General features: G+C 42.2%; 98 protein-coding genes, 2 tRNA genes and 1 riboswitch (2 of these 101 cut by a window edge). Of the genes, 50 read left to right on the top strand and 50 right to left on the bottom strand.

What is annotated here, in order from left to right:
* The 3 genes from Q3A68_RS15865 to Q3A68_RS15875 all read left to right on the top strand — a co-directional run.
* Positions 1-122, top strand: partial view of a hypothetical protein gene (locus tag Q3A68_RS15865; RefSeq protein WP_302902091.1) — the 3' end only. 547 nt of this gene lie to the left of the window's left edge; only the last 122 of its 669 coding nucleotides appear in the window; the start codon falls outside the window, past its left edge; it ends in the stop codon at positions 120-122.
* Positions 122-688, top strand: a complete 567-nt coding sequence (locus Q3A68_RS15870) for a DUF4199 domain-containing protein (RefSeq protein ID WP_302902092.1) — start codon at positions 122-124, stop codon at positions 686-688. Before Q3A68_RS15865 ends, Q3A68_RS15870 begins: the two co-directional genes overlap by 1 nt.
* Before the next feature lie 83 nt (positions 689-771).
* Positions 772-1,314, top strand: coding sequence for a DUF4199 domain-containing protein (locus Q3A68_RS15875; protein WP_302902093.1), 543 nt, complete (start codon positions 772-774; stop codon positions 1,312-1,314).
* 70 nt (positions 1,315-1,384) lie between these two features.
* Here the strand turns inward: Q3A68_RS15875 and rseP are convergent, their stop codons facing one another.
* From rseP to Q3A68_RS15905, 6 genes are all read right to left on the bottom strand, one after another.
* Positions 1,385-2,710 (bottom strand): RIP metalloprotease RseP, encoded by a 1,326-nt coding sequence (rseP, locus tag Q3A68_RS15880; protein WP_302902094.1) that lies wholly within the window; start codon positions 2,708-2,710, stop codon positions 1,385-1,387.
* Between the two features lie 11 nt (positions 2,711-2,721).
* The gene (locus Q3A68_RS15885) at positions 2,722-3,903 is read right to left on the bottom strand and encodes a 1-deoxy-D-xylulose-5-phosphate reductoisomerase (protein ID WP_302902095.1); all 1,182 of its coding nucleotides are present in this window, start codon (positions 3,901-3,903) and stop codon (positions 2,722-2,724) included.
* A 17-nt stretch (positions 3,904-3,920) separates the two neighbouring features.
* Complete coding sequence (locus tag Q3A68_RS15890) at positions 3,921-5,420, bottom strand: GH3 auxin-responsive promoter family protein (protein WP_302902096.1); 1,500 nt, start codon at positions 5,418-5,420, stop codon at positions 3,921-3,923.
* 3 nt (positions 5,421-5,423) lie between these two features.
* Positions 5,424-6,020 (bottom strand): hypothetical protein, encoded by a 597-nt coding sequence (locus Q3A68_RS15895; RefSeq protein WP_302902097.1) that lies wholly within the window; start codon positions 6,018-6,020, stop codon positions 5,424-5,426.
* 139 nt (positions 6,021-6,159) lie between these two features.
* Entirely contained in the window at positions 6,160-7,128 is a 969-nt protein-coding gene (locus Q3A68_RS15900) for a glycosyltransferase family 2 protein (protein WP_302902098.1), read from the bottom strand.
* Between the two features lie 140 nt (positions 7,129-7,268).
* Positions 7,269-8,219 carry a glycosyltransferase family 2 protein gene (locus tag Q3A68_RS15905; RefSeq protein WP_302902099.1) on the bottom strand — a complete coding sequence of 317 codons (951 nt, stop codon included), beginning with the start codon at positions 8,217-8,219 and terminating at the stop codon, positions 7,269-7,271.
* 146 nt (positions 8,220-8,365) lie between these two features.
* Between Q3A68_RS15905 and Q3A68_RS15910 the strand changes: the two genes are divergently transcribed.
* On the top strand, positions 8,366-10,981 hold the full coding sequence (locus Q3A68_RS15910) for a M1 family metallopeptidase (protein WP_302902100.1): 2,616 nt from the start codon (positions 8,366-8,368) through the stop codon (positions 10,979-10,981).
* Between the two features lie 59 nt (positions 10,982-11,040).
* Here Q3A68_RS15910 and Q3A68_RS15915 read toward each other — a convergent pair whose 3' ends face one another.
* The 3 genes from Q3A68_RS15915 to Q3A68_RS15925 form a co-directional block, all read right to left on the bottom strand.
* Positions 11,041-12,384, bottom strand: a complete 1,344-nt coding sequence (locus Q3A68_RS15915) for a polysaccharide deacetylase family protein (RefSeq protein WP_302902101.1) — start codon at positions 12,382-12,384, stop codon at positions 11,041-11,043.
* Between the two features lie 75 nt (positions 12,385-12,459).
* Positions 12,460-13,104, bottom strand: coding sequence for a DUF6992 family protein (locus Q3A68_RS15920; protein ID WP_302902102.1), 645 nt, complete (start codon positions 13,102-13,104; stop codon positions 12,460-12,462).
* A gap of 80 nt (positions 13,105-13,184) precedes the next feature.
* Positions 13,185-14,057, bottom strand: a complete 873-nt coding sequence (locus Q3A68_RS15925; protein WP_302902103.1) for a PfkB family carbohydrate kinase — start codon at positions 14,055-14,057, stop codon at positions 13,185-13,187.
* Positions 14,058-14,338: 281 nt separating this feature from the next.
* On the opposite strand from Q3A68_RS15925, the gene Q3A68_RS15930 reads away from it, so the two are divergent.
* Positions 14,339-16,750, top strand: a complete 2,412-nt coding sequence (locus Q3A68_RS15930) for an ABC transporter permease (RefSeq protein ID WP_302902104.1) — start codon at positions 14,339-14,341, stop codon at positions 16,748-16,750.
* A gap of 8 nt (positions 16,751-16,758) precedes the next feature.
* Here the strand turns inward: Q3A68_RS15930 and Q3A68_RS15935 are convergent, their stop codons facing one another.
* Both Q3A68_RS15935 and Q3A68_RS15940 read right to left on the bottom strand, forming a co-directional pair.
* The gene (locus tag Q3A68_RS15935) at positions 16,759-18,096 is read right to left on the bottom strand and encodes an FAD-binding protein (protein ID WP_302902105.1); all 1,338 of its coding nucleotides are present in this window, start codon (positions 18,094-18,096) and stop codon (positions 16,759-16,761) included.
* Positions 18,097-18,123: 27 nt separating this feature from the next.
* Positions 18,124-19,038, bottom strand: a complete 915-nt coding sequence (locus Q3A68_RS15940; RefSeq protein ID WP_302902106.1) for an SDR family oxidoreductase — start codon at positions 19,036-19,038, stop codon at positions 18,124-18,126.
* Between Q3A68_RS15940 and Q3A68_RS15945 the strand changes: the two genes are divergently transcribed.
* Positions 19,037-19,969, top strand: a complete 933-nt coding sequence (locus Q3A68_RS15945) for a glycoside hydrolase family 43 protein (protein ID WP_302902107.1) — start codon at positions 19,037-19,039, stop codon at positions 19,967-19,969. The two genes, Q3A68_RS15940 and Q3A68_RS15945, sit on opposite strands and share 2 nt — an antisense overlap.
* Position 19,970: 1 nt before the next feature.
* Here Q3A68_RS15945 and Q3A68_RS15950 read toward each other — a convergent pair whose 3' ends face one another.
* Entirely contained in the window at positions 19,971-20,894 is a 924-nt protein-coding gene (locus tag Q3A68_RS15950) for a helix-turn-helix domain-containing protein (protein ID WP_302902108.1), read from the bottom strand.
* Between the two features lie 19 nt (positions 20,895-20,913).
* Positions 20,914-21,960 (bottom strand): NAD(P)-dependent alcohol dehydrogenase, encoded by a 1,047-nt coding sequence (locus Q3A68_RS15955; RefSeq protein WP_302902109.1) that lies wholly within the window; start codon positions 21,958-21,960, stop codon positions 20,914-20,916.
* A gap of 242 nt (positions 21,961-22,202) precedes the next feature.
* Here Q3A68_RS15955 and Q3A68_RS15960 point away from each other — a divergent pair, with 242 nt between their 5' ends.
* The 3 genes from Q3A68_RS15960 (at position 22,203) to Q3A68_RS15970 (ending at position 24,501) form a co-directional block, all read left to right on the top strand.
* Positions 22,203-23,090: an oxidoreductase gene (locus Q3A68_RS15960; RefSeq protein ID WP_302902110.1), complete on the top strand. Its 888-nt coding sequence runs from the start codon at positions 22,203-22,205 to the stop codon at positions 23,088-23,090.
* Positions 23,091-23,291: 201 nt separating this feature from the next.
* Positions 23,292-24,095 carry a helix-turn-helix domain-containing protein gene (locus Q3A68_RS15965; protein WP_302902111.1) on the top strand — a complete coding sequence of 268 codons (804 nt, stop codon included), beginning with the start codon at positions 23,292-23,294 and terminating at the stop codon, positions 24,093-24,095.
* Positions 24,096-24,114: 19 nt separating this feature from the next.
* Positions 24,115-24,501: a DUF302 domain-containing protein gene (locus Q3A68_RS15970; RefSeq protein ID WP_302902112.1), complete on the top strand. Its 387-nt coding sequence runs from the start codon at positions 24,115-24,117 to the stop codon at positions 24,499-24,501.
* On the opposite strand, the gene Q3A68_RS15975 is transcribed toward Q3A68_RS15970, so the two are convergent.
* Positions 24,498-24,725 carry a DUF4287 domain-containing protein gene (locus tag Q3A68_RS15975; protein WP_302902113.1) on the bottom strand — a complete coding sequence of 76 codons (228 nt, stop codon included), beginning with the start codon at positions 24,723-24,725 and terminating at the stop codon, positions 24,498-24,500. The two genes, Q3A68_RS15970 and Q3A68_RS15975, sit on opposite strands and share 4 nt — an antisense overlap.
* A gap of 159 nt (positions 24,726-24,884) precedes the next feature.
* Between Q3A68_RS15975 and Q3A68_RS15980 the strand changes: the two genes are divergently transcribed.
* From Q3A68_RS15980 to Q3A68_RS16020, 9 genes are all read left to right on the top strand, one after another.
* The gene (locus Q3A68_RS15980; RefSeq protein WP_302902114.1) at positions 24,885-25,484 is read left to right on the top strand and encodes a TetR/AcrR family transcriptional regulator; all 600 of its coding nucleotides are present in this window, start codon (positions 24,885-24,887) and stop codon (positions 25,482-25,484) included.
* A gap of 82 nt (positions 25,485-25,566) precedes the next feature.
* The gene (locus Q3A68_RS15985) at positions 25,567-26,748 is read left to right on the top strand and encodes an efflux RND transporter periplasmic adaptor subunit (protein ID WP_302902115.1); all 1,182 of its coding nucleotides are present in this window, start codon (positions 25,567-25,569) and stop codon (positions 26,746-26,748) included.
* A 24-nt stretch (positions 26,749-26,772) separates the two neighbouring features.
* Positions 26,773-29,988, top strand: a complete 3,216-nt coding sequence (locus tag Q3A68_RS15990) for an efflux RND transporter permease subunit (protein WP_302902116.1) — start codon at positions 26,773-26,775, stop codon at positions 29,986-29,988.
* An 18-nt stretch (positions 29,989-30,006) separates the two neighbouring features.
* The gene (locus Q3A68_RS15995; protein WP_302902117.1) at positions 30,007-31,419 is read left to right on the top strand and encodes a TolC family protein; all 1,413 of its coding nucleotides are present in this window, start codon (positions 30,007-30,009) and stop codon (positions 31,417-31,419) included.
* A gap of 184 nt (positions 31,420-31,603) precedes the next feature.
* Entirely contained in the window at positions 31,604-32,278 is a 675-nt protein-coding gene (locus tag Q3A68_RS16000) for an START domain-containing protein (RefSeq protein ID WP_302902118.1), read from the top strand.
* A gap of 148 nt (positions 32,279-32,426) precedes the next feature.
* Complete coding sequence (locus Q3A68_RS16005; protein ID WP_302902119.1) at positions 32,427-32,780, top strand: hypothetical protein; 354 nt, start codon at positions 32,427-32,429, stop codon at positions 32,778-32,780.
* Positions 32,781-32,806: 26 nt separating this feature from the next.
* Positions 32,807-35,371, top strand: coding sequence for a DUF5686 and carboxypeptidase-like regulatory domain-containing protein (locus Q3A68_RS16010; RefSeq protein ID WP_302902120.1), 2,565 nt, complete (start codon positions 32,807-32,809; stop codon positions 35,369-35,371).
* Between the two features lie 79 nt (positions 35,372-35,450).
* Positions 35,451-35,909, top strand: coding sequence for a MarR family winged helix-turn-helix transcriptional regulator (locus Q3A68_RS16015; RefSeq protein ID WP_302902121.1), 459 nt, complete (start codon positions 35,451-35,453; stop codon positions 35,907-35,909).
* A 259-nt stretch (positions 35,910-36,168) separates the two neighbouring features.
* Positions 36,169-36,771 carry a GIN domain-containing protein gene (locus tag Q3A68_RS16020; RefSeq protein WP_302902122.1) on the top strand — a complete coding sequence of 201 codons (603 nt, stop codon included), beginning with the start codon at positions 36,169-36,171 and terminating at the stop codon, positions 36,769-36,771.
* 56 nt (positions 36,772-36,827) lie between these two features.
* Here the strand turns inward: Q3A68_RS16020 and Q3A68_RS16025 are convergent, their stop codons facing one another.
* Together Q3A68_RS16025 and Q3A68_RS16030 are read right to left on the bottom strand one after the other, a co-directional pair.
* Entirely contained in the window at positions 36,828-38,297 is a 1,470-nt protein-coding gene (locus Q3A68_RS16025; RefSeq protein WP_302902123.1) for a gluconokinase, read from the bottom strand.
* A gap of 24 nt (positions 38,298-38,321) precedes the next feature.
* The gene (locus Q3A68_RS16030; protein ID WP_302902124.1) at positions 38,322-39,680 is read right to left on the bottom strand and encodes a DNA/RNA non-specific endonuclease; all 1,359 of its coding nucleotides are present in this window, start codon (positions 39,678-39,680) and stop codon (positions 38,322-38,324) included.
* A gap of 121 nt (positions 39,681-39,801) precedes the next feature.
* Between Q3A68_RS16030 and Q3A68_RS16035 the strand changes: the two genes are divergently transcribed.
* The 6 genes from Q3A68_RS16035 to Q3A68_RS16060 all read left to right on the top strand — a co-directional run bounded on the left by Q3A68_RS16035 (position 39,802) and on the right by Q3A68_RS16060 (position 45,906).
* Positions 39,802-40,143 carry an ArsR/SmtB family transcription factor gene (locus tag Q3A68_RS16035; RefSeq protein WP_302902125.1) on the top strand — a complete coding sequence of 114 codons (342 nt, stop codon included), beginning with the start codon at positions 39,802-39,804 and terminating at the stop codon, positions 40,141-40,143.
* Positions 40,144-40,186: 43 nt separating this feature from the next.
* On the top strand, positions 40,187-40,684 hold the full coding sequence (locus tag Q3A68_RS16040) for an SRPBCC family protein (protein WP_302902126.1): 498 nt from the start codon (positions 40,187-40,189) through the stop codon (positions 40,682-40,684).
* Between the two features lie 92 nt (positions 40,685-40,776).
* Positions 40,777-42,798 carry a beta-L-arabinofuranosidase domain-containing protein gene (locus tag Q3A68_RS16045; protein WP_302902127.1) on the top strand — a complete coding sequence of 674 codons (2,022 nt, stop codon included), beginning with the start codon at positions 40,777-40,779 and terminating at the stop codon, positions 42,796-42,798.
* A 17-nt stretch (positions 42,799-42,815) separates the two neighbouring features.
* Entirely contained in the window at positions 42,816-43,208 is a 393-nt protein-coding gene (locus tag Q3A68_RS16050; protein ID WP_302902128.1) for an OsmC family protein, read from the top strand.
* Positions 43,209-43,275: 67 nt separating this feature from the next.
* Positions 43,276-44,328 carry a hypothetical protein gene (locus Q3A68_RS16055; protein ID WP_302902129.1) on the top strand — a complete coding sequence of 351 codons (1,053 nt, stop codon included), beginning with the start codon at positions 43,276-43,278 and terminating at the stop codon, positions 44,326-44,328.
* A 12-nt stretch (positions 44,329-44,340) separates the two neighbouring features.
* Positions 44,341-45,906, top strand: coding sequence for a M81 family metallopeptidase (locus tag Q3A68_RS16060; protein ID WP_302902130.1), 1,566 nt, complete (start codon positions 44,341-44,343; stop codon positions 45,904-45,906).
* A gap of 47 nt (positions 45,907-45,953) precedes the next feature.
* On the opposite strand, the gene Q3A68_RS16065 is transcribed toward Q3A68_RS16060, so the two are convergent.
* The 7 genes from Q3A68_RS16065 to cobA form a co-directional block, all read right to left on the bottom strand.
* Positions 45,954-46,334 (bottom strand): YybH family protein, encoded by a 381-nt coding sequence (locus Q3A68_RS16065; protein WP_302902131.1) that lies wholly within the window; start codon positions 46,332-46,334, stop codon positions 45,954-45,956.
* A gap of 30 nt (positions 46,335-46,364) precedes the next feature.
* Positions 46,365-47,132 (bottom strand): isocitrate lyase/PEP mutase family protein, encoded by a 768-nt coding sequence (locus Q3A68_RS16070; protein WP_302902132.1) that lies wholly within the window; start codon positions 47,130-47,132, stop codon positions 46,365-46,367.
* A 90-nt stretch (positions 47,133-47,222) separates the two neighbouring features.
* Positions 47,223-48,035, bottom strand: coding sequence for a helix-turn-helix transcriptional regulator (locus tag Q3A68_RS16075; protein ID WP_302902133.1), 813 nt, complete (start codon positions 48,033-48,035; stop codon positions 47,223-47,225).
* Between the two features lie 24 nt (positions 48,036-48,059).
* A complete protein-coding gene (locus Q3A68_RS16080) occupies positions 48,060-48,542 on the bottom strand; it encodes a YybH family protein (RefSeq protein ID WP_302902134.1) in 483 nt (160 codons plus the stop codon).
* A gap of 84 nt (positions 48,543-48,626) precedes the next feature.
* Complete coding sequence (locus tag Q3A68_RS16085) at positions 48,627-49,646, bottom strand: threonine aldolase family protein (RefSeq protein WP_302902135.1); 1,020 nt, start codon at positions 49,644-49,646, stop codon at positions 48,627-48,629.
* A gap of 118 nt (positions 49,647-49,764) precedes the next feature.
* Positions 49,765-50,124 carry a DUF7009 family protein gene (locus Q3A68_RS16090; RefSeq protein WP_302902136.1) on the bottom strand — a complete coding sequence of 120 codons (360 nt, stop codon included), beginning with the start codon at positions 50,122-50,124 and terminating at the stop codon, positions 49,765-49,767.
* Between the two features lie 5 nt (positions 50,125-50,129).
* Positions 50,130-50,870 carry a uroporphyrinogen-III C-methyltransferase gene (gene cobA, locus Q3A68_RS16095; protein ID WP_302902137.1) on the bottom strand — a complete coding sequence of 247 codons (741 nt, stop codon included), beginning with the start codon at positions 50,868-50,870 and terminating at the stop codon, positions 50,130-50,132.
* Between the two features lie 309 nt (positions 50,871-51,179).
* Between cobA and nirB the strand changes: the two genes are divergently transcribed.
* The gene (gene nirB, locus Q3A68_RS16100) at positions 51,180-53,669 is read left to right on the top strand and encodes a nitrite reductase large subunit NirB (RefSeq protein ID WP_302902138.1); all 2,490 of its coding nucleotides are present in this window, start codon (positions 51,180-51,182) and stop codon (positions 53,667-53,669) included.
* Positions 53,670-53,748: 79 nt separating this feature from the next.
* Positions 53,749-54,099: a nitrite reductase small subunit NirD gene (gene nirD / locus Q3A68_RS16105; RefSeq protein ID WP_302902139.1), complete on the top strand. Its 351-nt coding sequence runs from the start codon at positions 53,749-53,751 to the stop codon at positions 54,097-54,099.
* A gap of 2 nt (positions 54,100-54,101) precedes the next feature.
* Here nirD and Q3A68_RS16110 read toward each other — a convergent pair whose 3' ends face one another.
* Positions 54,102-54,788, bottom strand: coding sequence for a Crp/Fnr family transcriptional regulator (locus tag Q3A68_RS16110; RefSeq protein ID WP_302902140.1), 687 nt, complete (start codon positions 54,786-54,788; stop codon positions 54,102-54,104).
* Between the two features lie 514 nt (positions 54,789-55,302).
* On the opposite strand from Q3A68_RS16110, the gene Q3A68_RS16115 reads away from it, so the two are divergent.
* From Q3A68_RS16115 to Q3A68_RS16145, 7 genes are all read left to right on the top strand, one after another.
* Positions 55,303-56,910 (top strand): alginate export family protein, encoded by a 1,608-nt coding sequence (locus Q3A68_RS16115; protein ID WP_302902141.1) that lies wholly within the window; start codon positions 55,303-55,305, stop codon positions 56,908-56,910.
* A gap of 36 nt (positions 56,911-56,946) precedes the next feature.
* Positions 56,947-58,164: a CmpA/NrtA family ABC transporter substrate-binding protein gene (locus Q3A68_RS16120; protein WP_302902142.1), complete on the top strand. Its 1,218-nt coding sequence runs from the start codon at positions 56,947-56,949 to the stop codon at positions 58,162-58,164.
* Between the two features lie 79 nt (positions 58,165-58,243).
* A complete protein-coding gene (locus Q3A68_RS16125) occupies positions 58,244-59,029 on the top strand; it encodes an ABC transporter permease (RefSeq protein ID WP_302902143.1) in 786 nt (261 codons plus the stop codon).
* A gap of 33 nt (positions 59,030-59,062) precedes the next feature.
* The gene (locus tag Q3A68_RS16130) at positions 59,063-59,938 is read left to right on the top strand and encodes an ABC transporter ATP-binding protein (protein WP_302902144.1); all 876 of its coding nucleotides are present in this window, start codon (positions 59,063-59,065) and stop codon (positions 59,936-59,938) included.
* 24 nt (positions 59,939-59,962) lie between these two features.
* On the top strand, positions 59,963-61,276 hold the full coding sequence (locus Q3A68_RS16135; protein ID WP_302902145.1) for an MFS transporter: 1,314 nt from the start codon (positions 59,963-59,965) through the stop codon (positions 61,274-61,276).
* 12 nt (positions 61,277-61,288) lie between these two features.
* Positions 61,289-64,807, top strand: coding sequence for a nitrate reductase (locus Q3A68_RS16140; protein WP_302902146.1), 3,519 nt, complete (start codon positions 61,289-61,291; stop codon positions 64,805-64,807).
* 7 nt (positions 64,808-64,814) lie between these two features.
* Positions 64,815-66,278: a rubredoxin gene (locus Q3A68_RS16145; protein ID WP_302902147.1), complete on the top strand. Its 1,464-nt coding sequence runs from the start codon at positions 64,815-64,817 to the stop codon at positions 66,276-66,278.
* An 8-nt stretch (positions 66,279-66,286) separates the two neighbouring features.
* Here Q3A68_RS16145 and Q3A68_RS16150 read toward each other — a convergent pair whose 3' ends face one another.
* From Q3A68_RS16150 to Q3A68_RS16165, 4 genes are all read right to left on the bottom strand, one after another.
* A complete protein-coding gene (locus Q3A68_RS16150; protein ID WP_302902148.1) occupies positions 66,287-68,575 on the bottom strand; it encodes a glycoside hydrolase family 20 protein in 2,289 nt (762 codons plus the stop codon).
* 111 nt (positions 68,576-68,686) lie between these two features.
* Entirely contained in the window at positions 68,687-70,228 is a 1,542-nt protein-coding gene (locus tag Q3A68_RS16155) for a SusD/RagB family nutrient-binding outer membrane lipoprotein (RefSeq protein ID WP_302902149.1), read from the bottom strand.
* A gap of 17 nt (positions 70,229-70,245) precedes the next feature.
* Positions 70,246-73,674: a SusC/RagA family TonB-linked outer membrane protein gene (locus tag Q3A68_RS16160; RefSeq protein WP_302902150.1), complete on the bottom strand. Its 3,429-nt coding sequence runs from the start codon at positions 73,672-73,674 to the stop codon at positions 70,246-70,248.
* Between the two features lie 262 nt (positions 73,675-73,936).
* The gene (locus Q3A68_RS16165; protein WP_302902151.1) at positions 73,937-74,911 is read right to left on the bottom strand and encodes a FecR family protein; all 975 of its coding nucleotides are present in this window, start codon (positions 74,909-74,911) and stop codon (positions 73,937-73,939) included.
* A gap of 295 nt (positions 74,912-75,206) precedes the next feature.
* Here Q3A68_RS16165 and Q3A68_RS16170 point away from each other — a divergent pair, with 295 nt between their 5' ends.
* The gene (locus Q3A68_RS16170; protein WP_302902222.1) at positions 75,207-75,761 is read left to right on the top strand and encodes an RNA polymerase sigma-70 factor; all 555 of its coding nucleotides are present in this window, start codon (positions 75,207-75,209) and stop codon (positions 75,759-75,761) included.
* A 35-nt stretch (positions 75,762-75,796) separates the two neighbouring features.
* Here the strand turns inward: Q3A68_RS16170 and Q3A68_RS16175 are convergent, their stop codons facing one another.
* From Q3A68_RS16175 to Q3A68_RS16245, 15 genes are all read right to left on the bottom strand, one after another.
* On the bottom strand, positions 75,797-76,465 hold the full coding sequence (locus Q3A68_RS16175; RefSeq protein ID WP_302902152.1) for a hypothetical protein: 669 nt from the start codon (positions 76,463-76,465) through the stop codon (positions 75,797-75,799).
* A 282-nt stretch (positions 76,466-76,747) separates the two neighbouring features.
* Positions 76,748-77,869, bottom strand: coding sequence for a serine hydrolase domain-containing protein (locus Q3A68_RS16180; protein ID WP_302902153.1), 1,122 nt, complete (start codon positions 77,867-77,869; stop codon positions 76,748-76,750).
* A gap of 321 nt (positions 77,870-78,190) precedes the next feature.
* A complete protein-coding gene (locus Q3A68_RS16185; RefSeq protein WP_302902154.1) occupies positions 78,191-78,364 on the bottom strand; it encodes a hypothetical protein in 174 nt (57 codons plus the stop codon).
* 43 nt (positions 78,365-78,407) lie between these two features.
* Entirely contained in the window at positions 78,408-79,451 is a 1,044-nt protein-coding gene (locus Q3A68_RS16190; protein ID WP_302902155.1) for an IS110 family RNA-guided transposase, read from the bottom strand.
* Positions 79,452-79,541: 90 nt separating this feature from the next.
* Positions 79,542-80,645, bottom strand: coding sequence for a bile acid:sodium symporter family protein (locus tag Q3A68_RS16195; protein WP_302902156.1), 1,104 nt, complete (start codon positions 80,643-80,645; stop codon positions 79,542-79,544).
* Between the two features lie 25 nt (positions 80,646-80,670).
* Complete coding sequence (locus tag Q3A68_RS16200; protein ID WP_302902157.1) at positions 80,671-81,600, bottom strand: RraA family protein; 930 nt, start codon at positions 81,598-81,600, stop codon at positions 80,671-80,673.
* 10 nt (positions 81,601-81,610) lie between these two features.
* Positions 81,611-82,903 (bottom strand): amidohydrolase/deacetylase family metallohydrolase, encoded by a 1,293-nt coding sequence (locus Q3A68_RS16205; RefSeq protein ID WP_302902158.1) that lies wholly within the window; start codon positions 82,901-82,903, stop codon positions 81,611-81,613.
* A gap of 60 nt (positions 82,904-82,963) precedes the next feature.
* The gene (locus tag Q3A68_RS16210; protein WP_302902159.1) at positions 82,964-84,175 is read right to left on the bottom strand and encodes an aminotransferase class V-fold PLP-dependent enzyme; all 1,212 of its coding nucleotides are present in this window, start codon (positions 84,173-84,175) and stop codon (positions 82,964-82,966) included.
* 12 nt (positions 84,176-84,187) lie between these two features.
* On the bottom strand, positions 84,188-84,649 hold the full coding sequence (locus Q3A68_RS16215; RefSeq protein ID WP_302902160.1) for a RidA family protein: 462 nt from the start codon (positions 84,647-84,649) through the stop codon (positions 84,188-84,190).
* A gap of 59 nt (positions 84,650-84,708) precedes the next feature.
* Entirely contained in the window at positions 84,709-85,152 is a 444-nt protein-coding gene (locus Q3A68_RS16220) for a c-type cytochrome (RefSeq protein ID WP_302902161.1), read from the bottom strand.
* A gap of 88 nt (positions 85,153-85,240) precedes the next feature.
* Positions 85,241-86,170, bottom strand: coding sequence for an SMP-30/gluconolactonase/LRE family protein (locus tag Q3A68_RS16225; protein ID WP_302902162.1), 930 nt, complete (start codon positions 86,168-86,170; stop codon positions 85,241-85,243).
* Positions 86,163-87,989 (bottom strand): PQQ-dependent sugar dehydrogenase, encoded by a 1,827-nt coding sequence (locus tag Q3A68_RS16230; protein ID WP_302902163.1) that lies wholly within the window; start codon positions 87,987-87,989, stop codon positions 86,163-86,165. Before Q3A68_RS16230 ends, Q3A68_RS16225 begins: the two co-directional genes overlap by 8 nt.
* Before the next feature lie 467 nt (positions 87,990-88,456).
* Complete coding sequence (locus Q3A68_RS16235) at positions 88,457-90,892, bottom strand: AsmA family protein (RefSeq protein WP_302902164.1); 2,436 nt, start codon at positions 90,890-90,892, stop codon at positions 88,457-88,459.
* Between the two features lie 172 nt (positions 90,893-91,064).
* Positions 91,065-91,517, bottom strand: a complete 453-nt coding sequence (locus Q3A68_RS16240; RefSeq protein WP_302902165.1) for a cold-shock protein — start codon at positions 91,515-91,517, stop codon at positions 91,065-91,067.
* A 90-nt stretch (positions 91,518-91,607) separates the two neighbouring features.
* Entirely contained in the window at positions 91,608-91,802 is a 195-nt protein-coding gene (locus tag Q3A68_RS16245; RefSeq protein WP_302902166.1) for a cold-shock protein, read from the bottom strand.
* 247 nt (positions 91,803-92,049) lie between these two features.
* Here Q3A68_RS16245 and Q3A68_RS16250 point away from each other — a divergent pair, with 247 nt between their 5' ends.
* The 6 genes from Q3A68_RS16250 (at position 92,050) to Q3A68_RS16275 (ending at position 96,623) form a co-directional block, all read left to right on the top strand.
* On the top strand, positions 92,050-92,409 hold the full coding sequence (locus Q3A68_RS16250; RefSeq protein ID WP_302902167.1) for a hypothetical protein: 360 nt from the start codon (positions 92,050-92,052) through the stop codon (positions 92,407-92,409).
* Positions 92,410-92,582: 173 nt separating this feature from the next.
* Positions 92,583-93,446 (top strand): sigma-70 family RNA polymerase sigma factor, encoded by an 864-nt coding sequence (locus Q3A68_RS16255; RefSeq protein ID WP_302902168.1) that lies wholly within the window; start codon positions 92,583-92,585, stop codon positions 93,444-93,446.
* Positions 93,447-93,730: 284 nt separating this feature from the next.
* Positions 93,731-93,832: riboswitch (TPP riboswitch) on the top strand.
* 96 nt (positions 93,833-93,928) lie between these two features.
* Positions 93,929-94,645 (top strand): class I SAM-dependent methyltransferase, encoded by a 717-nt coding sequence (locus Q3A68_RS16260; RefSeq protein ID WP_302902169.1) that lies wholly within the window; start codon positions 93,929-93,931, stop codon positions 94,643-94,645.
* Positions 94,646-94,651: 6 nt separating this feature from the next.
* The gene (locus Q3A68_RS16265) at positions 94,652-95,692 is read left to right on the top strand and encodes an AIR synthase-related protein (protein WP_302902170.1); all 1,041 of its coding nucleotides are present in this window, start codon (positions 94,652-94,654) and stop codon (positions 95,690-95,692) included.
* The gene (locus tag Q3A68_RS16270; RefSeq protein ID WP_302902171.1) at positions 95,692-96,348 is read left to right on the top strand and encodes a thiamine phosphate synthase; all 657 of its coding nucleotides are present in this window, start codon (positions 95,692-95,694) and stop codon (positions 96,346-96,348) included. The genes Q3A68_RS16265 and Q3A68_RS16270 overlap by 1 nt, the downstream gene beginning before the upstream one ends.
* Positions 96,345-96,623 (top strand): Trm112 family protein, encoded by a 279-nt coding sequence (locus tag Q3A68_RS16275; protein ID WP_302902172.1) that lies wholly within the window; start codon positions 96,345-96,347, stop codon positions 96,621-96,623. Before Q3A68_RS16270 ends, Q3A68_RS16275 begins: the two co-directional genes overlap by 4 nt.
* A 256-nt stretch (positions 96,624-96,879) precedes the next feature.
* Here Q3A68_RS16275 and Q3A68_RS16280 read toward each other — a convergent pair whose 3' ends face one another.
* Positions 96,880-97,980: a WD40/YVTN/BNR-like repeat-containing protein gene (locus Q3A68_RS16280; protein ID WP_302902173.1), complete on the bottom strand. Its 1,101-nt coding sequence runs from the start codon at positions 97,978-97,980 to the stop codon at positions 96,880-96,882.
* Positions 97,981-98,097: 117 nt separating this feature from the next.
* Here Q3A68_RS16280 and Q3A68_RS16285 point away from each other — a divergent pair, with 117 nt between their 5' ends.
* The 7 genes from Q3A68_RS16285 to Q3A68_RS16315 all read left to right on the top strand — a co-directional run bounded on the left by Q3A68_RS16285 (position 98,098) and on the right by Q3A68_RS16315 (position 106,625).
* Positions 98,098-98,988, top strand: coding sequence for a winged helix-turn-helix domain-containing protein (locus Q3A68_RS16285; RefSeq protein WP_302902174.1), 891 nt, complete (start codon positions 98,098-98,100; stop codon positions 98,986-98,988).
* Between the two features lie 424 nt (positions 98,989-99,412).
* Positions 99,413-100,174: an SDR family NAD(P)-dependent oxidoreductase gene (locus Q3A68_RS16290; RefSeq protein ID WP_302902175.1), complete on the top strand. Its 762-nt coding sequence runs from the start codon at positions 99,413-99,415 to the stop codon at positions 100,172-100,174.
* Between the two features lie 71 nt (positions 100,175-100,245).
* Positions 100,246-100,854: a TetR/AcrR family transcriptional regulator gene (locus tag Q3A68_RS16295; RefSeq protein WP_302902176.1), complete on the top strand. Its 609-nt coding sequence runs from the start codon at positions 100,246-100,248 to the stop codon at positions 100,852-100,854.
* Between the two features lie 44 nt (positions 100,855-100,898).
* Positions 100,899-102,269: a TolC family protein gene (locus Q3A68_RS16300; RefSeq protein WP_302902177.1), complete on the top strand. Its 1,371-nt coding sequence runs from the start codon at positions 100,899-100,901 to the stop codon at positions 102,267-102,269.
* A gap of 7 nt (positions 102,270-102,276) precedes the next feature.
* The gene (locus Q3A68_RS16305) at positions 102,277-103,329 is read left to right on the top strand and encodes an efflux RND transporter periplasmic adaptor subunit (protein ID WP_302902178.1); all 1,053 of its coding nucleotides are present in this window, start codon (positions 102,277-102,279) and stop codon (positions 103,327-103,329) included.
* 11 nt (positions 103,330-103,340) lie between these two features.
* A complete protein-coding gene (locus Q3A68_RS16310; RefSeq protein WP_302902179.1) occupies positions 103,341-106,397 on the top strand; it encodes an efflux RND transporter permease subunit in 3,057 nt (1,018 codons plus the stop codon).
* Between the two features lie 72 nt (positions 106,398-106,469).
* The gene (locus tag Q3A68_RS16315; RefSeq protein WP_302902180.1) at positions 106,470-106,625 is read left to right on the top strand and encodes a hypothetical protein; all 156 of its coding nucleotides are present in this window, start codon (positions 106,470-106,472) and stop codon (positions 106,623-106,625) included.
* 276 nt (positions 106,626-106,901) lie between these two features.
* Here the strand turns inward: Q3A68_RS16315 and Q3A68_RS16320 are convergent.
* The 3 genes from Q3A68_RS16320 to Q3A68_RS16330 all read right to left on the bottom strand — a co-directional run bounded on the left by Q3A68_RS16320 (position 106,902) and on the right by Q3A68_RS16330 (position 107,682).
* Positions 106,902-106,986 (bottom strand) — tRNA-Leu (locus Q3A68_RS16320).
* A gap of 49 nt (positions 106,987-107,035) precedes the next feature.
* Positions 107,036-107,108, bottom strand: a tRNA-Gly gene (locus Q3A68_RS16325).
* A gap of 91 nt (positions 107,109-107,199) precedes the next feature.
* Positions 107,200-107,682, bottom strand: coding sequence for a regulatory protein RecX (locus Q3A68_RS16330; protein WP_302902181.1), 483 nt, complete (start codon positions 107,680-107,682; stop codon positions 107,200-107,202).
* Between the two features lie 59 nt (positions 107,683-107,741).
* On the opposite strand from Q3A68_RS16330, the gene Q3A68_RS16335 reads away from it, so the two are divergent.
* Complete coding sequence (locus Q3A68_RS16335; protein WP_302902182.1) at positions 107,742-110,204, top strand: bifunctional UDP-N-acetylmuramoyl-tripeptide:D-alanyl-D-alanine ligase/alanine racemase; 2,463 nt, start codon at positions 107,742-107,744, stop codon at positions 110,202-110,204.
* A 15-nt stretch (positions 110,205-110,219) separates the two neighbouring features.
* On the top strand, positions 110,220-110,813 hold the full coding sequence (locus Q3A68_RS16340; RefSeq protein ID WP_302902183.1) for a DUF502 domain-containing protein: 594 nt from the start codon (positions 110,220-110,222) through the stop codon (positions 110,811-110,813).
* On the opposite strand, the gene Q3A68_RS16345 is transcribed toward Q3A68_RS16340, so the two are convergent.
* Complete coding sequence (locus Q3A68_RS16345; protein WP_302902184.1) at positions 110,810-112,033, bottom strand: TCR/Tet family MFS transporter; 1,224 nt, start codon at positions 112,031-112,033, stop codon at positions 110,810-110,812. The two genes, Q3A68_RS16340 and Q3A68_RS16345, sit on opposite strands and share 4 nt — an antisense overlap.
* 279 nt (positions 112,034-112,312) lie before the next feature.
* Between Q3A68_RS16345 and Q3A68_RS16350 the strand changes: the two genes are divergently transcribed.
* A complete protein-coding gene (locus Q3A68_RS16350) occupies positions 112,313-114,265 on the top strand; it encodes a TlpA family protein disulfide reductase (protein ID WP_302902185.1) in 1,953 nt (650 codons plus the stop codon).
* A 45-nt stretch (positions 114,266-114,310) separates the two neighbouring features.
* On the opposite strand, the gene Q3A68_RS16355 is transcribed toward Q3A68_RS16350, so the two are convergent.
* Both Q3A68_RS16355 and Q3A68_RS16360 read right to left on the bottom strand, forming a co-directional pair.
* Positions 114,311-115,018, bottom strand: a complete 708-nt coding sequence (locus tag Q3A68_RS16355; protein ID WP_302902186.1) for an LOG family protein — start codon at positions 115,016-115,018, stop codon at positions 114,311-114,313.
* A 36-nt stretch (positions 115,019-115,054) separates the two neighbouring features.
* Positions 115,055-115,343, bottom strand: the final stretch of a protein-coding gene (locus Q3A68_RS16360; protein WP_302902187.1) for a sodium:solute symporter. It continues 1,184 nt past the right edge of the window; only the last 289 of its 1,473 coding nucleotides appear in the window; its start codon lies beyond the right edge, outside the window — the gene reads right to left on this strand; it ends in the stop codon at positions 115,055-115,057.

Below are 115,343 nucleotides of genomic sequence, written 5' to 3' on the forward strand. Positions count from 1 at the left end.
CGCTGATGTGCTTCTTCCATGGAGTGGCAGCAGGGGAGTATGAAAAAGAAAAAATTGCGGCCAACGCTATCGAGAAAGATTCTGATATGGCGGTGCTGGAAATATTGATCAGTTTTAATTAATGGAAAAGATAAATTCAGTAATTAGAAGGAATGGTATTATTTATGGAGTCATTTTGGGAGTAATCTTATTGATTTTAGGCATTTCTTTATACTACTACAAAACGAAATTTACGGAATCTTTTTTTATGATTGCTGTGGGGGGGGACTACATTCAATGGCTCTTTAGAGTAGGTTTAGCGATTTTGTTTTGTTACAATCTGCGGAAAAAAATTGGCGGATATTGGAGTGTAAGACAAGCTACAGCAGGAATTTTTATAATGTTTATGGTTGCCTACGTTATTCAATTTGTAGGTAGAGATTTATTGTTTGAAAAGGTCATAGATAAAAATACCGTAATAAATACTCATACTGCGTTCACAAATGCAAGTCAACGATTACTTAAAGAAGATGGTAATGTTGCCAAGTTTAATGAACGACAAAAGAAAATTGACGAAAATTATCCTACCGTTCAAAAAAATGTTTCTATTTCAGAAGCCATAATCGGATTCTTAATGGCAATTATTTTTATATTCATTATTTCGTTAGCATTTGCCGCAGGGTTTAGAAGGGAATTAGTTTATATATAATTCCTCAATCTTGTACCAGGTCCATTTTGATAATGTCTAATTACTATATTAGAGTAAATTATCGAACTCTAAAAACAATCACAATGGAACAAACAGCAGCACCAAGCTCAGCAAAAATTGCTATTAAATGGTCTTTGATTTACGTCTTAGTGGCGATCGTAATTACGTACGCATCCGAAATAGCAAAACTTAGTGTTAACTCACCGGTAAAGTATGTTACGTATGTATTCCTTATCGTTTTCTTGCTCTTAGCACAAAAAGAACATAGAGATAAACTGGGCGGATACATTAAATTTGGCGACGCGTTTGTTACAGGTTTGCTGTACGGCATATTCGCAGGAGTATTAACAGCGGTATTCGTTTACATTTACCTTTCGATATTAAGTCCTGAGATATTCGCGCAAGCAATAGACCAACAAAGACAGGCTATGGTCGATTCGGGCAAAATGTCAAGTGACCAGATTGACCATGCAATGGATATCGCTAAAAAATATGGGCCCATTTTGGGCGCAATCGTAACAGTGTTCCTATATGCTATACTTGGCGTAATAGTTGGACTGATAGGCGCAGCGATCTTTAAAAAGGAGCCATCAATTTATAGCACGCCGGATTCTTCAACTATGTAATTCGGTATAAATTAAAAAGCGCGCCCTGGTTGAATAATCAGGGCGCGCTTTGCTTCTATAGAAGACAGATCTATTTTTTCACGATCTGTTTTACAATATCATTTCCGAAGGCGAATACCATCAGGCAGATCAGCAGAACAAAGCCTACAATCTGCGCCCTTTCGAGGAATTTATCGCTAAGCGGCTTACCTTTAATCATCTCAATCAACAGGAACAGGGCATGACCGCCGTCTAATGCCGGAATAGGCAGTAAGTTCATCAATGCCAACACCATCGACAATAGGCCTACCAGGTTCCAGAAACGCAGCCAATCTACATGGCTACCAAACATTACCGCGATACCGATAGGGCTTGAAATGGCTTTACGTGCCTTCACTTGTCCTGTAAATATCTTGCTCAGCGCTTTAGACTGATCAGTGAAAGTGCCCCATGCTTTTGATGCGCCAACAGGAAGCGAACCAAAGAAACCAAAATGAATTGTGGTTTCCGCCGGTAAAGTTGGGTTAGGAATGAATCCCAGCGTGCCCTCTTTTGTTATCTGCGCCGGTTGCTGGCGTGTCACGTTATTATGCCAAATAGTTAGTTCTACCTGTTTGTTCTTATTATTCTGCAACGCTGTTTGCACCTCATCAAAAAATGCAGTCTTCTGTCCATTGATAGCTAAAATACTGTCTCTCTTAGCCAAGCCTGCTTTTTGAGCACCGCTATTGGGTGATATACCATCAATGGCAAATTTTACCCTTGGTTTTACAAATTCGGCAATGCCGTAATCAGAAAGGTCATTCAGGATAGTGCCTGGTACGGTGATCAAAACTTCTTTACCGCCGCGCTCAACAGTTAATACGCTGTTACCAAGTAATACTTTTGAACTTACCAGTTCATCGAAGTATTCTATGTGTTTTCCATTTACTGAAACGATCTTATCACCCGCTTGTAAACCTATCTTTTTACCAACAATGCCTGGTGCAATACCATATTTCAGGTTATCATTTGGCGTTTGGGTCTCGCCATACTTCAACGTAATTACCCAGAATATCAGAATACCTAGTAAGATATTTACCGTAATACCGCCAAGCATCACGATCAGACGCTGCCAGGCCGGTTTTGAGCGAAATTCCCAGGGCTGCGGCGGACCGGCCATTTGCTCAGTATCCATCGATTCGTCGATCATACCTGCAATTTTTACATAGCCACCCAGAGGTAGCCAGCCGATACCATATTCAACACCTTTATAATTGAATTTGAACAGGCTTATACCCCATGCATCAAAAAACAGGTAGAATTTCTCCACTTTAATACCAAACGCACGCGCCGCTATAAAGTGGCCAAACTCATGCAATATTACCAGAATCGAAAGGCCCAGCAATAACTGGCCCACCATGATCACAATACTCATCCTTTTTTATATCAATTTGTAAATGTCCTTAACGGAATTTGTTTAATTAAATTTTGTGCAAAAATGCGTGTTTCTTTATCCGTATTCAAATAATCATCCAGCGTGGGCTGGGCATAATAGCCAACCTTTAGCATGCACTCTTCAATCACGTCGCTCATCGCCAAAAAGCCAAGGCCATTGTTCAAAAAGCCTGCCACTGCAATTTCATTAGCCGCATTGATGATGCATGGCATATTTCCGCCCTGTTTTAAAGCCTCAAACGCGAATGCAAGATTACGAAATGTCTTTATGTCAGGTTTCTCAAAAGTAAGATTGGGGTAATTAATAAAGTCAAACCGCTTGAAATTGTTTTCAATCCTGCCGGGATAAGTGAGTGCGTATTGTATCGGCAGCTTCATATCCGGCAAGCCCATTTGCGCTTTGATAGAACCATCCTTGAACTGCACCATCGAATGAATGATAGACTGCGGATGAACTACAACTTCTATCTGCTCAATACTCAGATCAAATAGCCATTTTGCTTCAATCACTTCCAGGCCTTTATTCATCAACGACGCCGAATCGACGGTGATCTTAGCACCCATTACCCAGTTTGGATGTTTTAACGCATCTTCGCGCGTTACACCTGCCAGGAATTCCAAACTTTTTCCTCTGAACGGTCCGCCAGAGGCAGTAAGGACAATCTTTTCAATCGAATGATTTTCTTCACCAACCAAACATTGAAAAATGGCGGAGTGCTCCGAATCAACAGGAAGAATATTGATATTATGTTGTTTAGCAAGATCAGTGATTAATTCACCTGCAACGACTAAAGTCTCCTTGTTAGCCAGCGCAATGTCTTTCCCTGCTTTAATGGCATTAATGGTAGGTTCCAGTCCCGCAAAGCCAACCATCGCCGTAAGCACCATATCGATTGCCGGATCGGTAACAATATCCTTAATGGCATCGATACCCGGCAATACATTTACTCCAGTTGAGGCAAGAGCTTCTTTTACGCGGTCATAATATTTCTCATTGCAGATAATAGCATAAGCAGGTCTGAATTTCAGAGCCTGTTGTATTAGTAGTTCAGCGTTATTTTGGGCAGTCAGCACATAGGCATTGAACAACTCCGGATTTTCGGCAATTACCTGCAAGGCTTGCGTCCCGATACTCCCTGTAGAGCCTAATATTGCTATATTCTTTTTATTCAACTTCGGTATTCCTTCTATTAAACAATATACTTCCCCAACTCGTCCGCGATTTTCCTGTCATTGGATAATCGCGGTACCTTATTCTGTCCACCCAATTTGCCCTGCGAGCGCATGTAATTAATAAATGCATCTTTGGCGAGGCTTTGGATGATCAAAGGTTGTAAAATGTTACCTTCAATCAGGTCAAAATAATAAATATTTTTCTTTTGCAACGCCTTATCTACTTTTAACGCAAAGCCTTTCATATCAGTTGGCTTTCTGCCGAACTCGATGAACCATTCATGATAAGGCAGTTCACCTTTGTTTGGATTGACTTGTGGTGCAACGGTAAATTCCACAATATCCACGCCTTCTTCATTAGCCACACTCATCAATGCATGCTCTACTTCTTGGCCAATGACATGCTCGCCAAAGGCAGAGATATAGTGCTTGATGCGTCCGGTTACGACAATCCGGTACGGATTTTTCGATACAAATTTTATCGTATCGCCAATACTATACCCCCATAGGCCGGCAGTAGTGCTCAGTAACAGGGCATAATTTTTATCCAGCTCCACATCCTGCAGACTTAACCGGGTAGGATTTTCATTGAAAAATTCCTCTGCCGGAACGAATTCATAGAACATTCCTGAGTCGGTTAGCAGCAGCAAACCTTTCTCTTTTTGCGAATCCTGGAAGGCAATAAAGCCTTCAGAGGCAGGGTAGGTTTCGATTGAATCGATCTTGAAACCAATACTTTCTTCAATTCGTGCGCGGTAGGGTTCAAAATTTACCCCGCCATATACAAAAAGTTTGAAGTTTGGGAAGATATCCTTTACTTTCTTCCCGCCTGTTTTTGCCGCCAGCCGGTCGAAATACATTTGGCACCAGGGCGGTATGCCCGATATCAGCCGCATATCGGCATGAAGCGTTTCTTCTACAATGGCATCCACCTTTTGCTCCCAGTCGTCTATACAATTTACGGTGTAGCTTGGCAAACGGTTCTTTTGTAAATATTTAGGTACCAGGTTTGCCACAATGCCCGATAATCTCCCTACCGAGATGCCAGCCTTTTTACTCAATACCGGACTTCCTTGCAGGAATATCATTTTGCCATCAACAAAATCAGCTTTACCAGTTTCGTGAATATAGCTCAACAGCGCATTGCGGGCAGCTTTAATGTGCTCCGGCATGCTTTCCTTGGAAATTGGAATGTATTTTATACCGGACGTGGTGCCCGATGTTTTTGCCAGGTACTCAGGTTTGCCCGGCCAAAGAATGTCGGGGTCGCCGTGCGTTACCTGATCGATATAAGGCCGTAGGTCTTCATAATCACGGATCGGGACCTGCTTTTTAAAATCTTCGTAAGAACTAATAGTATCAAAATGATGATCTTTCCCGAAGGCCGTGTTTTTTGCGCTTGAAATTAAATGTTGAAAGGTTTTTTGCTGAAGCGTGACAGAGTTTTGCCGGATCTTATCCAAATCCTTATTCACCCAGGCAGCGAATACTTTGCTCAATGCGGCCTTTAATCCCATCACTCAATTCGTTTCGTTTAGATTGTCATCCACATCCTGGTGACTGTAAACCAATTTACGATAAGTTACTGCCAATATAATATTTACAAATGGGTAGGTGAACATGATCAAAATAGAGACGAGCGGGTAATATTGTGATATCTTAGCCGGAACGCCAATACATAATAATATAATACCCAGTATAACCAGTACCTTAAGTAAATAACCTTTAGTTAGCCTGAAACTTTGCTTCATAGATTCAATTGGGCCTGAATGGTCGTCTACAATAAAGGTATTGAAGAACATGATCCTTAAAAAAAAGTAAAGGGCTGCGATAACGCCAGCAGCTTTGATTATGTTATCAACTATTGGATATTTTTCAAGATAATCAACCAAAACAGCAAAATTGGTAATGATAAATGCCAGAATAAATGCTACTGCCAAATAACTTATTATCATTTTAAACCCGGGTAAGACTTGTTTAAATTCAAATTCGTAGTACTCGCTATCGATAAGAGTGAAGATCAGTTTATACAATCCCAAGGTAGTATAAGCTTGTGTAAGTATGAGCATGAACGACACCACCATCGTCCCCGCAAAGGCTTCAGGTGCTATAATCATTTCAATGATTATACCTAGTAAAGACAGCAGGATAAAAGATACAACTGAAAAAACGATTATGGTGATAAAGTTCCTTTTAAACAAATACCACGAAGTTTTAAGAATATCTAAAACGGAAAAAGGGTGATACATAGTCGGCTTACGATATTTTTAATACGACGCGCTTCCAAAAATCCTGCATAAATCCAAACCCGTAGGCGATTAATTGAGTAAAGGCGGCAACAATGCTCAAAAGTGCAACTTTTACCGACTTGTTTCTCCACCACGAGTGGAAAAATATCAACAAAACGAATAGAGCGTATGCAAAGTTACACAATTCAGCTATGGGCCATTGCAAAATATTGGCTATCAGAGTAAAGAAAATTCCGAACGTAAAAATGGCCGGAAAAAAGTGTACAGCCTTTAGTTCAGACGGGAAGAATTTGTACACATTAATGCGTGCACGGCCAAAAAAATGCAGCTGTTTGTAGAACTGGAGGAAGTCGGTACGGCGCTTATGATAAACCTTGGCGTTAGGTATCAAGCCTATCTTAAATCCGGCTGAATGGATGCGGATGCTGTATTCAATATCTTCGCCGGAGCGGGTGATAATAAACCCACCTACGGTTTCCCAAACCTTGCGGGAAACACCCATGTTAAAACTGCGCGGATGAAACTGCCCAATGGCCTTCTTATTGCCGCGAATGCCACCAGTTGTAAAAGGGGAGGTCATGGAATAGCTAATTGCCTTTTGTACCGGTGTAAAAGATGGATGGGCATCATCGGGTCCGCCATAGGCATCCAGCCAGTTGGTTTTCAGGTAATCGTTTACTATTTGCAGATAGTCAGCAGGTATCAGGCAGTCCGAATCGAAAATAATAAAATAATCGCCTTTGGCGCGCTCAAATCCATAGTTGCGGGTAAAGCCCTGGCCTTCGTTCTTTTTTACGTAGTAGCGAACGTTCAGTTTATCCTCAAAAGACTTAACGATGTCAGCCGCATCATTTACCGAACCATCCTCCAAGACCAGCACTTCAAAATCCTTGTAAGTCTGCAGCGTAAGCGACTCCAGCAATTCTTTTATTTCCTGTGGACGATTGTATAAGGGGATAATGATGGAAAAAAGCATTCTTTCTTTTTAGATGTGAGACGTGAGATTTGGGATGTGAGACAAAGAACTCAGAAATAAATTAAGAGTCATTAAACTGAACGAGAAACTTTCCAAAGATTTTAAAGTCTCATATCTCAAATCTAACATCTCAAATCTCATTAAATAGTTTCCTCTACCTGGTAATGATTACGGTCATGAGAGCTGCGCGATACCAACTCGGCAACAAAGCCAGTTAAAAACATTTGTGAGCCCACTATGATAGCAACAAGCGCAATATAAAATAAAGGTTGCGTGGTTATATCGCGGTAATGCTGGTTGTGTGCTATGGAATAAAGCTTTTCACAGATCATCCATATAGCGATGATAAGACCGGTAAAGAAGCTCAAAACACCAAAACTGCCAAAAAAGTGCATAGGGCGCTTACCGAATTTCCCAACAAAAAATATCGACAGCAAGTCCAAAAAGCCATTTACAAAGCGGCTCATACCGAATTTGGTCTTGCCGTATTTGCGTGCGCGGTGTTCTACAATTTGTTCGCCTATTTTTGTAAAACCAGCCCACTTGGCTATTACCGGAATATAACGGTGCATCTCGCCATATACTTCAATATTTTTGACCACTGCACTGCGATAAGCTTTCAAACCACAATTAAAATCGTGCAGATTTTTTATACCCGACATGCGTCGGGTAGCAGCATTGAATAATTTAGTCGGAATCGTCTTTGTTATCGGATCGTAGCGTTTGGCTTTCCAGCCGGATATCAGATCGTAATTGTCTTCGGTAATACGGCGGTACAACTGTGGTATTTCATCGGGACTATCCTGCAGATCGGCGTCCATGGTAATTACTACACGGCCCTTTGTTGCCGCGAAGCCAACATTCAGGGCAGCCGATTTACCATAGTTACGCCTGAATTTTATACCCCGGATAAATGGGTTACTCTGCTGCAGCTTAAGAATCATATCCCACGATCCGTCATGACTTCCGTCATCAACAAGGATAATTTCGTAAGTGAAACGGTTTTCAAGCATTACACGGCTTATCCACGATGTGAGTTCCGGTAACGATTCTACTTCATTAAACAGAGGTACTACTACTGATATATCCATTGATCGGGCATGCGATTGGATGTATGTTGAATCAAGATTTTCCAAACGAGTGCAAAAATACAAAAAAACCGCTACCGTTTTGATACGTAAAAAGCCGTAGAAAATTGCTCTGATTTTTTAATATCTTGCATGCTTTATCTATAACCATGAGACTCACGAAAGTTATTATTACCCTATTAGCGCTGGGTATTGCAGGCCAGGTAAAGGCACAAACCACCGAAGACACTCCTCCAACTAAGTACGATCAGCACAAAGTATTTGATCCGCTGTTCTATCCGCCAAAGAACGGTGATGAGCGCGCGCAAAACGGTGCACCCGGATCGAAATATTGGCAAAACCGTGCAGATTACAAACTGAATGTTACCCTTGATACTGCTAAACACCGTGTAAGCGGTACCGATATTATTACTTATACCAACAACAGTCCCGGCCCATTGCCATTCCTTTGGCTGCAGGTGGATCAGAACATATATAAGGCTGATTCGCGTGGGGCCGCTACCAGCACAGTAGACGGTGGACGAAATGGTATAAAAGAATTTACCAATGGGGATGAGATCAAATCAATTACGATCATTGGTAAAGATGGCAAAGAAGAAAAGACCGACTATATTGTTACAGACACTCGTTTGCAAGTCAAGCTTAAAAATTCATTAGGTGGCAACGGGGGGCAGATCAAGATTAAGATCGAATATGCTTTCGATATTCCGCAGTATGGTACGGACCGTATGGGACGCATGAAAAGCAAAAATGGCTGGATATATGCCATTGCCCAATGGTATCCGAGGATGGAGGTTTATGATGATATCACCGGCTGGAATGTGATTCCATATATGGGAGCAGGCGAGTTTTATCTTGAATATGGCGATTTTGATTTTACAGTAACTGCTCCGTCTGACCTGGTTGTCGTAGGTTCCGGTGAATTAGTTAACCCTAACGAAGTCTTTACGCCTAAAATCATCAGCAGATTGTCAAAGGCTAAGGGCAGCGATAAAACAGTTTCGATAAAAGATTCAACCGAGATAGGTAATAAAGATTTTTATCCTAAAAAAGCTAATCTGACCTGGCACTTCCTCTGCAAAAACTCACGTGATGTGTCGTGGGCCGCTTCGAGGGCCTTTATATGGGATGCGGCACGTATCAATTTGCCGAGCGGTAAAAAGGTATTAGCCCAGTCCGTTTACCCAGTAGAAAGCGCAGGAAATGAAGCCTGGGGACGTTCAACTGAATACGTAAAAGGTTGCATAGAGCTTTACTCGAATGAATGGTTTGAGTACACCTACCCGGTTGCCACTAACGTTTCCTGTAACGTAGGCGGTATGGAATATCCCGGCATAGTTTTCTGCGGATCGAATAACAAGGGTGGTGCCTTATGGGAGGTTACTAACCACGAGTTTGGCCACAACTGGTTCCCGATGATCGTAGGATCGAACGAACGTAAATATGCCTGGATGGATGAAGGCTTTAATACCTTTATTAACCAGGTGGATACCAAAGTATTCAATAACGGAGAATATTATGAACCGCGTGACGAGGAAAAAGGTGCAGCCGGTATGTTCCCGCAGGATGCTGACGCGATAATGAATATACCTGATGTGATTCAAGCCGATTACCTGGGTTATGCAGCCTATGATAAGCCAGCGTTGGGTTTAACCATTCTGCGTGAGCAGATTTTAGGCAAGGAGCGTTTTGATTATGCGTTCCGCACTTACATCAAACGCTGGGCCTTTAAGCACCCAAGTCCGTGGGACTTTTTCCATACGATGGACAATGCAGCAGGCGAGGACCTGGGTTGGTTCTGGAAAGAATGGTTTACGACAACCTGGAAGTTGGATCAGGCTGTAAAAAGTATTGAATATGCAGATAAAAATCCTGAAAAAGGCTCGCTGATCACGCTTGAGAACCTGGAAGAAATGGCCTTGCCTGTTACCCTATTTGTTAAGGAAGAAAACGGTAAAACGGGCACTATAAAATTGCCTGCCGAAATATGGGAGCGTGGTGGTACGTGGACATTCCTGTATAAATCAACCTCAAAAGTGCTTTATGCAATTATTGACCCTGAGCATAAACTGCCGGATATCGATCCTGATAATAATTCATTCAGCAGCGTATTGGTTGAACCAGGCGTTACAGCAACTACGGTTGTAAATAAGTATTTTGATGCCATTGGCGGAGAAAGTAAGGTAAAAGGCGTTGACGACCTGACTATAACATCCGAAGGTGATATCCAGGGTGTTCCGATTAAGAAAGTAGGCCGCTATAAATCGTCTGGCAAAGTTTATCTTGATATGGTGGCGCCATCCTATAACGGCCTTGTGGTAAATCGTATTGTGGTTAATGGCGACAGCGTTCAGCTGAGACAAATGAACAATAAAGTTCCACTGGATACACTCAGCAAAAAATACCTGAGAGCACGTACTCATTTCTTCCCTGAACTTTCTTTTGCCAAAAAAGGGTATACAGTTCAGTTAGATCCAAGATTGCAGGTAGTAAACGGTGAGTTGGCGTACTTGCTATATGTTACTCAACCTGATGGCGTTAAAATGAGATACTATTATGACGCGCAGACAGGTTTGAAAGTAAGACAGTATATCGATATCTCTGGCGGAAGTACTATATATGACTGGTCGGATTACCATGACGTAAATGGTGTTAAAATACCTTATACCGAAAAAACAACAGTTGTTGGTCAGCCAATAGTGTTTAAAGTTAAAGATGTTAACGTAAATAGTGGAATAGCTGACGATACTTTTAAAGACGAATAGCTTTACAAATAGATTCTGAATTTTGAGATTATTTATATCCTTCTCAAAATTCAGAATTCTTAAGCTTTTGAAAGCATGATAGAAATGCTATTGGGTTCAGCCTGATAAAGTACATAACTACCTTTTTCATCCTTTTTAACTTGCAGCTGATGCGTGTGCTTACCTTGTGTGACTTTCACATTTTTCCAGCCTGAAGGAACATAAGTTTTAAGGGTTAAAGGCAAATAATACATGCTTTTTTCCAGTGAATGATCAAGAGACACGCTTATCTTCCCGCCCTTATTATTCGCAGTCACTTTTGAGGATTCACGCTCACGCATGTAACGGGTCACATCACCGAACGTGGCAACCCAAAGGTTATCTTCTTTGCTTCTGATATAATGGAAATATTCATCCAGCATCGTGCTTGAAAGGGCTTCATAACCCATGCCATCGATACCGTGAAATACCAGTACCAGCCAGGTGTCTTTCCTGGCTGCCGTAGTATCGACCCACGATTTCATTAATGACAAAGGTGTTTTAGTGGTGCCGCCACGTTGCCATTGTACGTAATCTTTGTTATTTGGTCCCGGTGTTACGTTGCTGGCACGATCGATCTCTTTTAGCCATGATTCGGGCATACGGTTCCGCAATGCCGGATAAATTTTATAGGCGATCTGCATTACCCGGTCGTTTTCGTAACCATAAGGCACCTCGCACGAGAAAGTGTATTTGGGGCCAAGATGAGTTAATATCTCTTCTTTACTTTTTTCCAATTCGTATTTGATGTTGGCCTCGTCCAGACCGGGCATAGTAGCGTGGGTAATAGAGTGGCTGGCGATTTCATAACCTTCTGCTGCATCTTTCTTAAAATCTTCCCATGTAGAGCCCACGGCTTCCTTATACTCAGGGCAAGGCTCATAACCGGATTTGAAATCATCATGGCGAACCTTTGTGTACAAAGAATCTATCAATTTAAAGGCCTTATCTTTTTTACCCGAATCATACATGCTACCTGCTTTTGTGTGATAGCTTATAGTGCCTTTATAGCCCAGATAACCCGCGGCTGAGCATCGCTCTAAAAAATTCTGGTCATTTGTCGGGGTAGTAGCAGATTCTTTGATGATCTCAGCAACCGGTCTGCCCACAAATTTGCCACGATATTTTGAACCGCTAATGGGGCCGGTAATAACAAAGAAAGTCGCCGGCATTTTTATTTTTTCCATAACAGGCAGTGCCTTCAAAAATTGGTTCCTTGACGCATCATCATAGGTGATAGAGACAGCACCATTTTTACCATACTGCCATTCCGTAACGGATGTAGCGCCAATTACAAATTGCTGAGAAAAACAAAATAACGCCTGGCAGCTAAAGATTGGAGCAAGAAACAGGCATTTCGGGTTTATTGGTTTGAGAAAATGCATACTCAAATATAACCATCAGCAGGTATGCATAAAATATTGCACACAATTGTTACTTATAACAAGTAACAGATAAAATCACATTGTAATGACGGTACCTATGCGGTGACCATCAAATGAAATAGGGTGCTTTTCAAGAAAGTTTCTCAGTTTAGTGCCGTTATGTTTTTCAGCATGGTACATGAATCCGTCGAATATTAACAGAAAGCCACCTTGCATCAAAATAGACTCTCCATAGCCCCGCATAATCGGAGAATGACGCGAATCGCCTACGAGTTTCAGATAGGTACCTGTGCCCAAATAAGCAATATCAAGTGCGCCATTGATTAGAAATATTTTTTCAAGTTTCTTTTGCTGTTCCAGCGTTTCTGCAGCGGTCAGATTTTTCTTCCTGTATTTTTGAACGCTGGCATAGCCTAATAAAGCGGTACCGAAATCAACAGCGCCCCAGATGGTGTTCATCTGAAAGAAATATTGCCCTTCGCGACTGACTCCCTTAGAAGAAGTAACCTGAGTACCACCTAAATTCGTATATGTAGTTGTGCCCTTATTATTCCAACCCCATATAGCTCCTGTACCCAAATTAACTGCACCCCAGACACCTAATACCTTCATTCCTGATGAAGTGGTATTAATACGCAGGTTGTTATAATATTTTAGCGAGTCCTGCGCAAAGGCAGAAGTGCAAAACAGGATAAGAATTATGACAAAGGTTTTTTTCATCGGAGTTTTGTCCGTTCTTTTTAAAATTAAGTAAAAATAATAAATAAGAGTTAATGGTTTGAGGTTAAACGGTACTTAGTTCAAAAGGGTTTTGATAAACGGTGAATTACATCCTGCTCTGTCCCCTTAAACGGCCCGGGAGATTCCATTTTCAGGCTCGCTATTGCTGCTGCAAATTCGCCAGATTCCTGTATGTCTTTGCCCTTTACGCGCTGATATAAATAGCCACCCATATAAGTATCGCCGCAGCCGGTCGCGTCAACTATTACTTGTGGTCTGTATGCGGGAATACTGTAAAAAGTGTCTTCGAAATAAATCGTAGAGCCCATGCTGCCATTCGTAATCACAACTTCTTTTACCCCCCAGTCGGCCAACAACTTAGCACCGTCGCTTACTGCTTTATATCCTGTTAAAACGGTCATTTCGGCCTCATCGACCTTCAAAATGTCTACATACTGCAAAGCCTCTGTTTTATCGGACCAATCCACAGCCAGCACTTTTTGGTTTTCAACTTTGCGAAGATAACCTTGTGCATCCAATGAAACTTTGCCTTTTTTAGATATTTCCTTGATAAACTCTGTTGACATGTCATCAGCGAGCAGTGGTCCCAAATGGAATATTTGCGCCTCTATATCTTGTAATGGTTCAATAGCAAACGGATCGGCTTTAGCTAAAACATTTTGTGTGCGGATATCCGGGTTATCGCCATAAATATTTTCAAAAAAGACAGTGTGTGTACTCGGCTGCACTTTTATTTCAAGTCCTTTACCCCGGAGCCGGTCTACGTATTGCATCTCGTCTTCTGCAAGGGCGGTCATTAAAAGATACTTCACATCCAGGTTGCACACAGCATAGGAAAAGTAAAATGCAGTGCCTCCGGCCATGTAGATGGTCGTTTTCGGCGTAACAATTTTATCGGATGTAAGGTGGCCTACACAGCAGATATCGTACATAAGAAGATTTAAAAGTGAGCAAGATAGCAATTTGCTCAAATACCGCAATTATTTGCCCAAATGCTATAAAAGGTTAGGGGATAATGTTTTTATATTAACCAACTGTTCGGTAGTAGCGTAAGCGAACGGTGTTGTATCAAAAGCGAACGATTGCAATTTGGCGAAATAATTTTAAGTATTTGATATTCAAAAATTTAAATTATTGGCAATTGATTTGTCTAGTACCTTGTATAAAACAGTATGACTGTATTTTTTAATCCATAAATCACGGTGTTATGATAATGAGCTATCTGAAAATTGCCTGGCGCAACATGGTAAAGAATAAAACTTTCTCGATGATCAATATCATTGGATTATCGTTGGGTATATCTGTATGCTTTATCATTCTGATGTTTGTTCAGCATGAACTAAGCTATGATAAGTACAACAAAAATGCCGACCGCATGGCACGCATCGAGTTCAAGGCAGTCATGAATGGGGGACAGATCCACGAAGCGTCTGTAATGGCGCCTGTTGCACAGGCCGTTAAAAGTGATTTCCCTGAAGTAGAAGATGCGACCCGCCTAGTTAATATAGGAGGCCAAAAGGTCACTTATGGTACAAGGACTTACAAGAATGATGCAGTCGCGCTGGTAGACCCTAACTTTTTTTCAGTTTTTACATTACCGTTGACCGAAGGTGATATGAACTCGGCATTGTCAAAGCCGGGAACGATCGTTATTTCTAAAGCCACCGCCGAAAAGTATTTTGGTAATGAAAATCCAATCGGCAAAACGCTGGGCTTTAACAACAATACAGACTTGTACAAAGTGACAGGAGTGTTTGATAAGATACCAGACAACTCGCACTTTCATTTTGATATCCTGGGAACGATGCTAAGCTTTAAGCCAGCAGAGTCTTCCTCCTGGATGCAGGGAGCATTCTTTACTTATTTACTTTTCCGACCTGGTGCCAACCAAATGGCACTGCAGGCCAAGCTTCCACAGATGGTAGAAAAATACATGGGCCCGCAGATAAAGCAGGAAATGGGACTAACCCTAGATCAGTTCCGCACCAAAGGCAATCAACTTGGTTTTATAGTGCAGCCCCTCACGGCTATCCACCTGCATCCCCTGGCCACCAATGAGCTTGAACCAGCAGGAAACGCCAGTTATGTATATATTTTTGGTGTTATCGGCATTTTTATGTTGCTGATAGCCTGTATAAATTTTGTCAATATGGCGACTGCCAGCGCATCTAAACGAGCCAAAGAAATCGGTGTACGCAAGGTTATAGGTTCTGATCGTTCGCAATTGATAGCACAGTTTTTAATGGAATCAGCACTGCTGGTGTTTGCCGCACTGGCAATAGCTTTTGCACTGATCATTATATTTCTGCCTGTGTTTAACCAGATTTCCGGCAAAACGCTGACGTTTGATTTTAATTTTAAACTGATAGCTGCCTTGCTGGCTCTTGGCGTCATTGTAGTAGTTGCAGCAGGCATTTACCCTGCTTTCTACTTGTCATCATTCAACCCGATCTCGGTTTTAAAAGGAAAAATGTCCACCGTTAATAAAAGTTTCAGTCTGCGCAGCGGGTTGGTTGTGTTCCAGTTTTTTATTTCCGTGTCGCTTATAGTAGGGACGATAGTGGTATACCAGCAAATGCGGTATATCCAAAACAAAGATCTTGGCTATAATAAAGAACAGGTCGTAACTATCCCTAATTCTTATTTTCTTGGCAGAAATGAAAAGTTGTTTAAGGACCTGATGTTAAATGATCCGCGCGTGGTGAGCGGCAGCCTGTCGTGGTATAAACCTGCCGGTCCAACCAACAATAATAATGCAATGATCTATCCGGCCGGGCATGGTAACGTTGCCATGAAGAGTGTAAATTTTTATGTAGACGAGCAATATATCCCAACGCTAGGCATCAAGATGGCTATTGGCCGTAATTTTTCGCCTTCTATAAAAACAGACTCATTTGCTATGATCCTGAACCAGGCAGCTGTAAAGGCACTCGGTTTTACTAATAATAACGTTATCGGGCAATACGTTGTGCAGAATAACAGTAATAAAGGAAAAGATTCCAGATTTCATGTAATAGGCGTGGTAAAGGATTTTAATTACAGGTCATTGCATGAGGGTATTTCGCCAATGTTTTTAACCCTTCAACCCGAAGGCGGGGTGATGTTTAAGATCAATACAAAAGATGTTGCGGGCGTGCTGGCTGCTATGAAAAAGCAATGGGATTCTTTCAATACAGGCGAGCCGTTCACCTATGCTTTCCTGGACGATCTTTATAACAGAACCTATGCCGCTGAGCAAAAGACAGCCGTGTTGTTGGATATCTTTTCTTTGTTAACTGTAATTGTAGCTTGCCTTGGCTTATTTGGCCTGGTGACTTACTCTGCAGAACAACGGGTGAAAGAAATTGGTATCAGAAAAGTACTTGGCGCCAGTGTGGGGCAAATCATACGTATGTTGTCAACCGATTTCCTGCGCCTGGTATTGATCGCCTGTTTGATCGCATTTCCATTGTCTTATTGGAGCGTTAGCAAATGGTTACAAAGCTTTGCTTACCACGTAAGCATCCAATGGTGGATATTTGGTCTGGCAACTATAAGTGCATTGTTGATTGCATTGGTAACGTTGAGCTTCCGCTCTATAAAGGCAGCGCTGGCTAACCCTGTAAAGAGCTTAAGAACTGAATAAATTAACGATTAACCATAAATATTATGATCCAGAAAGCCATTTCTGAATTTGGCTTTCGGATCGTATTCAGCAACTAATTTTTTAAAATCAGCCAGTTTCTCATAGCGTGATTCCAGCACTTTTGGCGCCATCGTAAATATTTTACCCCAATGTGGACGAGGGGTAAAAGCAGATAATTCTTTTTCGATAAGCGGGAGCAGTTTCATTACAGCTTCAGTATCCTGTTTCCATGTAAAATGAATAGTGACTGAAGTTTGATTATGACAAGGACTCATCCATAAATTATCAGGAGCGATGGTGCGTATCTCGGTGATGAACAAGTGTGGACCAATCTGTCTGCCCAATTTTGATACAGCTTCAATTGCCTCAACTGCATGTTTTAGTGGTACGAAATATTCAGACTGCAGCTCTTTACCGCTGCTTGGTGTAAAGCCCATCTTAAAATGTGGTAGACGCTCGTGCCATGGTCCGGGCACACCCATCTGGTCAGTACAACTTTCGGCCGGATGGTCAATGATAGGATGCAGGTTTTTTGTCGCTGCTTTAGCGCCATAAAACTCAGGTTGATTATGATCTTTTTCTTCCATCCGGCTTTTTATCCAAACCTCGTTGATACTATCGCTCTGCCAATCGGTAAACAAACTTACACTGTACCCGGATGACATGATCTCCTCGAAATGAGCCTTCAATTGCGATATGGGCAATTTTAAAAATACCCGTTGGCGCACATTGTAAGTGGGCTCGATTTGTAGCGTTATTTTGGTGATGATGCCCAGAGCCCCCAAACCAACCACAGCTGCATTCAGTTTTTCAGGATCAACAGTTTTTGATAAATGCACGATGCTACCGTCTGCTATAACAATTTCAAGCCCCGTAACTACTGATGAAAGATTGCCATTTTTAATGCCTGAGCCATGTGTAGCGGTAGTGATGGATCCGGCAACCGAGATATGGGGTAGCGAGGCCAGATTGTGCAAAGCGTAGCCATGCTGATGCAGGTAGGGAGCCAATTCGCCATATTTGATGCCACCTTCAACGGTAACAGTATGGTTTTTAGCATCAAGTGAAATTACTCTATTTAAATCGCGTGTAGAAATCAGGTCATCTTTGCTATCGGCAATCGTGTTGAAACAATGTCTTGTGCCTAATGCCCGTAGTTTGGGCAGTTTTTTTACCAATTGCTGTACTTCAGTAATAGATTTTGGATATTGAACATTATCCGTACTGTAAGTAAGATTTCCGGCCCAGTTGTGTAAACGGGGCTGTGCGGCCCAGCTTTCGAGCGGTGATAAAAGGGGAGTAGCCATTAAGGTCGTGCTTAGTTGGATAAAAGTCTTTCTTTTCATGGTCAAATTGGTTATTACAAGGTAATATTAATTTGACGATTGTGGAAGAGCGTCGAATGAACCCTCTTTCCAGTTTTTTATTTTGAAGGTATAATTTAAGATCGGTTTTAGGGCGATGCTCTCAATAATTTTCCAGGTTTTTAACTCATGAATAAATTGGGGTACTTCGTAGCCGCCTTTTAGGGCAGCATCATTATAAAAATCTTCTTTGGTAGGGTGATCCGGTAAGCATGCATTAAATAAATAGCCAAAAACATCCTCCTCAATAATTGCAGAACTGATTCCGACACAATCGTCCAAGTGGATCATATTGACAGGAGCCAGCCCATTTGGAATATCCTTTTTAGCGGCAAAGAAACGACCAGGATGACGGCCCGGTCCAACCAGACCTGCAAATCGAATAATAGTAGTTTTGAAGATATTTTCGCTCCGAAAGAGGTTTTCAGCTTCAAATAAGATCTTACCTGATTCAGTATCAGCGTTGGGTGCATCATTTTCAGTTACCGTTTTATTATGGTCGCCATAAACTCCAGTTGAGTTGATGTAGATCACTTTCTGAATATTGTTATCCAAAATAACCTGAATGATGTGCTTGATTTTGGGCAGATAGGCAGAGCCTTCACCTTTTTTTAATCCTGGCGGTATGCTGATAACCAAAACATCGGATTTAAAGAAGTCAGCGTCATAATTTATTTGATCGGCATTTATTTGAACAATAAAAGGCGTGATGCCGATGGCTTTCAATGTCTCCAACTTTTCTGCTGAAGTCGCCGAGCCCTTGACAACGATGCCCTTTTGCAACAGTTCTTTCGCTAATGCTTTGCCATACCAACCACAACCTAAAATGCTAACGATCATTCTCTTTGTAACAATAAACTGATTGCCGGTAAACCTAATGCGTTTTTTCCTATTTTTCGCAATTAATAATCCGATGTTATCCATGAAATATTTTTTAGCTATAGTAGGTTTGGTTCTTTTAACTACTTTAAATGTTTTCGCCCAGAAAAACCCGGTGGTTGATGGCTGGTACGCCGACCCGGAAGGAATCAAATACGGCGATGTTTACTGGATTTTCCCCACCTATTCAGCCGAATATAATAAGCAGGTGTTCTTCGACGGATTTTCGTCAAAAGACCTGGTTCACTGGGAAAAGCGCCATGATATCTTAGATACATCAGCTGTTAAATGGGCCAAACGTGCCATGTGGGCGCCGGCTGTATTGGAAAAGGGAGGCAAATATTATTTCTTTTTTGGTGCTAATGATGTGCACAAAGGCGAGATAGGAGGAATAGGTGTAGCGGTTGCCGCCAAACCGGAAGGCCCTTATAAAGATCTGTTGGGTAAGCCGCTTATCAATGAAATTGTAAATGGCGCCCAGCCCATTGATCAGTACGTGTTTAAGGACAAAGACGGAAGCTATTACATGTATTATGGAGGCTGGGGGCATTGCAATATTGTAAAATTAAAGGACGACTTCAGCGGAATTACCCCTTTCCCTGATGGGACATTATATAAGGAGATCACGCCGGAAGGTTATGTAGAAGGGCCATATATGATGTATCGCAATGGCTATTATTATTTTATGTGGTCGGAAGGGGGCTGGGGCGGACCGGATTATAAGGTGGCTTATGCGATGTCGAAATCGCCGCTGGGGCCCTTCAAGCGTCTTGCGACGGTATTACAGCAAGATCCTAATGTTGCGACAGGGGCGGGTCACCATTCGGTTATTCATTCTGTTAGCGATGATAAATATTATATTGTCTATCACCGTCGCCCGCTTGGTGAAACAAGCGCAAATCATCGTGTAGTATGTGTTGATGAACTATTTTTTGACAGGGAAGGACATATCCTCCCAGTAAAAATGACCAAATAGATCAGTTTTGCAGAAATGATGACCTGAATGCGACCGGCGACTGGTTAGTTTTCTGTTTAAATAGTTTATTAAACGACTGCGGGTGTTCAAATCCTAATTGATAGGCAATTTCAGCAATAGAAAGCTTACTGGAGCTTAATATTTCTTTGGCCTTCTCAATCAGTTTATTGTGGATGTGCTGCTGTGCATTCTGACCTGTCAAAGAACGAAGCATATCACTCAGGTAACGTTGAGACACCTGTAATTGTGCAGCAACATCTTGCACGGTAGGTAAGCCGCTTTCCATTGCTTTTCTGGTATCGAAATGCTCGGTCAGCAGTATATCCAGGCGAGTTAGGAGATCATGGTTAGCTGCTTTGCGGGTAATGAATTGCCTGTTGTAATAGCGGTTGCTGTAATGGAGCAATAATTCGATCTGTGCGATCATTACATCCTGGCTGAACTGATCAATTGGCAATGCCAGCTCATCTTCAATCATTTTGATCACACCGAAGATCGTCTCTTTTTCTTTTTCGGAAAGATGCAGTGCCTCGGCCGATGTATAAGAAAAGAAACCATAGTTCCTGATCTGTTTACCTAAAGGATAATTTCTAAGGAAGTCAGGATGAATCATTAATGAGAAACCGCCGTAATCCTGCTCCGTATCATCTACCAAAATGACCTGGTTAGGAGAGACGAAACACAAACCACCCTCATTGAAATCATAAAAGTGCTGGCCGTACTTAAACCTGCCGGTAAAATTACTTTTATAAGATATTTTATACAGGTTCATGATCATTCCTCCCTCAATGCTGCTCCATTCGGGTTTCATATCCTTATAATAATTCAAACTTATAAGCGGATGCAGGGGTTTAGGCAAACCAAGCGCATGGTTCAATTCCGAAATCGAACTGAACACACGCGGCTGTTTGGTTTCTTTTTTCATTATTGATGTTTAATTAGGCTTACTTCAGAGTCGCCATATCGATCACGAAGCGGTAGCGCACATCGCCCTTTTCCATACGCTCGAAAGCAGTGGTAATATCTTTGATGTCGATCAGTTCGATATCTGATACGATATTGTGCTCAGCACAGAAATCAAGCATTTCCTGGGTTTCTTTTATACCACCTATGGCCGAGCCCGCTACACTTTTCCGGCCCATTAATAAACTAAAAGCTGATATATCAGCAGGATCAGACGGAGCACCTACGCACATCATGGTGCCATTGGTTTTGAGTAACGACAGGTACATGTTAAAATCATGCTTAGCCGAAACAGTGTCAAGGATGAAATCAAAAGTCCCTTGCGCTGCTTTTATCTGTTCCGGATCAGAAGTAACCACAAAGTGATGAGCGCCTAATTTTTTTGCGTCTGCTTCTTTCTTAGGCGAAGTACTTAATACAGTAACATCGGCACCAAATGCTACACCGAATTTTACACCCATGTGGCCAAGACCACCTAGGCCCAACACGGCCAATTTATGGCCTTTGCCTACTTTCCAGTGACGCAGGGGTGAGTAGGTAGTGATGCCGGCACACAAAAGTGGAGCAGTAGCTGCCAGGTCGAGTTTGTCTGAAAGATGAAGAACAAACTCTTCCTTCACAACAATCGTATTCGAATAACCGCCGTAGGTTGGCATCGAGCCATCGCGCTCCATACCATTATAGGTGAAAGTGGGGCCTTCAAGACAGTATTGCTCCAGGTCGTCCTTGCAATTTTCGCAATGGCCGCATGAGTCGACCATACAGCCGGTCGCAGCAAGGTCGCCTACTTTAAATTTAGTAACATGTGCGCCCACTTTTACTACGCGACCAACGATCTCGTGACCGGGAACCATCGGGAAAATACCGGGAAACCAGTCGTCCTTGATCTGGTGCAGGTCGGAGTGGCAAACCCCGCAATATTGGATATCAAATTGTACATCATGAGGACCTACCTCGCGGCGTTCGAAGTTCCACGGAGCTAAGTCAGATTTGTTGGTTTGGGCTGCATAGCCTTTGGTCTGTATCATAAGTTTCCTGTTTTTTTGTGGTTACAAATATTGGGTAATAAAAGCAAAACATCATTAGCCATAATGGTTTTTCTTGTAGCCAAACTGGTTGCAATCATCATGTTAATGTCACAATGATGTTAAGGCAAAGTTAGCATATAGATAAGCTAAACTAGTGAGCGTTTTAACAAAGTAATTTGAGCGTTTAAACAAAGCGGCCGAGCCGGATTTGAGGGAAATTTGTCTTATCAAAATTTAAGACAATGACAAAGATTTGGTTTATAACAGGCAGTTCCCGCGGATTGGGACGCAGCTTAACAGAAGCCGTATTGGCTAAAGGCGATAAGGTGGCAGCAACGGCCCGTACCCCGGAACAATTGAATGATTTAGTAAAGCAGTATCCCGGTCAGATACTTCCCTTACAACTGGACGTAACTGATAACGATCAGATTCAAAAAGCAGTTCAGCAGACAGTTGATCGTTTTGGGCGGATCGACATACTGGTAAACAATGCAGGCTTCGGAATCATCGGCGCAGCCGAAGCTTATACCCAGGAGCAGGTACGCAGCCAATTGGAAACAAATTTATATGCGCCGATAGCTATTACAAGGGCTGTATTGCCTATCATGCGCAAACAACGTTCTGGCCGTATTTTACAGATCAGTTCGGTTGGCGGCAGAGTTGGTAATGCAGGGTTAACCATTTACCAGGCAGCGAAATTTGGTGTAGGCGGCTTTGCCGAAGCGCTTGCAAAAGAAGTGGCGCCGTTGGGCATTAAAGTAACCAGTGTAGAACCCGGCGGCTTCCGTACAGATTGGGTAGCTACTGCGTCTGAGAACTTTATACCGGACGTTGCAGGGTATGAGCAAACTGTCGGTGCAAGAAAAACATTATTTAACAGCGACAAATTTGTACCGATGGGCGACCCGGCTAAAGCTGCGCGGGTAATGATCGAACTGGCAGATCATCCTGAGCCACCTGTACATTTAGTATTGGGAAGTGAAGCCATAGCGCTGATAAAGCATGCGGATGCCGTGAGAAGTGAAGAGATGGAGAACTGGATTTCAGTGAGTCATTCAACAAATCATGATGATGCAGTAAATCCCCTTGAAACTGAAGCTGGAAAAGCGCTGTTTGCTTCAAAAAGATAAAACTAAATTCTCTCCCTAAATTTAGGGAGAGATGTCCGGCGCAGCGTCGATAGAGTGGGTAAGACTTAAGGACAGGTTAAGCTATATCCAGATTTTACCCCTGCCAACCTCCCCTGAATTCAGGGGAGGAGTTGTATATTCTGATTTAACTTTTCTCTGGCTCCTTGATCATAAAGGGAACAGAGATTTATAGATTTGACAATGCTTTCATCAACGGATAAAAAATTACCTTCTATAGCTTATTCCTGCTATGTAAACCGCAGCAGGGAAGGGGAGCAATTTGTTCCTGAGCATGGCTTTACCTACCAGGTGGCCGGTACCATGATAATGAATGACGGTAATAAGGAATATGTTTTTAACGAAGGCAGCTTCAGGTTTGGCAAGCGAAACCATTTGATGAAGTTTCTAAAAGTACCGCCTGAAGGAGGGGAGTTTAAGTCGCTTTCAGTGCGATTAGACCAGCAGACGCTTCGCAACTTCAGTATGGAGTTTGGTTATGGGTCGCAGAATCATGTAAATGGCGATGCCGTTTTAAAGCTGAAACAGGATGCGTTGTATAAAAACTATATGGATTCGCTGCTGCCTTATTTGCAGCTAAATGGTTTGGATAATGAAAATCTATTAGCTAACAAATTGAACGAAGCTATTCTGCTGCTGCTCAAAGTAAATCCTGAACTAAAAGATATATTATTCGATTTCAGTGAACCCGGTAAAATAGATCTGGAAGCTTTTATGAACAAGAATTTCCATTTTAATGTAGAGCTGAACCGGTTTGCGTACTTAACAGGGCGGAGTTTAGCAACTTTTAAGCGCGATTTTGAAAAGATATTCCATCTATCGCCCAGCCGCTGGCTTTTACAGCGAAGGTTGCAGGAAGCTTATTATATGATCAAAGAAAAAGGTAAAGCCGCCTCAGATGTTTACCTGGAATTAGGTTTTGAGGACCTTTCACATTTTTCTTTTGCATTTAAAAAGGCGTATGGCGTAGCGCCATCAAGAGTTTAATAATTTAAAACCATAGGTTATGAATCCAGAAGGCGTTAACATTTACCCAGGCAAATACTCTGTAAGAGAGACTATTGATCATTTGCAGCAGTTCTTAGAAGAACATGGAGCCACTATTTACGCCCGGATTGATCAGCAAGACGAGCTGAGAAAAACAGGACAAACCATAGGCGCACTTGAGTTTCTGCTGTTTGGTAACCCTAAAGCTGGCGGCGCATTGATGGCTCAAACTCCATTAATCGCACTTGATCTGCCATTAAAGATAATTGCATGGCAAGATGATAACAGCAAGGTTTGGGTAGCTTGCAATGATGCGAAATATATTGAAGACCGGTACCGCTTATCGCAAAACGAGAATACACCGTTGAATCTTGATCAGCTAATAGCAAAGGTAACAGGCGATTAATCGCCTTCATTCTTTATTCCTTTTAGCAGTGCATAAATAGCCATTGCATGACCATGCCCAAGTGCGTAATCACCTTTGAGCCATTTTACGATATCACCAGCCTTCACATTTGATTTTAGCTTGCCATTTTGGGTATATCCTTTTTGCTCGGCCATGGTTTTAAAGTCGTCCGGGCTCTTGCCGGTCTTGGTTTGAATATTATCTAAATAAGCTTGAAACGACATATTTATTAGTTAATTGATAAATAAAAGTGGTGAATTCTGCTAACATTAAAAAATAATTTAACACTGTTAAGCAAAATGACAATTGGATGGTACTATCTCCCCAAAAATGCATTTACCTTTGCTTAACACTGTTAAATAAATTTACAGTCGTAATTAAAAATGGGAAGCAAGGATAGAATATTGCGATTAAAAGAAGAAACCAGGATAAATATCCTGGACGCTTCGCTGGATATCGTGAAAGAGGAAGGGTGGCAGTCGCTGAGTATGCGCAAGATTGCCGACAAGATAGAATATACCGCACCGATCATATACGAATACTTCGCTAACAAAGAAGCGATATTGATGGAACTAACCCGCAAGGGGTTTTTATTACTGGCAAAGGACATGAAAGAGGCGAAGGAGAAACACCGTCTGCCTGCCAAACAAATTGAAGCCATGTGGCTGGCCTACTGGAATTTTGCGTTTACGCAAAAAGAACTTTACCAGGTAATGTTCGGTGTAGATGTAAATTGTTGTGAACTCGCCGAGATAATGCCTGAAGCAGAAGTGCCATTCACTTTAGTTACCGAGGTCATCCAGGAGATTATGGCGCCTCAGAAACCAAGCGAAGATGATATCTGTGTTAAATATTACACTTATTGGTCGGTGATACATGGTTTGATCTCTATCAATATGGTTAGGCGCACGACACCCGACGAGATTAATCGTGAGATATTAAAAACTGCGATCAGCGGCATCACACGGTCATTATCTGCGTAATTTTTTCAATAGTACTTAACGCTGTTAAACAATTAAACAACGTTAAATTAACAAAAACTTAATCTACATATAAATAAATACAATGGAAAATCGATCACTGTCACACTTATCAAACAATGTTAAATACTTTAACATTGCAATGGCGATTCTTTTGGGCTTGATTATGCTCTTCATATATAGCTGTTCATCGAGCCCTGCGGCTGCACCGGCGCCGCCGCCACCATCACTGCCGGTCGAAAGCATAGCGTCAAGCACCGATACTACTTACCAGGAATATCCTGCATCAGTAGAAGGAACAGTCAATGTTGAAGTACGTCCGCAGGTAAGCGGTACCCTCGATAGAGTTTTTGTTGATGAAGGCGCCTTTGTAAAAGCAGGCGAACCTTTGTTCAAGATCAACGATCAACCTTACCGGGCAGCATTAAACAATGCCATCGCTAGCCTGCATGCTGCTGAAAGCGCTGCTGCGAATGCTCAGCTTGAAGTGGATAAATTAACACCTTTGGTTCAAAACAAAGTAGTATCTGACTATCAGTTGAAGACTGCAAAAGCAGCCCTGGACGTTGCAAAAGCAAATATCGAACAGGCAAAAGCAAATGTTTCGACTGCACAGATCAACGTGGGCTATACATTAATCAAGGCTCCGGTAAACGGCTATATAGGTCGGTTATTGAAAAAACAAGGCAGCCTTGTTGGCCCAACTGATCCTGAGTCGTTAACACAATTATCCGATGTTCACGACGTGCATGTTTACTTCTCATTGAGCGAAAAGGACTTTGTCAACTTTAAAGAACAATATCCTGGTCAAACTCTGAAAGACAAACTGAAACAATTGCCATCAGTATCATTATTACTTGCTGACAACAGCGTGTATGCTAAACAAGGCAAGGTAGATATGATAGACGGTCAGTTTGATAAAACTACCGGTGCTATCACGCTGCGGGCAAATTTCGAAAATCCTCAGGGCTTACTTCGCTCTGGTAATACAGGAAAAATACGCCTGAGCTTACAGCATAAGGATGTGTTGAAAGTGCCACAGTCAGCTACCATCGAAGTACAGGATAAGGTATTCGTATTCGCAGTTGCTGATAGCAATAAGGTAAAGAAAACTGCTATCACTGTTGTAGGCAAAACCGGTAACGATTACCTGATTAAAGACGGGCTGAAAGTAGGCGACCAGATTGTGCTGAGCGGTTTTGACCATTTGCAGGACGGTGCCGTGATTCATCCTCAAAAAGCAGCCAATAAGCTTGCTGCTAACTAATTGTCACACTAAGAACTTATAATCATGTTAAAGAAATTCATAGAAAGACCGGTACTAGCCACAGTTATCTCCGTCATATTGGTGATACTGGGTCTGCTTGGTCTGTACAGGTTGCCTTTGCAACAATTCCCGGACATTGCGCCGCCCTCAGTGCTGGTAACAGCCATCTATCCGGGCGCTAATGCCGAAACCGTGCTGCGGTCGGTGGCACCATCGCTGGAAGAGTCTATCAACGGGGTGGAGAATATGACCTACATGAGCTCTACCGCAAGTAATGACGGTACACTGGCTATCAACGTATACTTTAAATTAGGTACCAATGCAGACCAGGCTGCCGTAAACGTGCAGAACCGGGTGTCACAGGCGACCAGCCAGTTACCTGCAGAAGTGGTACAGCAAGGTGTTAATACTGCCAAGCAGGAAAACAGCTTCATCATGGCTATCGGTATGTATGCTGATGATGAGAAGAAATACGATCAAACCTTCATAGCCAACTATGCACAGATCAACATCATCCCCGAACTAAAACGTATCCCGGGTGTTGGATCTGCTACTATATTCGGCGGTATTAAGGATTATTCTATGCGTGTATGGCTGAACCCTACACAAATGGAGACCTATCACATTACGCCTACCGAAGTATTTGCCGCTATACAGGATAAGAGTTTGGAAGCAGCTCCTGGTCGTTTCGGAGAAAGCAGCAAAGAATCTTTTGAATATGTAATTAAATACAAGGGTAAACTTTCTAAACCGGAGGAATACGAAAATATACCTATACGCTCAAATCCCGATGGTTCAGTATTACGCCTGAAAGACGTGGCCCGTGTTGAACTGGGCGCTTATTCTTATACCAGCTTAACCCGTTTGAACGGTAAAAAAGGTATCGGTATCGGTGTTATCCAGTTATCTGGATCGAATGCTAACCAGATACAGATCGCCATCAATAAGGTGATGGAAAAGGCTAAGAAGGATTTTCCTGACGGAGTAAAATATAACATCTTCTATAATACCAAAACCGCACTTGATGAGTCGATCAACCAGGTAGAACATACCCTGATCGAAGCCTTCGTGCTGGTATTCCTGGTGGTGTTTATCTTCCTGCAGGATTTCCGCTCTACGCTGATACCGGCAATAGCGGTGCCAGTGGCCATTATAGGTACGTTCTTCTTTATGTCGATCTTCGGCTTCTCTATCAACCTGCTAACGCTGTTTGCATTGGTGCTCGCCATCGGTATCGTAGTGGACGACGCCATTGTGGTGGTCGAAGCGGTTCATGCAAAGATGGAGCATAAACATCTTGGCCCCAAAGCAGCAACGCTGGAGGCCATGCACGAGATCACCGGCGCGTTAATATCCATTACTTTGGTGATGGCGGCTGTGTTCCTGCCGGTTGGCTTTTTGGAAGGTTCGACAGGTGTATTCTATCGCCAGTTTGCCTTTACAATGGCCATTGCGATCGTTATATCAGCTGTGAACGCCCTAACGCTTAGCCCGGCATTAGCAGCCTTGTTCTTAAAGGAATTGCATACTGATGAAAATAAGGATCAGCCCAAAACAACCTTTAAGCAACGCTTCTTCAGGGGATTCAATGCCAGCTTTAATACATTAACCGATCGTTATACAAGCGGCCTGAAATTCCTGACCAAAAATAAATGGATTGCGATGACGGGTTTGGCTATCATCACGTTTGCAACTGTTTGGATGATCCGTACCACAAAAACAGGATTTATCCCAACAGAGGATCAGGGCTTTATTGCTATTGCTGTAAATACACCTTCGGGTACCTCACTTGATCGCACATCCAAGGTAATGCAAGAGGCTGAAAGCACAGTAGGCAAATTGCCAGCAGCGCGGTTCGTTACTTCTGTCCCGGGCTTTAATTTGCTGACCAGATCGAACAGCCCGTCATCAGCTATTTTCTTTGTGCTGCTTAAGAAGCCTGAAGAACGTGGAAAGATGAAGGATATTAACGCCATAATGGAGCAGATCAGGGGCGACTTGGGCCAGGTTCATGGAGGTAGTTTCTTCGTGTTCAGCTTCCCAACCGTTCCCGGATTCAGCAACGTTGAAGCGCTAGACTTTGTATTGCAGGACAAGACAAGCGGCAAGCTGGATAAATTCAGCGGTGTAGCCAACAACTTTATTATGGAGTTGATGAAAAAACCGGCTGTAGCTTATGCCTTTACATCATTCAAGGCCGACTATCCACAGTTGCAATTAGAGGTTGATGACGATAAAGCCAACCAGTTAGGCGTGAGTGTAAAAGACATTCTGCAAACTATGCAGGTGTACTTTGGTAGCGCCCAGGTATCCGACTTTAACCGCTTTGGTAAATACTATCGTGTGCAGGTTCAGGCTGATATTGCCGACCGTGCTGATCCATCAGCCATCGATCGTGTCTTTGTAAAGAACACCAGAGGAGAGATGGTGCCTATCAATACGTTGGTGAAACTGACACGTGTATATGGTTCAGAAACGGCATCACGTTATAACCTGTTCAACTCTATTGAGATCAATGCGATCCCTAAACCGGGCTTCAGCTCAGGTGAGGCCATTAAGGCGATAGAAGAAACAGCCAAAGAGCAATTGCCGTTAGGTTACACTTATGACTTTACTGGTCAGACCCGGGAAGAGATATCTTCAAATGGCCAATCCGGGATCGTGTTCATGTTGTGTTTGGTGTTCGTGTACTTCCTGCTGTCAGCACAGTATGAAAGTTATATACTACCATTTGCGGTTATCCTATCAATTCCTACTGGGGTGTTGGGTGTGTTCATCGCTATCGGTTTGAATGGCATCGAAAACAATATCTATGTTCAGGTGGCGCTGATCATGCTCATTGGTTTGCTGGCCAAGAACGCAATCCTGATTGTAGAGTTTGCAGTACAGCGGCGCCGGCATGGTTTATCCTTAATATCTGCGGCTATTGAAGCTGCTAAGTTAAGATTAAGGCCTATTATCATGACTTCACTTGCATTCGTATTCGGTTTATTCCCGATGAGTATTGCAACCGGTCCTTCTGCGCAGGGTAATCACTCTATTAGTATTGCGGCTGCAGGTGGGATGGTGTCAGGGGTAGTACTTGGTTTGTTCATCATTCCGGTGTTGTTTATCATCTTCCAGCATTTGCAGGAAAGGATAACCGGAGTACCAGTAGCTGTACTGAATGATGGTGAAATAGATACACACCATTTGAATGGTAACCAAGTGCCTGCCGTTGAAGAAGCAGAAACTGTATAACTAAAATTGATTAAGACAATGAAAACATATATTAGCGGGTTAGCTTTAGCACTGGTAGTACTGAGCGCCTGTACGGTTTCGAAAAATGTCGAAACACCCAAACCCGCATTGCCAGAAAGTTTTGGCAATGTGGCTGCGACAACTGATACCAGCAGTGTTGCAGATATTCCCTGGAAAAGTTTTTTTACCGACGCCACCCTTCAGAAACTGATTGATAGTGCTATTGTAAAGAATTATGATATGCAGATCGCAGTAAAAAATCTTGAAGCCTCTGATCTGCTGGTTAAACAGGTTAAGTGGAACAATGTGCCTCAGATTGACCTTGGCGTGACCGCTAATACTTCCAGGCCTTCAGATAATAGCGTAACTGGCCTGAGCTTATCTCAAGCAGGTATTAAAACCAAGCACATCGAGGATTACTCCGCTAATGCTTCCCTATCTTGGGAAGCAGACATCTGGGGTAAGATCCGTAATCAGAATAAAACTGCTGTAGCGACTTATTTGCAAACTGCTGAGGCAAAGAAAGCTGTTCAAACTAATATAGTAGCAAGTGTATCACAAGGGTATTATAACCTGCTGATGTTAGATGATCAGTTGGGTATCGCTAAAAGGAATGTCGCTTTAAACGACAGCACACTGCGCATTATTAAATTACAATATGATGCCGGACAAGTAACATCCTTAGCAGTTCAACAGGCTGAAGCGCAACGTGGGGCTGCAGCAGAACTGGTACCGCAGTTTGAACGCGACATCACTTTGCAGGAAAACGCTTTGCAAATCTTAGCCGGATCATTGCCCGGTAAGGTCGATAGAACGGCGTCATTGAATGATATCCACTTTGCAGATAACCTGTCTACAGGTGTTCCTTCAGCTATCCTTAGCCGTAGACCTGATGTAAGAAGCCAGGAGCTGGCACTAACGATAGCCAATGCTAACGTTGGTATTAATAAGGCTCAAATGTATCCAGCTCTGCGCATTACGGCTGAAGGCGGTGTTAACTCGTTCAAAGCAAGTAATTGGTTTAATATCCCTGCATCATTATTTGGTGTGGTAGCAGGTAGCCTGGTACAGCCTCTGCTGGATCATAAACAGTTAAAAACCAACTATGAAGTAGCAAAAGTAAACCGCGAAAAAACAGTGATCCTGTTCAGACAGACTGTATTGGTAGCAGTTGGTGAAGTGTCTGGCGCGATGGTGAAAATAGAGAAGCTGAAAACACAGCAATCCATAGCTGAAGATCGCCTGAAGACTTTGAAAAAAGCCATCAGCAATTCTGATTTGCTTTTCCAGAATGGTATGGCTAACTACCTGGAGGTGATTACGGCGCAAAGCAATGTTTTGCAAAGTGAATTGGAACTGGCATCTATTAAAAGATCAGAATTAAGTGCCGTTTCTGAGCTTTATAAAGCTCTTGGCGGTGGCTGGAAATAATAAGACAGGGTGGTGAGAGCCATCCTGTTCTAATAAACTTTTGGCAGCAAGGTTTCAACTGGTTTAATGACTTTTATCATCTGAATGTTGCTGCATCATACCAACGTCACAAAGTGGTTTAGAGGAAATAATTAGTCAACGTGATTGACTAATTATTCTAATTTTGTGTCATAGACTTACAGTGATGAAAACAATTAATCAAATCATTAGCCAGGTAAATAAAGTGTTCTTTATGGTGTTGTCCCTGGTGCTAACCGTGGCTTCTGCATCAGCACAAAACGATTGGAAACTGAGCGCCGATAAGGAAGGAATAAAAATATACACCAGCATAGTGCCCGATTCAAAGATTAAAGCTGTTAAAGTAGAATGTGATTTGAATACGACGCCATCTCAACTGGTTGCAGTGGTAATGGATATTAATACAGCGACCGATTGGGTATATCATGTTAAGTCTGCTAAACTGATTAAACAGTTATCGCCTTCAGAACTTTATTATTACTCAGAAGTTAGTTTGCCCTGGCCTGCTGCAAACCGCGATTTTGTGGCCCATTTAACTGTCAGCAAGGACCCGGTTACTAAAGTAATAACCATTGATGGCCCCGCCGTGCCCGGTTTTGTCCCCGTCAAGAAAGGAATTGTACGGATAGATAACTCGTTTGGCAAGTGGGTGATCACTCCACTGGGGGCCAACCAGGTGCACGTTCAATATTCGATACATGTAGATCCTGGAGGCTCACTCCCAGCATGGCTGGTTAACATTTTTGCAACGGATGCCCCTTTGAAAATCTTTGAAAATCTGAAAGTACAATTGCAAAAACCAGCTTATAAAAATACAACTCTTGCGTTTATAGAAAACTAATAGAGGTACCCGCCTTAAGACTTTTATCATAGTAAAGTCAGCCATATCACGGCAATGTCACAATACCAATTTTAATGAATTTTTTGGTAAACTAAGTTGACTAATTTGGTCAACTTAGTTTACCTTTGTATCATTAATCACAACAGTTATGAAATCACCATGTATACATTTCGATCAGTCACTTTTAGACAACGCTAAATTGATGATAAACCAGGCTAAAGGCTTCAAATGGAACAGGTTGTTTGCTATGGCAGGCATTACCTCTGACAGGGTAAATTATTACCTGACGCTGTTGTTAAAACAAATCTTCAGCGACAATTTTTCAGGATCAGATGCAGAAACAGGTATGGCGCTCATTTTTCTGAAAAGTTATGTCTTATCAGCCACTGCATTTTTGAGTAACAATGTGATAATTGATTTTGTCAAAAATCTCAAAAAACAAAACGCAAGAGTATTGCAACTGGGCGCTGAAGAAAATTTCAATTACAATAAAGCCGCCTGAAACTAATCACCGTAAGTAATAAGATCATGAAAACGAATTATACATACAATATTATTAAAAGTACACTGCTGCTTTTATTCGTTGTGCTGTCAACAGCGTTGATGGCTCAGCAAACTATTGTAAAAGGAGTGGTTACCGATGCCCGCACACATGAAACCATGCCGGGTGTAAGCGTGTCATTTGATGGGACAACAATTGGCAACAGTACTGATGTACAGGGTAATTACCGGATAATTATTGATGGTAATTATAGTCGCATCAAAATCTCATTTATTGGTTATAAAACGCTATACAAAGATATCACCCCGGGCACTACACAAACTATCAATATTGTATTGGCTGAAGATCGCAAAACCTTAAATGAGGTGGTAATCAGAGGCGGAAAAAAGACAAGGTATACCAATAAAAATAACCCGGCTGTCGAACTGATCCGTAAGGTGATTGCCCATAAGGATCAGAACAGGATAGAGAATTATAACTATGCGGAATTTCAGCAGTACGAAAGGGTATTGTTTTCATTAAGTGACCTATCAGAAAAATTCAAGAATAAAAGGATATTCAAAAATTATCAGTTCCTGTTTACCGAACAGGATTCAGACGCGATTGGTGGTAAAAACCTGTTGCCGATTTACCTCGAAGAAAAGTTATCAGATAATTACTACCGCAAATCGCCTTATGTGAAAAAACAGGTGATAGAGGCCAACAAGCAGGTGAAGTATGACGAAAACTTTATAGACAATGATGGTTTGAAAACTTACTTCAACCGCTTATATATGGATATTGAGATTTATGATAACAATATCCCTTTGTTAGGTAATCAATTGCTTAGCCCGATTGCTGATGGCGCTCCTGCTTTTTATAAGTTCTTCATTACTGATACCATTAAGGATGTTAGTCCCCAACTCATAGAGTTGAGTTTTACCCCTCGTAATACCAATAATATGCTGTTCGAGGGTAAGATTTACATCACGATGGACGACAACTATGCTGTACAAAAAGCAGAATTGACGGTTAATAAAAACGTCAACCTGAACTTTGTACGCAAAATGCAAACCACACTGGCTTATACCAAGACAGAGACCGGCCGTTATCGCTTAAGTCAGAGTGATCTGAAAATCGACTTCGGTATTAACAAAAACAAAGGTGGCGGTGTATATGGCGAGCGCATTGTGCTCATCAATAATTTTGCTGTCAACAAACCGCGCCCTGAATCAACTTACACCGGTCCGGCACAAATGATTGCGTTTGATGCCAAAGAGAAAGGGGATGAATTCTGGAAGGCTAATCGCCCTGATACCTTGAAACAATCGCAGCTGGATATTTACAAGAATATCGACAGTTTGCAAACTATACCGTCATTCCGCCGCACGATGGATCTTGTTACCCTGTTCGTGGCCGGTTACAAAAATGAAGGCCCATTTGAAATTGGCCCTACAAATACCTTTTATGGTGGTAACGCAGTTGAAGGTTTCAGAGCCCGGTTGGGTGGCCGTACCACAACAGCTTTAAGCAAACGTTATTATTTTGAAACTTATGGCGCTTACGGTTTTCGCGATGATAAATTCAAGTACTTTCTAAGCGGCACTTATTCGCTCAATAATAAGTCGATCTATTCGTTCCCTCAGGAATATATCAGGGCAAGTTTTCAGCACGATACCAAGATACCCGGTACGGAATTAGGCTTCGTTCAGGAAGATAACTTTCTTTTATCTATAAAGCGTGGTGAAAGTGACCTGCTTACTTATAATGATCAGTTCAAGATAGATTATGTGCATGAGTATTTGAACCATTTTTCCTACAAAGTTGAGTTCAGAAGCTGGAATCAGGCCTCCGGAGGTGCATTGGTTTTTCAGAATACAGAAAATAATCTTTCTCATATAATCAATAATCTGCAAACGACAGATTTGTCACTCGAGCTGCGATATGCTCCTCATGAAAAATTCTACCAGGGGAAATTGTACCGCACGCCAATTCCTGACAAATACCCGATCTTCACCCTGCGTTTTGATCAGGGTATCAAGGGACTATTAAAAGGTCAATACAACTATCAAAGCATGACCGCTAATATTACCAAGAGATTCTATTTATCTCAGCTTGGTTTTACCGATGTTGAGGCCGAAGGCGGATATATCTTCAATAAACTGCCTTTCCCATTATTGGATATTCACCATGCTAACCAGAGCTATGCCCTTCAATTGGAATCATACAACCTGATGAATTACCTGGAGTTTGTGAGCGACCATTACGCCAGTATAAATATCGATCATCACTTTAATGGCTTATTCTTTAACAGGATACCACTACTGGATAATCTGAAACTAAGAGAAGTCGTATCATTCAAAAGCTTGTGGGGAGGTTTAAGATCTGAAAATAACCCTGTTAACGACCCATCATTATTCCAGTTTCCGATGAGAGAAGGTGGTCAGTTGATTACCCATTCATTAAACAATGGCCCTTATATGGAAGCGAGTGCTGGTATTGAGAATATATTCAAACTGGTGCGGTTGGACCTGGTAAGGAGGTTAAGCTACCTTGACAATGTCGATGCTCCGAAATGGGGGATAAGGGCAAGGGTTAAATTCCAGTTCTAACTATACTTATTGGGTAAAATATTCGTTAAATTTGTAAACCGGGTTGACTATATCGCCCGGAAAGCAAAAATTGAAAAACATGTTAAACGAAGATACATCAAGGATGACAAGCAGGTTACTTTACCTGTTGAAAAGACTATCGGATGATTGGTATTGCACCGAACTATGCCACGCTAATCTGAAGGGCTTTAATAACTCCTATATACCCATGTTTATGAGTATTGGCACAAAGGGGATATCCAACAGCAAACTGGCGGCAAACCTGAGCATAACCAAGCAGGCAGCCAGTAAAGTGATCAAAGAGCTGGAAGAATTGAACCTGGTGCGCAGTGAAAAGTGCAGCACCGATGGACGATCAATGATGTTGTATTTAACTGATGAAGGTATCAGTTTTTACGAGCACATCAGCAGCCAGATGGCGGCACTTGAAAAAGAGTACAAAAAAGTGGTTGGCGCTAAAAACTACGAGAATGCTATCAACGTAATGCTTAAACTGGTGGAGTTTCACCAGAGTCATGAAAAAGCAGCTGTGAATTAATAGTATTCCACTTTTATATATCCCGATGCCTCTGCCAAACAGGGGCATTTTTATTTTCCGGCAGGAGGGTTTCACCGAATTGATTAGTTCTTATTAAAATACTTTATTATCCTTTTTTAATTTAAGCGTTGATTTTTAGTGTATTAACTTAGTGTATAAATTACACTTTTATGATAAATTTATCAGGTACTCATTGTATCTTTGTATTGTATTTAGATGATGCTTTGGCATTTGATCAATACAATAAAACTTAAAAACAATGAAAACCAAAATTTTATCTATCATCCTGTTATTCGTTGCAATTGCAGGATTTTCAAAATCAACTGATGCTGCTACAATTAATGCAGACTATACTCTTTTAAAAGAGATCAAAGCCATTAATAAGATCGAAGTTCGCGGAAACGTGGAATTATTTATTTCTGATAACTCTGTCGAACAGGTGAAAGTTTACAACAAATACTATTCTGAAAATGCTTTGGTTCAGTACAGCAATGGCACTTTAAGAATTACTTCTTACAATGCTGAAAAATTGATCGTATGGGTGAGCACTGACGAACTTCGCGCTATAGCTGCTTATGACAACGCTGAAGTAAAATCATTCGGAAAGCTTTCTAAAATTGAATTCGATGTTGACTTGCATAATAATGCATCTGCTAATTTGGACCTGGATGCTTACAGAGCCAACGTAAAACTGAACGATCATGCTAAAGCTGAACTGAGTGGTACTGCAACAGAATTTGGATTAACTGCCAATGCTAACACAACCGTAGTTAAAAGCGATTTCAAAGCAGAGCACATTATTGATAACAAGATCAATGCCGTTACGGCAGCCAAGAATGATGATTTAACTATACTTGAATAAGCACCACTTTGGATTTGGATTAAAGGTCGATTGTATTTACAATCGGCTTTTTTGTTTTAAATGTGTTTTTTATAGACTTTGTGCATAGTCGCTTTCAGGTCATTGTATAACTGTTTGTAAATAATGAAGCATTGATTGTAAGTACCGCGGTTTGCTGTGTTGGGTTGATAGACGATCAAATCGTTGCCAGCCTTCGGATATTCTTTGATTGCCCCGATTAATTTCAAAGCAATAAAGGCTGCACCTACTGCAGAAGCATCATCAGTTTGAAGGATAGCCAGCTTTTTTTCGGTAATAGCAGCCAATGTTTGTACCCAAATTTCGGATTTGGTAAATCCCCCGCTGATATTGATCTGTATTATCGGCTCCGAGTTTTTCTGAACAGCATCCAGCACATCGCGCATCGCAAAGCAGATTCCTTCCAAAACAGCCCTTGAAAAATCGGCTTGTGTATGCTGTAGTCTGACACCAAAAAAATTGCCGCAGCTTTCACTATCCCATATCGGTGCACGCTCGCCGGTGAGATAGGGCAGGAAGATCAGTCCATTACTGCCTGCCGGCACGTCATCAATTTGTCTGAATAGGTGTTCGTAATCTTTTTCGGTCGGATTTGGCCCTGCGATATTTTTTACCCACCATTGCATAGCCACGCCACCGTTGTTGATTGGGCCGCCGCAGATGTAAGTATTCTTATCCAGTACATAACTGAATGTCATAGCTTCTTCATTTGGCAAAGGTTTATTGCTGGCAACCCTTACGGCGCCACTGGTGCCGATAGTCATGGCAGCAATTCCTGGTTCAGTAGCCATACTGCCCAGATTGGCCAAGCAGCCGTCACTTGCTCCGGTGATGAATGGAATATTTTTATCGAGAAACGTTAATGAACAACCTGTTTGAGCATAGTTTGTTGGCACTGGTTGAGAAAGCATATCTGCTGTAATACCCGCCAGTTTTAGAGCATCATCATGCCATTCAAATTTGGTGATATTAAACAGGCCTGTACTGGAAGCAATAGAATAATCGATCACAAACTCGTTAAATAGTTTATACCAGATGTATTCCTTTATCGAAATGAACTTATAAGCCTTATGGAGCTCAGGATTATTCTCTTTCAGCCAGATCAGCTTGCACAAAGGCGACATGGAATGAATAGGAGTACCGGTAGCTTTGTATATCGACATACCCCGTTCGGTGGCTCTCAACTCAACAGCAATTTCTGCGCTGCGGTTATCGGCCCAGGTCATCATAGGTGCCAGGGCATTGCCATTTTGGTCGACAGCAATAACGCTATGCATGGCACTGCTTAAACTAATTGCCAGCGGCTGTGCAGCGGTTTTTGCAATGATCCCTTTAATACTTGCGATAAAGGCCTGCCATATCTGCTGTGGATCCTGCTCATGATAGCCTGTTTTCGGAGCGCTGAACTGATAATACTGTTGATTATCTGCAAACGAATTTCCCTTCAGATCAACTGCAACAGCCTTTGTGCTCCCGGTGCCAATATCGATGCCTAAAACATATTCCATATTTAATGCAAGATACTTATTTCGTTAAAAGCCCCGGAACGGTTTTGTTTCGACTGCATCCTGAACATTTTGCGGTAATGCTGATAGCAAATTATACCCGGTAACCTTCTCAATATCTCTTACTGTACAGATATATTTCATCCAGTTAGGGTCAATGCTATCGTCATTTGGCGTGTCAATGGCGATTACTTGTGTTTGCGATGTTATTCTATGCAAGTCATTGTTGCCATTCGGTATAATGACCGCTATCTTCCAGATATGAGCAGGAACATTGATTCTGCCTTTATAAATAGATGTAGCGTAACCATTTCTTCCGGTACCGCCTGTACCATAACTGCCCATGATCACATAAACTTCGTTGCCGTCCTTTACACGGTCACGGCAAAAGCTTTCCAAATGTTCCCAGGTATGTTGATTATTATTAGGTGCTTGCGGAATAATGTTATCCATCAAAAACGTAGCAGAATTAGCATCCGATGACGAAGAGCGGTCGCCACTGGGGCAATTGTGACCTTTGTCGAAGCCGCTACCACGATAATAAGTATTATCTACTTTGAACCATTTGGGAGGCAGTGTGGTGTCCGCTCTGAAATCATCCGGGCCGCGTTTCCCTGTGATATCGCCTGCTCCGATATGCCAGCTAACCCAATTAGGTTCAGCTTTTGTTTTGCTGTAACTCTCGATATAATAATGGTGATCTATCAGGTAATTATCTGCGCTTATACTTGTATTGTCAGTTGCATTGCTTGGGTTTCCCAACAGTAAGTTCCAGTCGTCGCCGGGCACTGGGTTGTCAGTGCTTGCAGCGGTTGTGTTTGTATTGTTTTGAGCTGATTTACGTTCTATTCCCGTGAAAACTATATCATCAATATTTATACGGTTCTTGCCCCCGCTAACTTTCCTGATCTCGATTCGAACCGGCCCGGTTTGATTAATAGAAGCTATAAAATAAGCTAACTCATGGCTGGATGCTGTCATCGTTTGCCCGATCTGCTGATAACTGCCACCGTTATTATAAGATACCCACAATTGTAGTTCGGAACTTTTATCATTTCCATAAGTAGCATAATGAATAGTCACTTTACCTACATTTTGCATGTCGAATTGCATCGACAATTTGCCATTATTACGGATACGAATGGCATGAATGCCGGTTTTCGAGTCCCTGTCGCTCGTGCCAACCAACGCATCTTTTAATAACCAGGCTCCGCTTTTAAATTTAAATGATCCGGTGGTATAACTTTTTGAAGCTGGTTTATCTGTCTGCTCAAAGTCTTCCTTCGGTGATTCTCCGCTTGTTAGTTGGTTTTTATTGCTGTTACAGCCGCTGGTAAAAACAAGAATTGTTAAAATAAGTACGAGTAAACGTGATTTGATCTTCATAATAAAGCCGCAAGATAGACTTTGCAAGGCGAGTGATATTGGGACAAAGAAAATTTTCATAAAAAATTTGCGTAAGTAAATACTTACATATATATTTGTAAGGAAATACTTACATATCGAAATGGCACTACAATCAAGAAGGGATGTTTTTCAGGCAATAGCCGATCCGACACGCAGAGAAATTATCAACCTGATAGCTTTTAATCCGCTTAACCTGAATTCCATTGCAGAGAATTTTGATGTGAGCCGGCCTGCAATTTCCCAGCATATCAAAATATTGACTGAGTGCGGACTGATCGTTATTAAAAAGCAGGGAAGAGAAAGGTATTGCGAAGCATCGCTGCAGCAGTTAGGTGAAGTATCGAACTGGATAGAGCAATTCCGGAAACTTTGGCAAGGAAGATTTAATGTGCTCGACGATTTATTGGAAGAATATAAGACGAAAGAGAAGAAAAAGGAGTAAACAAATTATCTATAAAATTTAACCATTTAATAAACAAATAGTTATGGCATCTAATAATCAAACTGAGATCATTGCCGAACCAGGCAAACAGGAGCTATTTATCAAAAGAGAATTTGAAGCTCCGCGCGAATTAGTTTTTAGGGCATTTACAGAGGCGGATATGCTCGTTAAATGGCTTGGTCCGTGCAACATGAAAATGCGCATCGATAAACATGAGGCTTGGGCCGGTGGCTCATACCGTTATATTCATATCGACCCACAGGGTAACGAGTACGGTTTTCATGGCGTTTCGCACGAGATGCTGGTACCTGAAAGACTGATACGTACTTTTGAATTCGAGGGCCTTCCCGAAACGGGCCACGTGGTATTGGAAACGGCACGGTTTGAGGCGTTACCGAATGATCGCACAAGGGTAATCATTCAATCTGTGTTTCAATCTGTCGCAGACCGCGATGGGATGGTACAGGCAGGAATGGAGTACGGCGTGAAAGAATCTCACCAAATGCTGGACGAATTCTTAGCTAAACAGTTAGTGAACTAAACCGCATATATAATATCCGTCTGACGGTTATCTATTTTGTTCGTTCGGGTAGGTTTTTATTACTTTTGAAAGTATAAAGCTACCTGAATAGAATGAGAACATTTACCGCATTAACTATCCTTTTTTCTTTTATCTGTATTAACTCTTTTGCACAAGGGGGCCAGTCAGGCAATTACGTTTATGGCCGGGCCCCTTTGCAGCAAAACCCTTATATCGAATTGCCGCTTGGCGCAATAAAGCCCGAAGGCTGGCTCCGCGAGATGCTCATCAGGCAGAAAAATGGTGCTACGGGCAATTTGGACAAGCTTTATCCATCTGTAATGGGTAAGCGTAACGGCTGGTTAGGCGGTGACGGCGATCAGTGGGAGCGTGGCCCGTATTGGATCGACGGGCTTTTACCGTTGGCTTATATTCTAAACGATAAAGAATTGATCACCAAAGTAAAGCCCTGGATTGAATGGACGATAAAGAGTCAGCAACCGGATGGCTATTTTGGTCCGGCGAAAGATTATGGCCCTGAACCAGGAATACAGCGTGATAATAGTCACGACTGGTGGCCCAAGATTGTGATGCTGAAGGTATTGATGCAGTATTACTCAGCAACGGGTGATAAACGCGTGATAAATCTGCTGACGAACTATTTCAAATACCAATTGAAAGAATTACCGATTCATCCGTTGGATCACTGGTCATTTTGGGCAAGATACAGAGCCGGGGATAACCTGATGGTGGTTTATTGGTTGTATAATATCACCGGCGATAAATTTTTGCTCGACCTGGCCGAAATGCTTCACAAACAAACCTTTGATTATACCGGGTCTTTCTTGAATACCGATCTGCTGGCGAGAAACGGAAGCATTCATGGCGTAAACCTGGCCGAAGGGATGAAGGAACCGATCATTTATTACCAGCAGCATACCGAAAAAAAATACCTGGAGGCAACCCAGAAAAGTTATGCCGATTTGTGGAAATACAATGGCATGGCCAATGGTATGTTTGGCGGCGATGAGTCGTTGCATGGCAATAACCCGACACAGGGCTCGGAACTTTGCACTGCTGTAGAGGAAATGTTTACGCTCGAAAATACCTTAGCGATTACCGGCGATGTAAGCTATGCAGATCATTTAGAGCGAATAGCCTTTAACGCCTTACCTGCCCAGGTCGATGAAAACCTGACCGACAGGCAATATTTTCAGCAGGCTAACCAGGTAATGGTCACTCAGGCCGACCGCAATTTCGATATCAATCACAGCGGAACTGATGTGTGCTACGGTCTGCAGACCGGCTATGCCTGCTGCACCAGCAATATGCACCAGGGCTGGCCAAAGTTCACTCAAAACTTATGGTATGCCACAGCCGATAAGGGGATAGCTGCTTTGGTTTATTCGCCATCAGAAGCAAAGATAAGTGTGGCAGGTGGAACTTGGGTTAATGTGAAAGAACAGACCGATTATCCATTTAGCGGGACAATAAAATTCACGTTGAACATAAACAGTAAATTGCCGGTAGCCTTTCCTTTCGATTTAAGAATACCGCAATGGTGCAAAAAGGCAACTATAAAAGTGAATGGCAAAGTTGAACAGGAGCCAGATGGTAATCAAGTGATAAAGATCAAACGTGAATGGAAATCAGGTGATGTAATTGAACTGGAATTGCCTATGCATATACGTCAAAACAGATGGTATGAAAACTCCGCATCTGTTGAACGCGGTCCTTTGGTGTATGCCTTGAAGATCGGCCAGGATATTAAAAAAGTTAACAACCCAAAAGATACCATTAATTATGGCAGTACATTTTATGAAGTGAGACCAACTACGCCATGGAATTTTGGGTTAATTTCCACACCAAAAGATAAACTGGATGAGCAATACAAAGTTGAAGAAACCGGAAAAGTAGCCAATTATCCCTGGACGGTTGACGCTGCACCGATCATTATAAAAACAACCGGCAGACAAATTCCTTCGTGGAAATTATATGATGATATGGCAGGCCCTTTGCCTTACAGTAATATTTATAACGAAAATGAACCTGTGCAACCAGATCAGCAGATCACGCTGATACCTTACGGATGTACCAAATTGCGGATTTCGGAATTTCCAGTTGTTAATAAGTGAAAATCGAGCTCATGTTAATGTCAGCTACCATAAAAAGCAGTTTGAATCAGCACAATATTGAAGTGCAGACCAACGGCGCGGTTAAGGAAATGCACATCGCGGCAAAGTCCACAGGTTATGGTTCATCTATTAATGGTGGTGAATTGTTACTGCTTTCATTAGCGACTTGTTTCTGCAATGATATTTATAGAGAAGCTGCTAAAAGAGCTATTAAAGTAGATGGCGTTGAGGTAGAAGTAACAGGCGAATTTGGAGCCGAAGGGGAGCCCGGTTATAACTTTCAATACAAAGCAAATGTTATTTCAGATACGCCGAAGCACGAAATCGATGCCCTGATTGCATATACTGATCAGGTGGCCGAAATTCATAATACGCTGAGAAAGGGCTTGAATATAACGCTGATAAAATGAGTGTTATACCGGAATTGTTACAAACGCGTTTTATTTAGGACGTTATATTTATAAACCATTATTAGATATGTCTAAATTATATAAACTAATTTTTTGTTCCTTATTTACACTTTGTTTTATATCCTGGAATTCTTCATCTGAGATAACAATTTCAAAAGGACAGCAACCGCAAATCAGTACTGATAATGCCGGAGTTATAAGAGTGGTATTCGGACAAACGGATAGTATTTTTTGCTCAACTTCTTTAGACAAAGGCAGCTCTTTCTCTAAACCTGTACTGGTCGGCGTTGTCTCCAAAATGCACCTGGGTATGGCCCGTGGGCCACAGTTAGCGAGCTCTGCTCATTACAGTGTTGTTACCGCGATGGATCAAAGCGGGAACATCCATTTCTTTATGCTTAATCATAAAAAAGGGCTGTGGCAAAACGAAGGTATGGTAAATGATATTAAAGGCTCTGCACCGGAAGGGTTAATGAATATCGCATGCGACAACCAGGATAACTTTTATGCCGCCTGGCTTGACCTACGCCTGAATAAAAGGAACAATATTTTCTTTTCGTCTCTTCCGGCAGGGCATACCCAATGGCTCAAAAACAAATTGGTTTACCAATCGCCTGATGAACATGTTTGTGAGTGTTGCCGGCCGAGTATCACTGTTAAAGGATCAAATGTTGCTATTATGTTCAGAAACTGGCTAAGCGGCTCCCGCGATCTATATCTGACTACATCTGCCAATAAAGGGAAAATTTTTAATGCTGCTACTAAATTAGGAAGCGGCACCTGGAAACTCAATGCCTGCCCGATGGACGGCGGGGGGCTGAATTTTAATGCGGATAATACGATTAATACAACCTGGCAAAGACAGGGTGTTGTTTATTATTGCAAAGCAGGCGGAAATGAAAAAGAACTTGGCAAAGGTCGGGATTGTAGTATCAGTACTGGTTCTGGTCAAACTATAGTTGCTATGGGCGATGCCGGTGAGTTAAAATATAAAAATGTTCAAACCAACCAGGAGACTATCGTGAGTAAGGGAAGTTATTTAAAAACACACATTCTGCCAGGCAATAAAGTGTTGTGTGTTTGGGAGGAGAATGGCCTGATAAAATCAAAAAAGATATAAAACCCTTATAAAATGAAACGTCTGTCTTTTTTATTGATTTTCAGTGCAGTTGCATCGCTGGCAATAGCACAACCCAATACTCCGGTTAATCATTTGCCACGTATTGCGATCGCAGGTTTAGGTATTGAATCGAGTACGTTTTCGCCGGCATTGACGGATGAGGCGGCATTTCACGCCAAATATGGTGATGCTGTTTTTTCGATTTATCCGTTTTGGGCTCCTGATTCGGCGGTTCGCAAGGCGGCAGTTTGGGTTCCGACGATAGACGGACATGCTTTACCGGGCGGAGCAGTAACCAGGGCAGCATATGAGTCGCTGGTGAGGAAGACCCTGGATTCACTTAAAAAGCACGGGCCTTATGACGGATTGTTCTACGATATACACGGTGCGATGAGTGTAGTTGGTTTGGAAGATCCTGAAGGTGATTTCCTTGTGAGGATAAGAAAAGTGGTTGGTAAAAAGACTATCATTTCAACGGCGATGGACCTGCATGGTAATGTTTCGTGGCGACTGGCAGAGAACAGTGATTTGATCACCTGCTACCGTATGGCCCCGCATGAGGATGCCATACAAACCAAGCGCCGGGCAGTGACTAACCTCATCGAACGGCTTGAAGATGGCAAGGGCAAGCCGGCCTACAAAGCATATATCGCAATTCCTATTTTATTACCCGGCGAAAAAACCAGTACCCGCATCGAACCTGGTAAAAGCCTTTACCAGAAAGTATGGCCCGCTGCAAAACAGAGAGGTATTGTTGATGCAGCGATATGGATAGGCTATGCCTGGGCCGATGAGCCCCGAAACCATGCTGTAGTGATGGTAACAGGCGATGATAAAGCCAAAGTGACCAGCACAGCAGAGTACCTGGCTAAAAGCTTTTGGGATGTACGTAAGGAATTTAAGTTTGTGGCGCCAACCGGCAATTTAAAGGAGTGCCTGGATAAAGCTATTGCCAGTAAGAAACATCCATTCTATATCAGCGATTCCGGCGATAATCCGACCGCCGGAGGGGCGGGAGATGTGACCTGGACATTAACGCAGATATTGAAACGGCCAGAATTTAAAACGGATAAAGGACCTTCGCTTCTTTACGCATCCATTCCCGGACCTGAACTGATTAAAAAGGCGATAGCGGCAGGTGTCGGCGGTCATGTAGACGGGTATGCCGGAGCTAAGGTAGATTCAAGGCTTGCTCCGCCGGTGCATATCGTCGGGACTGTAGAATCAATCGTCAAAGGCGACGCGGATGCTGAAGTGGAAGCGTCCATAAAAATGGGAAGCGTACACATTATTGTAACGCAAAAAAGAAAGCCATATCACCACGAAAAAGATTTTACAAAACTGGGACTTAATCCAAGGACTGCTGATATAGTAGTCGTAAAGATAGGCTACCTTGAACCCGAACTATATAATATGCGTGCCGATTGGCTGCTGGCTTTAACACCAGGTGGGGTAGACCAGGATATTGAACACTTACCTTATAAAAGGTTAAAGAGACCCATCTTTCCGTTGGATAAGGATATGAAAAACCCTGATCTTAAGGCGAAACTCGTGCCTTCATCGGATTTGGCGAAATAACAAGGGAATAGCAATATGCTATCCCTTGAATGCTTTTCTTATGCATCTTATACAACAAGATTGGCTTCAGCGCCGAACGCCTGGTCTATAACAATTTTCCAGGTACCGTCGGATTGCTGCTTCATGACCTCGATGCCTTTGGCGCTTATTTTTACTTCGTTGCCGTCTGTAATGCTCCATTCGGATCTTCCCAGGGCAATGTTTCCTGTTTGAAGGCAATAAACTGTTTTGATTTCCATTTTTCCCTTGATGGATAAAATAGCTTTTATCGATTCTTCAAATTTTTCCCTGCCCGATACGGGTTTGCCGGGTTCTGGTACAATAATGCCCGTAACATCATACATATTCATTACTGTGGCTACGTCGCCTGTGTTGAACGCAGCTGCTAAAGTTGTGTGAGCATCTTCTGCTCTTTTTGGTAAGTTCATTTTGTTTTATTTAAATAGTGATGGAAATTTTTAAAGTATAGATGAGAAGTTTTGGTCGCTATAAACCGCTTTTGCAAGCTCCGAAGCATAGTTGTATACCTTGTTGAAAAGGAATGGCCCCATGCTGATCCTTTTTACTCCAAGTGCCCCCAACTCTTCAAAGTTCGGAAGGTTAGGCATGCACATTACGTTAATAGGAAGACGGGTAGCTTTCACTACTTCTGTAATGTCGCTCCTATTGGTAATACAAGGAACGAATATGCCATCGGCGCCTGTGTTTTCATAACTTTTGACCCGCGTAAGTGTTTCTGTAAGTGCCGTTGGCATACCAAGCAGAAACCCGTCCGTCCTTACATTGATAAATAGCTTCAAATTATTTCGGCTGATGTGATCCGCTATGGCTGAAAGAATCTTTTGAAATTCCCCAACGGATTGAAATTGACGCTCATTACCGGGAATGGTATCTTCCAGATTTATTCCTGCAACACCTGTATCATGAAGCTTTTCTATGTTTTCAATAATGCCTGTAATTGTCCGGCTGTAACCACTTTCCATGTCCACCGAAAAGGGGATGTTGGTTACTTCAACCACTCTCTTAGCGACTTGAAGCAGGATATTAAAAGGCAGGTTTTCTCCATCCTGGTAACCAAAGGAATTTGCTAATGCGTGGCTGGATATGCCTATCGCTTTATAATCATTAGCTTCAAATATTTTCGCACTGTTTATATCCCAGATATTCCCCAGCAAAAAAGGCTTTGAGTTTTGATGTAATTGTTTAAATGTTTCGAAATGATTCATACAATAGAGATTTACTTTGTTTATTAATTTTTAACAAAGTTATCCCCGAGATAAACGTGAAAATTGTATGGATCGGAACTCCCGAAAAAATTATTGCTGAAGGAGTTGATTTACCGGGGTAATATTTTCCAGGTAAGCAGAAGGGGTAAGCCCGGTAAAAGATTTAAAGTCTCTTATAAAGTGGGACTGGTCAAAATAACCGCAATTGTAGGCGATTGAAGTAAGGGGCTGGTCATTTTTAGTAATAAGCTTAAGGCTAAACTGAAACCGGATTATCTTATTAAATGAAGAGGGAGAGAGGCCCGTATGCTGATGGATCAATTTGTGAAGATAACGGGATGTAATACCGTGCTTGGATGCGATATTGTTAATATTGCTTTCCTCTGGATTTTTTTTAATGCCCGTTAAAATATGGCCTACCTTATCGATCCTGAAAACCTTTTTTTCATGGACAATCAATCTTTTCAATAAGAATAGCTCGATAAGCTCTATTCTTTTGGCAATGTCCTTTGTTTCTAAAAGCTGGGCATGCAAAACTTTAACAGGTGTGCCTATAATATCGCCCAGATCAGAAACCTGGTCGTTAAAAACCCCGATCTCATCATCTAAAAAATAAGCGGCAGAATGCGTGAAGAATTTAATGCCAAGCATAGTATGCCTGCCATTTGATCTTATGGCTAATGGCTTTGTAATCTGACCCCATAATTCTATTTTGGGTGTCGTGGTAAATATATTGTCAACAGATGATTCCCAAATCCCTTCGCCCAGATTAAAGATCATCTCCATATCGCCGCTTGGGAACACCGTATCCTCAAATCCTGCTTCAGTATCCGATTCAAAGATATAGTAGTGCTTAACATACGGTTTTAACGCTTCAGATGGAGAAAAATACTTCAGTTCCATTGCATAAAGTTATGATTCTTATTTTTATTTATCGTGATCGCTGCTGAATGAATCCCTGAACATTTTCCACCCATTCGGTGTTTTTTTCCATAGGACAAGAAATTTGCCATTGTCAAACATTTTATTGTCCACATCGAATGATTGCCAGAACCCCACTTCGGTAACAAACTCCCTGCCATCGCCAAATACATCTGTAGTAATAAATCTGCCGTTTCTGAGGCCAAATTTATGATAGGCTATTCTGAAAAACTCAAGAGGAGCATCTGCACCGCACAACGCCGGGGCATTTGGAGGCATGATCCAGCAATCTTTTGCGTAGCGATCAATAAATATTGATGAATCTCCTTTTGCAAAGGCCTGGAAATAAATGCTGTTACTTTTTGCTATTGCCTTTTTAGCTTCTTCCAGGTTTGGATTTTCCGTTGGGTGCTGCTGAGCATCGCAATTGTTAAACAAACAGAACATTGCAAACAAGAAAATTGCGGATTGAATATTGTTCCTTTTCATATCATTTTAAATTGAAGTTGTTAGCAAAAATAAAGTTGCTATCACGCTTAAAATTGTATAAATCGGAACAATGGTTGCCGAAATTCAGCCTTTTGTATATTCAGCCAAAAGTGTTGCAAAATCGGCAATTTCCTTCTCGGTATTATCAAAGGAAAAAACCAACCGAACTTCACTTTTCAGATCATTCCAGTAATAAAAATGAAAATGCTGATGCATTTTTTCGTACAATGATGGAGACATGGTTAGAAAAACAGAATTGGTCTGAACAGGATGAGCGATAGCAATACCGGGTATGCTGCCCACTTCCTGCTCAAATCGCTTAGCCAGGTCATTAGTATGCCGAGCAAGCTTTTGCCATAAGCCATTTTTGAGCATTGCCTGAAATTGTGCGGCGATAAAACGGTTTTTGGATGCTAATTGCATGCTGCGCTTTAAATGATATTTGTATGAACTACTGGATTTGATGTGAAAGAAGATCACCGCTTCGCCAAACATCATTCCGGCTTTAGTGCCTCCAAGAGTAAGTATATCGATGTGCTCTGTCATTTGTTTGAGAGAGGCGTTCAGGTAAACTGCTGCATTGAAAAAGCGAGCCCCATCAACATGCAACAGCATGTTATTTTCAGTGCAAACAGATTTTATTGATTTCAATTCATCAAGTGTATAAACCGTACCATACTCCGTAGGTTGGGTTAGCGATACCACTTTAGGCTGCGGGTGATGGATATCTCCGGCACGTATTATGGCTGATCGCAAGCTTTCTGCAGTTATTTTCCCGCTCTCCGACGGAATAGTATAAATGCGACAACCGATAAATGATTCAGGTGCAGTGGATTCATCCACATACAAATGGGCAACGTCAGCACAGAAGATAGAGTTGTATCTTTCTGTGACGCTGCCGAGGCCAAAGTTATTGGCGCCTGTGCCGTTAAAGGTGAAGTACACCTCGATATCGCTACCCAATATATCTTTCAGCAGTCCGGTAGTTTCAGCAGTAACGGCATCATTGCCATAAGAAGCTGCGTTGCCTTTATTGGCATCTGTCAGGGCCTGCATCATATCGGCTTGTACGCCTGCATAGTTCTCGCTTGCAAAATTTATCATCTTGTTATTAAGTGTTTTTCTAATCGTTCAACGGTGTATTCAGCTAAGATAATGACTAGCTGGTAAAAAGCCCTTGGTTTTGCTAAAGGCTTTGGCGGAGAAAGATGAAAACACGCAATTATAAAGTTTTATGCAAAGCCAGCGGGTTAGGATAGTTGTCGCTTTGATCTTCGGCCACATTGTCCAGGCATTTAAAGTCTTTCTCTATCAGTAGATAAAGCTGACCATCATTGTTTTCAAAACCTACCCGGTCTGTCGAGGCCCACTCTTCTGCCATTGCATTTGGCATAAACAGGGTGATCTTATTATTCTGAAAATTTGCCGTTAATTGATCGACAGACGCGCTCTTTACGGCATATACCAGTGATTGCTCACCAAAATTGATAATTTCTGCTATATAACCCTCTTTTGAGAAGGTATCGACATCTGTTTTTGTGAGCCGATAGCGTAAACTATTGCCTTTTATACGGATTTTCATGAATTCTAACTGTTTATTTGTGAATGAAGGCTAACTACGTCGCCGATAATAATAATAGCGGGGTATGTCAAATTATGTTTGGCGGCCATTTCCGGTAGATCTTTTACAACTCCGGTTACAGATTTTTGCTGTGGGAGCGAAGCATGTTGAATAATAGCTGCGGGGGTTGAACCCCTTTTTTCTTTTATATAGGTATCGGCAATGGTTTCAATTTGTTTCATGCCCATGTAAATAACCACCGTCGCATTGCTTTGCATGGCCAGCCTGAGATCCGACGATAAAGTGCCGTCTTTTTTTGTTCCGGTTATGATCCATATACCTTCACTTATGGCGCGATGGGTTAACGGGATGTCCTCCAAACCCGATGCCTGCATACTGGTTATCCCTGGAATAAAATGTGTTTTGATGCCATTTGCCCTGGCATATAGTACCTCTTCAAACCCCCGGCCAAATATAAAGGGATCACCTCCTTTGAGTCTCACTACCTTGCCTTTTGCAAAAGCGAAATGTTTTATCATTTCGTGTATCTCTTCCTGAGAAGTATAATTGCCGTAAGGTTGTTTGCCTACATATATTTTTTCGCATTCAGGTTTTGAAAGATTTAGTAACTCCTTATTAGCCAGGTTGTCGTAAAGAATCACATCTGCTTCCTGCAAAATCCGGTACCCTTTCACTGTAATCAATTCCGGGTCGCCCGGACCTGCACCCAAAACAAATAATTCAGGAAATATTTCTTTTTCTTTCATTTTTTACCAAAAAAGTGGCTGATAAGTCTTTCAATTGAAGTTTTTCTAAACAAAACGCTCATTTATTTTGTGTTATTTACAAAAATAGTCGTTTAAAAGTGATTTATGTTATAAAAAAATTGCAAAAATTGAGTCTTTTGCCTTGAAAATATTATTAATATCATAAAAATGATGATAAAAATGAATTTTTTGCTCTTAAAATATGGTAATAGTCATTTTATTCCGTAATATTGTTACAGTAAATGCATTTATGGTCGCAACTTAGATGTGTTTAGAATAAAATTTGCTTTAACATTTAAAAAGACCGTTATGTCGAAACCAACCATTATAGTAGTTGGCAACGGTATGGTGGGATACAAGTTCTGTGAAAGACTTGTATCCAAATCATCCGGCTTCCAGATCATAGTTTTCGGAGAAGAGTCGCGCAGGGCCTATGACAGGGTTCATCTCAGCGAATATTTTAACGGAAAATCAGCAGACGACCTTTCGATGTCATCTGAAACATGGTATGCTGATAACGGTATACAATTATATCTGGATGATCCTATCCAGGAAATCAACCGCTCTGAAAAAACAATACATTCTTTAAAAGGACTGACCTTAAAGTATGATTACCTGGTTTTAGCAACCGGATCTTCGGCTTTTGTTCCTGATATTCCCGGAATTGAAAAGGACGGTGTATTTGTTTACCGTACTATCGACGATTTGGAGTTGATCAAAGCTTACGCCGCGCAAGCAAAATCTGGTGTGGTGATGGGGGGCGGGTTGTTGGGACTCGAGGCTGCAAAGGCATTGATAGATCTTGGGATTGCTGAAACCCATGTCGTTGAGTTTGCGCCGCGTTTAATGCCAAGGCAAATTGATTCGGCAGGTAGTGCTATGCTGCAATCAAAGCTTAAACAATTGGGTTTGAATATCCATCTGAATAAAAGTACATCAGAAATTGCCGGCGATCATAAGATAGAATCTTTGAAATTTAATGATGATACCTCGCTGGTTGTAGATATGCTGGTTATTTCGGCGGGTATACGTCCGCGCGATGAACTTGCAAAACTTGCTGGTTTGCATACGGGAACCAGAGGTGGGATTGTAGTGAATGAAAAAATGCAGACCAGTGATGAGTCGATTTTTGCAATCGGCGAGTGTGCATTATACGATGGTATGATCTATGGCCTGGTAGCGCCTGGTTATGAGATGGCCGAAATTGTTGCTACTTATTTAATAGGCGGCGATAAGCATTTTCATGGCTATGATATGAGCACCAAGCTTAAGTTGATTGGTGTGGATGTAGCCAGCTTTGGTGATGCCTTTATTACTGAACCTGATTGCCGCACGATAATATTTGAAGATACCCACAAAGGCATATATAAACGTATTAACATCAGCAATGATGGAAAATACCTATTGGGTGGAATATTGGTAGGGGAAGCTGAAGCTTATAATATTTTACTCCAAACGGTTAATAATAGAATTATACTACCGCCAAATCCTGAAGATCTGATACTTGGTTCACGTGGCACTGAGGCTAGTGAAGGAGCAGGGGTAATGAGTCTGCCAGATGATGCGCTGATATGCTCGTGCGAAGCGGTGAGTAAGGTAGCGATTTGTTCCGCTGTGAACGATGGCGCAACGTCAATTGATGGAATAAAGAAATGTACCAAAGCGGGTACTGGTTGTGGGGGATGTGTGCCTTTGGTAAAGGATTTGATAGCAGGAACGCTGAAAGCTAATGGTCAATATGTCAAAAATGTAATATGCGAGCATTTTGATTATTCGCGCCAGGAGTTGTATGATCTTGTCAAAATAAACAAGGTAAAAAATTACGACCTGGTACTCGACCATTTCGGTAAGGGAGACGGCTGTGAAGTGTGTAAGCCTGCAGTTGCCAGTATCCTCTCCAGTTTGTGGAATGATGTTATTGTAAAGCAGGATACCATTCAGGATAGCAACGACCGTTACCTGGCTAATATTCAAAAAGGTGGCACTTATTCTGTTGTGCCGCGCATACCCGGCGGAGAAATTACGCCTGATAAGCTGATCGTAATAGGGCAGGTAGCTAAAAAATATGGTTTGTACACCAAAATAACCGGCGGCCAGCGTATTGATATGTTCGGTGCACATCTGAATGATCTGCCTGCCATCTGGGAGGAGCTGATTGATGCGGGATTTGAAAGCGGCCATGCTTATGGCAAGGCTTTGCGTACGGTTAAAAGTTGCGTTGGAAGTACCTGGTGTCGTTTTGGCTTGCATGATAGTGTGTCATTTGCCATCGAGGTGGAAGATAGATATAAAGGCATACGAGCTCCTCATAAAATTAAAGGCGGTGTAAGCGGATGTATCCGTGAATGTGCTGAAGCTCAGTCAAAAGACTTTGGCATCATAGCTACCGAGAAGGGCTGGAACTTGTATGTGTGTGGTAATGGCGGGTCGAAACCGCAGCATGCGCAGCTTTTAGCCACGGATATCGATAAGGAAACCTGTGTTAAATACCTGGACAGATTCCTGATGTTTTATATCAAAACAGCTGATCCGTTAACCCGTACTGCAACCTGGTTGAATAAAATGGAGGGCGGTATGAGTTATCTGAAAAATGTGATCGTAAATGACAGTCTTGGTATTAACGATCAATTAGAAGAAGAGATGCAAGGCTTAATAGATACTTACCATTGTGAGTGGAAAGAAGTGGTTGAAAATCCTGATCTGCGCAAACGTTTCGCTCACTTTGTTAATGCTCCGGAAGAAAAAGATCCGGCAGTGAAATTTGAACCGATGCGCGACCAGGTGAAGGCGAAGTGGTAATAGTCGTTGATCATTAGTTTATTATTATTATTATTTAGAGTTTAGGATTTAGCCTTTAGAGTTTAGAATTTATCACATTATGGAAACAACAGTAGATATCGAATGGGTTTTAGCTTGCCATACAGATGATGTGCCGGTAAATGGCGGTGCCTGTATGAAACATGGTGACGAGCAGATAGCGATTTATAACTTTTCAAGACGTAATGAGTGGTATGCGACGCAAAACCTGTGCCCGCATAAGCAGCAGATGGTGCTTTCGCGCGGTATGATAGGAAGTACCGGCGAGGATTGTACCCCTAAAGTAGCTTGCCCGTTTCATAAAAAGACATTCTCGTTATTGAGCGGTGAATGTTTATCGGGTGATGAATTTCAAATTAAAACTTACCCGGTAAAAGTAGTTGATAACAAAGTTTATGTAGGTATTGCCTGAGATCAATTCCGGGCAAAATTAATAAGGGCTTCTTCATTAACGAAGCGGATATGTTTGCCAGACAAACTGATCAATTTATCATTCACCAGTTCGTTAATCATGCGGAATACTGTTTCATAAGTTGCGCCGGCGTAGGAGGCGAGATCTTGCCTGCTCAGATCAATATTAATAAAACCATCTTTAGTTGTACCAAACTGATTTTTTAATGCCAGCAATGCTTCAGCTACACGTCGTTTCACAGGCATGTGCGCCAGGTTGCGCATTCTTTTTTCCGATTCGCGCAGTTCGTCAGCAAAAAACATCAGCAACTGGTAAGTGAAATTAGTATTAACTTTTAAAGTAGCTTCAAAAAACTCCATATCAAGATAGCAGATCACGCTCGGCTCTATGGCAGCCGCCGATATCGGATAAGTATTATTTTTACCTAATGCCCTATGGCCAAATACAGCACCTTCTCTTGCAAATCGTATAATTAATTCTTTTTCCTCATCCCATTTCTTATAAACTTTAACACTTCCGGAGAAAACAAAGTAAATTCCGGTCACAGGGTCGCCTTCTTTAAAGATTATTTCACCTTTTTTAACCTTAAAATTTTTTTTGTGTGCGGTTATTGCTGGTTTCCATTCGTTTAGACAGTTTTTGCATAAAAAACAGCTTTCAGAGTCGCAAATCGATTGCTTTTTCGTCATTTTGTAATATTAATTGATTGTATTTCTAATTTATTGCAATATTAATTAAACAAATTATAGTTTCTGAGCTTTTTATTGTAAAAATCAGGTGATTTTCATTGTATTTTTAATAAAAATTTGATGTCGATTTAATTTTTATGACGTTTTGTGCCATTAATTCCATTTGCTAGATGCTTTTTTTATAAATATTTCTCAAATTTTACTTTGAAAATTTTAACAAAATCATATTATGTTAAAAATGAGTTGATGTATTTTTTGCATTTTCATAAAAAATGAACTTTTTTATGATTTATATCATAAAAGTATACCAAAAAACAAATACTTATTGGTACTAAAGGCTGTTTTTAATATATTTATGACAAAATAGAACACAAATTTTGAAGATTAAATAAAAATTTATGCCTATGACAGAAAAAGACTAAGATAAAAGACATAAAAAAGCCCTGCCGGGAGGTCGCATTCCCAGACAGGGTAAACAGTTTTCATTGCTTTAACAAATAAAAAACCAATTCAAATGTATAAAAATGTAAGTCATTATTACCTAATTTTTGCCATATTTTTAATTTCAGGCTTTTTCGGGTCGACAAAGGCGCAGGCGCAATATAGTTTAACTGGTCAATTGCGGGTCCGCGCTGAGGATCGTGACGGATACGGTAATCTAGTTTTATCGGGCGCAAAAAATGCAAACTTCATTTCTCAGAGAACCCGTCTAAATTTTGGTTATAAATGGGACCTTTTAACTTTTGGTGTTAGTGTTCAGGATATAAGAGTTTGGGGGGCGGATGCTTCTACAATATCTCCCGCAGATGGTAGCCGTTTGGGGCTTCATGAAGGCTGGGCAGAGCTAACGCTAGCTAACAAAGCCGATACCAACATTAAATTCAAATTATTTGACCAGCTTTCTTTAAAGGTTGGACGACAGGAATTGATCTATGACGATTCACGCCTGATCGGCAATATAGATTGGTTACAACAAGCCCGTACGTTTGACATGGCTTTGCTGAAAGTTGTACACCATGGCTGGCAGGTGGACCTGGGTTATGCATTTAACCAGAATACGGATGCTGCGGGTGTTACTAATAGCAACTATATACCCGGTAACCTGCCAGGATATGTAAAAAACAGCTTGGGTACTTTAGTTCCTGTTCCTGCAGGGCTTGTTCCATTGGCCGCTGGCGGTAGTGCAGCAAACAACAGTTCAAAAACTGGAACCCCTATTTATGCTAATCCACCCAGTACCAACGGCGCAACGCAGGATTATAAATCTTTCGCCAGTTTATATATCAGTAAAAAGTTTGACCAAACTAAAGTTTCAGCGTTGTTCTTCAGCGACAATTTTGGAAAGTACAAGCTTGACTCAGTTGGAAGTGCAGCCACAGGTTATGTTTATGGAAGACGTTTTGTGCCCTCAGGCCCAAGTGACACTTATGACTATTCAACCAATAGGCGCTATACCTATGGCCTAATGGTTAGCCCGGTTTTCGGCAATGCTTCTGATTTTGGCAAAATTGCCATCCAGGCAGCCTATTACCGTCAGTCAGGTAAAGACAGGGATGGAAAAGATATGAATGCTTTTCATTATACCATCGCTGCCACTTATCAAAAAGACCGTTTTAGTATCACCCCAGGTTACGACGTGCTTTCGGGTACCAAGACCTCGGATATTGCTTTGGGCAAAGACAATGCATTTGATCCTTTATACGGTACTCCGCATAAGTTTTGGGGGTACATGGATTATTTCTATGCAGGTACCGGATCGCCCAAAGGCGGTTTGAGCAACCCTTACATAAAGTTCAAATACACCGCAAATGTATTCTCAGCAGGGATCGATCTTCACTCTTTCTCTTTAAACCAGGATATGAAAAAAGCTGATGGTACACTGGTAGGCAGAAACTTAGGTAAAGAAGGCGACCTGCAATTAAGTTATACTATGAACAAGTTTACCAATATTGAATTTGGCTATTCACTCATGAAAGCTACAGATAATATGCCTTTTGCCAAGGGGCAGGCAACAACTGATGCCGTGGCTGCAACTTTTGACAAAACAGCGACATGGGCATACGTCATGATAAAATTCACCCCCGATTTCTTATATACTAAACCAGTTGCCATCAAACAATAATTACCATAAATCAAACCAACTATTAATTATATGCTGATGAAAAAATATATATATAACCATTCAAAATCCATTTTTTTATTGGGTTTGCTAATTGTACTTCTTGTTTCGGGGAGTTATGCAAATCCGCCCAAAAAAGTGGTCAAACTTGGATTTATTCCATTGACCGACTGTGCTCCATTAGTCATTGCGAAAGAAATGGGATTTTTTGCAAAGTATGGTGTTGATGTGCAATTATCCAAAGAAGCTTCATGGGCAGTTGTTCGCGATAAAATTTTAAATGGCGAGTTGGACGGGTCTCATTGTTTGTTTTCAATGCCATTTTCAGTTTATACGGGCATTGGCGGTAAAGCAGGTTCAGAGATGAAAATTGCCATGACCTTAAACAACAACGGGCAGGCTATTACATTATCCAAAGATTTTTGCGGCTTAGTTGGCTTCAGGGATTTGAAAAAAGTAGCCGCAGCTATTAAGTCTGTAAAAGCCCGTAAGGAAGTAACCTTTGCCATGACATTCCCGGGCGGGACGCATGATATATGGTTAAGAAACTGGTTAGCTGCGTGTGGCGTAAATTCCAAATCTGTCGGAATTATAACTATTCCGCCTCCACAAATGGTAGCTAACATGAAGGTTGATAATATGGAAGGCTTTAGTGTTGGGGAGCCATGGAATGGTGTTGCAGCATCGCAAGGCATTGGATTTACGCAAATATCGAGTCAGGATATCTGGAAAAATCACCCTGAAAAGGCATTGGTAGTTAACAAAGCTTTTTCTGAATCAGATAAAGAAGACCTTAAAAATGTAATGAAAGCCCTTATTGAAGCTTGCAGATGGCTGGATGTGATGAGTAACCGCAAAAAGGCAGCTTTAATACTGAGCAAACCAATCTATGTAAATGCACCGGTGCAGGTTATCGAAGCCAGGTTAATGGGCTCTACAGAAATAGGCTGTGACCTTGGTGTTCAGAAATATAAAGATGATTACATGCTATTTTATAATAACGGTGTGGTGAATACGCCAAAAGTATCATACGGAATATGGTTTATGGCCCAGTACATGCGCTTTGGCATGATCAGTTCGGCGCCTAATTACCAGGAAGTTGCGGAGAAATTAATTATGACCGATTTGTATAATGAAGTGGCCAAAAGTATGAACGTACCTGTTCAGGAAGATATGAAGCCGTTCAAGACAAATCTGGAAACCATTGTTTTTGATCCAAAAAACCCGGCACAATATATCGCCGGAGCAAAAAAATAGTAAGGATTGTGAGCAGGATGGACAGATTTTGCCGGGTTAATGTGGCACGGCAAAATCTGCCTGATAAAACGAAAGAGATATGAAACAGTTATTTTCAGTTAAATCATTAATGTCTGTAGTTTATTTCCTGGCTGGAATGGTGATTATGGGCGGTATCTGGGCTTTGATAGCCAAGATCACTAAAAACGAAATCCCGACTCCTTTAGCCACATGGGCCGTCTTTAAAGATGTTATGCACCATCCTTTTCAAAATGATGCAGACCAGAAAGGCATAGGCACTAAGTTGTTAAGCTCGCTTGCCAGGGTAAGTATTGGTTTTGGTTTGGGTAGCATATTCGCAATTCCGTTGGGCCTAATAATGGGAGGCAGCAAAATTGCCATGAAGATCATCAATCCAATGGTACAGATTTTAAAACCTGTTTCGCCATTAGCCTGGTTCCCATTGGGGCTTGCTATCTTCCAGGACTCGCCAAAGGCCAGCATCTTTATGATATTTATTTGCTCACTGTGGCCCACGTTAATCAATTCGGCATTTGGGGCCTCGCACGTTCCTCAGGATCATAAAAATGTGAGTAAAGCTTTTGGATTTTCAACCTGGAAATATCTGACCAAAATATTATTGCCATTTAGTTTACCTCATATCATTACCGGTTTACGGCTTTCAATTGGCATTGCCTGGATGGTGATTGTTGCCGGCGAAATGCTTTCGGGGGGAATAGGGCTGGGGAATTTTGTGTGGGAAGAAGGATTTAACGGTGGAAGTACCGCTAAAATTTTAGTCGCTATTATTATTATAGGTATTGTTGGATCATTGCTCGACAAGTGTTTCACCTGGTTACAGCAAAAATTCTCCTACGCAGTTTAGCCCTGAAATTACCAATTCATTAAAAACATTAATATGAGTCAAACATCAATCGTAGCAGCAAAACAAGACGTTATTGAAATTGCTGACATAGTTTTGGAACAGGCTTACAACCCGCCCAAAAGCATTGAAATAAATAATGTTACGGTAAATTTTAAAACTCCAAAAGGGATATATACCGCAGTTAAGGATATTGACCTTTCCGTGAAGAAAGGTGAAATAGTTTCGCTTATAGGACACTCCGGCTGTGGTAAATCAACACTGATGGGTACTATCAGCGGAATGGTTCAGCCTACCAGTGGCGAAGTTTACGCAAACGGCACAAAAGTAAATTCGCCAGGACCAGACAGGGGTATTGTGTTTCAAAACTACTCGTTGCTACCCTGGCTTACAGTTTATAAGAATATCTATGTGGCGGTGGATTCCGCAGTCAAAGATATATCTGCATCAGAAAAAGCTCGGCTGGTAGAGACTAATTTAAAGATGGTAAATCTTTGGGAACACAAAGATAAACTACCGGGCCAGCTTTCGGGAGGAATGAAACAGCGTGTAGCCATTGCCCGCGCATTTTCTATTAACCCCAGAATATTGTTGCTCGATGAGCCATTTGGCGCATTAGATGCCCTTACCAAAAGTGCCATGCATATTGAGCTGCTGAAACTGTGGAACCTGGATAACCGCGAAAAAACCATAGTAATGGTAACGCATGATATTGAAGAAGCTATCTTTTTATCAGACAAAGTAGTGGTTTTGAATAATGGGCCGGCGGCTACTATAAAGGAGATTGTTGATGTGCCTTTAAAAAGACCGCGAAATAAAAAAGATATCGTTCATGACCCCAAGTACATGGAAATTCATGACCGGCTATTGAATTTATTGATAGCTAAGTTTTCAATTGACGACGAACATTAACTATACAACATATAAACTGATAACGTGAATAAATTAAAACAATTAGATAAACTGAAAATATTCAGTTTGAAGGGCGTTCAGATGCGCACTTTTCATATCACCTGGCTCATGTTTTTTGTGTGCTTCTTTGGCTGGTTTGGTTTGGCGCCATTAATGCCAACCATCCGTGCCGAACTGCATCTTACAAAAGGACAGGTCGGTAATATTATTATTGCTTCGGTTACAGCTACTATCATTGCCAGACTTATTATTGGCAAGCTTTGCGATACTTGGGGGCCGCGCAAAACCGCTGTAAGGCTGTTGCTGGTAGGCTCTTTGCCTGTGTTTTTTGTTGGACTGGCGCATAGTTATACCACGTTCTTATTATTCCGTCTTGCCATTGGGGTAATCGGTGCTTCGTTTGTGATTACGCAGTTCCATACGTCGATGATGTTTGCCCCTAAAATAAAAGGAACCGCAAATGCAGTTACCGGTGGCTGGGGGAACTTGGGTGGTGGGGTAACCAATATGGTAATGCCTCTGATCTTCGCCGCAATAGTAGGATTTGGCTATACCAAAGCCGAAGCATGGCGTTATGCAATGATAGTACCTGGCACTATGATGCTAATTATGGCCTGGCTCTATTATAAATATACTAAAGATACCCCTAACGGCAACTACGACGAGATTGGCTATAAAAAAAGTAAATCATCCAAAACAGACTATTCTGTTTTAGCCGACTGGCGCATATGGGCATTGACTATGGCTTATGCCATGTGTTTTGGTATGGAGATCACTTTTGACAATGTAGCTTCGTTGCATTTTGTCGATTCGTTTCATCTTTCTCAAAGCAGCGCAGGGTTCTGGGCCGGAGTATTTGGCTTTATGAACCTGTTTGCAAGGGCATTAGGTGGTATCGTATCCGATAAAGTAGGCGCCAAATTCGGTATGCGCGGTAAGGGCCTTCTGCTTGCAGGTGTATTGCTGCTGGAAGGTGCCGGACTGATACTATTCGCACAGGCGGGGTCTTTAGCGATGGCAATCATTTCGATGCTGACGTTTGCGCTCTTCCTAAAAATGTCAAACGGAGCTACCTATGGCATTGTGCCGTTTGTAAATACCAAAAATGTAGGGCTGGTTAGTGGCATTGTAGGTGCTGGTGGTAACCTGGGCGGAATGCTGTTCGGGTTCCTGTTCAAATCGTCTACAATTACTTACGTACAGGCATTTAGCTATATCGGCTATACCGTGATAGCAGTAGCAGTAATCATTATGATTACCCGTTTTGCTAAATCGGGAACTACTGAAGAAAGCTTACAGGCTAAAGGTGCGGTAAGCGGTGAAGTAGCAATGAGATAAAAATAAAATCTGATGGGTCTGAAAAGGCAACATAATAATGGTTTGACGAGCACCTGCTGCTATTGCGGGGTAGGCTGCGGCGTGGTGATCAATAAGGATAAAAATGATACCATCACGCTTGAAGGCGATAAAGATCACCCGGTAAATAAGGGTATGCTTTGCAGCAAGGGCATGAACCTGCATTATACTGTAAATGATAAAAGCGACAGGCTGCTTTATCCCCAAATGCGTTATAACAAAAATATGCCCATGCAAAGGGTAAGCTGGGATGATGCATTGGACAGGACTGCAGCCGTTTTTAAGACTTTTATAGACAAATATGGTCCGGATTCAGTAGCGTTTTATGCATCTGGTCAATGTTTAACAGAGGAATATTATGTTGTTAATAAGCTGATTAAGGGGTTTATCGGAAGTAATAATTTAGACACTAACTCACGCCTGTGTATGAGTAGCGCAGTAGCTGCCTATAAAATAGCATTAGGGGAGGACGCAGTTCCGGTGTGTTATGATGATATCGAACTCTCTGATTGCATGCTCATTGAAGGCGGTAATCCTGCCTGGTGCCACCCGATATTATGGCGCCGCGTTGAAGCGCACAAAGCTGCTAATCCCCATGTGAAGATCATTGTTGTTGATCCCAGGGTGACTGATACCTGCTCTATTGCTGATTTGCATTTGCAGATCAACCCGGGTACCGACATTACCCTGAATCATGCGATTGGCCGGGTGCTGATAGAAAATGGGGACATCGACATTGATTTTATCAATAATCACGCTGAAGGGTTTGAGGAGTACAGTAAACTCGTTTTTAAGAAAAGTTTGATTGAGGCTGCAAGAATATGCGGATTGAGCGAAAGCGATATCCGCCTTGCGGCTCAATATATTGGTGAGGCAAAAGGGTTTATCTCTATGTGGACAATGGGGCTAAACCAAAGCGCAATTGGTGTAAACAAAAACCTGAGCCTGCTTAATTTAAACCTGATAACCGGGCATATAGGTAAGCCCGGCTCGGGGCCGTTATCGTTAACCGGGCAGCCAAATGCTATGGGCGGCAGAGAGGTTGGCGGATTATCCAATTTACTTCCGGCTCATCGTGACCTGAAAAACCCTTCGCATCGCGAAGAGGTGCAAAAGTTTTGGGGCGGAACAACAATTAATCCACAACCTGGGTTAACAGCCACCGAAATGTTCGAGGCACTTAATGATGGTCGTTTAAAGGCTATCTGGATTATGTGTACCAATCCGCTGACGAGTTTGCCAAATGTGCGCTTAGCAGAAGAGGCTTTAAAAAAGGCCAAATTTGTGGTTGTCCAGGAGATCAGCAACAAACCGGAAACATTGGCTTATGCTGATGTGATATTACCTGCGGCGGCATGGGCCGAAAAGGAAGGCACAATGACCAATTCAGAACGGCGCATCAGTTATCTGAATAAACTGATTGAACCACCGGGAGAGGCCTTACCCGATTCTGAAATTATTTGCAGGTTTGCCCGGAAGATGGGTTATAAAGGCTTCGATTTTGAGAATAGCGCTGCTATTTATGCAGAACACGTTAAGCTAACCGCCAGAACAAATATCGATGTAAGCGGATTAAGCTATGAAATATTAAAAGAGAAAAAAACAGTACAGTGGCCCTATAAAAAGAAAAATCAGGCTAAAGGAACATCCCGTTTGTTCACTGATCATAGTTTTTATACGCCATCAAAGAAGGCAATAATCAGCGCCGTTCCGGATGGATTGACCAGCGAACGGCCCGATACTGACTTCCCTTTTATTTTAACTACCGGGCGTATACGCGATCAGTGGCATACCATGAGCAAAACCGGCAAGGTTAATAAGCTTAACCAGCATTATAAGCAAGCTTTTATTGAGATTCACCCGGAGGATGCTCAGGCGCTTGGGTTAAATGAGGATGATATAGCTGTTATTCAATCGCGCAGGGGAGAGGTCCAAGTACAGGCTAAATTATCTACTCAAATAAAACGGGGAGTGGTGTTTTTGCCAATGCATTGGGGTAAAATATTAAACAGTGACCTTAATAGGGCCAATAATATTACGAGTGATCTGATCGATCCTATATCAAAAGAGCCTGATTTTAAATATTGTGCAGTAAGCGTGCAAAAATATCGCAAGCCGTTTCAGCGTGTTGTGGTAATTGGTGCAGGAGCAGGGTCTTATGGCTTTGTAAAATCGTACCGCGAACTGAACCAGGATGATGAGATCACCATTTTCAGTAAAGAAAACTATCCATTTTATAACCGGGTAATGCTGCCGGATTATATCAGCGGTGAGCAACAATGGGAACAACTGGTGAAAATGAAGGACTCAGAAGAGCCGGATTATAAAATACGGCTTTTGCGTGGGGTGAGCATTGAGAAAATAGACCGGACGAACAAATTCGTCCTTGACTCGAGAGGAATAAAAACACCTTACGACGTACTGATTGTAGCCACAGGCAGCCGGGCAGCTGTGCCTAAAAACGTACCATCATTGCCGGGCATATTTACTATGCGCAACCGGAATGATGCCGACAGTTTTAAAAAGCACGTTCCTCAAAATGGGCATGTGGTGATAGTAGGTGGTGGCTTGCTGGGGTTGGAAATGGCTGCTTCGCTGCGCGAAATAGGTACAAGGGTTACTATTATTCATCGTACATCATTGTTCTTAAATCGTCAGCTTGATGCACTGGGAAGCCAGTTATTGCATGAAGAAATGGCTGACCAGGGATGTGATATTTATTTTGACGATGAGGTGCAATTGTTTTACGGGCGGTCGAAACTAACAGGCATCGGCTTAAAGAGCGGTCGTAAGATTAACTGCGATGCGATGATACTGGCCATTGGTACTACACCAAATCTTGAAATTGTGAGAGATTGCGGGCTGGAATGTAAACGTGGAGTTATTGTGAACGAACGTTTGCAAACCAGTGATCCTGACATATATGCCATCGGCGAAATTGCTGAGTTTGAGGGTACGTTATATGGTATCACGGCGGCAGCTGAGCAACAGGCGGAAGTTGTCGCCAAATTCATGAACGGAGATATTGCAAGTTATTACAAGGGCAGCCTGTTTATGAATATCATCAAAATTCATGGGTTTGATCTGTGCAGCATTGGGTTGCCCGAATGTCCGGATGATAAGGGTTACGAAGAGATCGTATTTATAGATAAAGCCAAGCGCTATTACAAAAAATGCATTATCCATAATGATAGGCTCGTTGGCACTATCCTCATCGGCGATAAAAGCGAGTTCCAGGAGTTCAGGGAACTTATTGCAAACAAGACTGAGTTGAGTGAAAAACGTCTGCAATTATTAAGAAGCGGCAATAAAGCTGATCCGGTACTTGGTAAGTTGGTTTGCAGCTGCAATAATGTTGGCAGCGAAAATATTTTGAATAAAATAGCTTCGGGCTGTAATAATATGAAGGATTTGTGTGCTGCCACAGGTGCTGGTACCGGATGCGGATCGTGTAGACCCGAGGTAAAGCGGCTATTGGAGGAAAGTTTAAAAGCTGATGTTTTTGTAAAATAAAAGGGAGATGGAAGAGCAGGCAACCTATTGTATCAAAGTGAATTTGCCCGGCGGAGTAGTGTCGGCAGGTGATATGTATGAGATATTGTTAATTGCCGAAAATGCAGGAGTTGAAGCTATCAGCATCGGTAACAGACAGCAATTGTATTTTAATATAGCAGCAGATCGCCTTGAAGACCTTGAATCGGAAATGTTTAAGGCGGAGATCAGCTATGAAATAAATGACGATCAGTTCCCAAACATCATTAGCTCTTACGTTACCGACAATATATTTAATACAGAAAGTTGGCTGAAGGAGGGAGTATACAAAGATATATTCGACCTGTTTGATTATCAGCCGAAGCTCAAAATTAACCTAGTTGACAGGAACCAAACATTCGTGCCGTTTTTTAGCGGAAACTTCAACTTTATTGCTTCCGATATCAGTAATTACTGGTATTTGTACATCCGTTTTCCCAAAACAAGTGGGTTGTATTGCTGGCCATGGCTGGTGTATTCTGATGATATCCCGGTAATCAGTAAAGTAGCTGAGGATATTATTATGCGGCGTAAGCAAGCATTTTATGATCAGTCTGAAATAGATCACCAGGCATTTTACAAGCTGGTTACTGTGGGTAAAAACTTTGTAAATCACGCAATCACGGAAACATTGAAACTGCCTGATTTTTATCTGCCTTATTATGAGGGGATCAATAAATATACAAATGGTAAATACTGGCTGGGTGTTTACCGGAGGAATGAATGGTTCCCGGTAGAGTTTTTGAAGGATATATGCCTTTTATGTCTTAAATCCCGTATCGGACAGCTGTATACTACTCCATGGAAGTCATTATTGATTAAAGGTATAAGTGAAGCCGACCGTAATGATTGGGGAGATATATTAAATAAATATCGGGTAAATGTAAGGCATGCCTCAAATGAGTTGAACTGGCAACTGGAAAACCTCAGTGAAGAAGCTCTTGATCTGAAAAAGCAATTGGTACGTGAGTTTGAGGAGTATGACCTGCGGACCTACCGGTTATCATTTGCTATTAAATTGCAGCCTAAAACAGGCCTTTTGGGTTCGGTCATAATTAGAAAACGTGAAGCAGAGGTATTTGACATTATGCACACCCGCGACTTTAACCCAAATTCAAAAGACTTTGTTTTTTATAAAAAAGAGGTCGCAAGATATAAACTCGGCACGCAGCTGATTAAATTATGCAATCACTATTATAATTTACTGGTCGATAATAATGTTTCATCAGCTATTGCTCATGATGATGCCGGGGAAGCTGAAAAGCAGGAACAGGTAGAAATAGTTTATCAATGCAAAAACTGCCTCAGCATTTACGACAACGCTTATGGCGATCCGGAAAATGGAATTGAAGCAAATACCGAGTTCGACGCTCTGGAACATTATGTATGTGCTGTTTGTGAGTCCTCTAAAGAAGATTTTATTCCTGTTGAGAAAAAGGTTGTTTTACATTGATTTTTAAACTAGTAAACAAATATTTCATCAACTAAAAGCATAGCCTTGGCCCCGGCGCCGTATTCTCCTTCGGGAATGATCCCTTTATTTATTCCGACAACTTTTATATACCGCGCTTGTGTATCTTTTAACGAAGCCTTTATAATGTTTATGCCATTGATAGCGAAATCCTTTTGACTATACACCTGAGTATAATTAGTTCCATCTGACGATACCCAAAAACTCAATTCTGTTGGTTCCCACATTCGTTGCCAGTGATATTTTAAAACATTTGTGCCTATTAAGTTGATTTTCTGAACGCTGCCCAAATCAATAACCGCTTCCAGGTTTGCGCCGCTGAAGCCAAACCATTGCCCATCATTGTACAAGTTACTGCCCTCTATGCCATTTACCAGTGCTGATGGATCGCCAGGATTATAATTTTCAGCCGGCTGAAAAGTGAGTGTTACAGGTTTGCCTACAGCCTTGTGGAATGAAATCCTCTTTTGAAATGTCCGGCCTTGCTGCTGGTCATTTTTAAAGACGGCAGCTTTTACAATTTCACCCTTGTCAATGACCAGGGCATCATGATAAACCGGGGTATATAATCCTGGTGCGGTTCCGTTAGTTGTATAGTGGATGACGCCATGAGGCAAAGTAGAATCTAAATTGATTAATGTTTTGCCATTCGGATTTTTACCAATTGTATAAGTGATCTCATCAAAAACATTTGCCGCATGTATACCTAGCTTTTTAAACAAAGGATACTGTTGTCTCAATCTGCTTAAAAAATCAATATAATCCCTGTTCTCTTTGGATGACCAGGCCGTTTCAGCAAGTGCTAACATCCGGGGAAACATCATATACTCTGCTTTTTGTTTACTGTCCAGGTATTCACTCCATACATTGGCCTGGACACCCAGGATATATTTCGATTGGGTAGAGTCCAGTACTGAAGGTATTGGCTCATAACTATAGATCTTTTTTAGGGGTAAGTATCCACCGGCAGCAAGTTGCTCGTCAGGATAAAGCGATTGGTAATAATCAAGATAAACATATTTTTCCGGGGTCATCACTACCTGGTGTTGTTGCTTCGCAGCTGCAATGCCGCCTTTCTCTCCCGTCCAACTCATCACTGTAGCGCCCGGGCTTAAGCCACCCTCCAATATTTCATCCCAACCAATAATTTGCCGCCCTTTACTGTTCAGATATCTTTCGATGCGTTTGATAAAATAACTTTGCAATTCACTCTCGTCTTTCAGATTCTCATCTGCCATGCGTTTTTGGCATTTCGGGCAGGTATGCCAGCGTTGTTTAGGACATTCATCGCCTCCGATATGGATATATTTTGAGGGAAAGAGATTTAGAACTTCATCAAGAACATCTTGTAAAAAAACAAAGGTGGCATTGTTGCCTGCACAGTAGACGTCGCTGAAAACGCCCCAATAAGTAGCAGTTTGATAAGGCCCTCCGGTGCATCCCAGGTTCGGGTATGCGGTTAATGCGGCCATAGCGTGCCCCGGCATTTCTATTTCGGGTATAATTGTGATGTGTCTTTCAGCCGCATATTTGACAACCTGCCTTACTTCATCCTGTGTGTAATACCCGCCATATCGTTGGCCATCAAAAATATGCGGAAGATCCTTTTTATGCCCTACCAGGGTTTCATTTCTGTAAGCTGCAACAGACTGAAGTCTTGGGTATCTTTTAATCTCAATACGCCAGCCCTGGTCATCTGTCAAATGCCAGTGAAAGGTATTGATCTTGTACAGGGCAAGCACATCTATCCATTTTTTTATCTGATCTGCCGTAAAAAAATGACGGCTTACATCCAAATGCATGCCCCTGTAAGCGAAACGCGGATGGTCCTCAATTATACATCCGGGAACAGCATGGTTGATAGTGCGACCAGCCAGTTGGATCAACGACTGTAAGCCATAAAATACCCCTGCCGCGTCATGCCCGGTTATCGATACGTGTTTTTCATCCACCACGAATAAATAACCCTCAGAATAAGGTATACTATTAGAGTCAATTGCTAATCGTATGAAATTTGAAGAGGCTTTGTGCGAAATGGAAGGAGAGAGGTTGGTAATTAAATGTAATGAACTCAGAAAGATTTGTGCGGCGCTCTTATCCACGTCGCCTGATAATAACAGGACAGTTTTTTTGTTGAAATGAAAAGTACTTCCATTCGGCGTAGCTTTAAAAGGCTTCGGAATAATATTTAAATCACCTTTAGAGGCGATGTGACTTTGCGCGGCCAATATAAAGTGTATTGAGAAGACTAAAATTGAACTGAATATGAACCTCTTCATTTGCATGAGTACGGAAGTAGACTTTGGAGTATGGATAAAATTAAAAAATTCAGGAGGAACATTTGCTCCCCCTGAAAATCAAATCAACTATAGAACTGCATGAAAGCCGTTTTATTTGTCCCACCAAATGTGGGTAGTTAACAAATCAGGGCCCTGTCTTGCAACAGCAGCATCATAATTTGCTTTATTAGTAGATATTTCGGATAAAGGGTACATCATTCTGCGCGGAATAGTTCCGTTTGAATTATTGCCTTGATAGTTAACCGGGGTCAGAATAGGATAACCTGTCCTGCGCCAGTTCGAATAAGATTCGTACTCGTCATAGATCAGCGAGGCCCAGAATTGTGTGTGTATTTGCTGCATCTGCTGATCGGCTGTACCGCCGGTATAAGGGTGTGCAGTAAGGTAAGCGCTGATCTTGGCATCAGATATTACACCTGCAGAACCAAAAAGTGCCCACTGATGCATGGCGCCTGTTACGCCTGCATTATAGTACGATGCTGATGTTCCGCCACCCGTATTCCAACCTCTTACTGTTGCCTCTGCTAATAGGAAATTAGTTTCGGCATTGGTTAACACCATTACCGGAGCGGTATATTGCAGAATAGTTGCCGGATTGGGTTCTGAATACGACTGGAAATTAACCGGTTGTGATGTTAAACCGTTCACCATTCCCTTTTGATTTGCAGCAGTAGTATCGGGCACCGGATTATTAGGATCCGAATAATTCCACACCACGGCTATCACACTTAAACGCGGGTCGTTATTATTTTTCAGATAATTAATATAAGTGTCGCTATACTTGTCGCCTTCGATCAGGTTAAGGCCATAAGCAGTGGCTGAATAATCATTACCAATCAGGTCAACAGCAACAGGGTTCCGGTTTAGATTTATGGAGCCCGACTGGTATTTCAACACTGCGATATCTGCATCATTTACTATTACTCCACCCGCTATTGCTTTTTGTACCCAGGTTTGAGCGCTGGCGGGGTCAACCTTTGTTAAACGCATACCCAGGCGAAGCATCAGGGAGTAAGCAAACTTTTTCCAGTTGGTGATATTGCCACCATATAAAAGATCAGCGCTGCCAAAGGTAGCTTTGCTGGCGTCAAAGGCTTGCGTGGCCTGATCCAGTTCTTTGAGCATATCGGCATATATGGCCGACTGTGAATCGTAAACCGGGAAAAAGGTATTGCTGGTATAGCCCTGAGCTGCTTGCGCGTATGGCAGATCGCCAAACATGTCAGTCATACGGTGCATCACATATACCCGCCATATACGGGCCTGGCATAGCTTGTTTACATCTGAAGCAGCCTGGCTGTAACGAATTACATCACCAATCTCGCTAACGGTGTTCTGATAGTAGGTGTTTAGCGCTGTGCCTGCCTCATTGTTAATCAGATACTTATCGCCAAAACCAGAGGTAAGCTTGTAGTTTGCAAAATGCTGTATAAAACCTGCCACATTTGATATTTGCGAAGCATAGTAACCGGCGTTAAATGCGTCTAATTCAGCTTTTGAGAACAGGTAAGGCACAGTCGGTGATGATATTGCATTGGGGTCGGTATTTATCGCCGCAAAGTCTTTTTTGCATGCCGGAGTCATGATAGCAATTATTGACATCAGGCATACACCAAAACATATTTTTTTCATTTTCATCATTCGAAGGATTAAAATTTAACCATTAAGTTTAAACCGTAGCTGCGTGTGCGCGGCACTCCAAACATTTCCAAACCTTGCTCGTTCCCTGCGGTAAATGTAGACTCGGGATCAATGTTTGGTGCTTTTTTGTACAGTATCAATAGATTACGCGCCACGAACGAAAGGTTCATTGACTGGATGCGGATAGATCCTATACTTTTTGCAGGGATGTTGTATCCAAAAATCACCTGTCTTAGCTTAATAAAGCTGCCATCGTAAACGAAAAAGCTGGATATGTTTTTACGGTTATCGTAAAAAGTGGCAATGTTGGTTACCGGAACAGTATAATTAAAAGGCTGACCATTGTCATCCACACCACTAACAGGTAATCCGCTGTCTCTGCCCGGAAGTGTACTCTTCAGTAAGCCAAACCTGTCAGCATACAGGTTGGTACCTGAATAGATCTTATTACCATATTTCCCGTCGATCAGAAAGCTGAAATTGAAGCGATGGAAGTTAAAGCTGTTGGTAATGCTCATTGCAGATGGTGCAACTCCGGTACCCATATCCACCAGATTGCCTTGTTCTTCGTTCCCGTTCGCCGCGTAAACAGTGCGCCCCTGTGCATCTTTTTTGAGTTGGTAAGCCTGTATCTGTCCGTAAGGTTTTCCTACTTCGGCATAAATGGATACATAGCTGTTAACAGATGTTCCTAAGAAGAAACTGTTTTGCCCCGCTGCCAATTGCTCAACGGTGTTTTTGTTGTAAGAGTAAGTGTAGGTCACATCCCATGTAAAGTGATTGGCTTTTATGGGTCTGCCGGTTAACAGCAACTCTATACCTTTATTGCTTATTTTACCTATGTTGAGGTAGGCTGAATTAAAGCCTGATAACGGATCAACGTTGGCCGGAACAATATCATTAGTAGTTGTACGATTGTATAGCGCGACGTCGAGGCCTAAGCGGTTATTCAAAAACTTCATCTCAGTACCTATCTCGACCGTTTGTGAGGTATAAGGCTTTAACTTGCTGTTTGGAATAACCAGATTACCATTCACGTCCCTGGTGATCTGCTGCAGAGGCACGCTGCTGCCAGGTACCTGGCTGTAAGTTAGGTTGATCCCGTATGGGTTAGGGGCCCCGCCACCTACCTGTGCCCACGAACCTCTTAGCTTTGCATAGTTGATCCATGAGGGTAGTTTAACAGCTTCTGAAAGTATAAAGCTGCCGCTTACTGATGGATAGAAGATGTGATCATCAGTAAGACTCAGCGTCGAGAACCAATCATTCCTGCCGGTAACGCTTAGATAAACGATGCTTTTATAGTCAAAATCGGCTGAAGCAAAAACGGAGTTAACAGCTGTTTTCGCATATTTTGGCAACGTAACAATTGTGTTTACGTTTGATAAGCTATAAAAGAAGGGAATGCTAAAATTACTCGCGTCAACTTCTAAGCCGTTGAGTGTATGCTTTTGCTCGTTGCCGCCTGCCAAAACATTTACATTGAAGTTTTTTAGAAACTTTGTGTTATAGTTCAATGTAAGTTCAGTATTTATTTCGGCTGTATTATAATTGATCACATTCATTTGACCCTGAGGGGCATAAGCTGTCCCGGTCGGCGCGATGCCGGTGTACTCATAAGACAGATGATCGTCGCTTACACGCCCTTTTATAAATAAGTTGTCCAATAGATTATACTTGACACTGGCGTAACCGATAAAGCGGTTCTTGGTATCTTTCTCCTGGAAACGGTTAACTACAAAATATGGATTCGATGCAAAGCCCGATGAGTTCCACAACGTTTCATTGCCGTTGGCGTCATATCCAGGTGCCAGGCTTCTGATATCCACTGAATTGGCTATCATATAAGTGCCCCAGTTGGGGTTTCCTAATGCGTCGCCCAAGCCCGGACGATTCATGTTGTCTTCAACATTATATTGGGCCACGGCTTCTATAGTTAGGTTCTTGCCTAATTTGGCGTTCACATTCAGGTTGGATATTTTCTTATCCAATGAGTTGTTGGGTACGATCCCCTTATTGTTCAGGTCGGAAACTGAAAACCTGAAATTGAGTGCATCAGAGCCGCCGGTAAAGGCGACGGTATTAGTAAAGGTTTTTCCGGTATTGTAAAAGTTTTTTATGTTATTCTTTTGTGCAACATAAGGCCTGGATACGCCATCAAACTGAATCACACTTGACCCGTCAAGTTTGCCACCGTATGATAAGCGCCCGTAAGAGATCGCATCCTGTTGATTGGTAACGGGAGTCCCGAACTTTCCTTCGCCATACTGATATTGCCAGTCGGGAATCAGTTCGGGGGTTTCCGCAGTAAATGTGGAGTTGTATTCAACGCCAATGCCTTTTTGTGCAGTGCCCTTTTTCGTGGTGATGAGGATGACGCCATTTGATGCTCTTGAGCCATATAGTGCTGAGGCTGTACCCCCTTTTAACACGCTTATCGATTCAATATCGTCAGGGTTAATGCCACTTATTCCATCGCCGTTATCTGTATTCATCCCATTACTGTTAGTGACTATCGGAGTAGAAACCACATTGTCAATGGGCATACCGTTAACCACGTATAATGGCTGGTTATTGCCGGCAATACTGCCGCTGCCTCTTATTACAACGCGCCTTGATCCACCGGGACCTGTTGCCAGGCTCGATACGTTTACACCTGCTACTTTGCCTTCAAGAGCGTTAGCAACGTTAACTTCCCTTGCCTGCACAAGTTCGTCTCCCTTAACTTCAGTTACGGAGAATCCCAGTGCTTTTCTTTCCTTTTTGATACCCAACGCCGTTACTACAACTTCATTTAGTGCGCTGGCAACGGGTTTTAGTCTTACGACCACAGCGGCATCCATGTTGGTAACAAGTATCTCTTCCTTGTTATAACCAATAAAGGCTACAACAATGGCAAATGCCTTGCCCTTATATTTATCTGGAATGGGCAATTTAAATGAACCATTATTGTCTGTAGTGGTGCCAATACCCGGATCATCCTTTAACGTTACAGAAGCGCCTGGAACAGGACTTGAATTATCATCGAAATAGACCTTGCCCTTCAGTTCTCCGGCGATGTATTCTGTTGGTTTCACCAGAATATTCTCTACATCGGCGGCTTTGCTTTTAACCGGGTTCTTTTCGAAAATGATGATCTTTTTATCAAATTGTTTGAAATCCAGATCGGTATTATCGAGGATTAATCTCAGCGTTTTTTCAACGGTCCTGGTCTCGGTTTGCAGGGTGATGTTCTTGTATTGGATTATTTTTTCAGAAGGATAAGCCATCTGGAATCCTGATAGCTTTTCAATCTTTTTGAGGGTTTTCTTCAGTGTTTCATTTTTTGCACCAATTGTAATTGTTTCATCTTTAATGCTTTGTGAATTGCTTGTTTTTGCCAGCAGTAGCTGTGCGGTAATAAGCAGAATGGTACAACAGCAAACACTTAATCTCATAAGAAATCGAAAACCGGTATGAGTGCATAATTGAGTGGCACAAAGCCGCCACTTTGCAAAAGCGGTAATTTTTTGCATTCTTTGTATTGTTTAAAAGTTTTCACTAAATTTTTTAACTACAAACTCCCATTGCTTCCCGGCGGGGAGTTTGTTTTTTTAACGCCCCCTGCATGGCAGCAGGCGCGTATTGCGATAAGCGCTATCTGGTTAGGTTAAATTTCTTCATACTCTTAGTTTGGTTGTTTTAGGGTTGATTGTTTAGTTAATTACAGCCATTGCCATCAATGGTAACTTTTTGTTCATTTTCAAATTTGTAAGTAGTGCCGCGGGCAGTACACAATATTTCCAGAATATCTTTTAATGATTCCGTGCCGTTGAATGACGCAGTGATCGGGCAGTTTTCAAGGTCAGGATTTTTAAAATCTATCGATACCTGGTAGCGTCTGCTCAGCAAGCCTGCAATAGATTTAAATGATACTCCGTCGAAAACCATATCGCTGCTTGCCCAGGTAAGCGTTCGGGTAGCCTCAACTTTATTTTTCTGACCTGCGTTGGTTTGGTTATCATAAACTACCTGCTCATTTGGAGTAAGTATCACAGCGTTTTTATGGTCGTTTTCAACCTTCACTCTTCCCCTGGTAACGGTAACTACTACCTTTTTTTGTGAAGGGTATGCTGCAATGTCAAATGCCGTTCCCAAAACTGTAGTCTTTATCTTACCTGTATGAATAATAAAAGGTTTTGTATCGTCGTGATGAATATCAAAATAGGCTTCACCGATCAATTCCACTTCACGCTTATTGCCTGAAAATGAAGCGGGGTAATTAAGCTTACTTCCATGACGCAGTACTACTTTACTGCCATCGGATAAGGTAATAAACTTGTTTTCAACGGTATTTGACGGGGTAACAAGTGCTACTCCGTTTGATATTGTTTTCGATTTGTTAAATAAATAGTACCCTCCGCTCAGTAAACAAAATCCCGTTAAGACTGCTGCAGCACGCATCATCCACTTCCGGGAACTTAACGAATGAATTTTGGCCCCGGTACGGGACTTAAATTCATTATACATATCATCAGCTAGCTTTTCCTGACCGGCGGAGTTTAGCAGGTTTTGAAACTGTTGATCGTCAATGTGGATGCTATGGTACCAGTCGTTTATTTCCTGCTCTTCTGCAGGAGTGCAGAGGCCTTTGTGATATTGATCGAGTAAGTAACGTAGGCGTTGAGGTTCCATTTATTGTGTTTATAAAATACATAACACCCAATCTGAACGTTACCGTTACTTTAACTTAACATTTTTTTATTTTTTATGAAGTTTCTGACCTTTTTGAAAAAATGCAGGGAATTTAACCCGGTTTGTTAACTTTTTTTAAAGTTAATTGCACTGAGTATTAAATATTTTTATTAATATCGTTGACACAACATGCTTTTTGTATGGAAATATAAAATGTATGAATCCCTGATTGGTTTAACCATATTAATTTTAAACTACGATTAACCCCATTGATCAACATAGCGACACCGAATTAATCAGGCTCTGGCAAGAGGGGAGTGAATATGCCTTCGAAATAATCTATAAAAGGTATGTAGTAAAACTGCTATCAATCGCGTCTAAAAAAATTGATGATCACGAAACTGCGCGGGAGTTTGTACAGGATGTGTTTATCAGCTTATTTAAACTTCGGGATACTTTAAATCCTCAAATTTCTATTCTGGCTTATTTACATGTTGCGTTAAAAAATCGCGTGCTAAACCATTACAGGCATCAAAATGTACATAAGCGGTACGAACAATATGTGGCACAACAGCAATTACATACAACAGATACTACTATCTCGCAGTTGCAAAGTAAGGAACTGGAGACGTACCTTAAGGAGGAAATTAAAAGATTGCCCCAACAATGCCGTACCGTATTCCTGTTAAGCCGCGAAGAGGGGCTGCCTCATAAAGAAATCGCAAACCATCTTAATATATCAGTCAATACTGTTGAACAGCATATGCGTAAAGCGCTGCGTATATTAAGGACATCCATGGGTAATTATCTTCACCTTGTTGTTTTGCTGATTTACTTTGGTGGGAGGTAGGGATCGTAGCAGATGCTGAAGTTAAAGCAATAAGTTTAGTTGGCTTTCCCTTTGTTATTCTTCCACCATTCCCAACTATACGAATTCATATCAAATCCTTGCAGATAAGAAATCTTCCAGTTGCCATTATCTTTTACCGCTCTTACCTTAAAATTTAAATCGTCGCCCCAATTCCATTTAAAGCTCGCTTCGTTATTATTGATTTTGATGTCTTTCAATTTTATGATTTTCCAGTAATCATTAACCGGAGTATCCTGACAATCGCACCAATCGTCTACATCATCTCCAAAAGTTGAAAGTTCTCCGTCGGGCCACAATGAGGAGCCATCTTTCAATTCCTTATCCATACGTACCGCAATCTTACGGTAATCGTTAAGGAAACTATCTGCAAATATTCCCGTCTCTTTAAGTTCCTCAACCGCTTTTTCATTTTCTGCCAGATCAATACCTGTATATAATGTGTCTTTAGGATTACTTTTTGTTGGTTTAAATCCATCATGTTTCATGGTATCAGTTACGTGCCATTTGTAAAGTTTTCTGACCAGAAGCGTTAGCTGGATGCTGTCTTGATTTGCAGTTGAAACAGTTAGACTGTTATCAGCAGTAGTTTTAACCGTATCTGTATGACTAGATTGTTTGTTGCTTTTACATCCGTTTAACAACAGTAAGCATAAAAGTGATAAGAAAATTGCGGAGCGTAGCATAAAGAGGTTTAGTATTCTATAATAATGCGAATATAGAAAATAACACCTTTAATTAAGTTGAAAGCATTTGCCTGAAGTCCTTAAATGGTTCGATGCCTCATGCTAACGGAATATTCCAGCCTTTAATCGACACATATTCATCTTTCGTCGATTATATTTTCATCGGTCCCTTATTCAAACTACTTTTAGGTGCAGTGATTAAGCTCTCATTTAATCATATGTGATAAGGTTCCTCTAAAAATAACAATCCATTACGCACTACTGGCTTTAATCAATAGGATATTATTGCTTGATTGCATTGAATATGCCATCGGCCAAACCACTAAGTTTACCATAGCTGGTTTCATCGTTTTCATTAGACAATAATACAATGCCAGTGTTGAGTTCAGGATAAAGGATGATATAGCTGCAAAATCCGTAAGTGCCACCATCCGTCCATATTTGACTGTAGCCATCATCATATTTATAAATCAGCCAATTCAGCCCAATAGAATAGACATCCGGGGAAACTAATTTTTCATGAGACAATTGTATAGCGGAATCTTTGGGATTTAATTGAAGGTGTATAAACTTCAGCATATCCTTTGTAGTCGAGGTCAAACCCCCGCTTCCTGAGAGCGTTGGCGAACTGAAGAAAGGAATAGCATTTCCTTTCTTGTCATAACCATGTGCGGCTAATCCAGATAATGATCCAGGCGACTGATAGGTTGTCCGGTTCATACCAAGCGGTTTTAGGACATAGTTCTTTACTAACTCAGAATAGGGTATTTGATAAACGTTTTCGAGAATAAACGACAGCAATTGAATGGCTGTGTTATTGTGCCTGGCCTTTGTACCGGGAATAGTATCCAGCTTTACCTGGTGCAGGGCATCAAAAAAGGCCTGTCTGTTGTAAAGTGAAAAGATTTTGCGCCGCAAAATCTTTATGGAATCAGGTGGTGTGCCGGGATTTGCCTCTGGTATGATAAGCAGGTTTTCAGGTAAAGCCGATGTCGTGCTTGCCAGATCTTTTAGCCTGATCGGCCTTCCCTGGTATTCCAGGTTTTGATAGTTACCTTTTAAATATTTTCGTATATCATCATCCAGGTTGACTTTTTTTTCGAGAACAGCATGCGCTAGTATCAAACTAATAAATGTCTTGGATATGGAGCCAATTGCATAAACCGTTTGATCAGACGGCAAAATGCGCTTACCTTTTTCAATTGAGCCAAAGTTGTAGGAGTAGTCTTTACCATTATAAAACAGGCCGATAGAAAGACCTACTGATTGCGGGGCTTTCATATAGGCGGTACCCAACCGGCTTACCAGCGTGTCAGGGTTGATCTTTTTGATTCGATGACTGGATTGCGCTAACGCCGAACCGGTAGCTATAATTAAAAAAATCAGGCCGAAAAGATATCTCATGATTTGTATTTAAGTTCAATCTATACACTAATCGTGTTCCAAACTATTATATCACTGATAATAAATGTTTTATGAGATTATGGATACTGCGCGTTGCATCAAAAGCGTACAGTTAACGTACGCATTCGCTCATAGTCTATACGTATTCCCATACTAATATACAGTGTGCAGTATCATAATTAACAAGCTAATATTGTTACTTTATAAAAACAAGTTTCCTCTGCGTTCTCGAAGAACAAGCCTGGATTCTGAATATGATATTGGCAACTTAGGTGACAGACTTTTTATTCTAAAACCTTATTCGTCCTTTTACTTTCTTAATTATACATTCGATGGCCATAGTTGCCCTGCTCTTTTAAAGGCAGCGAACTTGGCCTGTAAGTCAAAATAATGGGCTACGCCCTTTTCCTGGTAGTGAGTTAATGTTTCCAGTGTTTTATACACTACCTTCAATATTCTTCTAGCCACTGCTACTATAGCTTTCTGTGCTTTCATACGTTTTCGCATACGTTCAAATAAGGCATGCCAATAGGAATCTTTAACCCGAACTGCTGCCCACGGCGCTGACAATTGATGTTTTTAAATAGCTATTGCCTTTTTTAACTGAAGTATCATGCCTTTTACCGGCACTTTCATTATTGCCCGGTGCCAAACCGCACCATGCAGTAAAATGATCCGCCGTAGGAAACCGGCTCATATCTTTTCCAGCCTCACTCAAAATAGTCTGCGCTGATTTATGGGCAATGCCAGTAATGGTATCAAGAGATTCAAATGCCACAGCATAATGTTTGCTGACAATATCACCAATGATATCCTCTAATGCATCAATCTGTTTTTGAACGTGGTCAAAATCCTGTAATAACATTTGCAATTGCATCTTATGATGCTGCTCCAGCGTACCCTCAAGTGCCAGCATCATGTCATCACGCTTGTTTTTGGCTCTTCCGCGCGAACAGTTTGCCAGTTGAATCTTATCGGTAACACCAACAGCAAGTAACCGAATAATGTCCATTGCAGTTTTCGTGCGAATAGAACTGATCACTGAACGAAGTTTGATATTATTACTTTCAAGGATCTTCCACAGCCTGTTTTGAGTCTTATTCTGTTGTCTTGTATAAAACAGACGGCTACGACAAAAGTCCCGCAAAACACGTTGCTCAGAAGTAGGCATAAAACTGGCGCGAACTAACCCATGCAGTAAGAGAGTGCAAAGCCAGCGTGCATCTTTCTTGTCCGTTTTACGCTTTGGAATTTGCTTGATATGGGTAGGATTAGCAACGGTTACTGATATTCCGACTTCAGTAAGTATCGTGTATAAACTCATCCAATAAATGCCTGTACTTTCCATCAGGCAATGTTCGACTTGATTGCTTTGAAGCCAATCTTTTACTTTGTGAAGTTCACAAGTAAAAGTTCCAAACTCCATAAGTTCCTGTTCGCTGCCATCTTTGCATGAGATAAAGCCGACGATCTTTTCTTTGTGCATATCAAGGCCACAGGCTTTATCCAATTGTGGCGCGATGTTCACATCTCTGTTTGTTTGCTGTTTCATAAATATCCTCCATGTATCTACGAAAGACATTTTTATGAGCCTGGGTGTTTTGTTTATTCATCTCACTTAGGTTTAAAGCGCCAAGCTGCAAGAGCGCGGGGCTTTATAATTTTACCAAACCTAAATTGAAAGAGGCGATTCTTTTTCCTTGAGCGGTTTTCGGTGCCAGTAATTGGCGAGTAATGATCCGGTGGTGTTCATAAGCGGGCCAAATACAGCAGGAGCGAGGCCAACAGTAGCGATTTTCCCCATTGCTTTTGCCAGCCCCGATGCAAGGCCTGCATTTTGCATTCCTACCTCAATGGCCATCGTACGGCAATCGCGTTCGGACATTTTGAATAACCTTCCTGACCAGTAGCCAAATGTGTACCCAAGCAAATTATGGATCAATACCAGTAAAACCAACAAGCCGCCAATATTGAGGAGGCTATCCCTGCCCGCAGCAGTAATAATGACGATGATAAACGCTATGCCGAACATTGACACCAGCGGCATCAGCTTTTCCAGCCATGAGGCGCGTTTGAGTAAATATTTGTTGAAGAGAATACCTGCACCAATAGGTATGATCACGATTTTTATGATATCCCACATCATCGCCAACGCGTCTATTTTGATAAATGCCCCGCCAAGCAATTTCATCAATAAAGGCGTAATAAACGGGGCTAATGAGGTGGAAACCGCGGTTATGGTGATTGACAATGCCAGGTTAGCTTTAGCCAGGTATGACATCACATTTGAAGCCATGCCATTTGGTGAGCAGCCTACAAGGATTATCCCCGCAGCAATTTCGGGTGGGAAGTGGCTTAATTTAGCCAGGGTAAAGCCAAGCAGCGGCATTATGATAAAATGGCTGCCGACGCCTATAAACACCCCTTTGGGCATTTTAATTACACCAGCAAAATCGTTTAAACCCATCGAAGTGCCCATGCCGAACATAATGATTTGCAGCAATGGCGTAATTAATCCGGAGAGCTTAAAGCCGTTTACCTGTACAAAGTATTGTGGATAATACAAAGCTGTTGTTACTGCACCGAAAATGATGAGTGTGTACGAAAAGCCTTTGAGTAATACCGATCCCCGACATGCAATAGCCAGGATGATAAAGAATGCTATAATAAAGTAGCCTGAATGGGCAATGCCATCCTGGAAAATGAGCCATATTGCTCCGAGAAGACACAACGCCGCAATGCCACCTAAGATCTTATAAATTATGCTGTTTTTCAACTGTTTTAATTTAGGTTGTGATTTACTACCAGGTGCGTTTTTCCATAAAAGAGTCTAACTGCGCCCGGGTCATTTTCCCTTTCTGCGGGTTTTGTTCCAGCCACTTCATGAATGATTCCCTGAGCTTGTTGCTCCACTGACTATCAATTTCACCGGTAGAAAATGTGCCCGCTTTAAGCATAGCATGACTGAACTCGTCGCGTAGCGCTACAAACTCTGATGTGGCTACTACCTTTTCGGCAAGATGTGCAGGAATAAAAAGCACACCTTCCTTTTGAGCTATTACTAAATCGCCAGGCAAAACAATGGCATGACCGATACGGATAGGTGTATTAAGCCCCATTAATACCATTTCTTCCAGATAGGATGGGTCGAAGTCGCGCACAAAAGCATTAAATCCCGGAATAGCCCTTAACCCCTGTAGATCACGTGCCGAACCTTCAAAGATGACCCCATTGCCGGATTTATTGAATATGGAGTTGCCCAGATTATCACCGATCAAAGTGCCGCCTCGTACCTTGCCAAAGCCATCGGCTACATACACATCGCCCTTAACCAATTGATCTATCGGCCAGGAGTTGGTATTGCCTTTTCGCCCTTGTTTGGTACCTCGTTCTTTAATGTTCTTCTCTACATCCGGGCGGCTTGGCATATACATGGCAGTAACCACGCGGCCAACAACAGGAATCGTATCGTTAACCAATTTCCAGCCACCTTCAAACTGGTTGCTGTAGCCTTCATTTTTCAATACCGTCCAGGCATCCTCTATGCTGATTTTTTTTGCCCTTTCAACTATCTCGTCCGGAACTTTTGGCCTTCCGTCAGCAAAGCGTTCTCCTTTCCATTCAGAGGTATAAAAGATCAGCTCATCCCTCGAAATGGTTTGTGCCTTGACAGAAAGCCCGCTGCCAATATTTATGATCAATACTAATAGTAGTAGCTTATAATATCTCATTTAATTTAGATTAATGGGTTTCTCCTTTTGATGCGTCCTGTTTGTTTTGGGTGACTTTTCTTGGCGGATAAATAGGGTTGGCTATGCCGTTGAGGTCGTACACTATTTTGCCTGCCCTGATCGTCAATTCGCATTGTAATTTTTTGTCAGTTTCTACCTTATAACCGGTATAATCAAATAAACCGAATTTTCCGTTGACGATGTCCAATACAGCCACATCTGCACAAGAGCCTACCGACAAATTGCCCAATTCTTCGTGTTTTATTTCTTTCGCCGGGTTTGATGTGCTGGCCTGTATAACATCGTGCAAAGGCATGCCAATTGCTAAGAATTTGTTCATACAGGTAAGCATGTCCTTCATGGCATCGTTCATGCTGTTAACGTGAATATCAGTACTGATAGAGTTTGGGAAAAAGCCTTCTTTGGCTGCGGGTAATGCCTGTGAGTAAGCAAAACTGATGTTGCCATAACCCACATCGAAAATGATCCCGCGTTTTCGGGCCTGATACACAAATGGTTTTACTTTGTTGGTTTGCAGATCAACAATATACTCCCTGCTGCCCAACTGCCCGAAACAGTGGGTGAAAATATCTCCCGGCCGCAGGTGTTTTAAAAATAGCTCTTCAATGGGCAATGGTGGTTTGCTTCCCCCGAAATCAATCATCGCCGGGATTCCTCCTGCCAATGTTCCGGCTTCCACGGCACGGTCCGCAGGGGTCCAGTCGTGGCCTTCATAGTGTGCCAATTTGATGCCTACTATAATGTCCTTGTACTTTTTGGCGACAAGAGCAGTCATTTTCGGATCCATGTCGTTCAGATTTTGCTCATATCCGCCACGCATACCCTCGCCAACAATATTTAAAAATGCCAATACACGCGTTTTTGAAACATCAATAGTTTGCGATTTGAATGCCGGGAAAGTTCTCCAGCCAGAGCTCCCAGCGTCCACAACCGTTGTTACGCCATTGCGAAAGGTAAACCCATCTGGTGCAATGGCCAGATTGCCATTTTCATATTGATGATCGGGTTCTGTACCATAAAAATCATGCGTATGAATATCTAACAGACCAGGTACAACATACATGCCCTTTGCATCCACTACTTGTATTCCCTGTTTAGGATCAATATCCATTGAGACAAGCGTTATTTTTCCACCGCTAATGGCAACATCCATGACCGCATCTATGTCATTTTTAGGATCGATCACATGCCCGCCTTTAATGACAATATCATAGGTTTGCGCAACAGAAACCTGGCTGAGCAAACCCAGCAGGAAGAGCATTAAGAAAAAGCGTTTTCGCATCTTTCAGCTAATAATTACAATAATTTGGTTTATAACTGGTCTATTGGTAAGGCCATAAATTTATACAGCTTGCTGCAGTATGGACTTTACTCTTCCGGCTACAATATCCACCTGATCTGGCCGCAAAAGCACCACGCCAACGGTCAGATAATCTTTTCCTCCATTAGCCACAATACTTGGCGTCCCGCTCTTTAATGCGGTAACCACTTGCTCAGGTTTTATCTTGATCTTACTTTCATCCCAGGTCACCCGAAGACTTGGGAATGCATTAGCCGGCCCCGGATCAACCACAGTTTCGGTTTTTACCGTTTGTACAGTTTCTAACTGCGAGCCGATACGTTTAGCGCGATCTAACCAATCCTGCCATTCTTTTTTATGGTCTCTTTCCAGGTAAGCTTTCAATGCAGCATACATACCAAACATCTCTTCCTTGTTCACCTTCATTGGCCGGCCAATCGGCGCCTCATTGGGACTATGATTTAACCTTGCAGCTGTAATCAAGTCTTTACGTCCGAAGAGTAAACCAGCACTTTGCGGGCCGCGAATCATTTTCCCGCCCGAAAAAGTAACCAGGTCGAAACCTATCTTTTGATATTTGAACAGGTTCTCTACAGGCGGGACGTCGGCAGCAGCGTCCAGCATACTAGGAATATTATGCTTTTTTGCTATAGCAACAAAATCCTCGTGTGTGACACTGTGTTTCCCGGCAGCGTTGAAGAATAAAGCTATGACAGTTCTTTCGTTGAAGGCTTTCTCCATCTCATCGTTACCTTCAACCTCAATAATTTTCGCTCCTGTTGTGGTTACAGCCTGATCGAAGAGGTATCTATGCGTTTTCTGCATGATCACCTCGGGCCGTGGTCCGGGCAGGTTGGGCAGTAGTTTGATTTTTTCGTGATCTGTACCCGTGATGGCTGCGGCTGTACCCAATACGATGGCACAAGCAGCACCCGAAGTAACCATAGCCGATTCAACATGCAGCAATTCGGCAATTTTTGCGCCTACCTTATCCTGCAACTCGTACATGTTGGCAAAATCGTGCGATGTGGAATTGATTGCCTCCAGTACTTCAGGAAGCATCAGCGAACCTGACAAAAATGTCATGGTTACGGATGCGTTAATCACCGGCGTAACACCAAGCTCTGCAAACAGGTCGCGTGTTGACTTTTGTGGGGTAGGAGTATCGGTTATTCCGATTGCGGATGCTTTGCTTATAAAACCACCTGACAACGGCAATAAGGTGAGGCCTTTTAATATGTCTCTGCGTTTCATTTTACTTCTCTATTAAATATAAGCCATACAATCCATTTCAACCAGCGAGTTGCCCGGTACGCCGCCTTTGGCTACAGCAACTGTAGTACGAACGGGAGGGTTTTTACCAAAACGGCCTTTATAAACTTCATTCATGCCCTGGTAGTTGGCTATATCATTCAGGAAGACAGTTACTTTAAGCACTTTCTCCATCGAAGAGCCGGCTTTTATCAGTTCTTTTTCAAGCTCTTTTAGTACGATCTCGGTGTGAGCTTTGATCTCGAATGGTTCAACATGGGCGCCTTTTCCGGCAACAAAAACAAGGTTACCCAATTTGGTTGAGCCTGAAAATAGCGGCACATCCTGGAACGTGGTTACGTTGTTCACTACTTTTTCTTCAGCAGGTGCAGCTACGGCATCTTTGCTTATTCCGAGAACTGATAAACCAGCAACTGAAGCCAGTATTTTTTTCAGAACAGATCTTCTTTTTTCCATGTTGTTTTAAGTTTGGTAATCGTATATGAAGTGTTTGTTTTTCTTATTTGATGTATAAATTATTTCGTGCTTGTCGCGGGATTCTTAGTATTTAAGGTAAGAATATATTTTATCATTTTATCCGCATCAGCCTGACTAATAGCAGGATGTGGTGCCATCGGAACCGGTCCCCATACGCCTTTACCACCCGTAATTATTTTTTTGGTGAGGGTGTCCAATGATTTTTGATTCTGAGGATATTTGGCAGCTATTAAAGTATAAGCTGGGCCAACCAATTTCTCTTCTATTTTATGGCAAGCAAGACAATCAGACTTAGAAATCATTTCCTTCCCATCTGCAATTTCAGCATCAGTGGCAAATGGGAGTGGAGGAGGAGCTTTGGTAACAGTGGTAGCAGGTTTGCTCTTGGCGACCACCTTTTTCTTGGCCTGGCCAGAAGCTACACAAACCGACAAGGTAAGTATGATACACAAAGCTGGTGTTATTAATTGTGCGATTTTCATAGTGGCATTCACAATAAGTAAAACCCTTAACTCAGGCTTTACCGTTACTTCACATAAACTTTTTTGTTCTTTTATCAGGTTTATATCCCTATTTCTGTTTTTTAGACATCTTCCATTCGCGTCCCGGTTCATCAACCCTGAATGTTTCCAGGTTACCCACATCCTGCAGGGTGGTATACATGGTTTTACCATCAGGGCCGCCAAAACCAACGTTGGTTGGCTTTTTGCCGATAAGTTGTATCTCCTGCAAAATCTTTCCATCAGGTGATACTTTGGCTATAGTTCCTTTGCCATACCGGGCCTGGTAAATATTGCCTTTTACATCACAACGCAGCCCATCCATGCCAAAGTCGGTAAATTCGATCACCAGGCGTTTGTTACTTATTTCACCTTTTGGTGATAGATCGTAGGCCCATATTTTGCGTTTTTCATTCACATATAACGTATGATTGTCCGGACTTACATCTATTCCGTTTACCGTTGCCATAGAATCTAAAACAGTTGTTTTACCATCTGTGTCAATGCGCCATATTTTACCGGTACCTGCTTTCCAGTTCGGGTCGCTCGCATAAAGACGGTCTTTATTATCGATAGCGATATCATTCGGCTGGCTCATCCGTGACTCATGTGCGAAAACAGTTTGTTCTTTGGTGATCATATTCACCTTGATGATATTGTGCCCGGTATAATCTGCTATCAGCATATTGCCGTGACTGTCGAACCGGATGCCGTTTCCGGTGCTTCCTTTAGCCAACTCGATAAATACACTAGCTTTTCCATCAGGCGTCATTTTGCCGATGGTGCCGTCATGATCAAAGTTCACCGCGTAAACATTACCATACTGATCTACCGCAGGCCCTTCGGCTCCGATGGTAAAGCTTTTCGGTGGTGTAAATTCTTTCGACTTAAAAAGTGTATCTGTGGATTGCGCGCTGGCATTTACACCAATGACTGTAAATAACGCGGACATTAGCAATCCACTATACCTGAATGCCGGACTTAAAGGTAATCTATTCATGAATTTGGTTTGATGTCTTTTTCCTTACCGCACTTACCTCTGCAGGTGTAACAACTTCGGGGAGATTATTAAAATTTGATTTGATGTAAGTGAGTACCTCGGCTACCTGTTCATCAGATAAGAAACTGCCATGCCCGGGCATCACCTCATTGTAAGATTGTCCTTTTACCGTTACCGGCCCCTTAAGGCCGTTTAGGATCACATTGATCAGTCTCGGGGTATTGTAATTTACCCATTCTGATTGTGCGAGAGGAGGGAAGCGGTTGCCGTCGCCCCTGCCATCAGCCTGGTGGCATGCTATGCAATAGGTGGCGTACACGGTTGATGCGGTAGGCATATCCTTAAACAAGTTGTCTTTAATCTCATCAGGAGTTTTGATGTTGGATGCTGTTTTTTTCCGGTTTCCCATGGCTGCCAGTTGCTCAACTCCGAATGCTTTTTTATCACCTTTAAACTGTATCCGCCAGATTCTTCCTTTTTCCGTATCACTTACATATAATGAACCATCCGGCCCTTCAGCTAAACCCATAGGGCGGTAAACCGCATTGCTCACATTCACAATAGGGTCGACCCTTGCAAAGCCATCTGCGAAAACTTCCCATGGGCCGGAAGGCTTGCCATCCTTAAATGGAACAAATGCTATAAGAAAACCTGCCTGCGGATAGGGGGCACGGTCGGTAGAGCCATGAAAGGCCACAAAAGCACCACTTTTATAACGTGATGGGAACTGTTTCCCTCTATAGAAAAGCAGATCATTTGGGGCAAAATGAGCGGGGAAGGCTACAATAGGCTGTGTCAACTTTGCGCCGTTGCCCTCTTTTGTGCCATCGCCTCCAAATTCAGGGTTAAGCAGTTTTTTACCTTTAAGTTCGTCGTAATAGTAATATGGCCAACCGCCGTCCATACCTTCATTCACTTTAAAAAACTCTTCAGCGGGTTCCATTGCGCTTTGCCATGGTGTATATAAGTCAGGCCAGATCATGCGGAAATCATCCCGGCCGTGAGCGACGGTGTATAACGATTTGCTTTTGAGATCCCAATCCATCGCAACAATACTGCGCAAACCTGTGGCATATTTAATGCCGTCCGACTGGTGCTGACTTGTTTTATTGGCATCAAACATCCATATACCGCCATGATCCTTTAGCCATGGGTTGCCCTTATCAGGTGAGTTCGGGTCGCCGACGCCCGGCGAACCGGGCAAACGATTTTTCTCCTGCCCCGCATTAGAGCCGGCACCCCAACCCACAAAAATATGTCCCTTATTATCAAAGGCAATCGGTTTGGTCTGATGCTCGTGGTAGGGGGGATTATCGATAACGATGGTATCTATTTTACTATCCGGAACCAGTTGTCCGCGTTTAAGCTTCATGCGGTATACCATCAGTTCTGAACTAAAATATAAGTACCCATTATGGATACGCATAGCAGTGCCATACGTGTGACCACTATATTTGCCAAAAGGGGTTATAATGTCTGCTTTGCCATCACCATCGGTATCTCTAAGCGCTATGTTTCCATACCCGTCATTTAAATAATGATTTCTGGCTTTCACATAAATATCGCCGTTGGAGTTGACAGCAATATGCCTCGTTTGCCCCTTCAAACTGTCAACAACAACTATGGCTTGGAAACCGTCGGGCAGGAAAAGACCGTCGTTGTCTGGTGCAACGGGGCCAGGGTGATTTTTACTGACATTATTCCATGAGAATCCCAGGAACACCAGTAACACACCTGCACCGATTGTCTTTAGCAGGTTCGAATTAAAGCAGTGTAAAAAATTAGTTACAGCCTTCCTGGTTGCGTTTGTAAGGGCCATTTAGCAAATTAAACTTTATAAAAACTATAATTATTGATCGGCCGAAACCGAACCGTTGTATTATTTTTTTGATCCTCTCAGCATTGATAGAACTGATGGATTTATCTTTTTATAATTTTTAGAACGAAGCCAAATAACCTTGTAATGGGGTGTCTCTTAGGGGCTTATGTCGGGCTATTGGTTTAATTTGCTATTTTTCAGAACAGATAGTCTGAGTAATATTCTGAATTGATTACTCATAACATACGCACGGCAGCACTCATAGCAACAGCAAGTTAACAGATATATTTGTTTTTTAAAAATTTTAGCTTTTGTTCGATGAAAATGGAAGAAGTATTTAGACTTTGTAAAATACTTTAAGAAGTATTGGAGTTGAGAAATCAGTTAATCAGTTAGTCGGGTATCAGTTATCAGGTCGCCATAATTAGCTGATTAACTGGTTAACCGGTCACTAATTAACTGATCACTTAATCTTTTTTCTTTCGGTCGTTACCCAAGCCTATTTTGATCTTACCGGTAGAATCAGCTTTGGCATGCAGATGCAGTATGATGCCTTTGTAGCGCTTTTTCTCCAGTTTAGCCGGGTCAGTTATAGTAGTGTCGTTTTTTGGATTGCGCAGGGGGACATCTATGGCCAGGTCGGTACCTTTTGAAATGCCATATACGCCCGAAATATCCATATTGATAGCGCTTGAGCTCAATTTCAACGGATATACTTTAAACATATCCCCGTTTACATCAAAATGGGCATTTAGTTCTTGCACGCGAATGTTTTTCAAATCACGGAACGGGAAGGCAAATTTACCAACGCTATATAAGGGTTTAAAGTTGAGTAATTGCCCCTGCTGCAGATTTACATCCAGATTGCCGTTGATAGAATTTTTTGCCAGTTTGCCGTCATCGGTAATTCCTGCTGTGATCGCCGTTTTGGCTGACAGGAGGCCCTTCAGGTTATCAGCGGTAAAATCGCTAAGCCCAAAATTATCAAAAGCCTTAAAAAACTCATTCACATCCACGTGACTGATGACTGTATTCAACTTTAGTTTATTCAGATCTTCTCCCCGTTGTATTGAGCCGTTCATTTTCAAAAAGCCGCCAGCATGCTTTAAGCCGACGTTTTTGATCACTATTGCATCTTCTGAAGTCAATAGATCCGCATGAACATCGGTCGCCAAAAACTTGTTATAGTACACCTTACTGACATCCAGGTGCATGGCTGCCGTGCCTTTTTCCAACACATTGCTTAATTGGTCAATGGCGTTTCCACTATTGACTATTGGTTTTGACTCGGCTGAGGGCCTTGCACCATTACCTTCCAAAAAGCTTAGGAATTCGGCCAGATAAAGCTGTTTGCTGCGTATTTCCCATGTAAGCAGCATTTTTTCCGGAGCCGTATAATACAGGTTCATGAAATTCTTTACCCGGCCATCCATTGTAATTACGCTATGCCCGCTTTGCAGACGGATGTTTCTCAGGACCAGATCATCCTTAGTGAAGTTCATCGATAAAGAACTATTGATCAGTTTTAGCTTCTCAGGAATGTAGGTAACGTCGGCGTTTTTGATATTAATATAACCAGTTACGATGGGTTTGTTTAGTTGGTAATTCACAATATCGCCCTTATAGCGCAGGTACGTTGTCGCGCGACCTTTGGTAAACCGGGCTATTTTGTTACCCATTATTTCATTCAAATCAGCCACAGGGAAATCGGCCCTAAGATTTCCTGTAGCAATAGGCTTATTGATATTAATGATGCTGCCAGTATCAATATTAAAAGGTATCTGTTTGTAGCTTCCCGAAAATCGCGTAAAACGGATAACAGAATTATCATCCGTAAAATCTTTGCCTTTTTCAAAATTATTAGTGAAGATGGCATCGAACCCGCAATTATCAAATATAGTTACCGGTGTAGATACTTTGCTATTGCGCACCCTGGCAGTTATATAAAGAAATGGATTGCCTCCTGCGAAACTACCCTCAATGCGCGCAGTCACTGCGAGCGGCTGGCTTATGTTATATTGGTCCAGTTTGCGTTTAATGTTGGCCGCGACAAGCTGCGAAGCCTGTCGCCAGGTGATCTGGTTGCAGGTAAGATGAATTTTGAAATCAGCAGGGTGTTTGTCTGCACCAAAAACAGCATCAAGTTTAAATTGATTTGGGCCAATATTCACCGCCTCAGAGTTAAGCGTAATCTTTCCATTGTCATCACCAATAGCCTCAAAATTGCCGTTTATGGTTTTGTCTTGTACGAAACTGCCGTTTTTTGTTTTAAACGACATGTTTCTTGCCAGTACATCCAGGTGAAAGCGCGCCCGCCAGCCGGTATCCAAACCCCGCATGCGTCCGTTAACATTTCTTACATCGAAATAAAACAGCTTGTTTTTTGAGCGGTCGTCCACTTTCAATTGCAAATTCGAGAAGCTGAATAATTGAAACGCAGGTGGAACGCTTTTGCCCGCTGGTTCTTCAGACCCATTCTTCGGACTTTTTTTGAAAACGCTCAGATTGCTGTAGCCTGTGCTGTCCGTATATAAGTCAGCAGAGGCATTATCAATATCAATGCGGTTGATACTTGCCTTGCCAGTTACCATAGATAGCGCATTGAGCGATACATAAAACTCTTTGGCGTCAAGCAGGGTATGTTTATGTTCGGCAAAGCGCTTGTCGCGTATGGTTACATTTTTCAGTTCAAGCGAGATATTAGGAAAGTCTTTGAATAATTGTGGCTTCATGTCGCCGATGGTGATCTGCCCGTCCAGGTTTTGGTTAAGCTCTGTGCTCACCATTTTAAGCACGCGGCTCTTGTTATAAGTTACATACAACATGGTGCCGATGACAATAAGAATAACTAGCAGGATAAGTCCCGCAAGGATTTTAATACCGTTTTTTAGCCATCGTGACACAGAAGGTTTAAAGCTGAAAATGAGGAATTTGTTTTGCTGGCAACGTAATTGTGACGATATATCAGCAGGTTAAGGAAAGAGTGATATTAATTGCATGGTGTACACCATGCATGTAGGCCACAAGCCTGGAGGCTTGCGGCAGCGCTGAGAGGCGATTCGAATACGTAGTTGCTTATCCGGCCTTTACAATATTTATGGCATTAATGCCCTTAGGGCCCTTTTCTACACCAAAACTTACTTTGTCGTTCTCCTTCGCCTGGAAGTTCAGGTTATTTACATGGAAAAAAACATTTTCCTGCGTTTTGCCATCGCGGATAAAGCCATAGCCCTTGGAGGTATTGAAAAAACTGATGATACCGGTCTTCAGCTGGCCTTCCGGTTCAGCTATTTGTTTAGGAACACCAATCTGAATATCTTCAGCCAAAACGGCCTTTGGTTTAAATGTAGTTGGTGGTGTAGAAGTAATGTTCCCGTTCTCGTCAACATAAGCCATCATGCCTTCCAGGCCTTTACCTTTGCTAGAGGCTGTTTTTCTAATCTCGGCTTTTTCTTTTTTTTCCTGATGCTTTTTCAGGCGTTTTTTCTCTTTTTCTTTTTTATTGTAGGTTTCACTGGATTTCCCCATACTTTATATTTCGATTTTAAGTAAATTGATAAAAAAACAAAAAGCACCTGCCGTTTGGGCAGGTGCTGGTCGTAAATTTTATAGTGATAATTAAATTACTTTAACGTTTACAGCATTCAAGCCTTTTTTGCCGCTTTCCACGTCGAAACTTACTTTGTCGTTTTCGCGGATCTGATCGATCAGGCCGGTTGAATGTACAAAAACATCAGCTTTTGTATCATCTTGTGAAATAAATCCGAAACCTTTCAGGTTGTTGAAAAATTTCACTGTTCCTTCTTTTTGCATTACTTAATTTTTAAATGAGTTGCAATGTACGCTTTAATATTGGTATATTTTTACTTTTGGTAAAATAATTTAAAATAAATTTAAACCGATTAACAAAAAATAAAACCCTTACTTTTGTGCCATTAATGTTAGGCGTTTTTTGTACATTGCCTAAATAGCCCTGCCACTCATCACTACTTAGATATTGCCCTCAACTGATTCAGGTGATCTTTAAGATGTTCATTAACCCGAGTCAGCCCAATACAATATGAATAACCAACCAGCCCTTTTGGGCGGCGTTGACGCGCAACAAAATTCTATAACCAACCAGATCAATCTTTTTTTATTCGATCTAAAGAACGAGGCCCGCGAACACGGTTTTAAAGCCGGCGACTCCTGGACCCTCCAGATTGCTACCGAGAACGAACTCAATAATTTGAAAAGAGAACATCACCCGGTGATTTCTTTACGGCTACAGACGCATGCTTTATTAAGGGCATACCTGCAGGTTAAAAGCCAGTTGCAGCAGTCTATTAATAACGATGACAGGACGCTTACTGAAGATGACCTGACAAAGAATGACAAAAGGTATTTGGTAGCCTATCGCGTAAAAAATGCCCGTAGCTGAGCTGACCTATTGATTTTTCATCTCTAATTAATACTATGGCTTTTTTTGATCATGTACCTCAGTCAGCATTTGATAGTTGGCGAAAAGGGCAGACAGATTTAGCTGGGTTTGAAACCGTGCTCGGCTTCTGTGATGGCAAACCTGAATTTGCCTCAAAAAATATATAAGCGCCTATGAGACAACTCAAAATTACGCCATCGATAACCAACCGTGACAGTAGATCGCTGGATCAATACCTGAATGATATCAGCAAGATCCACATGGTGACGGCTGACGAGGAAGTAATGTTAACCAGACTTATTCGTGCAGGCGACCAGGCCGCGTTGCATAAGCTAACCCGTGCCAACCTGCGCTTTGTCGTGTCGGTTTCCAAGAAATTTCAAAACCAGGGCCTGCCACTAAATGACCTGATCAGTGAAGGTAACCTCGGGTTGATAAAGGCAGCGCACCGCTTTGATGAGACTAAAGGTTTCAAATTCATTTCCTATGCTGTATGGTGGATACGGCAGGGTATCCTCCAGGCAATCGCTGAACAATCCCGCATGGTAAGGCTGCCGCTTAATCAGATTGGCTCACTTTCAAAAGTATACAGAACCTTTTCCAAACTAGAACAGGAATATGAACGCGAACCTTCGGTAGAAGAACTGGCTGAGGCAATGGAAAGAACGGTAGACAGCGTTGCCGATGTGATGAGCAAGTCGGGTAGGGCCATTTCGCTGGACGCGCCTTTTGGTGATGAAAGCGAAAATTCACTGCTTGACGTCATGGCTTCCGGCGAGCGAACCACAGACCACAAGTTGCTGGAAGAGTCGTTGTCGGTCACCCTCAGGAATGCCCTCTCAAATTTACCCGACAGAGAAAGAGCCATTCTAATGCTTTATTATGGTGTGGGGTATCCACAAGCTTATTCGCTTGAAGAAATTGGCAGCCGCTACAGGCTAACCCGCGAACGGGTAAGGCAGTTAAAGGACAAAGCGATTGTGCACCTGCGCAGGAATAACCGAAACAAAGAATTGTTTAAGTTTTTGGGGGATTGAGATAAGGGGTGGAGAATATTCGTTTGAATAATTGCATGGCGCACACTTAACATACAGGCCACAAGCGGGCTGCTTGCGGCTGCGGAGGATTGAAAAGTGGTCGAAAATTTGGCATGAGAGACTTTTAAACAACGTGCCGGCAGGGAGAAACCGAACGAGAGGATGCTGCAAAATTGACCTGCGCCTAAATTTGATAATTTTGATTGCGTGATGGTTAGTTGATTTGAAACTATTATATTCAATTATTAGTTGCTTTTAAGCGTTCGATGTACGATCTTAGCAACCATACTTGCACGGGGTGCTTTTTAACTGATGTTAAAGGCTGAGATAATACCCGGAAACCTGATACGGATAATACCGGCGTAGGGATGCATGGCTTCTGTCAACATAAAAGCACACTGCTTTTTAAATATTAAAGCCTTGTTTCTGCCCGATATTTTTACGGTCAGAGGCAAGGCTTTCTTCATTTAAAATATTTTGATATGCTGCCTGAAAGAAAAGACTTTGGCCTGATGACAGAGCGCCTCACCAACTGGCAAGGTCGCCAGGAATGGTTTTTTAACCGCGAACACACCGACACTTATGAGCAATGGTACGAAGGCCGGTATAAGCGTGCCGAAGTATGGCAAAAAAAGGTAATGACCCAATTGCTTAAAACGGACAATCGAGTGCACGAATTGCTGGAGTTTGGTTGCGGCACGACCCGTTTTACCCGTTGGTGGAATGAAATTGGCATTGACGCCACCGGCGCCGACCTTTCGCCGTTTATGCTGGGCCAGGCCGTACACCTTTTTAAAGGCGATCTGGTAAACGCCGACTCACATTTCATGCCGTTCAAAGATCACTCATTTGATGCCGTAGCTTTCATCACCACGTTTGAGTATTACCGCGACCCGGTACAGGTGATACGCGAAGCTGCGCGCGTGGGTAAACATGGAATTGCTTTTGGTATGATGAATCGTAACTCACCTAAGGTGCTGCGCAGGCGTGTGCAGCAAATGTTCGGTAAAAATCCTTTTTACGTTACGGCTGCTTTTTATACACCGGCCATGCTCATCAGCAAAATTGATGAAGCGCTTCAAGGTCGTCAGTATAGTTTGCAATGGACCTGCACCGGTTTGCCCAAGTGGTTCCCGGTACAACAATGGAATATACCCGCCGGCGATTTTTTCGGGTTGTATGTAAAGCTTTTAGATTAGCGCACCGTGTCACTATTTGGGAAAATTGATAGCGGCGGTTTTGAGCAGGTCATCCTGCCGCGCTGCGGGGCATACAGAGACAATGTGGCGAGTGGGCCAGCGTTCGGGGTAGACGTATCGGTGGTTGAGTTACCCGGCAAGTTAGGATTGGCTATGACCAGCGACCCGCTTTCGCTTATTCCATCACTGGGTTTGCAGGAATCGGCGTGGTTATCTGTCCATTTGATGGCTAACGACATGGCTACCACGGGATTTGCACCAATGTATGTGCAAATGGTGCTGAATTTGCCGCCAGCACTCACCGCGGATGATTTTGAAACCTACTGGAACCACATCCATCAATATTGTAAACAGATTGGAGTATCCATTACCGGCGGCCATACCGGAAGTATTGAAGGACAAAACTCAACAATTGCCGGGGGCGGCACTATGTTGCTGACGGCGCCGCTCAATAATATTCGTCTGAGCCGCAATGCGCAGCCGGGCAACCTAATAATTGTTACCAAGCAATGCGCCATGTCGTCGGCCGCTATACTGGCCATGAGTTTCCCCGAAACGGTGAAGCATAAACTGGGTGCTGAAATCTACAGGCAAGGTTGTGAACTTTTCTATCAGACATCATCGTTGACAGACGGATTGACAGCCGCTGCAGGCACGGAAGTTACCGCTATGCACGATGTCACCGAAGGCGGTGTGTTGGGCGCAATTTATGAGATGGCCGTGGCATCTGGTACTGGCGTACGAATAATTAATGAATTGCTGCCCGTAGGCCATACCCAACAAGCAATTTGCAGTCTTTTTAATATCGATTACCGGTTTTGCGTTGGCGCCGGCTCTATGGTAATTGCCACGGCCCGTGAAGGCAGCGATGCCGTATTGCAGCGTTTGCACGCCCAAAACGTTAAAGCTGCCATAGTAGGAGAGTTCACCGGGCCGGAATTGGGTTACGAGCTTGTCGAAAATGACATTGCCTATCCAATGCCTTATTACAGCAAAGACCCCTACTGGTATGCATTTTTTAACGCCTGTAAAAACGGATGGAACTAATGGAGAAACTTAATAGGATAAACGGGGGTATTTACCTGGTGCTTAATCCAGGTATGGAGACCGGGTTGCTGTTAGCCCGCCTGGCCGATGCCCTGGCCGGTGGCTTGCTGGCCGTACAGATATGGAACAACTGGCAATCCGGAGCAGCGCGTTTAGATATTATTAAAGCAGCAGGACGGCTTTGTCAACAACACAATGTGCCGTTATTGATAAACCAGGAGTGGGAGCTGCTATTGCAGTCGACGTGGCTGCAGGGTGTACATTTTGATAATATCCCTGGTGATTTTGAACATATAAAAAAGACCTTAAATAGATCGTTCCTCGCCGGCATCACCTGCTCTGGTAATTTGGATACGGTTGTTTGGGCTAATGAAAACAAGCTCGACTATATTTCATTTTGCTCTATGTTTCCATCGCCTTCTGCCGGTCATTGCGATCTGGTGATGCCGGCTACCGTACGGCAAGCCCGTGGAATAACCGACCTGCCCATCTTTGTGGCAGGCGGTGTTACACCACAAAATGTCATCAAGCTAAAAGAAGAAATCCCTTTTAACGGCGTGGCCGTTATTTCAGGGATTCTAAGTTCGGCTAATCCTCAACAAAAAGTAAAAGAATATCAGGCTGCGTTAATGCACCGTGAAAAATTTCAGCAATGAAACAAAAAACTATAGAAAAACTCTGCTGCCCATTTGATAAAAGCGACCTGCAATTGCTTGTTTTTTCAAAAGATATCGAACACAATGTACTGGAAGGGATGCTTACTTGTACAAGCTGTCGGCGCAAATACCCAATTGTTTATGGCGTGCCTATTATGGCGCCCGACGAGTACCGGCAGCCGACGCTCGAGCAATCGATCTTGGAACGCTGGCAATTGGATTACAAGCTTGATGCTGCTGTTGCATTGAACTGGACCGCCGAAAGTAATTGTTAGCCTTATATATCGATAAAATGACGATTAGTATTAGAGTGTAGTTAAGGTTAATTTTTTTAACTATTGCGGGTGTTACAACCTGACATGTGACACTTTAATGTGTAAACCTACCAGGACAAGACACTTTTGGCTCTATCCTAAAACAACAAAAGCTGATCGAAAGATCGGCTTTTGCACTCGGGGCGATACAGATTTCCAAACACTTTATTGAGGATTTCCAAGTTTTAATACGTTTAATTGTGGAGTTTGGAATTTTTCAACATCCTTTATTTGGCATAGCATAAATCACGTTGCCTGAAACAGATAAATCGAAACCCTTATTTTCTACAGAAGGAAGTAATAGTTTCGTCCATGTTTTGCCTATGTCAGATGACCGGAATATACCATCTGAGCTACTACATATTAAATATTTGCCCGCTTGTTTGATTGATGAAATATACAATGAAGATTGAAATCCGAATATTTGTTTGATAAATGAACTATTCAATGAAGATCGGAGTCCTTCTCCTATGTCATTCCAGGTTTTTCCACCATCCAGTGAAATGTTTACTGTGTTGGTTTTGGTTATGGTGTTGTAGGTTATAGCAGCAAATCCTCCATCAATACGTTCCACCGCGACACCAGACCCCCCTTCACTAATCACACGATCCCAGTTCTCACCATCATCGGTCGACCTTAATATTCCCTGTGAGCTGGCAGCCAGGAGTACACCGTTTGACTCTACCATTTTCATTACCCAGCCTCCAACATGCACATATTTCCAGGTTTTTCCATTGTTAGTGGATTTATAAAGAGCATTGTTGGAGCCGATGAAAATTGTCCCTCCCGTAGTTTCAAAAACACTGCTTACTTGTTTCTCTTTATAATTCGTGAACATCCAATCTATCGTTCTGTTAATGCGTACGGCTTGCTCCTGAAAATTTGTGTACATGGGCGACCAATCACTCTTTCCGTTTATTTTTTGTAAAAACTGTCCCCTGAAATTATATGCAAATATCCCATTCTTGCCAGGAGCAATCTCACGCTGTTCACCAGGGAAAATCTCTTTTGTCCAAAAAGAAGTTGTAGAATTTGGGTCACTGTGATAAAGCCCATTGCCAGTACGTATATAGAGCCCACGGTCATTTGCAAATAAACCATGACTCCACATACCTGTTCTCTGTAATTTTTCAGGCAGCCCTTTGCTAATGTCCTGCCATGTTTGTCCGCCATCAGTAGACCTTAAAACGATGTTTACAGACCTTGATTTAGTGCCTTTTGTTGTTTTCGCCCCCGATTCCTTTTCTTTTAGCACAAAAGAATTTAGTAGAAACAATGCCAGGAGGATAGCCGGAACAAATACAAATAATCTTTTCATTTTCTTATTTTTCATGTCCTATAAATTTGGTACAGCAAATCTACTTTGATGTTTTTCGGCTTAAGTAATCTGGATTGTAAATAAAAATGTAAACTTTGTAAATAAAATCTTGACGTTATGTCTAATAGCCGAAATCTCCTCTCCGGAAAACGCAAATATCTTTTTGCATTGGTGCTACTCTTGTTTATTTCTGTAATCTGCGTGGCTTTCAGTATAGCGGGCAATGACGACTTTGATATCGCCAGGAGGGAAGTATTGCTTCGCAAGGTCGGAGATGAACTGCTTTCACAATCGGGCGACCTTACATCAAGGGTGCTCCCGGTAAAAAAGATTTCAGCAAATGAATACCAGATAAGTTTTGAAAAGGATCTTACTTTTCTGCCGGATTCACTGGTGAATACTACCAGCCGTTTGTTGGCCAAAGACCCGCTAGCACGTGACTATGTCGTTAACGTTCTGAACAGCGGCAACGCCAGTGTAACCTATGGCTACGCTATATCAGAAAATAAAAAAAATGATATTATAGCATGTAAAGGAAGAGTGCAACCGAAAGCATCCTACATGATCGACATTAAATTCAAACCAGCAGGAATAATTACAGCAAAGAATGGATATCTTCTGGGCAGCTTGCCATTTTTAGCATTTATTGGTTTTATTGTTTTAAGATCTGTTAAGCCGCAAAGAGCTTTACCCGACGATCAGTATACCAGTGTGTTCACTTTGGGTTCGGTATTGTTCGATGCCAGGAATCGGAAGCTGATAATAAATAGAAAGACAATAGACCTGACCGGAACGGAAACGCGTCTGCTGCTTATTTTCGCTTTGTCGCCTAACCAGCCTATAGAGCGAAGCCGGCTGCAAAAAGAGATATGGGAAGATGAAGGTGTTATTGTGGGACGCAGTTTGGATATGTTTATATCAAAACTCAGAAAGAAATTGGAACCTGACTCGAATATCAACATTGTTGTAATTCGCGGTAAAGGATATAAGCTTGAAATTAACTCATAAGAAGAATCATCACCTACATAAGAACCCTCCGGGCTTCGGATGATTATGGCCGTAGTTTATAACTACAAGGCTCATAAAATAACAAAGCCCGACACTTTCGTATCAGGCTTTCGTACTGACAGCGGGAGATTAATTGAACACATTTATGGCTTCCTGATGGTTGCAGAACGGATTTTGCAGAAATGTGCTAAGAAAAACTCGGGTAATCAAAGTGAATAATTGCTACAGTTTCTTCCTTCTAAGGTGTTCAAAAAAATCAATATGCTAGATTCTTTGAACACCATCGAATGTATGTTACAATAGCAGGCTCATACCCAGATGCGATTATCATTTTGATGTCAGATAAAAAATAAACGTCAAATAAATTTGTTTTTATTGAACAGTGTTCAATATTTTTGCAGTGTTTAAATTAATAAACATAATCATGAAAAAAGTATTGATCACAGGAGCAAGCGGCGGCATCGGGCTGGAGACAGCGAGGCAACTGGCCGCTAAAGGTTATCGGTTAACGCTGGTAGCGCGTAATGAGGACAAATTAAATAAGGCGGCAAAAAGCTTAGCCGGTACCGGTCACTCCGTTTTTGCTGCCGATCTGACAAAAAAAGAAGATCTCCAAAAGCTGGTCAGCCATTTGAAAAGCGAAAAGTATGATGTGTTAATCAACAATGCAGGGGCAGGGCTTTACGGAGAATTCATTGAGATTCCGTTAGCCGATCAATTGACAACCATGCATCTCAATATGGATGCTTTGGTAACGCTGTCTTATGGCTTCTTACAAAACGCTTCGGCAGGTGATAGTTTGGTAAATATCGGGTCATTGCTTGGCCACTCGTCTCTGCCAGGTGCATCTGTGTATGCGGCCACCAAAAGTTTTGTTTCCAATTTCTCAGAATCACTATGGTATGAGTTTAAGCGAAAAGGTGTTTTTGTAATGGGATTCAATCCTGGTGCCGCAAACTCGGACTTTCATGCAAACGCAGGCGGGCAAACTAGCGATTTCCCAAAATTTGTAGTTTCTTCTGTTGAAGACGTAGCCAGGGAACTGGTAAAAGCTTTGGAAAAAAGGCAGAAGCCGCGAGTTGTGCAAGGCTGGAAAAACAGGTTCATGCTTTTTGGATTCCGCCTTTTGAACCGGAAATCGGCTGTTAACATCATGGGGCAGATTAGTCCGGGAATGCGCAGCTAAGGTCGGAATTCGCATGCGAAATTTCGCCACGTGACCGACGGTCTTATATTTGTAACTTATATCATCTTATAATGGGCATAGCAGAAAGAAAATTGAAAGAGAAGCAGGAAATGCATCAACGCATTTTGAATGGTGCGCGCAAGATATTCCTTGAAAAAGGCTATGAACAAACGAGCATGCGTAATATCGCGAACGAAATCGATTATAGCCCGGGCTCGCTCTATTTCTATTTTAAAGACAAAAGCGAGATTTTTCACGAGCTGCATAAAGAGGGATTTAGCCTCCTGCTCAGTCAGTTTAAGGTTCTTGAGAAAGTTGCTGATCCATTTGAGCGTTTGAAAGCAATGGGCCGCATCTTTATTCAATTTGCACAAGACAATAAGGATTATTATAACCTGATGTTTATTGTTGACGAACCGGTAAAAATGTCTGAAGATGGTGGTTTTAAAATAGCACAGGAAGCAATCAATCAGCTGTCAGCTGTTATTAAAGAATGCCAGCAACAAGGGAAGTTTAAAGATATGGATACCGAGTATTTTACCTTTATGATCCTTTCAGCGGTTCATGGCATATGTGCACTTTTTTGTAAAGACCGTACGGCAAGTTTTATAGACAAAACGAATGAAGAATTGATGGAAAATGGCTACGAGTGCCTGGTTGCTTTACTCGAGAAGAGTTAGCTATTTTTTTGACTTATTGTTAAACGGTGTTTAAAATAATTACAGTGATTAAATTTAAATTTAAAACCCAGACAATTTCCCGTTGTGTGCTGGCTGCATCAGCAATTTTTACAGTCCACACCGGGAAAGCTCAGAACAAGCTGGATGAGTATATCCGGCAAGGATTATCATCCAATCAGAGCATCACCCAGCAGAATTTTCTGCTGGAAAAAAATATGTACGCCTTACAGGATGCGAAAAGTATGTTCCTGCCGGACATTACGTTTTCGACGACCTATACCAAAGCTCATGGCGGACGAACAATTGATTTCCCGGCAGCCGACCTGCTGAACGGGGCCTATGCTACGCTCAACCAATTGACCGGGACAAATTCATTCCCACAATTGCAGAACCAGCATATCCTGATCAACCCGGACAACTTTTATGACGCGAAATTCCGCACAACGCTTCCTATTCTAAATGCGGAGCTGATCTATAACAAAAGGATCAGGCAGCAACAGATAGACCTGCAAAAAACAGAAGTGCTGCTTTATAAGCGAGAATTGGTTAAAGAGGTCAAGACGGCTTACTACAATTATCTAAAAGCTATGAATGCCGCTAAAATCTATGAATCCTCGCTCCGGTTGGTAGAAGAAGGGCAGCGTATCAACACGAAACTTTTCGAGAATAGTAAGGTAAACCGGACCGTCGTACTTAGAAGCCAAAATGAAGTATCGAGGATCAACGCTTCACTGGTAACGGCAACAAAAAACGCCGAGTCTGCCCGCTATTATTTTAACTTCCTGCTGAACCGCCCGCTAACCGACAGCATACAGACCGACGACATCACCGAGCTGCCTGCCCAGGAGCAACTGAGGGAGAATAACGTCAGCGGAAGAGAGGAGCTGTCTAAGCTCAAGATCGCAAAAGACATCAATGGCAACCTGACCGGTCTTGCTAAGTCCTATCTCATACCTAAAATAGGCACTTCTCTGGATCTGGGTTCGCAGGCCTTTGATTGGCGTTTCAATACGCAGAGCCGTTATTATTTCCTGGGCGTTTCGCTCGAATGGAACCTGTTTTCTTTTGGTAAGCATAATTACCGGATCAAGCAGACGCTTTCTGACCAGCAGGCCCTCGTAGCACAAACTGACTACGTACAGCAACAGTTGCTTACCGAATTGAAGGTTAAGCAGGCAGGTATGCAAAGCGCGCTGGCAGAATATGATGCCGCAAAATCACAATTAACCACAAGCAAGACCTATTACAGCGATATGCTGAAATTATACAAGGAAGGAATGGCTATTTACATTGAATTGCTGGATGCCCAGAACCAATGGATCGACGCCCAGCTTCACGCCAATATCGCCCTTTTTGACACCTGGATTGCTCATACAGCAATCGAACGCGCCAATGCAAGTTTCACTATTCAATAACAAAATCATGAAAAAAATCTATTTATTCCCTGGTATAGTCGCAGGCGCACTCCTGATCGCGTCGTGCAAACATGAGCAAAAGGCTAAAAACGCAATCGGTGAACCCGATATCATCCCGGTTAAGGTTGCCACGATATCTGCTTTGGAAATACCTGGCCATATCAGCACTACCGGCTTGGTCAGTACAGAAGATGAGGCCAAATACTCATTTAAAATAGGCGGTGTTATCAATCGCATTTTTGTAGAAGAAGGACAGTTTTTCAAAAAAGGCCAGCTGCTGGCGACTCTGAATTCGACCGAAATATCAGCTGGCCTGGCCCAATCGAGCCTGGGCGTGGAGAAGGCACAACGAGATTATGCCCGCGCAGTTAACCTTTATAAAGACAGTGTTTTTACGCTCGAACAATTACAGAACACCAAGACGGCGCTGGACGTCGCCGCAAAAGCCAGGGAGGCAACCGCTTTCAACGAGCGCTATTCAAAAATATATGCCGCCACCGATGGCTTTGTAAGCAAAAAAATCGCGAATGAGGGGGAAGTAATCGCTCCTGGAATGCCGGCGTTGCTCATCAATTCAACGCAGCAGCGCAATAGTTATACACTGAAAGTTGGTGTTACTGACCGTGAATGGGCCATGATCAAGCTCGGCCAAACAGCAAAAGTGACGCTGGACGGTTATGAAGGTCGACAATTTGATGCTGTCGTATTCCGTAAGTCGCAGGCTGCAGATAGCCAGCTCGGTTCTTTTCAGATAGAACTGAAGCTCAATTCAAACGGCACCAAACCTGCCGTCGGCATGTTTGGCAAAGCAATAATTGCGACCAGCCAGGGCGAAAATGTGATGGCCATTCCCTATGGCTCATTGGTGGAAGCTGACGGCAACACAGGGTTCGTATTTACAACCACCGGCACTAATAAGGTTAAAAAAGTGCCTGTAACCATTGCGAGGTTTGATAACCAGGAGGTTTATCTAAAAAATAAACCTGACGGTGTAGATCAGATCGTGGTTTCCAACAGCGCTTACCTGAACGAAGAGTCAATTATTAAAATCATCAAGTAAGTACCATAGTCATGAAGATTACAAATTTTGCGGTCAAGAACTACCAGTTCACGCTAATCATATTCCTTCTTGTCGCCGTGGTCGGCGTTCTCACCCTGTTTACGATGCCGCGGTCGGAAGATCCTACCACCCATCCGCCACAATACCTGATCACCGTGATCTATCCGGGCACTAGTCCTAAAGATATGGAAGAGCAGGTGGTAAAGCCGATTGAAAATAAAATTTACGGGCTGGAAAACATCGAAAAGATATTGACTACGGTGGAAGACGGTGTTGCGGTAATTCAGCCAAAGTTCAAATACGGTGTAGATGTAGATAACAAGTATCAGGAGATATCCACAGAGATCAATGCCTTAAAAAGCAGCGAACTTCCGAAGGATATTTACCTGATCAAAACCGAGAAAATTTCCTCTGCTGATGTAAATATACTCCAGGTGGCCTTAGTTTCAGATAACGCTTCGGGTAAATTGCTTCGGGACGAGGCTGATATACTGAAAACACGCCTGGAAAAAATCACAGCATTGAAAGATGTCAGGTATTCGGGCATACCGGAACAGGAAATTCGCGTCGACATGCAGCTGGATAAACTCGCGCAGTACAAAATCCCGCTTAATGTCGTCATCGGAAGTCTTCAAAGCGAGGCTACAGACATACCCGGAGGAAGTATCAACCTGGAGAGTAAAGTCTTTAATGTTAAGACCAGTGGAAAAATCAGGACGGTCGACGATGTTGCCAATACGGTGGTCTATAATGCCAACGGCAAAATCATTTATCTGAAAGACGTGGCAGATGTGAGTTACAAAGACGGAACAATTGATCAGATCACCCGCCTGAATGGGCATCGTTGTATACTGGTTAATGCGCGTATGAAGGATAATGTGAATATCACTAAAGTTCAGGGGGATTTCCTGCCCGTGCTGCAAGCGTTTTCCAAAGGTCTGCCGTCCAATATCCGCATGGTGAAAAATTTCGATCAGGCCAACATGGTATCAGAGCGTTTGGGCCACCTGGGGTTTGACTTTGGGTTAGCCATTGTTTTGGTGATCATCACCTTGCTGCCGTTGGGGTTCAGGGCATCTCTTATCGTGATGATGTCTATTCCGCTTTCCCTTGCTCTCGGGCTTATCGCCATGAATTTACTAGGGTATTCTTTAAACCAGTTAAGTATCGTTGGGCTTGTAGTTGCGTTGGGCCTACTGGTGGACGACAGTATCGTCGTGGTCGAGAACATCGAACGCTGGCTGAGAGAAGGTCATTCACGAAAGGATGCTATCCTGAAAGGCACCAAGCAGATCGGTGTCGCAGTAGTTGGATGTACGGCTACGTTGGTGATCGCATTTTTACCGCTTGCATTCTTGCCTGATCTGGCCGGGGAGTTTATCCGCTGCCTGCCAATGGCCGTAATGACCAGCGTTTTAGCCTCAATGATCGTAGCCCTAACGCTTGTTCCCTTTCTGGGAAGCAGGATGCTGAAGACGCATACGCATGGCGAGGGCAATTTCTTTCTGAAGAATTTACAAAAATTTCTGACCTACTCGTACAGGCGCGTGATGCCTTTAGCCCTAAAATGGCCAAAAACAACCATAGGGATATCATTGGGTTTAAGTGTATTCGCTTTTTTCTTGTTCACGAAGACTGGCTTTAAGCTTTTTCCCACCTCCGAGAAACCGATGTTTCTCATTAATATCAAAATGCCCTTACAGGCAGATATCCCTGAAAGCGACCGGGTAACCAAACTGGTGGAAAATGAGTTAAAGAAACATAAAGAGATCGTTTATTATACGGCAAATGTGGGCAAAGGTAATCCGCAGGTTTATTACAACGTGCACCAGCAGGATATAAAACCTGACTTCGCCCAGGTTTTCGTGCAACTGGATGAAGAAGCCAGTCCGAAAGAAAAAACAGACCTGATCAAACAGTTAAGGCAGACGTTTAAAGATTTCCCATACGCAAGAATAGAAGTGAAAGACTTTGAACAGGGAACGCCGATTGAAGCCAATATTGTGGTCAGGATCTTCGGGGACGATCAGGAAAAATTGCGTGCACTTTCTTTCCAGGTAGAACAGATTCTGAAAAAGAATCCCGGGACTTTTTACGTCTATAACGAATTGAACACCTATAAATCGGATGTAAAAATAAAAATTGACAAAGAAAAGGCGCGCACTTTAGGTGTCCTTACCAGCGATGTGGACAAAGTAGTCAGGATGGCAGTAGCAGGACTAACCGTTGGGGACTATATTGACGACCGGGGCGACTCACGGAACATAGTTATCACCCTTCCCAGGGAGAAATTCTCAAACCTTGATGTTTTTAAGAACCTTTATGTAAATAATATCCAGGGCACCCCGGTGCTGGTTGATCAAATTGCAAGCATTTCATTTGAAACATCGCCCACAGCAATAAATCATTTTAATAAATCACGTTTTTCCAAAGTTACCTCGTTAACCAAAGACAACGTGCTGGCCAATGATGTCCTGAAGGAAGTTATTCCGCAGTTAAATAAATTAAAAATGCCATCTGGATATTATTACAAGCTATCTGGAGAAGCCGAATCGGAAGGCGATACATTGGGAGGAAATTTCCTTTCCGTGATCCTATTGAGCGGCTTTCTTTTCATAGGTGTTCTGATATTACAGTTCAAAACCTTTAAAGGGATCATCATCGTATTATCGATTATACCATTGGGCATACTCGGAGGAGTGGTATTTCTTCTTTTGACGGGTAACCCAATGTCGTTGGTATCAATCATTGGTTTTATTGGATTGTCGGGTATACAGGTCAAGAATTCGCTGTTGCTGGTCGATTTTACCAATCAGTTACGTGCGGAGGGCCATAGCATTGATGAAGCCATCAGTATGGCTGGCGAGACACGATTCCTGCCTGTGGTGCTTACTTCGATAACGGCAATCTGCGGGTTATTGCCTATCGCGCTGAACCCCAATCCACTTATAGCGCCTTTAGCTATCGTATTAATTGGCGGCCTGATTAGTTCTACCATACTTTCGCGGATTGTGACACCGGTGATGTATAAATTGATTCCGCCATATCTGGAAAGTGTTGAAGGATGAACGGCATTGTCGAGTTTCTTCCGCTTGCTAGCAGCTGGAAATTTACATGACTGATTGCTGATTAAAGGCAATATGAAAACAACAAAGAGAAAAGCCAAAAGAATTACAAATGCCCAAAACAAAAATAAAGTTTTAGATGGAATTAGCTATGCAGGTAGTGAGGAGGAGTTATTAAATAAAGTTGTAGAAATAATTGTTAAGATAATTAAGAGAGAAGTTGGTTTATAGCGAGTTGAGGTGTTCGATGTCTAATCTTACCACTGCATGGGATTGATAAAAATAATTATATTGTAAATAATTGATAATCAATATGTTGTTGGTGTTCAACTAAAGGCAAATGGGAGAGGGGGAATCGAACACATTTTGTCTTGTAAAAAATTGATAATCAGTAATTTATTACTTTGATGAAAGTCGTTTTTTCAGAGTGAGTAACCAACGTCTCTTAAAACAAAAAATGCAAGTTGTTAATAGTCAAACTATTACAAACTTGCATTTCTGTCTAAGTACTCGGGGCGGGAATCGAACCCGCACGCCTTTGACGGGCACAGGATTTTAAGTCCTGCGTGTCTACCAGTTCCACCACCCGAGCGTGGTAATTAACCTTTTAAAAACAAATCCCTTCTTTTGGAAGGGATTAGAGCGAAAGACGAGATTCGAACTCGCGACCCCGACCTTGGCAAGGTCGTGCTCTACCAACTGAGCTACTTTCGCATTTCGCAAACCACTATCGCGTTTGCGGAGTGCAAATATAGACAGAAAAGAATATTCTGCAAGAGGTAAAAATGAAATTTTTTCAAAAAAGTTATAACTCGCTGTTTTTCAAAATATCAGAGATGATATCATTCTCATATCCGCGGCTTAAAGCGTACTGATGCAGCTTATATCTCTTTTTAAAAGGGTCTTTTTCTCCTAAAAGCCTTACTTTTTTCTCCAGTATCTGCTTAAGCGTGCTTAAATAATCGTCGTCATCAATGGTATTCAGCGCTTTTTTTATCAGTACATCCGATACTCTTTTGAACTTCAGGCCCTGTTTTATCTTCTGTTTTCCCCAGCCCTTCTGGTTGAATTTCCCTTGGACATAAGCGTTGGCAAATCGCGCCTCATTCAAAAAATTGGTTTGGATAAGCTGGACGATCAAATTTTCTACCTGCGCGCTATGCAGCCCCCATTCATATAACTTATCCCGCACTTCCTGTTGCGAGCGTTCCTGGTAGACGCAGTAATGTTCGGCTTTAGCTAATGCTGTTTTTTCGTCGATTATATGGGTCGGCTTGGGTTGGTCCATCAAATGCCAAAATTCGTTAAAAATTCTTCTATTGGCAGAAATATAAGCAAATTCGTAGCATGCTTAGCAACCATTATTTTATCCGTGAAGTCCAGCAGATCATTAATGCCGGCGGGGTTATCGAAACTGATGACAACATCAGCGTTTTGCTGACTGATAGTCGCCGCATCACCAACGCTTCGGAAGGGTTGTTCTTTGCATTAAGTGGCAGACGCAACGGGCATGAATTTGTTGCTGAAGCCTACGCTGCCGGTGTGCGCAATTTTGTAGTGACGCATCAAACCAAGATAAAAATGCCAGGTGCTAACTTCCTGCTGGTGGATAATGTGCTGGATGCTTTGCAAAAATTGGCTGCTTATCACCGCAACCGTTTTAATCTGGAGGTCATTGGCATTACGGGCAGTAACGGTAAAACGATTGTAAAAGAATGGTTGTACCAATTGCTGATTTCAGATAAAACCATCGTTCGTAACCCAAAAAGTTACAACTCGCAGATAGGGGTACCGCTTTCTGTTTGGCAGATCACCGATAAAGACGACCTGGGTATTTTTGAAGCTGGTATCTCTACGGTAAACGAGATGGAGCGGCTTGAAACTATTATCAAGCCATCAATAGGCGTGTTAACGCACATTGGTCCGGCGCATGATGAGGGTTTTAAGGATCGTAAGGAAAAAGTACTCGAAAAGCTAAAGTTGTTCACTCATTGTAAACTGCTGATCCACAATTATGATCAACTGATAGACTATAAAAAACATATTCCTGTTAAAGACCGCTTTAGCTGGAGCAGACGGTTTAACCAGGCCGATCTTTATGTATTTGCGGAGACCGTTATATCCAGAAACTATTATTTACGCGCCAAATACCAGGGCAAGGAGATCGAATGCCTGATCCCTTTTATGGATGAAGCCTCTATTGAGAACGCCATTGTATGCTGGGCCACCATGCTGGCCATGGGCTATAGCCCTGTTGAGGTGGACAAAAGGATAGAACGGCTGAGCCCGGTAAGTATGCGCCTGGAATTGAAAAATGGGATTAACGATTGCTCGGTGATCGATGATTCTTATAATTCTGATGTGCAGTCGCTGGAGATTGCTTTGAATTTCCTCAATCAGCAAAACCAGCACCCGACACGCACGCTGATCCTGTCGGATATCTATCAATCGGGTTTGGAACAGGAGGTATTGTACCGGCAGGTGGCTGATATGATTAAAAGCAGGAAAGTAAACAAGTTTATCGGCGTAGGAGAGGCTCTGTCCGCTCATAAAGACTTATTTACTTTAGAAAAGAAGTACTTCTACCCGGATACGACGGTTTTGCTTCAGCATCTGAATGAGCTGAATCTTGACAACGAAACTATCCTGATAAAAGGGGCAAGGAGTTTTGAATTTGAACGGATCAGTTCGGCGTTGAGCCTGAAAGCGCATGAAACGGTGATGGAGATCAGCCTGAATGCACTGCTGAACAATCTGAATTTTTATAAATCAAAACTGAAACCGGGCGTGAGGATAATGGCTATGGTGAAGGCATTTTCCTATGGCAGCGGAACGTTTGAGGTTGCCAATATGCTTCAATATAACAAAGTGGATTACCTTGCGGTAGCCTATATTGATGAAGGTGTGGCTTTAAGGCAGACCGGCATTACGCTGCCGGTAATGGTGCTCAATCCCGAGCTGTCCGCATTTGATAAACTGATCGAATTTAAATTAGAACCGGAAATATTCAGCTTTAACCTGCTGGACGAATTTGTAAAATATGCACAATCGCATCACCTGAATAATTACCCGGTGCACCTTAAAATAGATACAGGGATGCACCGGTTGGGTTTTGAGGAACAAGATATCGATATGTTATGCGACCTTATTGAGGAGAACAGGTATATTAAAGTACAATCTGTTTTTTCGCACCTCGTGGCAAGCGATGCGCCGGAGCATGATGATTTTACCAGGAAACAGATCAGGCGATTTGAGAAAGCTTTTACGAAGATTGAGAAGGCGATTGGTTATAAAGTGATCAAGCACATTTCTAATACGGGGGGTATTATCCGCTGGCCCTCGGCACATTTTGATATGGTGAGACTGGGGATTGGTTTATACGGTATCGATGGATCTGTGCCAAAAGGCTCAGGGGTTTTACAGCCAATCGCTACTCTAAAAACCAGTGTGTCGCAGGTACGAAAGGTGGTTGCCAACGATACCATTGGCTACAACCGCAACGGGAAGCTAACTCACAATGGTAAAATCGCTACTGTTCGTATCGGCTATGCCGATGGTTACCTGCGCGCATTTGGTAATGGGGTAGGTAAAATGCTGATAAAGGGGAAATTGGTGCCAACGGTGGGCAATATATCGATGGATATGACCATGCTGGATGTAAGCAATGTAGATGTGCGTGAAGGGGATGATGTAATTGTTTTTAATGATCAATTAACTATTGAAGAACTGGCTCGTGAAATAGGTACCATTCCTTATGAAATACTGACTAATATTTCGCAAAGGGTAAAAAGAGTGTATTTTTATGAGTAGAAATCTACTGCTGCTATGAAAAAAATCGCCGGAGCGTTATTGAACTTTTTTGTTAAAGGGCTCATTGTAGTAATACCTATAGGTGCGGCGGCCTTCTTGATCTTTTGGGGAGTGGCCAAAGTTGACGAAGCTCTGAACTTAAGCGGTGTTTTTCTTACAGACAGTAAAGGCCAGCCGATTTATATCCCGGGCTTGGGTATATTGAATGTATTGATTATTATCCTTGTTGTAGGTATTCTTGTAACGAATGTTATAACCGATCCTATTAAACAATGGCTGAACCGTTGGATAAACCGTCTTCCCATATTCAAATTTTTGTATTCCTCAATCAAAGACCTGACGGAAGCCTTTGTAGGTGAAGAGAAAAAATTTAACGAACCGGTATTGGTCGAGATCAATGAATTTGGTCTGAAAAAGGTAGGTTTCCTGGTGCAAAAGGATCTGGCTAAAATTGGTTTTCCGGGCGAAGTGGCAGTTTATTTTCCTTTGTCTTACTCATTTGCCGGCCAGGTGGTCATCATCTCATCCGAAAAGGTAAAACCGATAGACAGAAACGCCGCCGACATGATGAAATTTGTGATCTCCGGTGGTGTGAGCGGGTTAGATTAACTCAGCTTTTTCATGCTTTTTATAACAATTATAGTACTGATGATCACCAACAAGGCTCCCAGTATATAAGGCGCGCCAGGGAAATAAACTGATGAGCCTTTGTGAGCAAATGATTTGAAGGTATAGCCCATTATCAGCGGCCCGAATATCAAACTCAGGCTCGAAAGTAAGTTCAATCCTCCCTGAAGTTCACCCTGTTCATTTTTCTCAAATTTACCGGTGATCATACTTTGTAGTGCCGGTCCCGATACGCCACCAAGACAATAAGGTATCATGTAGACATAAACCTGCCAGCCATAGCTGGCGAAGGCTATCAATGTTAATCCCAAACCATAGGATATTAGGCCCCATATAATATTATTTTTCAATCCGAATTTAGGAATGAGCAAACGGATCAACCCGCCTTGTATGCTGATGAGCAATACTCCTATAAAAATACCCAGGATACCCACGCTATGCATCGACCAGTTGAACTTTTCATATACATAAAAAGGCAACTGATACTCAACCGCCTTTTGCGCTATGTAAACCAAAGTGAATGCAACCGCCAGCCCGGCCAAAGAGGCATATTTCCCCAGGTTTTGTATTGAACCAATCGGATTAGCTCGTTTCCATTCGAATTTACGACGGTGTTCTACGTCAAGGGATTCTGGTAATACGAATAATCCCCACAATGCATTGAAGAGTGCCGCTGCTGCTGCAGCTATGAACGGAAATTTGATGTTTAATTCGCCAAGAAAAGCACCACCGGATATACCAATGATAAAGCCAAGCCCGGATGCTGCGCCAATCAAACCAAAATTAGCCGAACGTTTATCGCCTTCGCTTACATCGGCTATGTAGGCTGTGCCCGTTGCCATAGTTGCACCGGTAATACCGGCAATGGTGCGCCCCACAAATAACCAAAAGATAGAGGGGGCAAATGCCATAAACAGGTAATCGATACTAAACCCGAATAGAGAAATCAAAAGTATTGGCCTTCTTCCAAAACGATCACTTAGGTTACCAAGGATGGGTGAAAATAGAACCTGCATTAAAGCGTAAGTGAATGTGAGCCAGCCGTTTATTTCGGATGCAACAGCGTTGTCGGTATGCCCCAGTTGTTCAAGGAGTTTAGGAATAACGGGAATAATGATGCCCAAACCCAGCACATCAATAAAGATGGTGACAAAAATAAATCCAACCGCAGCTGATGTTTGGGTTTTAGGTTTTATACTCATAATGGGAAATAGACAACATACCCAATCACGGGAATGTTTAAAGCCCTGTTATCGTTGAATGTAATAACATTGCCAATATAGCATTAAAACTATTAAAATGTTTTGAACAAAACTTACTGTAAATATTAAAAGACTGACGAAGAAGTATTAATAATTAATTGAATTAGTTGTTAAATTGCAATACCCTAGGCTATTGACACATTGGCAAAAAAAGACTTTTACAAATGACTGGTTATTTAATCGCCAGCCTATGGTGTTACCATTTTAAAAAATCATCCCATGAAAATCCTTAAAACCTTATTGGTATTACCCGCACTAGTGGCTGTGCAAACTGCATTTTCCCAAGAGCAGCATCTCAAATTATCAGACGAATTCCCTACAGCAGGAGAAAAGATCACCCTGACTTATGACCCGACAGGTACGGTTACAGAAGGTAAAAAAGATATCACTGCTACCGTTTATTATCTCGATAATAAGAATTACCCGGCTGATGATATCGACCTCAAACCTGATGGAAAATTGTTGAAGGGAGACATTACTATTAACTCGTCCTCTAAAGCATTTATTATAAAAATAGCAGCCGACGGAGCGGTAGATAATAATAGTGACAAGGGTTATATATTCTTGGTATATAAAGATAAGCAGCCTGTTGAGGGTGCTTATGCATGCGAAGCATTTAGCATTTCCAGCGGAATGGGTAATTATATGGCGAAGATAAAAAATGATCTGCCCTGGGCCGGCGAATTATACAAAAAGGAATTTGCCTTGTATCCTAAAAGTGAGAAGGAATATGGATTTGGCTATTATAATATGCTGAACAAACAACCTGAGCATAGAGCGGAGGTTGATGCCAAGATCAGCAGTCTGGGAAAAAGCGACAACGAAGATGATATGATGCTGGCTTATAGTCTTTTGAGAGCATCTAAAAATTCCAAAACAATGGATTCACTGGGCACGGTTATTAAAGCTAAGTTCCCAAATGGTACCCAGGTTAAAAATGAAACCGCTACAGCATTCTTTAAAGAAAAGGATCCTGTCAAGAAGGATTCAATGTACCAGGCCTATATTAAGAAATACCCGGAAAATACAGATGAAAAGAATACTATTCAGGATAATTTCAGGTTACAATTAGCATCTGCTTACCTCGGGAAGGGCGATCTGGATAATTATCATAAATATGAAAGTCAGTTAAAAAACAAAACCAATCTGGCGATGACCCTTAATAATGTAGCATACGAATGGGCCAAGAAAGGGGAAAAGCTGGATGACGCGGCGAAGTTGTCTAAACAGTCGTTGGATATGATGTCGTCAAGAATAGCCAATCCTGACCGACAGCCTTATGCTTCACCCGCTCAAATGAAAAAGAATTATGAATATTCTTATGATCTATATGCTGATACCTATGCCTTTATTTTGTTTAAGCAAGGAAAGTATGACGAGGCTCTTAAATATGAACAGCCTGTAATAGATCGCAGCAAAACGGTTGATCCGGATGAGGGCGATAACTATGTTCAGATTCTGGTAGCATTAGGTCAAACTAACAAGGCAAGGGATTTTGCTGAAAAAATGGTGAAAGATGGCCATGGTACTGAATCAATGAAGACGTTGCTAAAAAACGAATATGTCAAGAAAAAAGGCAGCGATAATGGCTATGATGGATACCTGGCATCGTTGCAAAAAACATTTAAGGATAAAACCAGGAGTGAGCTGGCAAAAACAATGATCAATCAGCCTGCCCCATCCTTTGCATTGAAAGATCTGGATGGCAAAGCAGTATCACTGGCTGATCTGAAAGGCAAAATTGTGATTGTTGATTTTTGGGCTACCTGGTGCGGGCCCTGTAAGGCGTCGTTCCCGGGCATGCAGCTGGCAGTAACCAAATATAAAGACAACCCCAATGTGAAATTCTTATTCGTCGATACCTGGGAAAACGGCGATAATTATGTAGATGGAGTGAAGAAATTCATCTCCGACAATAAGTACAGTTTTCATGTATTGATCGATGAAAAGAATTCAGAAGGCAGGCAAGGCAAGGTTGTGAGTGCATATGAAGTAACAGGCATTCCTACTAAATTCATTATCGATAAAAATGGCAATATCCGTTTCAAATATGTCGGGTATTCAGGCTCTGCTGATAAAATTCTGGACGAGGTGACAGATATGATTGATATGGCTCAAAACCCTGATTCGGTTGCGGTGATACCTAACAGTAACGGAAGCAAAAGCAAATAATCATAGTATTAAAAAAGCGGCTGATAAAGCCGCTTTTTTTCAAAATTAGAAATTTGGTTTCAATACATATTTCTCGTAGAAACGGAAAATATGTTCAGCTGCTTCCTCCGCCGTGTCTACTAGGCGGTATAGGTTCAAATCATCCGGACTAATATTGTGCTCCCGGGCAAGCATAGTTTCTTCCACCCATTTAAATAAGCCGCCCCAATAATCGAGGCCTACGAAGACTATTGGGAAGCGCGCGATCTTACCAGTTTGTATGAGTGTGATCGCCTCAAATGATTCATCCATCGTACCAAAGCCACCCGGCAGTATAATGAAGCCCTGTGAATATTTCATGAACATGACTTTGCGGATGAAGAAATAATCAAACTCCAGCAGTTTATCGCGATCGATATACTTATTGTGAAATTGCTCGAATGGCAACTCGATGTTTAATCCTACCGATTTACCCCCCGCCTCGTAGGCGCCCTTATTGGCAGCTTCCATAACACCCGGACCGCCGCCTGAAATGACGCCGTAGCCGCGTTCGGTCAACAATCGTGCAGCGTCCTCGGCCAGTTTATAATATTTGCTATCATTATGGGTACGTGCTGAACCAAAAATCGACACACACGGACCTATTTTAGCCAGTTTTTCAAATCCATCCACAAACTCGGCCATAATCTTGAATATCTGCCACGAGTCGGTTACTTTTATTTCCTGCCAGTTCTTATTTTCAAAAGCCTGTCTTATTTTATCTTCACCAGTCATATCCTGTTATTCGTATTCAATAGTATAAATGTTGCGTTATTGGCTTTTGCGTGATGAAGTGAGCCATAACCCGACAAAAGTAATTAATCCATTAACAATGATGAGCTCATTATCGAAAACATATCCGCCAAATAATTTTGCTGAATCAGTGCTAAGGAAATAACATACTAACGGTGATACAACGCAAATAAATGGAACTAGTTTATCTGCCACCTGTCGCCCCTTCATAAACAGGCCAAATGAATACAGACCCAGTAAAGGCCCGTAGGTATAAGAGGCTACTTTGAATATAGCACTCACCACCGCATCATTGTTTATAGCATTG

The sequence above is a fragment of the Mucilaginibacter tolerans genome (genome assembly GCF_030519375.1).
In the GTDB taxonomy this organism is placed as follows: Bacteria; Bacteroidota; Bacteroidia; order Sphingobacteriales; family Sphingobacteriaceae; genus Mucilaginibacter.

Bases quoted from the DNA above. Each gene is read 5' to 3' on its own strand.
- Q3A68_RS15870 (WP_302902092.1), top strand. From the start codon at position 122: ATGGAAAAGATAAATTCAGTAATTAGAAGGAATGGTATTATTTATGGA.
- Q3A68_RS15875 (WP_302902093.1), top strand. From the start codon at position 772: ATGGAACAAACAGCAGCACCAAGCTCAGCAAAAATTGCTATTAAATGG.
- rseP (WP_302902094.1), bottom strand. From the start codon at position 2,710: ATGAGTATTGTGATCATGGTGGGCCAGTTATTGCTGGGCCTTTCGATT.
- Q3A68_RS15890 (WP_302902096.1), bottom strand. From the start codon at position 5,420: ATGGGATTAAAGGCCGCATTGAGCAAAGTATTCGCTGCCTGGGTGAAT.
- Q3A68_RS15895 (WP_302902097.1), bottom strand. From the start codon at position 6,020: ATGATTATAGCACCTGAAGCCTTTGCGGGGACGATGGTGGTGTCGTTC.
- Q3A68_RS15900 (WP_302902098.1), bottom strand. From the start codon at position 7,128: ATGCTTTTTTCCATCATTATCCCCTTATACAATCGTCCACAGGAAATA.
- Q3A68_RS15905 (WP_302902099.1), bottom strand. From the start codon at position 8,219: ATGGATATATCAGTAGTAGTACCTCTGTTTAATGAAGTAGAATCGTTA.
- Q3A68_RS15910 (WP_302902100.1), top strand. From the start codon at position 8,366: ATGAGACTCACGAAAGTTATTATTACCCTATTAGCGCTGGGTATTGCA.
- Q3A68_RS15915 (WP_302902101.1), bottom strand. From the start codon at position 12,384: ATGCATTTTCTCAAACCAATAAACCCGAAATGCCTGTTTCTTGCTCCA.
- Q3A68_RS15920 (WP_302902102.1), bottom strand. From the start codon at position 13,104: ATGAAAAAAACCTTTGTCATAATTCTTATCCTGTTTTGCACTTCTGCC.
- Q3A68_RS15925 (WP_302902103.1), bottom strand. From the start codon at position 14,057: ATGTACGATATCTGCTGTGTAGGCCACCTTACATCCGATAAAATTGTT.
- Q3A68_RS15930 (WP_302902104.1), top strand. From the start codon at position 14,339: ATGAGCTATCTGAAAATTGCCTGGCGCAACATGGTAAAGAATAAAACT.
- Q3A68_RS15935 (WP_302902105.1), bottom strand. From the start codon at position 18,096: ATGAAAAGAAAGACTTTTATCCAACTAAGCACGACCTTAATGGCTACT.
- Q3A68_RS15945 (WP_302902107.1), top strand. From the start codon at position 19,037: ATGAAATATTTTTTAGCTATAGTAGGTTTGGTTCTTTTAACTACTTTA.
- Q3A68_RS15940 (WP_302902106.1), bottom strand. From the start codon at position 19,038: ATGGATAACATCGGATTATTAATTGCGAAAAATAGGAAAAAACGCATT.
- Q3A68_RS15950 (WP_302902108.1), bottom strand. From the start codon at position 20,894: ATGAAAAAAGAAACCAAACAGCCGCGTGTGTTCAGTTCGATTTCGGAA.
- Q3A68_RS15955 (WP_302902109.1), bottom strand. From the start codon at position 21,960: ATGATACAGACCAAAGGCTATGCAGCCCAAACCAACAAATCTGACTTA.
- Q3A68_RS15960 (WP_302902110.1), top strand. From the start codon at position 22,203: ATGACAAAGATTTGGTTTATAACAGGCAGTTCCCGCGGATTGGGACGC.
- Q3A68_RS15965 (WP_302902111.1), top strand. From the start codon at position 23,292: ATGCTTTCATCAACGGATAAAAAATTACCTTCTATAGCTTATTCCTGC.
- Q3A68_RS15970 (WP_302902112.1), top strand. From the start codon at position 24,115: ATGAATCCAGAAGGCGTTAACATTTACCCAGGCAAATACTCTGTAAGA.
- Q3A68_RS15975 (WP_302902113.1), bottom strand. From the start codon at position 24,725: ATGTCGTTTCAAGCTTATTTAGATAATATTCAAACCAAGACCGGCAAG.
- Q3A68_RS15980 (WP_302902114.1), top strand. From the start codon at position 24,885: ATGGGAAGCAAGGATAGAATATTGCGATTAAAAGAAGAAACCAGGATA.
- Q3A68_RS15985 (WP_302902115.1), top strand. From the start codon at position 25,567: ATGGAAAATCGATCACTGTCACACTTATCAAACAATGTTAAATACTTT.
- Q3A68_RS15990 (WP_302902116.1), top strand. From the start codon at position 26,773: ATGTTAAAGAAATTCATAGAAAGACCGGTACTAGCCACAGTTATCTCC.
- Q3A68_RS15995 (WP_302902117.1), top strand. From the start codon at position 30,007: ATGAAAACATATATTAGCGGGTTAGCTTTAGCACTGGTAGTACTGAGC.
- Q3A68_RS16000 (WP_302902118.1), top strand. From the start codon at position 31,604: ATGAAAACAATTAATCAAATCATTAGCCAGGTAAATAAAGTGTTCTTT.
- Q3A68_RS16005 (WP_302902119.1), top strand. From the start codon at position 32,427: ATGAAATCACCATGTATACATTTCGATCAGTCACTTTTAGACAACGCT.
- Q3A68_RS16010 (WP_302902120.1), top strand. From the start codon at position 32,807: ATGAAAACGAATTATACATACAATATTATTAAAAGTACACTGCTGCTT.
- Q3A68_RS16015 (WP_302902121.1), top strand. From the start codon at position 35,451: ATGTTAAACGAAGATACATCAAGGATGACAAGCAGGTTACTTTACCTG.
- Q3A68_RS16020 (WP_302902122.1), top strand. From the start codon at position 36,169: ATGAAAACCAAAATTTTATCTATCATCCTGTTATTCGTTGCAATTGCA.
- Q3A68_RS16025 (WP_302902123.1), bottom strand. From the start codon at position 38,297: ATGGAATATGTTTTAGGCATCGATATTGGCACCGGGAGCACAAAGGCT.
- Q3A68_RS16030 (WP_302902124.1), bottom strand. From the start codon at position 39,680: ATGAAGATCAAATCACGTTTACTCGTACTTATTTTAACAATTCTTGTT.
- Q3A68_RS16035 (WP_302902125.1), top strand. From the start codon at position 39,802: ATGGCACTACAATCAAGAAGGGATGTTTTTCAGGCAATAGCCGATCCG.
- Q3A68_RS16040 (WP_302902126.1), top strand. From the start codon at position 40,187: ATGGCATCTAATAATCAAACTGAGATCATTGCCGAACCAGGCAAACAG.
- Q3A68_RS16045 (WP_302902127.1), top strand. From the start codon at position 40,777: ATGAGAACATTTACCGCATTAACTATCCTTTTTTCTTTTATCTGTATT.
- Q3A68_RS16050 (WP_302902128.1), top strand. From the start codon at position 42,816: ATGTCAGCTACCATAAAAAGCAGTTTGAATCAGCACAATATTGAAGTG.
- Q3A68_RS16055 (WP_302902129.1), top strand. From the start codon at position 43,276: ATGTCTAAATTATATAAACTAATTTTTTGTTCCTTATTTACACTTTGT.
- Q3A68_RS16060 (WP_302902130.1), top strand. From the start codon at position 44,341: ATGAAACGTCTGTCTTTTTTATTGATTTTCAGTGCAGTTGCATCGCTG.
- Q3A68_RS16065 (WP_302902131.1), bottom strand. From the start codon at position 46,334: ATGAACTTACCAAAAAGAGCAGAAGATGCTCACACAACTTTAGCAGCT.
- Q3A68_RS16070 (WP_302902132.1), bottom strand. From the start codon at position 47,132: ATGAATCATTTCGAAACATTTAAACAATTACATCAAAACTCAAAGCCT.
- Q3A68_RS16075 (WP_302902133.1), bottom strand. From the start codon at position 48,035: ATGGAACTGAAGTATTTTTCTCCATCTGAAGCGTTAAAACCGTATGTT.
- Q3A68_RS16080 (WP_302902134.1), bottom strand. From the start codon at position 48,542: ATGAAAAGGAACAATATTCAATCCGCAATTTTCTTGTTTGCAATGTTC.
- Q3A68_RS16085 (WP_302902135.1), bottom strand. From the start codon at position 49,646: ATGATAAATTTTGCAAGCGAGAACTATGCAGGCGTACAAGCCGATATG.
- Q3A68_RS16090 (WP_302902136.1), bottom strand. From the start codon at position 50,124: ATGAAAATCCGTATAAAAGGCAATAGTTTACGCTATCGGCTCACAAAA.
- cobA (WP_302902137.1), bottom strand. From the start codon at position 50,870: ATGAAAGAAAAAGAAATATTTCCTGAATTATTTGTTTTGGGTGCAGGT.
- nirB (WP_302902138.1), top strand. From the start codon at position 51,180: ATGTCGAAACCAACCATTATAGTAGTTGGCAACGGTATGGTGGGATAC.
- nirD (WP_302902139.1), top strand. From the start codon at position 53,749: ATGGAAACAACAGTAGATATCGAATGGGTTTTAGCTTGCCATACAGAT.
- Q3A68_RS16110 (WP_302902140.1), bottom strand. From the start codon at position 54,788: ATGACGAAAAAGCAATCGATTTGCGACTCTGAAAGCTGTTTTTTATGC.
- Q3A68_RS16115 (WP_302902141.1), top strand. From the start codon at position 55,303: ATGTATAAAAATGTAAGTCATTATTACCTAATTTTTGCCATATTTTTA.
- Q3A68_RS16120 (WP_302902142.1), top strand. From the start codon at position 56,947: ATGAAAAAATATATATATAACCATTCAAAATCCATTTTTTTATTGGGT.
- Q3A68_RS16125 (WP_302902143.1), top strand. From the start codon at position 58,244: ATGAAACAGTTATTTTCAGTTAAATCATTAATGTCTGTAGTTTATTTC.
- Q3A68_RS16130 (WP_302902144.1), top strand. From the start codon at position 59,063: ATGAGTCAAACATCAATCGTAGCAGCAAAACAAGACGTTATTGAAATT.
- Q3A68_RS16140 (WP_302902146.1), top strand. From the start codon at position 61,289: ATGGGTCTGAAAAGGCAACATAATAATGGTTTGACGAGCACCTGCTGC.
- Q3A68_RS16145 (WP_302902147.1), top strand. From the start codon at position 64,815: ATGGAAGAGCAGGCAACCTATTGTATCAAAGTGAATTTGCCCGGCGGA.
- Q3A68_RS16150 (WP_302902148.1), bottom strand. From the start codon at position 68,575: ATGAAGAGGTTCATATTCAGTTCAATTTTAGTCTTCTCAATACACTTT.
- Q3A68_RS16155 (WP_302902149.1), bottom strand. From the start codon at position 70,228: ATGAAAAAAATATGTTTTGGTGTATGCCTGATGTCAATAATTGCTATC.
- Q3A68_RS16160 (WP_302902150.1), bottom strand. From the start codon at position 73,674: ATGAGATTAAGTGTTTGCTGTTGTACCATTCTGCTTATTACCGCACAG.
- Q3A68_RS16165 (WP_302902151.1), bottom strand. From the start codon at position 74,911: ATGGAACCTCAACGCCTACGTTACTTACTCGATCAATATCACAAAGGC.
- Q3A68_RS16175 (WP_302902152.1), bottom strand. From the start codon at position 76,465: ATGCTACGCTCCGCAATTTTCTTATCACTTTTATGCTTACTGTTGTTA.
- Q3A68_RS16180 (WP_302902153.1), bottom strand. From the start codon at position 77,869: ATGAGATATCTTTTCGGCCTGATTTTTTTAATTATAGCTACCGGTTCG.
- Q3A68_RS16185 (WP_302902154.1), bottom strand. From the start codon at position 78,364: ATGAAAGCACAGAAAGCTATAGTAGCAGTGGCTAGAAGAATATTGAAG.
- Q3A68_RS16190 (WP_302902155.1), bottom strand. From the start codon at position 79,451: ATGTCTTTCGTAGATACATGGAGGATATTTATGAAACAGCAAACAAAC.
- Q3A68_RS16200 (WP_302902157.1), bottom strand. From the start codon at position 81,600: ATGAGATATTATAAGCTACTACTATTAGTATTGATCATAAATATTGGC.
- Q3A68_RS16205 (WP_302902158.1), bottom strand. From the start codon at position 82,903: ATGCGAAAACGCTTTTTCTTAATGCTCTTCCTGCTGGGTTTGCTCAGC.
- Q3A68_RS16210 (WP_302902159.1), bottom strand. From the start codon at position 84,175: ATGAAACGCAGAGACATATTAAAAGGCCTCACCTTATTGCCGTTGTCA.
- Q3A68_RS16215 (WP_302902160.1), bottom strand. From the start codon at position 84,649: ATGGAAAAAAGAAGATCTGTTCTGAAAAAAATACTGGCTTCAGTTGCT.
- Q3A68_RS16220 (WP_302902161.1), bottom strand. From the start codon at position 85,152: ATGAAAATCGCACAATTAATAACACCAGCTTTGTGTATCATACTTACC.
- Q3A68_RS16225 (WP_302902162.1), bottom strand. From the start codon at position 86,170: ATGAATAGATTACCTTTAAGTCCGGCATTCAGGTATAGTGGATTGCTA.
- Q3A68_RS16230 (WP_302902163.1), bottom strand. From the start codon at position 87,989: ATGGCCCTTACAAACGCAACCAGGAAGGCTGTAACTAATTTTTTACAC.
- Q3A68_RS16240 (WP_302902165.1), bottom strand. From the start codon at position 91,517: ATGGGGAAATCCAGTGAAACCTACAATAAAAAAGAAAAAGAGAAAAAA.
- Q3A68_RS16245 (WP_302902166.1), bottom strand. From the start codon at position 91,802: ATGCAAAAAGAAGGAACAGTGAAATTTTTCAACAACCTGAAAGGTTTC.
- Q3A68_RS16250 (WP_302902167.1), top strand. From the start codon at position 92,050: ATGAATAACCAACCAGCCCTTTTGGGCGGCGTTGACGCGCAACAAAAT.
- Q3A68_RS16255 (WP_302902168.1), top strand. From the start codon at position 92,583: ATGAGACAACTCAAAATTACGCCATCGATAACCAACCGTGACAGTAGA.
- Q3A68_RS16260 (WP_302902169.1), top strand. From the start codon at position 93,929: ATGCTGCCTGAAAGAAAAGACTTTGGCCTGATGACAGAGCGCCTCACC.
- Q3A68_RS16270 (WP_302902171.1), top strand. From the start codon at position 95,692: ATGGAGAAACTTAATAGGATAAACGGGGGTATTTACCTGGTGCTTAAT.
- Q3A68_RS16275 (WP_302902172.1), top strand. From the start codon at position 96,345: ATGAAACAAAAAACTATAGAAAAACTCTGCTGCCCATTTGATAAAAGC.
- Q3A68_RS16280 (WP_302902173.1), bottom strand. From the start codon at position 97,980: ATGAAAAGATTATTTGTATTTGTTCCGGCTATCCTCCTGGCATTGTTT.
- Q3A68_RS16285 (WP_302902174.1), top strand. From the start codon at position 98,098: ATGTCTAATAGCCGAAATCTCCTCTCCGGAAAACGCAAATATCTTTTT.
- Q3A68_RS16290 (WP_302902175.1), top strand. From the start codon at position 99,413: ATGAAAAAAGTATTGATCACAGGAGCAAGCGGCGGCATCGGGCTGGAG.
- Q3A68_RS16295 (WP_302902176.1), top strand. From the start codon at position 100,246: ATGGGCATAGCAGAAAGAAAATTGAAAGAGAAGCAGGAAATGCATCAA.
- Q3A68_RS16305 (WP_302902178.1), top strand. From the start codon at position 102,277: ATGAAAAAAATCTATTTATTCCCTGGTATAGTCGCAGGCGCACTCCTG.
- Q3A68_RS16310 (WP_302902179.1), top strand. From the start codon at position 103,341: ATGAAGATTACAAATTTTGCGGTCAAGAACTACCAGTTCACGCTAATC.
- Q3A68_RS16315 (WP_302902180.1), top strand. From the start codon at position 106,470: ATGAAAACAACAAAGAGAAAAGCCAAAAGAATTACAAATGCCCAAAAC.
- Q3A68_RS16330 (WP_302902181.1), bottom strand. From the start codon at position 107,682: ATGGACCAACCCAAGCCGACCCATATAATCGACGAAAAAACAGCATTA.
- Q3A68_RS16335 (WP_302902182.1), top strand. From the start codon at position 107,742: ATGCTTAGCAACCATTATTTTATCCGTGAAGTCCAGCAGATCATTAAT.
- Q3A68_RS16340 (WP_302902183.1), top strand. From the start codon at position 110,220: ATGAAAAAAATCGCCGGAGCGTTATTGAACTTTTTTGTTAAAGGGCTC.
- Q3A68_RS16345 (WP_302902184.1), bottom strand. From the start codon at position 112,033: ATGAGTATAAAACCTAAAACCCAAACATCAGCTGCGGTTGGATTTATT.
- Q3A68_RS16350 (WP_302902185.1), top strand. From the start codon at position 112,313: ATGAAAATCCTTAAAACCTTATTGGTATTACCCGCACTAGTGGCTGTG.
- Q3A68_RS16355 (WP_302902186.1), bottom strand. From the start codon at position 115,018: ATGACTGGTGAAGATAAAATAAGACAGGCTTTTGAAAATAAGAACTGG.